Origin of the sequence: Novosphingobium profundi (assembly GCF_018491765.1) — a bacterium.
Lineage (GTDB): Bacteria > Pseudomonadota > Alphaproteobacteria > Sphingomonadales > Sphingomonadaceae > Novosphingobium > Novosphingobium profundi.
Window position 1 is genome coordinate 114,297 of the sequence record NZ_JABWCU010000008.1, and the last position, 109,510, is coordinate 223,806.

Annotated in this window: 112 protein-coding genes and 1 tRNA gene (1 of these 113 running past the window's edge); 60 read left to right on the plus strand and 53 right to left on the minus strand. The window is 66.5% G+C overall.

Annotated elements, in window-relative coordinates; all coding sequences use genetic code 11:
• The 3 genes in view from HT136_RS10305 to HT136_RS10315 are tightly spaced (at most 39 nt apart) and all read left to right on the plus strand, a layout consistent with a single transcriptional unit that may run on beyond the window.
• On the plus strand, positions 1-572 hold the 3' portion of the coding sequence (locus tag HT136_RS10305; RefSeq protein ID WP_214199683.1) for a ribonuclease D. Its footprint begins 52 nt before the window's first position; only the last 572 of its 624 coding nucleotides appear in the window; its start codon lies beyond the left edge, outside the window; its stop codon occupies positions 570-572.
• 39 nt (positions 573-611) lie between these two features.
• Positions 612-1,262, plus strand: coding sequence for an LPS export ABC transporter periplasmic protein LptC (locus tag HT136_RS10310; protein ID WP_214199684.1), 651 nt, complete (start codon positions 612-614; stop codon positions 1,260-1,262).
• A complete protein-coding gene (locus HT136_RS10315; protein WP_214199685.1) occupies positions 1,259-1,813 on the plus strand; it encodes an LptA/OstA family protein in 555 nt (184 codons plus the stop codon). The genes HT136_RS10310 and HT136_RS10315 overlap by 4 nt, the downstream gene beginning before the upstream one ends.
• Before the next feature lie 110 nt (positions 1,814-1,923).
• Here HT136_RS10315 and HT136_RS10320 read toward each other — a convergent pair whose 3' ends face one another.
• The 5 genes from HT136_RS10320 to HT136_RS10340 all read right to left on the minus strand — a co-directional run bounded on the left by HT136_RS10320 (position 1,924) and on the right by HT136_RS10340 (position 8,104).
• A complete protein-coding gene (locus tag HT136_RS10320; RefSeq protein ID WP_214199686.1) occupies positions 1,924-3,324 on the minus strand; it encodes a sugar transferase in 1,401 nt (466 codons plus the stop codon).
• Between the two features lie 123 nt (positions 3,325-3,447).
• On the minus strand, positions 3,448-4,503 hold the full coding sequence (gene holA, locus HT136_RS10325) for a DNA polymerase III subunit delta (RefSeq protein ID WP_214199687.1): 1,056 nt from the start codon (positions 4,501-4,503) through the stop codon (positions 3,448-3,450).
• Between the two features lie 6 nt (positions 4,504-4,509).
• Positions 4,510-5,019 carry an LPS assembly lipoprotein LptE gene (lptE, locus tag HT136_RS10330; RefSeq protein ID WP_343222160.1) on the minus strand — a complete coding sequence of 170 codons (510 nt, stop codon included), beginning with the start codon at positions 5,017-5,019 and terminating at the stop codon, positions 4,510-4,512.
• On the minus strand, positions 5,016-7,529 hold the full coding sequence (gene leuS, locus HT136_RS10335; RefSeq protein ID WP_214199688.1) for a leucine--tRNA ligase: 2,514 nt from the start codon (positions 7,527-7,529) through the stop codon (positions 5,016-5,018). The genes lptE and leuS overlap by 4 nt, the downstream gene beginning before the upstream one ends.
• Before the next feature lie 104 nt (positions 7,530-7,633).
• Complete coding sequence (locus HT136_RS10340; protein ID WP_214199689.1) at positions 7,634-8,104, minus strand: DUF3576 domain-containing protein; 471 nt, start codon at positions 8,102-8,104, stop codon at positions 7,634-7,636.
• Positions 8,105-8,500: 396 nt separating this feature from the next.
• Here HT136_RS10340 and HT136_RS10345 point away from each other — a divergent pair, with 396 nt between their 5' ends.
• From HT136_RS10345 to HT136_RS10355, 3 genes are all read left to right on the plus strand, one after another.
• On the plus strand, positions 8,501-9,271 hold the full coding sequence (locus HT136_RS10345) for a hypothetical protein (protein ID WP_246543577.1): 771 nt from the start codon (positions 8,501-8,503) through the stop codon (positions 9,269-9,271).
• 175 nt (positions 9,272-9,446) lie between these two features.
• On the plus strand, positions 9,447-10,169 hold the full coding sequence (gene phbB / locus HT136_RS10350; RefSeq protein ID WP_214199690.1) for an acetoacetyl-CoA reductase: 723 nt from the start codon (positions 9,447-9,449) through the stop codon (positions 10,167-10,169).
• Between the two features lie 103 nt (positions 10,170-10,272).
• The gene (locus HT136_RS10355) at positions 10,273-10,527 is read left to right on the plus strand and encodes a ribbon-helix-helix domain-containing protein (RefSeq protein ID WP_214199691.1); all 255 of its coding nucleotides are present in this window, start codon (positions 10,273-10,275) and stop codon (positions 10,525-10,527) included.
• Positions 10,528-10,623: 96 nt separating this feature from the next.
• On the opposite strand, the gene HT136_RS10360 is transcribed toward HT136_RS10355, so the two are convergent.
• Positions 10,624-10,821 (minus strand): hypothetical protein, encoded by a 198-nt coding sequence (locus HT136_RS10360; protein WP_214199692.1) that lies wholly within the window; start codon positions 10,819-10,821, stop codon positions 10,624-10,626.
• A gap of 68 nt (positions 10,822-10,889) precedes the next feature.
• Positions 10,890-12,173: a UDP-N-acetylglucosamine 1-carboxyvinyltransferase gene (murA, locus tag HT136_RS10365; protein WP_214199693.1), complete on the minus strand. Its 1,284-nt coding sequence runs from the start codon at positions 12,171-12,173 to the stop codon at positions 10,890-10,892.
• Positions 12,174-12,315: 142 nt separating this feature from the next.
• Here murA and HT136_RS10370 point away from each other — a divergent pair, with 142 nt between their 5' ends.
• Positions 12,316-13,197: a UTP--glucose-1-phosphate uridylyltransferase gene (locus HT136_RS10370; RefSeq protein WP_214199694.1), complete on the plus strand. Its 882-nt coding sequence runs from the start codon at positions 12,316-12,318 to the stop codon at positions 13,195-13,197.
• Between the two features lie 85 nt (positions 13,198-13,282).
• On the opposite strand, the gene HT136_RS10375 is transcribed toward HT136_RS10370, so the two are convergent.
• The 4 genes from HT136_RS10375 to HT136_RS10390 all read right to left on the minus strand — a co-directional run bounded on the left by HT136_RS10375 (position 13,283) and on the right by HT136_RS10390 (position 18,405).
• Positions 13,283-13,612, minus strand: a complete 330-nt coding sequence (locus HT136_RS10375; RefSeq protein WP_214199695.1) for a DUF2322 family protein — start codon at positions 13,610-13,612, stop codon at positions 13,283-13,285.
• 97 nt (positions 13,613-13,709) lie between these two features.
• Complete coding sequence (locus HT136_RS10380; RefSeq protein ID WP_425516890.1) at positions 13,710-14,405, minus strand: lytic transglycosylase domain-containing protein; 696 nt, start codon at positions 14,403-14,405, stop codon at positions 13,710-13,712.
• Between the two features lie 104 nt (positions 14,406-14,509).
• Positions 14,510-15,628, minus strand: coding sequence for a phytase (locus tag HT136_RS10385; RefSeq protein WP_425516891.1), 1,119 nt, complete (start codon positions 15,626-15,628; stop codon positions 14,510-14,512).
• Positions 15,628-18,405, minus strand: coding sequence for a TonB-dependent receptor (locus tag HT136_RS10390; protein ID WP_214199696.1), 2,778 nt, complete (start codon positions 18,403-18,405; stop codon positions 15,628-15,630). Before HT136_RS10390 ends, HT136_RS10385 begins: the two co-directional genes overlap by 1 nt.
• Positions 18,406-18,701: 296 nt before the next feature.
• On the opposite strand from HT136_RS10390, the gene HT136_RS10395 reads away from it, so the two are divergent.
• Entirely contained in the window at positions 18,702-19,268 is a 567-nt protein-coding gene (locus HT136_RS10395) for a hypothetical protein (RefSeq protein ID WP_214199697.1), read from the plus strand.
• 55 nt (positions 19,269-19,323) lie between these two features.
• Here HT136_RS10395 and HT136_RS10400 read toward each other — a convergent pair.
• Positions 19,324-19,398 (minus strand) — tRNA-Thr (locus tag HT136_RS10400).
• A 154-nt stretch (positions 19,399-19,552) separates the two neighbouring features.
• Here HT136_RS10400 and HT136_RS10405 point away from each other — a divergent pair.
• From HT136_RS10405 to HT136_RS10445, 9 genes are all read left to right on the plus strand, one after another.
• Positions 19,553-19,795, plus strand: a complete 243-nt coding sequence (locus HT136_RS10405; protein WP_246543580.1) for a hypothetical protein — start codon at positions 19,553-19,555, stop codon at positions 19,793-19,795.
• A 90-nt stretch (positions 19,796-19,885) separates the two neighbouring features.
• Entirely contained in the window at positions 19,886-20,578 is a 693-nt protein-coding gene (gene gpmA, locus HT136_RS10410) for a 2,3-diphosphoglycerate-dependent phosphoglycerate mutase (RefSeq protein ID WP_214199698.1), read from the plus strand.
• Position 20,579: 1 nt separating this feature from the next.
• The gene (gene purE, locus HT136_RS10415) at positions 20,580-21,071 is read left to right on the plus strand and encodes a 5-(carboxyamino)imidazole ribonucleotide mutase (protein ID WP_214199699.1); all 492 of its coding nucleotides are present in this window, start codon (positions 20,580-20,582) and stop codon (positions 21,069-21,071) included.
• Positions 21,072-21,100: 29 nt separating this feature from the next.
• Positions 21,101-22,159: a 5-(carboxyamino)imidazole ribonucleotide synthase gene (locus tag HT136_RS10420; RefSeq protein WP_214199700.1), complete on the plus strand. Its 1,059-nt coding sequence runs from the start codon at positions 21,101-21,103 to the stop codon at positions 22,157-22,159.
• 31 nt (positions 22,160-22,190) lie between these two features.
• On the plus strand, positions 22,191-22,676 hold the full coding sequence (locus HT136_RS10425) for a dihydrofolate reductase (protein ID WP_214199701.1): 486 nt from the start codon (positions 22,191-22,193) through the stop codon (positions 22,674-22,676).
• A gap of 9 nt (positions 22,677-22,685) precedes the next feature.
• The gene (locus HT136_RS10430) at positions 22,686-23,618 is read left to right on the plus strand and encodes a bifunctional riboflavin kinase/FAD synthetase (RefSeq protein ID WP_214199702.1); all 933 of its coding nucleotides are present in this window, start codon (positions 22,686-22,688) and stop codon (positions 23,616-23,618) included.
• A gap of 75 nt (positions 23,619-23,693) precedes the next feature.
• A complete protein-coding gene (gene ileS, locus HT136_RS10435; RefSeq protein ID WP_214199703.1) occupies positions 23,694-26,510 on the plus strand; it encodes an isoleucine--tRNA ligase in 2,817 nt (938 codons plus the stop codon).
• Between the two features lie 5 nt (positions 26,511-26,515).
• Positions 26,516-27,025 (plus strand): signal peptidase II, encoded by a 510-nt coding sequence (lspA, locus tag HT136_RS10440; RefSeq protein WP_214199842.1) that lies wholly within the window; start codon positions 26,516-26,518, stop codon positions 27,023-27,025.
• Between the two features lie 4 nt (positions 27,026-27,029).
• A complete protein-coding gene (locus tag HT136_RS10445) occupies positions 27,030-27,446 on the plus strand; it encodes a DUF3035 domain-containing protein (protein ID WP_214199704.1) in 417 nt (138 codons plus the stop codon).
• Between the two features lie 189 nt (positions 27,447-27,635).
• Here HT136_RS10445 and HT136_RS10450 read toward each other — a convergent pair whose 3' ends face one another.
• Together HT136_RS10450 and HT136_RS10455 are read right to left on the minus strand one after the other, a co-directional pair.
• Positions 27,636-28,058 (minus strand): VOC family protein, encoded by a 423-nt coding sequence (locus HT136_RS10450; RefSeq protein WP_214199705.1) that lies wholly within the window; start codon positions 28,056-28,058, stop codon positions 27,636-27,638.
• Positions 28,059-28,355: 297 nt separating this feature from the next.
• A complete protein-coding gene (locus HT136_RS10455) occupies positions 28,356-29,690 on the minus strand; it encodes a hemolysin family protein (protein WP_214199706.1) in 1,335 nt (444 codons plus the stop codon).
• A 193-nt stretch (positions 29,691-29,883) separates the two neighbouring features.
• Here HT136_RS10455 and HT136_RS10460 point away from each other — a divergent pair, with 193 nt between their 5' ends.
• Together HT136_RS10460 and HT136_RS10465 are read left to right on the plus strand one after the other, a co-directional pair.
• Positions 29,884-30,558 (plus strand): YiaD family glycine zipper/OmpA-like lipoprotein, encoded by a 675-nt coding sequence (locus tag HT136_RS10460; protein ID WP_214199707.1) that lies wholly within the window; start codon positions 29,884-29,886, stop codon positions 30,556-30,558.
• Positions 30,559-30,979: 421 nt separating this feature from the next.
• Positions 30,980-31,522 (plus strand): hypothetical protein, encoded by a 543-nt coding sequence (locus HT136_RS10465; RefSeq protein WP_214199708.1) that lies wholly within the window; start codon positions 30,980-30,982, stop codon positions 31,520-31,522.
• Here the strand turns inward: HT136_RS10465 and HT136_RS10470 are convergent.
• Positions 31,510-32,304: a 3'(2'),5'-bisphosphate nucleotidase CysQ gene (locus tag HT136_RS10470; protein ID WP_214199709.1), complete on the minus strand. Its 795-nt coding sequence runs from the start codon at positions 32,302-32,304 to the stop codon at positions 31,510-31,512. The two genes, HT136_RS10465 and HT136_RS10470, sit on opposite strands and share 13 nt — an antisense overlap.
• Before the next feature lie 216 nt (positions 32,305-32,520).
• Here HT136_RS10470 and sucC point away from each other — a divergent pair, with 216 nt between their 5' ends.
• The 4 genes from sucC (at position 32,521) to HT136_RS10490 (ending at position 36,769) form a co-directional block, all read left to right on the plus strand.
• Complete coding sequence (gene sucC / locus HT136_RS10475; protein WP_214199710.1) at positions 32,521-33,717, plus strand: ADP-forming succinate--CoA ligase subunit beta; 1,197 nt, start codon at positions 32,521-32,523, stop codon at positions 33,715-33,717.
• A 244-nt stretch (positions 33,718-33,961) separates the two neighbouring features.
• Positions 33,962-34,708 carry an electron transfer flavoprotein subunit beta/FixA family protein gene (locus HT136_RS10480; RefSeq protein WP_214199711.1) on the plus strand — a complete coding sequence of 249 codons (747 nt, stop codon included), beginning with the start codon at positions 33,962-33,964 and terminating at the stop codon, positions 34,706-34,708.
• Between the two features lie 38 nt (positions 34,709-34,746).
• Positions 34,747-35,676 (plus strand): electron transfer flavoprotein subunit alpha/FixB family protein, encoded by a 930-nt coding sequence (locus HT136_RS10485; protein WP_214199712.1) that lies wholly within the window; start codon positions 34,747-34,749, stop codon positions 35,674-35,676.
• A 169-nt stretch (positions 35,677-35,845) separates the two neighbouring features.
• Positions 35,846-36,769 (plus strand): energy transducer TonB family protein, encoded by a 924-nt coding sequence (locus tag HT136_RS10490; RefSeq protein ID WP_214199713.1) that lies wholly within the window; start codon positions 35,846-35,848, stop codon positions 36,767-36,769.
• 6 nt (positions 36,770-36,775) lie between these two features.
• On the opposite strand, the gene HT136_RS10495 is transcribed toward HT136_RS10490, so the two are convergent.
• From HT136_RS10495 to sciP, 5 genes are all read right to left on the minus strand, one after another.
• A complete protein-coding gene (locus HT136_RS10495; protein WP_214199714.1) occupies positions 36,776-37,327 on the minus strand; it encodes a GNAT family N-acetyltransferase in 552 nt (183 codons plus the stop codon).
• A complete protein-coding gene (locus HT136_RS10500) occupies positions 37,324-38,556 on the minus strand; it encodes a DUF445 domain-containing protein (protein ID WP_214199715.1) in 1,233 nt (410 codons plus the stop codon). Before HT136_RS10500 ends, HT136_RS10495 begins: the two co-directional genes overlap by 4 nt.
• Before the next feature lie 90 nt (positions 38,557-38,646).
• Positions 38,647-42,087, minus strand: coding sequence for an efflux RND transporter permease subunit (locus HT136_RS10505; RefSeq protein ID WP_214199716.1), 3,441 nt, complete (start codon positions 42,085-42,087; stop codon positions 38,647-38,649).
• A gap of 18 nt (positions 42,088-42,105) precedes the next feature.
• Positions 42,106-43,320, minus strand: coding sequence for an efflux RND transporter periplasmic adaptor subunit (locus HT136_RS10510; protein WP_214199717.1), 1,215 nt, complete (start codon positions 43,318-43,320; stop codon positions 42,106-42,108).
• A gap of 314 nt (positions 43,321-43,634) precedes the next feature.
• The gene (gene sciP / locus HT136_RS10515; protein ID WP_214199718.1) at positions 43,635-43,934 is read right to left on the minus strand and encodes a CtrA inhibitor SciP; all 300 of its coding nucleotides are present in this window, start codon (positions 43,932-43,934) and stop codon (positions 43,635-43,637) included.
• A 456-nt stretch (positions 43,935-44,390) separates the two neighbouring features.
• Between sciP and mnmA the strand changes: the two genes are divergently transcribed.
• Complete coding sequence (gene mnmA, locus HT136_RS10520) at positions 44,391-45,554, plus strand: tRNA 2-thiouridine(34) synthase MnmA (protein WP_214199719.1); 1,164 nt, start codon at positions 44,391-44,393, stop codon at positions 45,552-45,554.
• Positions 45,555-45,557: 3 nt separating this feature from the next.
• Here the strand turns inward: mnmA and HT136_RS10525 are convergent, their stop codons facing one another.
• Positions 45,558-46,028 (minus strand): hypothetical protein, encoded by a 471-nt coding sequence (locus HT136_RS10525; RefSeq protein WP_246543583.1) that lies wholly within the window; start codon positions 46,026-46,028, stop codon positions 45,558-45,560.
• Positions 46,029-46,060: 32 nt separating this feature from the next.
• On the opposite strand from HT136_RS10525, the gene HT136_RS10530 reads away from it, so the two are divergent.
• Positions 46,061-47,203: a serine hydrolase domain-containing protein gene (locus HT136_RS10530; RefSeq protein ID WP_214199720.1), complete on the plus strand. Its 1,143-nt coding sequence runs from the start codon at positions 46,061-46,063 to the stop codon at positions 47,201-47,203.
• Positions 47,204-47,311: 108 nt separating this feature from the next.
• Here the strand turns inward: HT136_RS10530 and HT136_RS10535 are convergent, their stop codons facing one another.
• Positions 47,312-48,271 (minus strand): cation diffusion facilitator family transporter, encoded by a 960-nt coding sequence (locus HT136_RS10535; protein WP_214199721.1) that lies wholly within the window; start codon positions 48,269-48,271, stop codon positions 47,312-47,314.
• Between the two features lie 13 nt (positions 48,272-48,284).
• Entirely contained in the window at positions 48,285-48,896 is a 612-nt protein-coding gene (gene pdxH, locus HT136_RS10540; RefSeq protein WP_214199722.1) for a pyridoxamine 5'-phosphate oxidase, read from the minus strand.
• A 272-nt stretch (positions 48,897-49,168) separates the two neighbouring features.
• Between pdxH and HT136_RS10545 the strand changes: the two genes are divergently transcribed.
• Positions 49,169-50,116 carry a DnaJ C-terminal domain-containing protein gene (locus HT136_RS10545; protein ID WP_214199723.1) on the plus strand — a complete coding sequence of 316 codons (948 nt, stop codon included), beginning with the start codon at positions 49,169-49,171 and terminating at the stop codon, positions 50,114-50,116.
• A gap of 176 nt (positions 50,117-50,292) precedes the next feature.
• Entirely contained in the window at positions 50,293-50,997 is a 705-nt protein-coding gene (locus HT136_RS10550; RefSeq protein ID WP_214199724.1) for a DUF1013 domain-containing protein, read from the plus strand.
• Between the two features lie 219 nt (positions 50,998-51,216).
• Here the strand turns inward: HT136_RS10550 and HT136_RS10555 are convergent, their stop codons facing one another.
• The 4 genes from HT136_RS10555 to HT136_RS10570 form a co-directional block, all read right to left on the minus strand.
• On the minus strand, positions 51,217-51,642 hold the full coding sequence (locus tag HT136_RS10555; RefSeq protein ID WP_214199725.1) for a 23S rRNA (pseudouridine(1915)-N(3))-methyltransferase RlmH: 426 nt from the start codon (positions 51,640-51,642) through the stop codon (positions 51,217-51,219).
• 158 nt (positions 51,643-51,800) lie between these two features.
• Positions 51,801-52,148: a ribosome silencing factor gene (gene rsfS / locus HT136_RS10560; RefSeq protein ID WP_214199726.1), complete on the minus strand. Its 348-nt coding sequence runs from the start codon at positions 52,146-52,148 to the stop codon at positions 51,801-51,803.
• Positions 52,149-52,334: 186 nt separating this feature from the next.
• A complete protein-coding gene (locus HT136_RS10565) occupies positions 52,335-53,000 on the minus strand; it encodes a nicotinate-nucleotide adenylyltransferase (RefSeq protein ID WP_214199727.1) in 666 nt (221 codons plus the stop codon).
• Between the two features lie 31 nt (positions 53,001-53,031).
• A complete protein-coding gene (locus HT136_RS10570; protein ID WP_214199728.1) occupies positions 53,032-54,321 on the minus strand; it encodes a glutamate-5-semialdehyde dehydrogenase in 1,290 nt (429 codons plus the stop codon).
• A gap of 335 nt (positions 54,322-54,656) precedes the next feature.
• Between HT136_RS10570 and HT136_RS10575 the strand changes: the two genes are divergently transcribed.
• Both HT136_RS10575 and HT136_RS10580 read left to right on the plus strand, forming a co-directional pair.
• Positions 54,657-55,802: a M23 family metallopeptidase gene (locus HT136_RS10575; RefSeq protein ID WP_214199729.1), complete on the plus strand. Its 1,146-nt coding sequence runs from the start codon at positions 54,657-54,659 to the stop codon at positions 55,800-55,802.
• A gap of 4 nt (positions 55,803-55,806) precedes the next feature.
• Positions 55,807-56,238, plus strand: coding sequence for a bactofilin family protein (locus HT136_RS10580; RefSeq protein ID WP_214199730.1), 432 nt, complete (start codon positions 55,807-55,809; stop codon positions 56,236-56,238).
• 23 nt (positions 56,239-56,261) lie between these two features.
• Here HT136_RS10580 and HT136_RS10585 read toward each other — a convergent pair whose 3' ends face one another.
• Entirely contained in the window at positions 56,262-56,519 is a 258-nt protein-coding gene (locus HT136_RS10585) for a hypothetical protein (protein ID WP_214199731.1), read from the minus strand.
• Positions 56,520-56,620: 101 nt separating this feature from the next.
• A complete protein-coding gene (locus tag HT136_RS10590; protein WP_214199732.1) occupies positions 56,621-56,794 on the minus strand; it encodes a hypothetical protein in 174 nt (57 codons plus the stop codon).
• Between the two features lie 137 nt (positions 56,795-56,931).
• Between HT136_RS10590 and HT136_RS10595 the strand changes: the two genes are divergently transcribed.
• A complete protein-coding gene (locus HT136_RS10595; protein WP_214199733.1) occupies positions 56,932-58,167 on the plus strand; it encodes a murein hydrolase activator EnvC family protein in 1,236 nt (411 codons plus the stop codon).
• A gap of 6 nt (positions 58,168-58,173) precedes the next feature.
• Here the strand turns inward: HT136_RS10595 and HT136_RS10600 are convergent, their stop codons facing one another.
• Positions 58,174-58,356, minus strand: coding sequence for a hypothetical protein (locus tag HT136_RS10600; RefSeq protein WP_214199734.1), 183 nt, complete (start codon positions 58,354-58,356; stop codon positions 58,174-58,176).
• 255 nt (positions 58,357-58,611) lie between these two features.
• Between HT136_RS10600 and HT136_RS10605 the strand changes: the two genes are divergently transcribed.
• The 4 genes from HT136_RS10605 to HT136_RS10620 all read left to right on the plus strand — a co-directional run bounded on the left by HT136_RS10605 (position 58,612) and on the right by HT136_RS10620 (position 61,731).
• Positions 58,612-60,015: a S41 family peptidase gene (locus HT136_RS10605; protein ID WP_214199735.1), complete on the plus strand. Its 1,404-nt coding sequence runs from the start codon at positions 58,612-58,614 to the stop codon at positions 60,013-60,015.
• An 11-nt stretch (positions 60,016-60,026) separates the two neighbouring features.
• Positions 60,027-60,506 (plus strand): disulfide bond formation protein B, encoded by a 480-nt coding sequence (locus HT136_RS10610; RefSeq protein WP_214199736.1) that lies wholly within the window; start codon positions 60,027-60,029, stop codon positions 60,504-60,506.
• Between the two features lie 5 nt (positions 60,507-60,511).
• Positions 60,512-61,039, plus strand: a complete 528-nt coding sequence (locus tag HT136_RS10615) for a demethoxyubiquinone hydroxylase family protein (RefSeq protein ID WP_214199844.1) — start codon at positions 60,512-60,514, stop codon at positions 61,037-61,039.
• A gap of 125 nt (positions 61,040-61,164) precedes the next feature.
• Positions 61,165-61,731: a hypothetical protein gene (locus tag HT136_RS10620; protein WP_214199737.1), complete on the plus strand. Its 567-nt coding sequence runs from the start codon at positions 61,165-61,167 to the stop codon at positions 61,729-61,731.
• 156 nt (positions 61,732-61,887) lie between these two features.
• On the opposite strand, the gene fabI is transcribed toward HT136_RS10620, so the two are convergent.
• From fabI to HT136_RS10640, 4 genes are all read right to left on the minus strand, one after another.
• Positions 61,888-62,691, minus strand: coding sequence for an enoyl-ACP reductase FabI (fabI, locus tag HT136_RS10625; protein WP_214199738.1), 804 nt, complete (start codon positions 62,689-62,691; stop codon positions 61,888-61,890).
• Positions 62,688-63,698, minus strand: coding sequence for a YihY/virulence factor BrkB family protein (locus HT136_RS10630; RefSeq protein WP_343222161.1), 1,011 nt, complete (start codon positions 63,696-63,698; stop codon positions 62,688-62,690). Before HT136_RS10630 ends, fabI begins: the two co-directional genes overlap by 4 nt.
• Before the next feature lie 100 nt (positions 63,699-63,798).
• The gene (locus tag HT136_RS10635; RefSeq protein WP_214199739.1) at positions 63,799-64,422 is read right to left on the minus strand and encodes a glutathione S-transferase family protein; all 624 of its coding nucleotides are present in this window, start codon (positions 64,420-64,422) and stop codon (positions 63,799-63,801) included.
• Between the two features lie 32 nt (positions 64,423-64,454).
• Entirely contained in the window at positions 64,455-65,459 is a 1,005-nt protein-coding gene (locus HT136_RS10640; RefSeq protein WP_214199740.1) for an NAD(P)H-quinone oxidoreductase, read from the minus strand.
• 99 nt (positions 65,460-65,558) lie between these two features.
• Between HT136_RS10640 and HT136_RS10645 the strand changes: the two genes are divergently transcribed.
• The 6 genes from HT136_RS10645 (at position 65,559) to HT136_RS10670 (ending at position 72,299) form a co-directional block, all read left to right on the plus strand.
• Positions 65,559-65,819 carry a DUF1192 domain-containing protein gene (locus HT136_RS10645; RefSeq protein WP_214199741.1) on the plus strand — a complete coding sequence of 87 codons (261 nt, stop codon included), beginning with the start codon at positions 65,559-65,561 and terminating at the stop codon, positions 65,817-65,819.
• A 137-nt stretch (positions 65,820-65,956) separates the two neighbouring features.
• A complete protein-coding gene (gene clpA / locus HT136_RS10650) occupies positions 65,957-68,356 on the plus strand; it encodes an ATP-dependent Clp protease ATP-binding subunit ClpA (protein ID WP_214199742.1) in 2,400 nt (799 codons plus the stop codon).
• 66 nt (positions 68,357-68,422) lie between these two features.
• A complete protein-coding gene (locus HT136_RS10655) occupies positions 68,423-69,433 on the plus strand; it encodes a ligase-associated DNA damage response exonuclease (protein WP_214199743.1) in 1,011 nt (336 codons plus the stop codon).
• Entirely contained in the window at positions 69,433-71,043 is a 1,611-nt protein-coding gene (locus HT136_RS10660; protein WP_214199744.1) for a cisplatin damage response ATP-dependent DNA ligase, read from the plus strand. The genes HT136_RS10655 and HT136_RS10660 overlap by 1 nt, the downstream gene beginning before the upstream one ends.
• Before the next feature lie 170 nt (positions 71,044-71,213).
• Positions 71,214-71,597 (plus strand): group II truncated hemoglobin, encoded by a 384-nt coding sequence (locus HT136_RS10665; protein WP_281423408.1) that lies wholly within the window; start codon positions 71,214-71,216, stop codon positions 71,595-71,597.
• A gap of 57 nt (positions 71,598-71,654) precedes the next feature.
• Positions 71,655-72,299, plus strand: a complete 645-nt coding sequence (locus HT136_RS10670; protein WP_214199745.1) for a DUF1275 family protein — start codon at positions 71,655-71,657, stop codon at positions 72,297-72,299.
• On the opposite strand, the gene HT136_RS10675 is transcribed toward HT136_RS10670, so the two are convergent.
• The 6 genes from HT136_RS10675 to HT136_RS10700 form a co-directional block, all read right to left on the minus strand.
• Entirely contained in the window at positions 72,274-72,564 is a 291-nt protein-coding gene (locus tag HT136_RS10675) for a DUF167 domain-containing protein (protein ID WP_214199746.1), read from the minus strand. The two genes, HT136_RS10670 and HT136_RS10675, sit on opposite strands and share 26 nt — an antisense overlap.
• 6 nt (positions 72,565-72,570) lie before the next feature.
• Positions 72,571-73,131: a gamma carbonic anhydrase family protein gene (locus HT136_RS10680; RefSeq protein ID WP_214199747.1), complete on the minus strand. Its 561-nt coding sequence runs from the start codon at positions 73,129-73,131 to the stop codon at positions 72,571-72,573.
• Positions 73,128-75,344 (minus strand): spermidine synthase, encoded by a 2,217-nt coding sequence (locus tag HT136_RS10685; RefSeq protein ID WP_214199748.1) that lies wholly within the window; start codon positions 75,342-75,344, stop codon positions 73,128-73,130. Before HT136_RS10685 ends, HT136_RS10680 begins: the two co-directional genes overlap by 4 nt.
• Before the next feature lie 2 nt (positions 75,345-75,346).
• The gene (locus HT136_RS10690; RefSeq protein ID WP_246543584.1) at positions 75,347-75,904 is read right to left on the minus strand and encodes a GNAT family N-acetyltransferase; all 558 of its coding nucleotides are present in this window, start codon (positions 75,902-75,904) and stop codon (positions 75,347-75,349) included.
• A gap of 18 nt (positions 75,905-75,922) precedes the next feature.
• A complete protein-coding gene (hemB, locus tag HT136_RS10695) occupies positions 75,923-76,912 on the minus strand; it encodes a porphobilinogen synthase (RefSeq protein WP_214199749.1) in 990 nt (329 codons plus the stop codon).
• A 115-nt stretch (positions 76,913-77,027) separates the two neighbouring features.
• A complete protein-coding gene (locus HT136_RS10700; protein WP_343222163.1) occupies positions 77,028-78,629 on the minus strand; it encodes a peptidoglycan DD-metalloendopeptidase family protein in 1,602 nt (533 codons plus the stop codon).
• Positions 78,630-78,844: 215 nt separating this feature from the next.
• Between HT136_RS10700 and HT136_RS10705 the strand changes: the two genes are divergently transcribed.
• The 6 genes from HT136_RS10705 (at position 78,845) to HT136_RS10730 (ending at position 85,244) form a co-directional block, all read left to right on the plus strand.
• On the plus strand, positions 78,845-81,799 hold the full coding sequence (locus HT136_RS10705; protein WP_246543585.1) for a helicase-related protein: 2,955 nt from the start codon (positions 78,845-78,847) through the stop codon (positions 81,797-81,799).
• 19 nt (positions 81,800-81,818) lie between these two features.
• Positions 81,819-82,106, plus strand: a complete 288-nt coding sequence (locus HT136_RS10710; protein WP_214199751.1) for an RNA-binding S4 domain-containing protein — start codon at positions 81,819-81,821, stop codon at positions 82,104-82,106.
• Positions 82,107-82,133: 27 nt separating this feature from the next.
• Entirely contained in the window at positions 82,134-82,472 is a 339-nt protein-coding gene (fdxA, locus tag HT136_RS10715) for a ferredoxin FdxA (protein WP_214199752.1), read from the plus strand.
• Between the two features lie 387 nt (positions 82,473-82,859).
• A complete protein-coding gene (locus tag HT136_RS10720) occupies positions 82,860-83,393 on the plus strand; it encodes a CarD family transcriptional regulator (protein ID WP_214199753.1) in 534 nt (177 codons plus the stop codon).
• A 140-nt stretch (positions 83,394-83,533) separates the two neighbouring features.
• A complete protein-coding gene (locus HT136_RS10725) occupies positions 83,534-83,869 on the plus strand; it encodes a hypothetical protein (RefSeq protein WP_214199754.1) in 336 nt (111 codons plus the stop codon).
• 37 nt (positions 83,870-83,906) lie between these two features.
• Positions 83,907-85,244, plus strand: coding sequence for an anti-phage deoxyguanosine triphosphatase (locus HT136_RS10730; protein ID WP_214199755.1), 1,338 nt, complete (start codon positions 83,907-83,909; stop codon positions 85,242-85,244).
• 9 nt (positions 85,245-85,253) lie between these two features.
• Here the strand turns inward: HT136_RS10730 and HT136_RS10735 are convergent, their stop codons facing one another.
• Positions 85,254-85,862, minus strand: coding sequence for a hypothetical protein (locus tag HT136_RS10735; RefSeq protein ID WP_214199756.1), 609 nt, complete (start codon positions 85,860-85,862; stop codon positions 85,254-85,256).
• Between the two features lie 58 nt (positions 85,863-85,920).
• Positions 85,921-86,868, minus strand: coding sequence for an L-threonylcarbamoyladenylate synthase (locus HT136_RS10740; RefSeq protein WP_214199757.1), 948 nt, complete (start codon positions 86,866-86,868; stop codon positions 85,921-85,923).
• A gap of 51 nt (positions 86,869-86,919) precedes the next feature.
• Here HT136_RS10740 and HT136_RS10745 point away from each other — a divergent pair, with 51 nt between their 5' ends.
• Complete coding sequence (locus HT136_RS10745; RefSeq protein WP_214199758.1) at positions 86,920-87,765, plus strand: DUF815 domain-containing protein; 846 nt, start codon at positions 86,920-86,922, stop codon at positions 87,763-87,765.
• 28 nt (positions 87,766-87,793) lie between these two features.
• Here HT136_RS10745 and HT136_RS10750 read toward each other — a convergent pair whose 3' ends face one another.
• Entirely contained in the window at positions 87,794-89,290 is a 1,497-nt protein-coding gene (locus HT136_RS10750; RefSeq protein ID WP_214199759.1) for a PQQ-dependent sugar dehydrogenase, read from the minus strand.
• A gap of 61 nt (positions 89,291-89,351) precedes the next feature.
• Between HT136_RS10750 and HT136_RS10755 the strand changes: the two genes are divergently transcribed.
• Positions 89,352-89,837: a GAF domain-containing protein gene (locus HT136_RS10755; protein ID WP_214199760.1), complete on the plus strand. Its 486-nt coding sequence runs from the start codon at positions 89,352-89,354 to the stop codon at positions 89,835-89,837.
• Between the two features lie 144 nt (positions 89,838-89,981).
• Positions 89,982-90,437 carry a hypothetical protein gene (locus HT136_RS10760; protein ID WP_214199761.1) on the plus strand — a complete coding sequence of 152 codons (456 nt, stop codon included), beginning with the start codon at positions 89,982-89,984 and terminating at the stop codon, positions 90,435-90,437.
• Between the two features lie 162 nt (positions 90,438-90,599).
• Here the strand turns inward: HT136_RS10760 and HT136_RS10765 are convergent, their stop codons facing one another.
• From HT136_RS10765 to HT136_RS10790, 6 genes are all read right to left on the minus strand, one after another.
• Positions 90,600-91,583: a ParB/RepB/Spo0J family partition protein gene (locus tag HT136_RS10765; protein WP_214199762.1), complete on the minus strand. Its 984-nt coding sequence runs from the start codon at positions 91,581-91,583 to the stop codon at positions 90,600-90,602.
• The gene (locus HT136_RS10770) at positions 91,580-92,356 is read right to left on the minus strand and encodes a ParA family protein (protein ID WP_214199763.1); all 777 of its coding nucleotides are present in this window, start codon (positions 92,354-92,356) and stop codon (positions 91,580-91,582) included. Before HT136_RS10770 ends, HT136_RS10765 begins: the two co-directional genes overlap by 4 nt.
• A 5-nt stretch (positions 92,357-92,361) precedes the next feature.
• Positions 92,362-92,994, minus strand: a complete 633-nt coding sequence (rsmG, locus tag HT136_RS10775; protein ID WP_214199764.1) for a 16S rRNA (guanine(527)-N(7))-methyltransferase RsmG — start codon at positions 92,992-92,994, stop codon at positions 92,362-92,364.
• A complete protein-coding gene (gene mnmG, locus HT136_RS10780) occupies positions 92,991-94,853 on the minus strand; it encodes a tRNA uridine-5-carboxymethylaminomethyl(34) synthesis enzyme MnmG (RefSeq protein WP_214199765.1) in 1,863 nt (620 codons plus the stop codon). Before mnmG ends, rsmG begins: the two co-directional genes overlap by 4 nt.
• Positions 94,854-94,934: 81 nt before the next feature.
• On the minus strand, positions 94,935-96,239 hold the full coding sequence (gene mnmE, locus HT136_RS10785; protein ID WP_214199766.1) for a tRNA uridine-5-carboxymethylaminomethyl(34) synthesis GTPase MnmE: 1,305 nt from the start codon (positions 96,237-96,239) through the stop codon (positions 94,935-94,937).
• A gap of 80 nt (positions 96,240-96,319) precedes the next feature.
• A complete protein-coding gene (locus HT136_RS10790; protein ID WP_214199767.1) occupies positions 96,320-96,589 on the minus strand; it encodes a DUF6489 family protein in 270 nt (89 codons plus the stop codon).
• A gap of 201 nt (positions 96,590-96,790) precedes the next feature.
• Here HT136_RS10790 and HT136_RS10795 point away from each other — a divergent pair, with 201 nt between their 5' ends.
• Together HT136_RS10795 and HT136_RS10800 are read left to right on the plus strand one after the other, a co-directional pair.
• Complete coding sequence (locus HT136_RS10795) at positions 96,791-98,380, plus strand: FMN-binding glutamate synthase family protein (RefSeq protein WP_214199768.1); 1,590 nt, start codon at positions 96,791-96,793, stop codon at positions 98,378-98,380.
• Positions 98,381-98,563: 183 nt separating this feature from the next.
• Positions 98,564-99,544, plus strand: coding sequence for a quinone oxidoreductase family protein (locus tag HT136_RS10800; RefSeq protein ID WP_214199769.1), 981 nt, complete (start codon positions 98,564-98,566; stop codon positions 99,542-99,544).
• An 81-nt stretch (positions 99,545-99,625) separates the two neighbouring features.
• Here the strand turns inward: HT136_RS10800 and HT136_RS10805 are convergent, their stop codons facing one another.
• The 4 genes from HT136_RS10805 to hemE form a co-directional block, all read right to left on the minus strand.
• Positions 99,626-100,339: a YjbE family putative metal transport protein gene (locus tag HT136_RS10805; protein WP_214199770.1), complete on the minus strand. Its 714-nt coding sequence runs from the start codon at positions 100,337-100,339 to the stop codon at positions 99,626-99,628.
• A gap of 24 nt (positions 100,340-100,363) precedes the next feature.
• Entirely contained in the window at positions 100,364-101,620 is a 1,257-nt protein-coding gene (rho, locus tag HT136_RS10810; RefSeq protein ID WP_214199771.1) for a transcription termination factor Rho, read from the minus strand.
• Positions 101,621-101,884: 264 nt separating this feature from the next.
• Complete coding sequence (locus HT136_RS10815; protein ID WP_214199772.1) at positions 101,885-102,328, minus strand: CopD family protein; 444 nt, start codon at positions 102,326-102,328, stop codon at positions 101,885-101,887.
• Between the two features lie 81 nt (positions 102,329-102,409).
• The gene (gene hemE / locus HT136_RS10820) at positions 102,410-103,438 is read right to left on the minus strand and encodes a uroporphyrinogen decarboxylase (protein WP_214199773.1); all 1,029 of its coding nucleotides are present in this window, start codon (positions 103,436-103,438) and stop codon (positions 102,410-102,412) included.
• 350 nt (positions 103,439-103,788) lie between these two features.
• Between hemE and HT136_RS10825 the strand changes: the two genes are divergently transcribed.
• The 9 genes from HT136_RS10825 (at position 103,789) to HT136_RS10865 (ending at position 109,507) form a co-directional block, all read left to right on the plus strand.
• Positions 103,789-104,634 carry a pyruvate, water dikinase regulatory protein gene (locus tag HT136_RS10825; RefSeq protein WP_214199774.1) on the plus strand — a complete coding sequence of 282 codons (846 nt, stop codon included), beginning with the start codon at positions 103,789-103,791 and terminating at the stop codon, positions 104,632-104,634.
• A 36-nt stretch (positions 104,635-104,670) separates the two neighbouring features.
• Positions 104,671-105,267 carry a Maf family protein gene (locus tag HT136_RS10830; RefSeq protein WP_214199775.1) on the plus strand — a complete coding sequence of 199 codons (597 nt, stop codon included), beginning with the start codon at positions 104,671-104,673 and terminating at the stop codon, positions 105,265-105,267.
• Positions 105,264-106,118, plus strand: a complete 855-nt coding sequence (aroE, locus tag HT136_RS10835; RefSeq protein ID WP_214199776.1) for a shikimate dehydrogenase — start codon at positions 105,264-105,266, stop codon at positions 106,116-106,118. The genes HT136_RS10830 and aroE overlap by 4 nt, the downstream gene beginning before the upstream one ends.
• A gap of 45 nt (positions 106,119-106,163) precedes the next feature.
• On the plus strand, positions 106,164-106,781 hold the full coding sequence (gene coaE, locus HT136_RS10840) for a dephospho-CoA kinase (protein ID WP_214199777.1): 618 nt from the start codon (positions 106,164-106,166) through the stop codon (positions 106,779-106,781).
• A gap of 50 nt (positions 106,782-106,831) precedes the next feature.
• The gene (dnaQ, locus tag HT136_RS10845; protein ID WP_214199778.1) at positions 106,832-107,515 is read left to right on the plus strand and encodes a DNA polymerase III subunit epsilon; all 684 of its coding nucleotides are present in this window, start codon (positions 106,832-106,834) and stop codon (positions 107,513-107,515) included.
• Between the two features lie 27 nt (positions 107,516-107,542).
• The gene (gene hpf, locus HT136_RS10850) at positions 107,543-108,130 is read left to right on the plus strand and encodes a ribosome hibernation-promoting factor, HPF/YfiA family (RefSeq protein ID WP_214199779.1); all 588 of its coding nucleotides are present in this window, start codon (positions 107,543-107,545) and stop codon (positions 108,128-108,130) included.
• A 118-nt stretch (positions 108,131-108,248) separates the two neighbouring features.
• Positions 108,249-108,710 (plus strand): PTS sugar transporter subunit IIA, encoded by a 462-nt coding sequence (locus tag HT136_RS10855; RefSeq protein WP_214199780.1) that lies wholly within the window; start codon positions 108,249-108,251, stop codon positions 108,708-108,710.
• Positions 108,700-109,173: a PaaI family thioesterase gene (locus tag HT136_RS10860; RefSeq protein WP_214199781.1), complete on the plus strand. Its 474-nt coding sequence runs from the start codon at positions 108,700-108,702 to the stop codon at positions 109,171-109,173. Before HT136_RS10855 ends, HT136_RS10860 begins: the two co-directional genes overlap by 11 nt.
• Positions 109,174-109,177: 4 nt before the next feature.
• Entirely contained in the window at positions 109,178-109,507 is a 330-nt protein-coding gene (locus tag HT136_RS10865) for a DUF1491 family protein (protein ID WP_214199782.1), read from the plus strand.
• Positions 109,508-109,510: the final 3 nt, after the last annotated feature.

Sequence of the window (109,510 nt, forward strand, 5' to 3'; positions counted from 1 at the left end):
GGCCCGTTGCCGTTGACACGGAAACGATGGGCCTGATCACCCGCCGCGATCGCCTCTGCGTCGTCCAGATCTCCGATGGCGGGGGCGACGAGCACCTCGTGCGCTTCGCGCCGGGCAGCGACTACGCCGCGCCCAACCTCAAGGCCGTGCTGGCCGACCCCGCGCGGCTCAAGCTCTACCACTTCGCGCGCTTCGACCTCGCCGCCATGGAACACTACATGGGCGTGATGGCAGAGCCTGTGTTCTGCACCAAGATCGCCAGCAAGCTGGTGCGCACCTACACCGACCGCCACGGCCTCAAGGACCTCGTGCGCGAACTGCTGGGCAAGGAAGTCTCCAAGCAGCAGCAGTCGAGCGACTGGGGTGCCCCCGAACTCAGCGACGCGCAGAAGGACTACGCCGCCTCCGACGTGCGCCATCTGCACGCGATGCACACGATCCTCGTCGAGCGCCTCGCCCGCGAGGGCCGCACCGAAATCGCGCAGGCCTGCTTCGATTTCCTTCCCGCCCGCGCCCGACTCGATCTCGCCGGGTGGCCCGACCACGATATTTTCAGCCACGAAGCGGCCTGATCCCGCAAGGGCTGACCCCGCAGGATTTAAGACGAGCCTATGTCTGAGGAAGCCAGACAGATCCGCAACCGCCGCCGGCACCTTGCCGCGCCGGGCGGTTCGCACGACCGGATGGTGTCCTTCCTCTCGAAGGCGCTTCCGGCGGCGATCGGGCTCGTCGCCGCGGTGATGATCCTCATGCCGCTCGGCCCCCGCGGCGAAGTCAGCTTCCTGCTCGACCGCAACAAGGTCGACGTCACCGACAACCGTATCGCGGTGAACGACGCCGCCTATCGCGGGCGCGACGACAAGGGCCGCGACTTCACGGTGACGGCGGGCACGGCGGTGCAGGAATCGGCCGCGACTCCGATCGTCGAGATGTTCGATCTCGCCGCCCAGATCGCGCTGAGCGACGGGCCGGGCAAGATCGTCGCTCCGCGCGGCCGCTACAACTACAACCGCGACCTGCTCGACGTCGACGGACCCGTCGATTTCTCGGCCAGCGACGGCTATCACATGACCGCCAACAACGTCGCGGTCGACATCGGATCCAAGACCGCGCAGGGCTCGGGCGGCGTCGAAGGCCGGGTTCCGAGCGGGACCTTCAAGGCCGACACCATGCAGGCCGATCTCGACGCGCGCACCGTAACCCTTGAAGGCAATGCCAAGCTGCGGATGACCCCCGGCAGCAAGCTGGAGATACCGCAATGACGTCCCTGAGCCGCCTTCCCCGAACGGCCCTGCGATCGGTTTTCGGGCGCAGCCCATTCCTGCGCGCGGCACTCGCCGGCGCGGTGATCGGGACCGGGGCCCTCATCGCCACCCAGCAGATCGGCGCACAGACGCTCTCGGGGCACAATTCCAACGCACCCGTCGATTTTGCCGCCGACAAGATCGAGCTGCAGGACAAGCAGGACCGCGTCGTGCTGACCGGCAATGTCGACATCAAGCAGGACGGCCTGCGCCTGACCGCCGCGCGCACGGTGGTCAACTTCACCAATACCCAGCGCATGCAGGTCCAGCGCATCACCGCCACGGGCGGGGTGCGGGTGACGCAGGCCGACCAGGTGGCGACCGGTGACGTCGCCGTCTACGACTTCAACAAGCGCATCATCACGATGGTCGGCAACGCCTCGCTCAAGCGCGGCAACACCGACACGCTGCACGGCGGACGCTTCGTCGTCGACCTCAACACCGGCGTCTCCTCGGCCTCGGGCGGGCGCGTGCAGGGCACCTTCAACGTACCCAAGCAGTCGAACTGAGCGCCCGGCGACGGCGCGCGCGCCGTCCGCCGGACCGACACGAGTTCCGACACGAAAAAGGGGCCCCGACGCGGGGCCCCTTTTTCGTGTCGGATACCGGGATGAGCGGCCTAGAAGGCCCGGTCGTGCACCAGCACGCGCAAGGTCAGGAAGATGATCTGGATGTCGCGCATGATCGTCCAGCCTTCGAGATACTCGAGGTCGGACTGAAGGCGATTGATGAGATCGGCCTCGCGGTCGGTCGCGCCGCGATAGCCGCGCACTTGCGCAAGGCCCGAAAGACCCGGCTTCAGGCTGTGGCGCTGCCAGTAGCGCAAGTCGACTTCCCAGAACAGCTTGTCGCCGGCGAGCGAGCCGGTGGCGTGCGGGCGCGGGCCGACCAGGCTCATGTCACCGAGCAGCACGTTGAAGAGCTGGGGCAGCTCGTCGATGCTGGTCTTGCGGATGAAACGGCCGATCGGGGTGATGCGCTGGTCGTTCTTCGAGGCCGACTGGTTGCCATTGGCATCGCACATGGCCTCGGTCATCGACCGAAACTTGTACATGTTGAAAAAGCGATTTCCGCGCCCCATCCGGCGCTGGACGAAGAACACCGAACCGCCGTCGTAGAATTTCACCGCGAGCGCGACGACAATCAGGAGCGGCGAGAGCGCGAAGATCGCGCTCCCCGCGAAGGCCAGGTCGAACATGCGCTTGATCGCGCGCTCACGCAGGCCCAACGGCCCCGCCGAGACGAGCAAGAGGCCCTGGTTGCCCAGCACGCGCGCGCCTTGTGCGCCGAGGCGCACGACGACTTCGTCGAGCACTTCGCCATCGACGTTGGCGCCCTTGAGCATCATCGCCCACTCAGCCCGGCGGCCGACCGGACAACTCACGATCACGCGGTCGATGTTGCGCAGGACAAGCCCGAACCGGTCAAGCGCATCGGGATCCTTGAGATCGGGCCGCAGCCCCATCGCGGTCGACGAAACACGGATCGCGCCGGGCAGGTCCACTTTCGGGCCACCGTCGTCGATCACCAGTTCGTTGAGCACCCTCGCCCCGCAACGCCAGCGCACGAGATGCCGCATCTGAACGCGCACGATACAGATCAGCAGCATCGCCGCGATCGAGCCGACCAGGAACGCGGCGCGCGGCATTTCTCCGGTCGGACGGATCAGGAATTCGAAGAAGACCGTCACCGCCACGGCGATGGTCATCGCGACGAGCGCGCGCGCAATCCCGCTCCAGGCATTGTGCAGCGTCTTGATCGAATAGCTGCCATTGTAGAGCGCCAGGGTCAGGAAGATCGGGAGGATCAACTGGCTGTGCACGACGGCCAGCGGCAAGGCGTGGCGTGCGTTGACCAACCACCCGATTACAGCGAATCCGACAGAAATGGCGAAGATATCGCCCAGAATTAATCCGAGATAACATTGCAGCCGCCGCCGCTCGAGCGACGGAGCAACCGGGGTTGCAACAAGACCATCGACGTCACCAAGCACCGCACGCGGAGCAAAGGGCGCATTCATTGCTAGGGCACTCCCGATAGCCAGCTTCACTCCGCCTCCCTTTCCGCGAATTCATTCGCAGACCGAAATGCTGCAACGCGGTACGTATAGTCCCGCTGATGAGCCTCAAGCAATCGAAAAACTCTAGACTGTTCTATTTGTGCGTTGTTTCGTCGAGCCGACCGCAATTCTGGCTATCCTTAGCAATCCATCGGCCAACAACAACTCAGAGTCGGAACTGTTCCCGAGCAATAATTGATGCAGTGCAACAAGACGCGCAACTAGCCGGTCGAGCCGTGCTCCACGCCAGATTCGCAGCTGTTGCGCAAGTGCTGGCTTGTCCTTCCAGAAGACCCGGCGCGCCTTTGCCTCGGCTTCAAGTAAACCTGCAATATCAGAACTATGGCCAAGCTGTGCATTCAAGGCGGCCAATTGTGCAGCGCGGCGTTCGAGCGCCAAAAGCAGGCCGACCGGATTGATCTGCAGATCGTGCATGCGCTTGAGCTCCGCGGCCAGCATCTCGCGCTTGCCCCCAAGGATCGTGTCGACCAGTGGAGCGAAGGCATCGTCCTCCGTCGATGCGCCGATCTCGTCGAGCGCGGCCATCGCGACGGGCCTCGGCGTCTCGGGCGCGGCGTCGAGATAGAGCGCGAGCTTTTCGACCTCGGAGCGCGCAAGGCGGGTGTCGAGTCCGGCCCCGCGTGCAATACGCTCGGCGACGTCGCTGCCCATTTTCAGGCCAGCCCCGTTGGCAAGCGTGCGCACCGTCGCGGTGACCGAGGCAAGGTCGGGCGGATAGAACATCGCCACCAGCGCATCCCCGCGCCCGGCAAGGAGCTTGGCCGTGCGCGATTTGTCGGTGGCGCCATTGGCCACGATCAGAACCGGGCAGCCCTCGACGTCGTTCTCGAGCAGAGTCTGGACGGCGTCGTGGGCCTCGTCGCCTTGCGCCCGCACATAGATGTGGCGCGCGTCCCCGAACAGCGAAGTCGAACGCGCCTCGTCGCCGAGCCGGACCGGATCACGGCGCAGCTCGGCCCCGCTCATCTCGATTCGCTCGCCCGGATCCTCTAGCAGCGCGACGATTCGCGCCGCCGCGTCGCTGGCCCCCGATTCGTCCGGACCGCAGAAGAAGAACAGCCGCACCTCACGTGCCACCCGTGCCGCGACCGAGGCGAAATCCTTCTGGGTGGCCTTCACGAGACCTTACGGACGCTCTTGGTCGCGGATGCGCAGCGCAAGATTGGTGACGATGCGGCTCGCGACGTCCTTGGCGAGATTTTCGAGCGCGGTCTGCTCGGCCGCGATCGTCGCGTAATCGGACGAGACCACGTCGATCCCCGCATCCGACCCCGCGGTCGCGTCGACCACAACCGCCCCGCTCGAAAGGTCGACGAGCTGGTAGCGCGCGCGCAAGGTGCGCCGTTCACGCCCGGTGGTGTCGTCCGAGAGCAGCGCATAGGCTTCGAGCTGGTCATCGAGCCGCACGTCGAGACGGTAGCGCGGGCTCGCACCCGCAGGCGTCTCGCCGATCTTGTCGACGAGCGCATTGCGCACCAGCCAACCGGCCCGACCCTGGATCGCGGAGACCTGGATGTCCGACAGGCCGCGCGCCACCGCGCCGCTGCCACCGCCCGCGTACATCGGCTGAAGGCCACAGCCGCCGAGCGCGAGCGTCAGCGCAACGGCGGCACCAAGAGCGTGGAGCGGCCTCACGCGACGATATTGACCAGACGATCGGGCACAACGATTACCTTGCGAATTTCAGCACCATCGATCGCACGCTGGACTTTCTCGCTGGCCAGCGCAAGCGCCTCGAGGTCGTCCTTCGACAGCCCCTTGGCGACTGTCAGCGTGTCGCGCAGCTTGCCCTTGACCTGGACCGCAATGGTGACCTCGTCCTCGACCAGCAGCGCCGGGTCGACCTCGGGCCAGAGCGCCTCGGCGACGAGCCCCTGGCCGAACGCGGAGTAGGCCTCTTCGGCCAAGTGCGGCATCATCGGAGCGATGAGCAGCAGCAGTTCGCGGATCGCGGTGGAACGGCTCGCCGAAGGCTTGGCCTTCTCGATCGCGCCGGTCAGTTCATAGATGCGCGCAACGGCCTTGTTGAAGCCGAGCGCCTCGATGTCCTCGGCAACCGCCGCGATGGTCTGGTGCAGCTTGCGATCGAGCGCCTTGTCTTCACCTTCAGCGGCGGCGTCGAACTGGGCAAAGAGCCTCCACAGGCGCTGGACGAAGCGCGCGCAGCCCTCGATGCCGGCCTCGGACCAGGGCAGGTCGCGCTCGGGCGGGCTGTCGGAGAGCATGAACCAGCGGATCGCGTCGGCGCCGTAGGTCGCGACGATCTCGTCAGGATCGACCACGTTCTTCTTCGACTTCGACATCTTGATGACCTTGCCGACCTCGATGGCCGAACCGTCGGCCTTGAGCGTCGCGCCATCGGCGGTGCGGGTGATCTCGGAAGGGGCGAAGAAGACGTCGCGTCCGCCTTCCTTGCGCGAGTAGACCTCGTGCGTGACCATGCCTTGCGTGAACAGGCTGGCGAAGGGCTCCTTGACGTCGATGAGGCCGATGCGGGCCAGCGCGCGCGTCCAGAAGCGGGCGTAGAGCAAGTGCAGGATCGCGTGCTCGATGCCGCCGATGTACTGCTCGACCGGAAGCCATTTCGCGATGGCTTCCTTGTCGAAGGGCTTGTCGCCGGGCTGGCTGGCAAAGCGCAGGAAGTACCAGGACGAATCGGCGAAAGTATCGAGCGTGTCGGTTTCGCGGCGCGCCGCGTGGCCGCACTGCGGGCAGTCGACGTGCTTCCAGGTCGGGTGCCGTTCCAGCGGGTTGCCCGGGGTCTTGAAATCGACGTCCTCGGGGAGCGTGACGGGCAGGTGCTTCTTGGGCACCGGCACCACGCCGCAGACCTCGCAGTGGATGAACGGGATCGGCGTACCCCAGTAGCGCTGGCGCGAGATGCCCCAGTCGCGCAGGCGCCACACCGTCTTGCCCTCGCCCCAGCCGCCGTCCTGGGCGCGCTTGACGACTTCGGCCTTGGCCTCGGCGACCGACATGCCGTTCAGGAAATCGGAGTGGACGAGCACACCGTCACCCGCTTCCGCCTCACCCGCGAAAGGCTTGTCGGCCTCGTCGGCGCTGACCGCGACGACGCGCAGGATCGGGAGCTCGTACTTGGTCGCGAACTCGAAGTCGCGCTGGTCGTGACCGGGGACGGCCATGACCGCACCGGTGCCGTAATCCATCAGCACGAAGTTGGCGATGAACACGGGGATCTGGGCCCCGGTGAAGGGGTGCTTCGCGGTGATGCCGGTATCAAAACCCAGCTTCTCGGCGGTCTCGAGTTCGGCCGCGGTGGTGCCGCCGCGCTTGCACTCGGCGATGAAGTCCTGCGCCGCGACATTGTCCTTGGCCACCCCTTGCGCGATCGGATGATCGGCCGCGACGGCAACGAAGCTCGCGCCGAAGATCGTGTCGGGACGGGTCGAGTAGACTTCAACCGAGCCGCCATCCGAGAGCTCGAAGCGGAACTGCAGGCCTTGGCTCTTGCCGATCCAGTTCTCCTGCATCGTGCGGACCTTTTCGGGCCACTTGTCGAGATCGCCCAGGCCCTCGAGCAGTTCGTCGGCGAAGTCGGTGATCTTGAGGAACCACTGGTTCAATTTGCGCTTCTCGACCAGCGCGCCCGAACGCCAGCCACGCCCGTCGATGACCTGCTCGTTGGCGAGCACGGTCATGTCGACCGGGTCCCAGTTCACCGCCGATTCCTTGCGGGTGACGAGGCCGTGGGCGTACATGTCGAGGAACAGCGCCTGCTCATGGCCGTAGTATTCGGGCTCGCAGGTCGCCAGTTCACGGCTCCAGTCGAGCGCGAAGCCGAGGCGCTTCAACTGCGCCTTCATGTTGGCGATGTTGTCGCGCGTCCAGCCGCCCGGGTGCACGCCCTTTTCCATAGCCGCGTTCTCGGCGGGCATGCCGAAAGCGTCCCAGCCCATCGGGTGGAGCACTTCGTGGCCGCGCATGCGCTTGTAACGCGCGAGCACGTCGCCCATCGTGTAGTTGCGCACGTGACCGATGTGGATGCGGCCCGAGGGATAGGGGAACATTTCCAGGACGTAGCTGCGCGGCTTCGTCGAGGTGTCGTCCGCCTTGAAGCACTGGGCTTCGTCCCATGCCGCCTGCCAGCGGACATCCGCCTGCGCCGGGTCGAACCGCTCGGTCATTTCAGTCTGGTCTCCTGCGAGGACCACTGCGGCCCTCGCGCTATCACGTCAGGAACGGCCCCCAAAGGAGGCCGGAAAAAAGATCAGGGCGGATGCCCGCGCGATCAGCCGGTGACCGAATCGCGGCGCAAGTCGCGCGCCCGGGTGAGGATCACGTTCTCGAGCTTCTGCACGGTCGCGGCCTGGACCGGCGCACCGACCCATTCGCCGTTCTGGAGCACCTGGCGCGCGGCCGAGACGCGCAGCGCGTCGGCGCGCAGGTCCTGGTCGAGGATCGTCACCGAGACCTTCATGCGTTCGCTCGGCTTGTCGGGGTTCACGTACCAGTCGGTGATCAGAACGCCGCCGGCGCTGTCCGACTGGAGCAGCGGCATGAACGAGAGCGAGTCGAGGCTGGCGCGCCACAGGTAGCTGTTCACGCCGATGGTGGTGACGTGCGAAGGCGCGATCGCGGCCGACGCGACGTCCGGCTTCTTGCCGCCACACCCGGCCAGCGCCAGAGCCGCCACGACGCAAACCGCGACGCTTGCCACTTTGCGCGGGGCGAGAAGGCCGAATTCAGTGGTGCCTGTCATTTTAGTTCCCAGTTCCTGATCTGTGTCGGCAGGGATCGGCCAAAAGCAGGCCCCGCAGTCCCCGACGTGAAGAAATGCCTCTATAACCGCCATTGCCTCGGAGCAAGAGCGCCCTTGCGATTGATCGGAGCGATCGATCGAAGCGATCGATCGGCCGGGCCTGCACGAAGGCAGGGCGCACCACCCGCCTGCGCTGTTAACCCTGCTCCGACTAAACCGGCGATGAACGCGCGTTCACCCGCCACCTTCGAACTCGTGCGGAAGGGCCTTGCCGAACCGCCTTGCGATCTCCAATTCCCTTGCAGGCCTGCGATGTGCTAAGCCATGGCGCACAGGCTGTGTTAAGGACCGTCCTGCCAGTCGAGATGCCAGAGAGACGTGACGCCACGAGAGAGCATGCACGAGAACGCTGAAACGACCATGTCGACCGCTTCGCGCGGAGGAGTGCGAGCCGGAGCCCTGCTCGCCGGTTCGGTGAGCCTGCTTGCCCTGCCAAGCGCGGTCATGGCCTTCACGACCACTTTCCGCACCGATGCCGCCAACGCCGAGAAGCTCGGCTCGTTCGATTCGCGCACCGAGACGGCCAATTTCACCCGCGCCGTGGCGATGCGCTCATTGGCCAAGGACGGCGGATTCCCGTTTACGCCCGCCGGTACTCCGAACCGCCCCGAACGTTCGGTGCTCGTCGTCGTGCGCGACGATCCGGTGGCGGCCAAGGCGATCATCGTGCGCGGGCGCTATCTCGCCCCGGCCGACGAAGCGCCGCGCCCCGCCAGCCCGCAGATCGCCTCGACCTCGTTCAGCCTGGGGGTTTCGCGCGGCTACCAGAACTTCGCGCAGGATCTCGTCAAGCAGCCGGAAAAGCGCAGCCTTGCCGCCCTGCCCGACCTCAAATCGTACAGCCTGTCACCGGGCACCGCCGATTCGCGCGAACCGCGCTTCACCCCGCGCATCTCGATCGACGAAAAGCACGCCACCGGCCGTGCGCCGCGCACTTTCGCGGGCGACGAGGGCGAGGTCGACCTCGGCGGCGCCTACCGCGTGGCCAAGAACCTGAACGTGACGGCGGGCGTGCGCTACTATCAGGATCGCGAGCGCCTCCAGCCGCTCACCGACGGGCGCCAGGACAGCCAGGCGGTTTACGTGGGCACCCAGTTCCGCTTCTGATCCATCGGGCTCACCACAATCGTGCACGGCTTCAGCGCCGCGCAAGCCCACTTGCATTTCTCGCACCCAGTATTGGCCGATCCGGTTGCAAATAATGCCAAGCTGAGCTTGCCGCTTTCATATTCCTTTCTTAGCACTGTGCTTGGTGGATGCACACGAAAGCGAAAGGCTGAATATGGCACGCGTTGCGATTGTTACAGGCGGCACTAGGGGGATCGGAGAAGCCATTTCACTGGCTCTGAAAGACAGAGGCCACACGGTTGTCGCGAATTACGGCGGCAACGATGAAAAGGCCAAGGCCTTTACGGAAAAGACCGGGATCCCCGCCTACAAGTGGGACGTGGGCGACCACGAGGCGACGCTCGCGGGCGTGGCGCAAGTGGCGCAGGACATCGGCCCCGTCGACATCGTCGTCAACAACGCCGGCATCACGCGCGACGGCGTGCTGCACAAGATGACCTTCGAGGACTGGAACGAGGTCATGCGCATCAATCTGGGCGGTTGCTTCAACATGGCCAAGGCGACTTTCCCCGGCATGCGCGAGCGCAAGTGGGGGCGCATCGTCAACATCGGCTCGATCAACGGCCAGGCCGGTCAGTACGGCCAGGTCAACTACGCCGCCGCCAAGTCGGGCATCCACGGTTTCACCAAGGCGCTCGCCCAGGAGGGCGCCAAGTTCGGCGTGACCGTCAATGCCATCGCGCCCGGTTACATCGACACCGAGATGGTCGCCGCCGTGCCCGCCCCGGTGCTCGAGAAGATCGTCGCCAAGATCCCCGTCGGCCGCCTCGGCCATGCCTACGAGATCGCACGCGGCGTCGCTTTCCTGTGCTCGGAGAACGCCGAGTTCGTCACGGGATCGACGCTCTCGATCAACGGCGGCCAGCACATGTACTGATCGGGCGGACCGCAGGCCCGAAAACCACGCATCCCCTGCAAGGCCGCGGCCTTGCAGGGGATTTTCGTTGGGGTTTGGCACACCCGCGCCTAAGGTGGTCCTCGTGACCTCGCCCTATCATCCCCCGGTCAAGCGCTCGGTCGAGATTGCCGGGCACAAGACCTCGATCAGCCTCGAACCGGTGTTCTGGGACGCGCTCGTCTCGGCCGCCGAGGAAGAGCGCCTGCCGATCAACGCGCTCGTCGCGCGGATCGACCTCGAACGTGCGCAAGCCCCGGCCCCGCCCGGCCTTGCCAGCGCGATCCGGGTCTGGCTGATGCTGCGCTTCGCAAGTTCGGTCACCACGCTCGACGCCTGACCCCTACTCCGCGGCGCAGCGCCCAACGGGAAGGGGCGGAAACCTTGCGGCTCCGCCCCTCGGGTACAACTCTTCAAATCAGGACCGACGCCGGTGTCAGTAGTTCGCCACGGCGTCGCTGGCCGGGAAGGTCTCGTCAAGCGCCTCGTCGGTCTTCGACCACGACTTGGGCGCCGATCGCATGTTCGCGGGACCCGCGTCACGTATCGGCGCGGTCTCGGCCTTCTCCTTCTGGGTGTACTTGTAGAGCGCGTAGCCCGCAGCTCCCAGAACGGCCATTCGCATCAGACCCATCGTCACATCTCCTCTCGAACATGTTCGCTCACTCGGGAAGGGAATGCGCGAGAGGCGCCTTGGGTTCCTCAGTCCCCGCCGATACGTTCGATCTGCGCGCCGAGCAGAGCGAGCTTTTCTTCCAGACGCTCGTAGCCGCGGTCGAGATGGTAGAGGCGGTGCACCCGCGTCTCGCCCTCGGCGGCGAGGCCGGCAATGACCAGGCTCATCGAGGCGCGCAGGTCGGTCGCCATGACTTCGGCCCCGTGCATCTTGTCGACACCATGGACGATCGCGGTGCGTCCCTTGGTCTCGATCCGCGCACCCATGCGGTTGAGCTCGGGCACGTGCATGTAGCGATTCTCGAAGATCGTCTCGGTCAGCACCGAGGAGCCTTCCGCCTTGCACAAAAGCGCCATGAGCTGGGCCTGCATGTCGGTCGCGAAGCCAGGGAACGGCGCGGTCGAGAGCGTCACCGGGCGCAGCTTGCCCTCGGCCGCGACGTAGAGGCCGCCCGGGCGCTCCTCGACGAGCACGCCCGCATCGCGCAGCGCCTGCACGGTCGCTTCCATGTCCTCGATGCGCGCGCCCTTGAGCATCACGTCACCCCCGGTGATCGCCGCAGCGCAGGCATAGGAGCCCGCCTCGATGCGATCGGGCATGACCATGTAGGTCGCCCCGTGGAGGCGCGGCACGCCGTGGATGGTGAGGTCCGAGGTGCCGATGCCCTCGATCTGCCCGCCCATCGCGACGAGCAGGTTGCACAAATCGACGATCTCGGGCTCGCGCGCGGCGTTGTGGAGGTGCGAGGTGCCGTTGCACAGCACCGCGGTCATCAGCGCGTTCTCGGTCGCGCCGACCGAGACGACCGGGAAGGAGAAGCGCCCGCCGGGAAGCCCGCCGTCGGGCGCGACCGCCTTGACGTAACCCGCCGCCATCTCGATCTGCGCGCCGAGCGCCTCGAGCACTTTGAGGTGCAGGTCGATCGGGCGGTTGCCGATCGCGCAGCCGCCGGGCAGCGAGACGGTCGCCTCGCCCATGCGCGCAAGCATCGGCCCGAGCACGAGGATCGAGGCGCGCATCTTGCGCACCAGGTCGTAGGGCGCGACCGTGCTGGTGATGCGCGTCGCCTGGAGCGTCATCACCCGGCCGAAGTCCTCGGGCCGCGAACCGGCGATCGCGGTCGAGATCCCGAACTGGTTCATCAGGTGCTGGAACCCGTCGATGTCCGCAAGCCGCGGCAGGTTGCGCAGCGTCAGCGGTTCCTCGGTGAGCAGCGCGCAGGGCAGCAGGGTGAGTGCCGCGTTCTTGGCGCCCGAAACGGGAATGGTGCCGGAAAGGCGCTTGCCGCCCTCGATAACGATCTTGTCCATGGCCTGTCATTTAGCGGGATTTGCCGTCGCAGCAAGCGGGCAACCTGTCGCAAGCTCATGTGTTTGTGGAAGCGTCTGGTTGCGCTGCAGCGATGAACCCGCTTTAATCGCAGTGCAACATCCGGAGGTTACGTCAAGGTCCATGACTGAAAACAATTTTCGCAAACCCGTCCGCATTGCCGTCTTTCCCGTGGCCGGACTGGGGACCCGTTTTCTTCCTGCGACCAAGGCCATTCCCAAGGAATTGCTTCCGATCGTCGACAGGCCACTTATTCAATACGCCGTCGATGAGGCGCGCGAGGCCGGAATCGAGGAGTTTGTCTTCGTCACCGGGCGCGGCAAGACCGCTATTGTTGAGCATTTCGATACGGCCTTCGAGCTCGAGGCGACGATGAGCGGGCGCGGCAAGTCGCTCGAACCGCTTGAATCGACCCGGATGAATCCCGGCAATCTCGTCACCGTGCGCCAGCAGGTTCCCCTGGGCCTGGGCCATGCCGTGTGGTGCGCGCGCGCCGTGACCGGCAACGAGCCCTTCGCGATCTTCCTTCCCGACGAACTCATGTACGGCTCGCCCGGCTGCATGGCGCAGATGATCGAGGCCTACAACGAAGTGGGCGGCAACCTGGTCTCGGTGCTCGAAGTGCCCGAAAACGAGGTTTCGAGCTACGGCGTGATCAAGCCGGGCGCGGTCAACGGAAACCTGACGCAAGTGAAGGGCCTGGTCGAAAAGCCCAAGGTCGAGGACGCCCCCTCGAACAAGATCGTCTCGGGTCGCTACATCCTCCAGCCCGAGATCATGGATCTGCTCGCGAGCCAGGGCAAGGGCGCAGGCGGCGAGATCCAGCTGACCGATTCGATGGCCAAGCTGATCGACACCCAGCCCTTCCATGCGGTCACCTTCGAGGGCCAGCGTTTCGACTGCGGCTCGAAGCTCGGCTTCGTCGAGGCCACGCTCGCGATCGCGCTCGACCGTCCCGACATGGGCGCCGACGTGCGCGCAATGGCCCAGCGCCTCCTGGGCTGATCCGGCCAACCAAGGCCCAAACCCAAAAAGGGGCGCCGATCCTTAGGGATGGCGCCCCTTTTTCATGGCTGCACCCGGCCGCGAATCAGGCCGTAACGACCGCGATGCGAAGCGCGGGGGCACCGGCGGCAATGTCCAGAAGGCGATCGACATTGGGGTGCGCGCCCGGGTTGGCGCGCGCGTCGGGGACGTGCTCGGCAAAGACGGCGAGGCCATGTTCGGCCGCCTTCGCGTCGAGCCCGCCGAAGACCTGCTGGAGGTACTGGTAGACCGCCAGCGACCCCAGCTTGCCGGGCGCGTGGGGAATGCTGTCGACGACCGCACCGTCCGCGTCGAGGAAGTCGACGCGCGCCACGCCCTCGATCGAGGGAAGCTGGTTGAGGTTGTCCTTGAACAGGGGGCCGGGCTCGATCATCGCCAGTCTCTTTCTTGCATTTCGGGATGGGTAAGGCGCTGCGCCCCTACCAGCCGGCACGGCGAAGCGCCATGCACCGCGCAATGCGATTTGCCGATTACTGGCGGACCGGATCGCTCAGCCGCGCCATGATCGCGGCGACATAGGCCTGGGTCTCGCGGATATTGGGAATGCCGCCCGCCTGAAGCACGCGCCGCGGCCCCGCGTTATAGGCCGCGAGCGCCTTCTCGATATCGCCGCCAAAGGCATCGAGCTGCTGGCGCAGATAGCGCGCACCGCCCTCGAGATTGGCCTGCGGATCGTCGGGATCGACCCCCATGGTGCGCGCGGTGCCGGGCATGAGCTGGGCAAGGCCGCGCGCGCCGGCCGGTGAAAGCGCACGCTCGTTCCAGCGGCTTTCCTGCCAGACCACCGCCTCGAGCAGCGCTGGGCTGATGTCGTACTTGGCCGCGAGCTGCGCCACGCGCTGGCGCCAGCGCGCCGGACCTGCGGTGTCCGCCGCGAGCGTCAGCGAAGACTGGTGCACCGAGACCGGCACGTCGCCGACCATCTCGGCATCGTCCAAGATGCCGTCCGCGCCGATCGCGAGGACGTCGGCGCTGCCGCCCACCGGCTGCGGCTCGAAAGGCCCCGTCGCGGTGGCGGGGCCACCGGCCACCCATTGCGCCCCCTTACGGCCCACCTCGAGAACGTCGGCCCGGGCCGGTGCCATGGCAAAAGGTACAGAAAGGCTCAGCACCGCGCACAGCGCGGCACGGCGCGCGAATCGGTGCCGGTCGTCAAGCCTCGTCATGTGCGCCTGTCTATCGCAATTCACGCCGCGAAAACAGGCCGTAAGATGCGTGCGCGCGACGGCGGGCAAGGTTCTCGCTTCCCGTCGCGCACAGTTGCACCGGATCAGTCGAGGCCGAGCGCGGTGCGGATCGAATCCCAGGACAAGAGCTTGAAGTTCTGCGCCTCGGGCGCGTTGTCGCCATCCTGCGCGATGAACAGGCCGCCGGGGAACTGCGGCCCGAAGTCGCCGAGCGCGACTTCGATGCCGTCGGTGTCGCTGGTGCCATCGATCGCGCCGCCGTTGATCCGGAAGCGTCCGGCAAAGCGGCCCTCGGGCAAGGCGAAAAGGGCATAGGCGTTGTCGCCCTGGCTCGAGGCCACCAGCCAGGCCTTCCCGTCCGCCCCGCCATCCGTTCCGCGCGCCACGGCAAGGCCCTCGACGTCGTCGACGAGCCCATCGGCCGCGCCGACCTTGGCGAAAGGAACGGCGGCAAGCGCCGCATCGGCCAGCGGCACGCGCCAGATGCCGACGTCTTCCTCGGCCAGGTAGAGCGTGTGCGTCGCATCGTCGACGACGCAGCCCTCGGCCTGCGTCGCAACCTTGACCTCGCGTGCCTCGCGCGCGCGCAGTCCGCTGCCTTCAGATGCAAGCGCGCTCTCGATCACGCTGCCATCCTTCATGACGACATAGGCGCGTGCCAGTTCATCGGATGCCAGCGGCGCGCCCATGCAGAAGCCATAGGCCTCCAGCGGCCGGTGCCCCGCACGCAGGAACGGGACGGTGGCGATCGTCGCCAGCTTGCCCGTGGCGGTGTCGAGCCAGAACAGCGCAATTTTGGGTTCGGCTTCGTCGGTGCGGTCGCTCGCCGCCACCAGCACGCGGCGCGACCCGTCGGCCAGCGCAACCTCGCGCAAGTCGACGTTGTTGAGGCGCCCCGCCGCGACAAAGTCACGCACCTTGCCATCGAGGCCGTAGACGTAAAGCCCCGCCTTCTTGTCGGTCCCGACGATCAGACTGGCCGCGGGATTGGCGCCGTTGCGCCAGATCGCCGGGTCGTCGGCGGCATCGGCGTTGGCCGTTCCCACCGGCTGCGTCTCGGCAAGCGCGGGCACGTCGGTGGCGGGAAGGTAGGCCTTGGGCGCCACCGCCGTAGTCGCACAGCCGGCAAGCAGAAAGGCCGGGAGCAACGCTCCCGACCCCTGCTTCACGAGACCGGCGATCTTCGTGAAACGCATGTCCATCAGAAGTTCGCCTTCACGCCGGCCTTGAAGGTCGGGCCGTACTTCTCGAACTGCAGCAGGCGCTTGGCGCCGGCATAGTTTTCATAGGCATAGTACTTGGCGTTGTTGATGTTGATCACGTCGAAAGTCAGCTTCACGCCCTCGAGAATGTCGAGCTTGGCCGAGAAATCGAGCTGGAAATGGTTGTCCACCCAGCGGTCTTCTTCCTGGCTGTCGCCCAGCTCGTCGAGGTACTTGTCGCGGTAGGTGCCGGCAAGCCGCAGGTCGATCGGGCCCTTGTCGTAGCCCAGCACCACGTTGAACGTGTTGCGCGCGTTCGAGGGAAGCGAGGTCTGGTAGGCCGCGCCATCGGTGTCGTAGACCGTGCCGCTCGAGTAGGAATACGTATAGTTCACCTGGGTCAGCAGCCCGTCGAAGGGCGCCGGCAGCATCGTGTAGGCCTGGCTGTAGCCGACCTCGAAGCCCGCGATGTCCGCCGAACCGCCGTTCTCGGCAATGCGCAGTTCGTCGTAGGTCGCCCCCGTCACCGAGGAGAAGGCGTCGGTGTAGTAACGCGTGACGATGAAGTCATCGACCTTCTTGTAGAAGGCCCCGAAGGTCACCGCGCCGTTGCCGGTGAAGTAGTATTCGACGCCGAAGTCGAGGTTCCAGGCCTGGTAGGGCTTGAGATAGGGGTTGCCGAACTCGGCCTCGTTGTCCTCGTTGACCGAGAGGCGCGGCGCCATGTCGGAAAGGTTGGGGCGCATCAGGCTCTTGTAGCCGGCAAGGCGCGTGACGAGATTGCCTTCCAGGTTGTTCCAGCGCAGCGTGAGGCTGGGCAGCCAGTTGGTGTAGCTGCGCGTGTACTCGACCGGGCTCACCTCCAGCGTGTCCTCGTTGTAGAGGTTGCCGGTGAGATCGTTGCGGGTGTGCTCCATGCGCACGCCGCCGATGACCCGCAGCGTGTCGCTATCCCAGCGCGCCAGGGCGTAGGCCGAAGTGATGTCCTCGCTGGCGGTGTAGTCGCTGGCGGCCGAGTCGATCAGCGTGCCGTCCTCGTCGATCACCAGGCTGTCGGCGTAATCGGACATGAAATTCACACCCGCCGACTTGGCCAGCACCGGCCCCAGGTCGATGCCGTCGAGGCGGTAGGTCTGCGAGCCGAGGTAGTCGGCCATCGTCAGCGTCTTGTCCTTGGCGTAGTCGGTCTGGGTCAGGTCATAGGACTTGTCGCGCCAGCGCTGCTTGGCGCCGACCTGGAGGCTGAGGTCGCCGCCCGACATCGCGAACGTGCGCGCGAGGTCGGCCTTGAGCGCGTATTCCTCGTCCTGGCTGTCCGAATGCGTGGTCACCTCGACCTTGTTGAGCGTGTAGTTGCTCGCATCGTTGACGAGGTCCTCGCCGCCGGTGAGCGTGTACCTGGGCACGCGCACGTCCGAGTAGTCCCAGTTCATGGCGACGCCGTCGTCCTCGAACTTGCTGCGGAACGCGATCGGGTCGATCGAGCCGTGCTCCTCCTCGCTCGACTTGGCGTAGCTGGCGAGCCAGTTGAACTTCCAGGTGCCGGTGTCGGTATCACCACCCAGCGCGACGGTGCGGATGCGCTGGCGCTCGAAGCGGTCCTTGAGGTCGCGCGTCACCTCGATCGTGCCGTCGGTGTCCGAGATCGCGACGCCGGTATCGGTCGCGGTGATGTCGCTGGCGTCCTCGAAGTTGAAGGTCGTGCGGCGGCGGTATTCCTGGTCGTCGAACTGCGACCAGTTGCCCTTGAGGTAGACCGTGGTGGTGTCGCTCGCGCGCCAGTCGAAGTTGAGCGAGGCGTTGATGCGCGTGCGCTCGACGTCGTAGTCGCGGTATTCGATGTTTTCGCTATAGGCGGTGCCGTCGTCGGTCGTCGTCCAGGGGTCGGATTCGACGTTGTCGGTCTCGAACTTGCGCTTGTAGTAGCTGACCGAGCCCGCGACGCCGAAATCGTCCCCGATGCGCTTGGAGAAGTCGAGGCTGCCCTTGGGGGTGATCGAACCGTCGTACTGGTTGTAGCTGCCCTCGGCCTTGACCGAGTAGTAGTCCTTCTTGCGGTCGAAGGCGCTGGTGGTGTGGATTTCGACCGAACCGCCGATGGCATCGCCGTCCATGTCGGGGGTGAGCGACTTCTTGACCTCGATCGATTCGATCGTGTCCGAGCTGATCACATCGAGCGCGACCTGGCGCACGTCCGATTCCGGAGCCGGCACGCGCACGCCGTTGAGCGAGGTCGAGACGAGGTTGGGGTTGAGACCGCGAATCGAGACGAAGCGCCCCTCGCCCTGGTCGTTGAGAATGTTGACACCGGGCAGGCGGCGCAGCGATTCGGCGACGTTCTGGTCGGGGAATTCGCCGGCAGCGTCGCGGGTCAGCACGTCGGACACGCCGTCGGCCGCCTGCTTGCGCGAGAGCGAGCTGGCAAGGTTGGCGCTCTGGCCCATGACCAGGATGGCGTCGCCGCCGATGCCCGACAGCGCGAAGTTGCCCTCGACGCGGCCGGTCTCGGGGACCGTAATCGTGCGCGTCTCGGCCACCGCACCGACATAAGTCACTTCGACGGTGTAGGTGCCTGCGGGCACGTCGGCGAAAATGAAGCTGCCGTCGCGGGCACTGTCGACGCTGCGGTTGAGCTCGACGATGCGGACCGTCGCCGACTGCAGCGCGCGCGTGCCCGTGGCGTCCGAGACATTGCCGACGACTTCGCCCGCGTGGGCCATCGTCGAGAGCGAGGCCGTCGCCAGCAGGCCGGCCAGAAAACGAACCGAATTTTTCATCTTAGGAGGACCCCCGATTTCCCTGGTCAAACGTGTTTGAAGGGGCCGGTAGGGATGCAATGTGACAGCTGCGTGCTGTTATTCTGTCAGTTCCATGACAACTTGCTGAAAACGCTAAGTGTGCAAGCGATTGAATTCACGCCGGCAAACCACGCCGCGAGGCGCTTGCCCGTCGCCCGGCACGGCGGCGGGCGCGGACTTTCAAGAAGTTCATGCCCTGCGACCGGGTTCATCTTGGTAGAACGATGCGAAAAAGTCCCGGCGCTCCGCTCGCCGGGGCCCGGGGAGTCGAGAGCGTGGTCCTTGCCTACGACAGTGCGAACGCGCCCGCAGAAGGCACCGCGATCCTCTTCCTTTCGCTCTTCACGCTGTTGCTGACAGCCTGCGCTCTGTGGCACGCCGCAGGTTGGCGGATACCGCTGCCCGCGCCCCTCGCCCGCATCTTCGGCCCGCACTACAAGGGCCTGGTGCCCTGGATCCTGCCGGTCGCGCTCCTCTACGGCCTCGTCAGCCTGGGCGTCGCGCCACTGCTTGATCGCGCGCGGGTCGGGCACCTCGAAGCCGAAGACCTCGAGGTCAGCCAGGGCACGATCGGCCGCGTCTGGGAAACGCGCCAGGGGACCCGGGACACCCGGTTGTACGCCGGACGCGCGAAACGCACGCGCATCGTCGAAGGGTTCTCGCTGGGCGACGAGAGCTTCTCCTGGCCCAAGGCACGGTGCCTGTCGGCCGCCACGCTCTGTGCGCTTTCGGACAGCGCGGTGCCGCTGCACGCGGGCCTGCGGGTGAAGGTCACCTGGTTTCGCGACACGCTCGCCTTCGGCCGACGCCGAATCGTTCGCCTTGAAGTCGAACACCACTGACACACGCGCCAGAGCCGGAGTCGATCCGTCTTCTATCGTTGGGGGAGAAGGGGAATGGTGCTGCTGGGGAGGATTGAACTCCCGACCTCACCCTTACCAAGGGTGCGCTCTACCACTGAGCTACAGCAGCGCCGTTCCGGGCGCCCGGAAATTTCCGGGGCGCCGTCCCGATCTCGCGATGTTCGTGCCATCGTCGTCAGGACAGGGGCGCGCTAATGGTCGGGGTTGGAACAATTGTCAAGCGCTGCTTGCGCTTTCGTGCATCCACGCCCATTGCAGGGCCCATGAGCGGACCTGAAAACACCCGTGGCAACCCTGCCGGACCGGCGGATTCCGGGGCGAAGAGCCTGACGCGCGAAGAGCGCCTGGCGGCCAAGCTGCGCGAGAACCTGCGCCGCCGCAAGGCCCAGGCGCGCGCCTTCGATGCCCCCTCCCCGCCCCGCGAATCGGGCGAATCGGGCGAATCGCACGAAGTCGGCGCCGACAGCGAATCGGACAGGCTTCCCAAATCGCCCCCGGAAAGCTAGGGGCTCACCCAGGACCCGTACCATCGCCCCGGAATGACGCATCACGCGGACGCGCATCCCCAGTGGCGATACCAGCAAAGGATGCTTGCCTTGCCTCGTCTGATCCTCGTTCGCCACGGCCAGAGCCAGTGGAATCTCGAGAACCGCTTCACCGGTTGGTGGGACGTCGACCTCACCGAGAAGGGCGAGAGCGAAGCACGCGCCGCCGGCCGCCTGCTCAAGGAAAAGGGCATCTTCCCAAGCGTCGCGTTCACCTCGCTGCAGACCCGCGCGATCAAGACGCTGCATTTCGCACTCGAGGCCGCGGGCATCCTGTGGATCCCCGAAACCAAGGACTGGCGCCTCAACGAGCGCCACTACGGCGGCCTCACCGGGCTCGACAAGGCCGAGACCGCGGCGCGCCACGGCGACGAGCAGGTCAAGATCTGGCGCCGCAGCTTCGACACGCCCCCGCCGGTGCTCGAGAAGGGCAGCGAGTTCGATCTCTCGAGCGACCCGCGCTACGCCGGCATCGACGTGCCGATGACCGAGAGCCTCAAGGACACCATCGCGCGCGTGCTGCCCTACTACGAAAGCAGCATCGTGCCGCACCTCAAGGCGAGCGCCGATTCGTGCGTGATCGTCTCGGCGCACGGCAATTCGCTGCGTGCGCTCGTCAAGCACCTCTCGCAGATCTCCGACGAGGAGATCACCGGTCTCGAGATCCCGACCGGCCAGCCGATCGTCTACGATCTCGACACCGATCTTGCGGTGATCGACCGCTACTACCTCTCGGAGCGTTGAGATGAGCGAAGCCCCCCGCGTCGCGATCATCATGGGCAGCCAGTCCGACTGGCCCACGATGCAGCGCGCCGCCCAGATGCTCGACAAGCTCGAGGTCGCTTATGACGCGCGCATCGTCTCGGCGCACCGCACCCCCGACCGCCTGGTGCTCTTCGCCAAGCAGGCCGAGGCCGAGGGCTTCCAGGTCATCATCGCGGGCGCCGGCGGCGCCGCGCACCTGCCCGGCATGGTCGCGGCGATGACCCACCTGCCCGTGCTCGGCGTGCCGGTGCAGAGCCGCGCGCTCTCGGGCCAGGACAGCCTGCTCTCGATCGTGCAGATGCCCGCCGGGATCCCGGTCGGCACGCTCGCCATCGGCGAGGCGGGCGCGGCCAACGCGGGGCTCATGGCCGCGGCGATCCTCGCGCTCAACGACGCGCCGCTCGCCGAACGGCTCAAGGCCCTGCGCGCGGACCAGACCGCCAGCGTCGCCGAACGCCCCACCTCCGACTGACACGACAGCACAGGCAGCACCGAACGCGCATGATCCCTCCCGGCGAAACCATCGGAATCCTTGGCGGCGGCCAGCTCGGCCGGATGATCGCGATGGCCGCGGCGCAACTGGGCTACCGCTGCCACATCTACGCACCCGAGTCCGATTCGGTCGCCGCCGAAGTCAGCGCCAGCTTCACCCAGGCCGACTACGACTACGCGGCGGGCCTTTCCGCCTTCGCGGCGAACTGCGCAGTGGTGACCTACGAGTTCGAGAACGTGCCCGTCGCCCCGCTCGCGGCGCTGGGGGACGTTCCCGTCTTCCCCCACCCGCGCGCGCTTGAGACCGCGCAGGACCGCCTGAACGAGAAGACCTTCGTCACCGAGCTCGGCGGGACCCCCGCCCCCTTCGCGCCCGTCGACACGCCCGAAGACCTCGCCCGGGCGATCGCCACCATCGGCACGCCCGGCATCCTCAAGACCCGGCGCGACGGCTACGACGGCAAGGGCCAGTGGCGGATCATGAGCCCGGCGGACGCCGAAGGCCTCGAGCTGCCCGACCAGCCGCTGATCTACGAGGGCTTCGTCCATTTCTCGGCCGAGTTCTCGGTGATCCTGTGCCGCGGCCAGGACGGGGAAATCCGCTACTTCGATTCGGCGCACAACCGCCACGAAGGCGGCATCCTCGCGCTCAGCACCGCGCCCGCGCCGGCCGAAATCCTGGCGCAAGTGCCCGCCGCGCGCGAACTTGCCGCCAAAGTGGCCGAGGCGCTCGACTACGTCGGCGTTCTCACGCTCGAATTCTTCGCCACCGCGCAGGGTCCCGTGTTCAACGAGATGGCCCCGCGCGTGCACAATTCGGGCCACTGGACGATCGAGGGCGCGGTCACCAGCCAGTTCGAGAACCACGTGCGCGCGATCTGCGGGCTGCCGCTGGGCGACACCGCCCTCGCCGCCGACGCGGTCGAGATGCGCAACCTTATCGGCGAACAGGCCGACGACTGGGCACAGATCCTCGCCGAGCCGGCCAACCACCTGCACCTCTACGGCAAGGGCGAGGCCCGGCCCGGGCGCAAGATGGGCCACGTCACCCGGCTCCACTTCGACTGAACGCGGCAGGGCGACGGGGAACTTTCCGGATATGGCGCAAGACATCTTCCTCATCACCGCGCGGGCGGCCAACGGCGTGATCGGCGTCGACGGCGCGCTCCCCTGGCACCTGCCCGCCGACCTCAGGCGCTTCAAGGCGCTGACGATGGGCAAGCCGATGATCATGGGCCGCAAGACCTTCGAGAGCTTCCCCTCCCCGCTCCCGGGCCGGCGCCATATCGTGCTCACCCGCAGCGCCGAATGGCAGGCCGAGGGCGCCGAAGTGGTCCACTCCGTGGACGAAGCACTCGCTTGCGCAGGCGACGGAGAAGTCGCGGTGATCGGCGGTGCGGAAATCTACGCGCTTTTCCTCGAGACGGCCGACCGGATCGAGCTTACCGAAGTCCACGCCGACTATCCCGGCGACACGATGCTGCCGATCCTGGACGATGCCTGGCGCGAAATTGCGCGCGAGGAACATCCAGCCAGCGGCAAATTTCCCGCACACGCTTTCGTGACCCTCACACGCGACCTATAGCCGCCCGACATGATTCGCCTCGACAACCGTGCTCCCGTCCCCGATTCGCTCCATGGCGCGATTGTCGCGCTGGGCAACTTCGATGGTTTCCACCAGGGCCACCAGGCCGTTGTCGGCGAGGCCATCGCCTGGGCCCGCGCCGAAGGGCGCCCGGCGATCGTCGCGACCTTCGATCCGCACCCGGTGCGCCTGTTCCAGCCCGATGCGCCGCCGTTCCGGCTGACCACGCTCGACCAGCGCCAGGACCTGTTCGAGGCCGCCGGGGCCGATGCCATGCTGGTGCTCCACTTCGACCGCCTCATGGCCAGCATGAGCGCCGGGGAATGGATCGAGCAGGTGCTCGTCCGCCAGCTCGGCGTGGTGGGCGTCGTCACCGGCGAGGACTTCACCTTCGGCAAGGCGCGCGGCGGCAACCCCGAAGTCCTGCGCGAGGTCGGAGGGCGTTTCGGGCTCACCAACCGCACCGTCGCCGCCGTTCACGACCAGTACGGACCCATTTCCTCGAGCCGCGTGCGCGAGGCGCTGGTGGCGGGCGACTGCGAGGGCGCGGCGCGCCTGCTCACCCGCCCTTTCGCGGTGCGCGGCGTGGTCCAGCACGGCAACAAGTTCGGGCGGCAGATGGGCTTTCCCACCGCCAACCTCGACATGGCCAAGTACTTGCGCCCGCACTACGGCATCTACGCCGTGGTCGGCCATTTCCCCGACGGGCGCCGGATTCCGGGCGCGGCGAACCTGGGCATCCGCCCCACGATCCAGCCCCCCGTCGAGCTGCTCGAGCCGCATTTCTTCGACGTCTCGGAGGACATGTACGACCTCGAGATCGAGGTCGCCTTCCACCATTTCCTGCGCCCCGAGGCCAAGTTCGCCTCGATCGAGGAAATGATGACGCAGATCGCGCGAGACTGCGTGAAGGCGCGCGAACTGCTCGCCAAGGTGGTCTGAAGCGAAAAAGAGAGTCCAAAGAGGCGCTCTTCCTCCCTTCCAAGAACCGCGCAATTGCTCTAGTGGCGGCCGGTCATGACTGAACAACGCGACTATCGAGACACCGTCTTCCTCCCGAAGACCGATTTCCCCATGAAGGCCGGCCTGCCCCAGAAGGAGCCCGGCATTCTTGCGCGTTGGGAAGACGAGCAGATTTACGCGCAAGTGCGCGAGGCCCGCGCGGGGCGCGAGAAGTTCATCCTCCACGACGGCCCGCCCTACGCCAATGGCGACATGCACATCGGCCACGCGCTCAACCATATCCTCAAGGACATGGTGGTGCGTACGCAGACGCTGCTGGGCAAGGACGCGCCCTACGTGCCGGGCTGGGACTGCCACGGCCTTCCGATCGAATGGAAGGTCGAAGAGCAGTACCGCAAGAAGAAGAAGAACAAGGACGAAGTCCCGGCCGAGGAATTTCGCGCCGAATGCCGCGCCTATGCGCGCCAGTGGGTCGACACCCAGCGCGAGCAGTTGAAGCGCCTGGGCATCGGTGGCCGCTGGGACAAGCCCTACCTGACGATGGACTTCGACGCCGAGGCCACCATCGTCACCGAACTCCTGAAGTTCGCTTCCAGCGACATGCTCTACCGCGGCGCCAAGCCGGTGATGTGGTCGCCGGTCGAGAAGACCGCGCTGGCCGAGGCTGAGGTCGAGTACGAGGATATCGTCTCGACCCAGATCGACGTCGCCTTCGAGATCGTCGAGTCGCAGGACCCCGATCTCGTCGGCGCCTACGCGGTGATCTGGACGACCACGCCCTGGACGATCCCCGTCAACCAGGCGCTCGCCTATGGCCCGCACATCGACTACCACCTGATCGAGGCCGACGGCCGGCGCTACCTGATCGCCGAACCGCTCGTCGACGCCTTCATCAAGCGCCTGGGCCACGAGACCCACGACCTGCACTTCTTCATGAAGGGCGCCGGGCTCGAAGGCACCAAGGTGCGCCACCCGATGCACCACCTGGGCGGCTTCTACGCCGAGCTTCGCCCGATGCTGCCGGGCGACTTCGTCACCACCGATTCGGGCACCGGCCTCGTCCACATGGCCCCCGACCACGGCGAGGACGACTTCGAGCTGTGCAAGGCGCACGGCATCAATCCCAAGTTCGTGGTCGAGGCCGATGGCCGCTACCGCGAGGACTGGCTCTGGCTGGGCGGCCAGGGATCGGTCATCAATCCCAAGTTCACCGCGCCCGACGGCCCGATCTGCTCGGACCTTCGCGAAGTGGGCGGGCTGCTTGCCGCCACGGCGGACTACGCGCACTCCTACCCGCACTCGTGGCGCTCGAAGGCTAAGGTCATCTACCGCTGCACGCCGCAGTGGTTCGTGCCGATGGACAAGGTCGCGGCCAAGGCCGGCATGCCCCAGGGCATGACGCTGCGCGAGACCGCCGAGATGGCGATCGCCGAGACCCGCTTCGTCCCCGCCAAGGGCCGCAACCGCATCGGCGCGATGGTCCAGGGCCGTCCCGACTGGGTGCTCTCGCGCCAGCGCGCCTGGGGCGTGCCGATCACGCTCTTCGTGAACCGCAAGACCGGTGAATACCTCGTCGACGCGGCGGTCAACGCGCGCATCGTCGCCGCGATCCGCGAGAGCGGGGTCGATGCCTGGTCGGACGAACGCGCGCAGGAATACCTCGGCGATGCCTATGCCGCCGAGGACTACGAGCGCGTCGCCGACATTCTCGACGTCTGGTTCGATTCGGGCTCGACCCACGCCTTCGTGCTCGAATCGGGCACCTGGCCCGAGCTTCTGCGCCCCGAAGGCTACAAGGGCCCGCACGCCGACCTCTACCTCGAAGGTTCCGACCAGCACCGGGGCTGGTTCCAGTCCTCCCTGCTCGAGGCCTGCGCGACTCGCGGCCACGCGCCCTACAAGGCGGTCCTCACCCACGGCTTCACGATGGACGCCAAGGGCATGAAGATGTCCAAGTCGCTGGGCAACACGATCAGCCCCCTGAAGGTCATGGAAACCAACGGCGCGGACATCATCCGCCTCTGGGCGCTCTCGGTCGACTTCACCGAGGATCACCGCATCGGCGACGAGATCCTCAAGGGCGTGGGCGACCAGTACCGCCGCCTGCGCAACACCTTCCGCTACCTGCTGGGCGCGCTTGCCGACTTCGCCGAGGACGAGCGGGTTTCGGTCGCCGAAATGCCCGAGCTCGAGCGCTACATGCTCGCGCTGCTGGGCGCGCTCGACGCCGACCTCAGGCAGGCCGTCGCCGACTACGACTTCAATACGTATGTCCGCCGCCTGCTCGACTTCTGCAACGAGGACCTCTCGGCGCTGTTCTTCGACGTGCGCAAGGACCGTCTCTACTGCGACGATCCGGCGGACGCGAACCGCCGCGCCTACCGCACCGTGCTCGACACGCTGTTCCACGCGCTCGTGCGCTACGCGGCCCCGGTGGTCGTGTTCACCGCCGAGGAAGTCTGGGGCGCGCGCTATCCGCAAGGTGGCAGCGTGCACCTGCTCGAATGGCCCGAGGTCCCGTCGGTCGAAGCCGACGCCGATAAGTGGGCCGCCCTGCGCGCGCTGCGCGAGAAGGTGACCGAGGCGATCGAGCCGCTGCGCCGCGAAAAGATCGTGCGCTCGAGCCTCGAGGCCGAAGTTTCGGTTCCCACCACGGCCGTGCCCGAGGGCGTCTCGGACGAGTTGCTCGCCGAGCTGTTCATCACTGCGACAGTTTCGCGCGGGCAAGGCGAGGACGTGACCGTCACCAAGACCACCCACCACAAGTGCGGCCGTTGCTGGCGCCATCTGCCCGACGTTTCGGACGATGGCGCTCTGTGCGGACGCTGCGAGGAGGCCGTGGCCGTGATCGACGCCGGAAACCCGGCGTGAGCCTGATGCGCAAACGGCTGCTCGGCCTGCTGGTCGCGGCGCTCGTCTTCGTCCTCGACCAGGGCGTGAAGGCCTGGGTGACCGGCCCGCTCGGGCTTGACCGGATCGGTGACGTCAAGGAAATCGTGCCGATCTTCGCGCTACGCTTCACGCAGAACTTCGGCGTCTCGCTCGGCTTGTTCACGGCGGGTTCGCTCGAAGGGCGCTGGGCGCTGGTGGCCATGACCGGGGCGATCGCGCTGTTCGTCTTCGTGTGGCTGCTGCGCGAACGCAAGCTGCCCGAAATCGCCGCGCTCGGCTGTGTGCTGGGCGGCGCGATCGGCAATATCCGCGACCGCTTCAGCTTCGGCTATGTCATCGATTACGCGGACCTTCATTTCGGCGACTGGCGGCCTTTCCTGGTTTTCAACATCGCCGATGCCGCAATCACCCTGGGTGTCCTGATTATCCTTGCCCGTTCGCTGCTTTCGCGCGACAAGCCCGAAACCCCAGCAAGCCCCGCTCCGGAGAGTTGATTTGATGTTCGTAAAGAAAACCGGTGCCCTGATCCTGGCCACGAGCGGCGCGTTCCTGCTGTCGGCTTGCGGCAGCACCGGCCTGCTCAACCACAATAGCCCCGACGAATTCGCCGTGCAGCGCCAGTCGCCGCTGGTGGTTCCGCCCGATTTCGCGCTTCAGCCGCCCAAGCAGGGCGAGCCCCGCCCGTCCGACGGCGCACTCCAGCAGCAGACGCTCGACGCGCTGTTCGGTGGTCCGCAGGCTCGCAGCGACGTCGAGAAGGCCGCAATCGCGATGGCCGGCCCGTCCGAGCCGGGCATCCGCTCGACCGTCGGCGATCCGCAGACCTACACCGTCGCCAAGGGCCAGGTAACCCGCTCGATCCTGTCCGCCCCCGAAGGCGACGGACGCGACGCGCAGATTGCGGTCGGCGGCTAAGCCAACCTGACCGCAATGCGAAAAGGGCCGGGAGAACGTCGCAAGGCGTTCTCCCGGCCCTTTTTCGTGGCGTGATGTCCAAGCGGCTAGAGCCTATTCCAGTCAGGCGGAATCACCTGACGGTACAGAAAATGCGTCGAAACAACAAGCTAGTTCGGTCGATCTGATGCAATCTGATCGTAAACCGCTCTAGAGTGCGAACCGAACCTGCCCGTCAGGCGTAATCGTCCAGGCCGGATTCCAGGCGATCTCCCAGGCGTGCCCGTCGGGATCGGCGATATAGCCCCGATAGCCGCCATGTGGCGGCGCATCGGCCGCGCGGACGATCCGGCCTCCGGCGCGCTCGAGCCGGGCCATCAGCGGCTCGACATCGTTCATCGCCGCGACATTGTGCGCCATCGCAAAGGCCCCGGGCGACACCAGGTTCGCGCCGCCCAGGTCTTCCTCCAGCGAGGCCTTGAGCCAGGTCCCGAATACCAGCCCGTTCATCTGGTAGAAGACGATCTCGGGATTGGTGAAGACCGGTGCCCAGCCGAACCCCTCCTGGTAGAAGCGCGAGGATCTTGCGAGGTCCGAAACCCCGAGCGTCACGACCGAAATCTGCTGCTGCACGCCCATGCCTTTCACAGGTGGCCGCGCGGTACGCCTACGCCCCGGGGGAATCGCACGGCCTTCTGGTGGAACGGACGGAAAGATAAGCCGTGGTCCTTGAGAGAGCAATGCAGGGGAGAAGCGAAATCGAAGGACCCGAATTGATGCAAGGGGTTATCACCCCTTGACCCCAGTACCGTCGACGTCGCGCCCCTCCTCGCGCATTGCGCGCGCGCCGGGAGCCAGGCCATTCGGAGAGCCCGAGGGCGATGGCCCTCGGAAACCTGCTTCTGGAACTTTGCCGAAAAGACGAAGGCCTCAGCCCTCGCCGGAGACCCCGTCCCCGCCGTCGTCCTCGCGTTCACGCTGGACGAGAATCTTGTCGATCTTGAGGCCGTCCATGTCGATGACCTCGAAACGCCAGCCCTGCTCGGAGAAATGCTCACCCTCGCGCGGGACCTTCTTGAGCACGGCGAGGACGTAGCCCGCCGCCGTCGCGAATTCGCGGTCGTCGGGAAGGGTTACGTCGAGGCGGTCGGCCAGCGCGTCGGCGGGCATCGCGCCCGAAACCAGCATCGAGCCATCCTCGCGGTCGATCACCATCGGTTCGTCACCTTCGTCCTGGTGACTGACGAAATTGCCCGCAAGCGCCTCGAGGACGTCGGTCGGCGTGACAAGGCCTTCGAGGTGGCCGTATTCGTCGTGCACGAAGGCCATCGCCACTTCGGCGGTCTGCAGCTTGCGCAGCGCGTCCATTGCGTCGAGCTGGTCGGGGATGACCTCGGCCTTCTTCATCATCGCGGCGATGGCGACCTCCTCGCCCGCGACCATCGCGGCAAGCACCTCGCGCACGCGCAGGACGCCGATGATGTTGTCGCGCGTCTCGCTCTCGGCCACCGGCAGCAGCGAATGCGGCGAACCGGCGATCTTGGCGCGCAAGTCGGCAAGATCGGCATCGACACCGATCCAGTCCATCTGGTTGCGCGGCGTCATCAGTTCGCGCACCGGACGATCGGCGAGGCGCATCACGCCCGTCATCATCGCGCGCTCCTCCTCCTCGATCACCCCCGAACGGGTCGCCTCGGCGAAAATCATTTGCAGTTCCTCCGAGGTCAGGCGCTCCTGATCGCCCCCACGGATCGAGAACAGGCGCAGGAACAGCCCCGAGGACCGATCGAGCAACCACACGAAGGGCGCCATGATCCGCGCCATCCAGGCCATCGGCAGCGCCATGATCAGGGCAACCGGCTCGGCCGCACGCAGCGCCAGTTGCTTGGGCACGAGTTCGCCCACGACGAGGCTGCCGTACGTCGTGCCGATGATCACCAGCGCGAAACCGAAATGGTCGGCGTAGCGCGCAGGCAGGCCCAGCAGCGCCAGGCGCTCGCCCACCGGACCGCCCAGGCTCGCGCCCGAATAGGCGCCCGCAACAATGCCGATCAGGGTGATGCCGATCTGCACGGTGCTGAGGAACTTGCCCGGGTCCTGCGCCAACGCGATCGCGGTCAGCGCAGCCTTGCGGCCCTTGTCGGCCGCGACCTGCAGCCGGGACGTGCGCGCCGAGACGATCGCGAGCTCGGACATTGCGAAAAGACCATTGAGCAGGATGAGCCCAATGATGATGAGGAGGTCGGTCCAGGGAAATGGCGTCACAATGAAACCCCGCTAGCAGAGTTCATGCCTTTCGCGAAGCACTTGGTTCGACTGTTTTCACGGCGTCACGGCCACGCGCGTGAACGGGAACGCGCGCGTCATCCATTCGTTGTGGGCAGCACGGACAGTTGGGATTAATGTTCACATCAGCACAGTCCGGCAGAAAGCTTGCGGAGCTAGGAAAGGCATCGAAATGAAGAATACGCGTTTGATCGTCAGTGCTGCGGCAGCACTTTCGCTCGTCGGCCTCTCGGCCTGTGTCACCGATCCCAACACCGGCGAGAAGAAGGTCTCGCGCACCGCCATCGGCGGCGTGGGCGGCGCGGGCCTCGGCTATCTGCTGGGCAGCGTGATCGGCGGCAAGACCGCGCGCATCGTGGGCGCGGGCATCGGCGGTGTCGCGGGCGGCGTGATCGGCTACCAGAAGGACAAGCAGATCAAGGAGCTCAAGGAGCAGACCGCCGGATCGGGGATCGACGTGCGCGAGGAAGGCGACGGCATTCTCGTCAACCTGCCCGACGTGACCTTTGCCGTTGATTCGACGACCATCAGCCCCTCGTTCCAGGCCGCGCTCGACAAAGTCGCGCAGTCGATGGTGCAGTATCCCAACAGCCTCGTCGACGTCTACGGGCACACCGATTCGACCGGATCGGCCGCCTACAACCTCGATCTGTCGAAGCGCCGCGCCGATTCGGTCGCGCGCTACCTGATCAGCCGCGGTGTCTCCTCGGCGCGCCTGCAGACCAAGGGCATGGGCGAGGACTATCCCGTCGCCGACAACACCACCCCCGAGGGTCGTGCGCTCAACCGCCGCGTCGAGATCAAGATCACGCCGGTCTCCACCGACGAGGCGCAGGCGGCGCACTAAGCGCGTCGCGCCCGACATCTTGCTGGCGCGAGCGGTCGCATGACCTCTCGCGCCAAGGCGAAAGAGACAAAAAAAAGGCCGGTCCCGATGGGGCCGGCCGTTTTAGTTCATTTGGGAGAGGATGCCTGAAAGGCCCGTTCGATCTAGGCAATGCGCGCGCCGGGGGCAAATGACGAAACAGCGATATTGATTGCACAATCTGCAACAGATATATTTTTCAGATAGTTACGGATGCGATTCAAATTGCAAGGGACACATCAGAGACCAATCGCGACCCCGCACGGATCGGACAATGCCCCGCCATCGCGCGGCAATTTCACCGCCCTCTAAGAAAATTCCCCGAGGTAATGGGCCGGATTCGTTAGCCCAATCAATCAGCATTCCCGAAATGAAATTCGGGCGATCCTGTCAGGCGAGAGAAATGAACGCTTTCATCCTGGAGGATCCTGTGGAACGAACCGAAGTCGTGCTTATTGATGGTGACATTCACCGCCGTGCGCAAATCGCCCATTCGCTTACGAACATGGCGAGTTATGTGATTCCTCTCGAGCATTACTCGGAACTGACCCAGTGCTGGCCCCGGCGTGCAGTTCTCCTCGTCGAGGATGCCGGCGGCAGCGTCGATTCGCTGTGCCGCCTGCTCAAGCTCCACGCCAAGGACCTGCCCTTCGTCGCGTTCTCCTCCGACGCCAGCCCGATGCGGCGCTCGTCGGCCCTGCTCAAGGGTGCGGGCGCCTACCTTCCCTGGCCCTGCAGCGCGCAGGAATTGAAATCGACGCTGCTCGCCGTGGCCGCGAGCCACGCCGCGAGGCAGAGCGAGACTCCGGCCCAAGCCGCCACCGCCAGCGGCTTCCCCCAGTTGGCCGAGCCCCCCGTTCCGGCCGGGCTCAAGAGCATGGACACGCTCTGGCGTGCAACACCGACACCCGGCGCTCGGCCCAAAGCGCCCAGCTACGCCGAATAGCGTGCCGCCCGCTCGGCAAGCCGCGCCACAGCCTGGCCGTGCATCGCGCTGGCGCAGCACAGCACACCGAAAGCCCGCGGGTCGAGCTTGTTGTAGTTGAGCGGCTTGCCGAAGGCGTCGGTCACCGCAGCCCCCGCCTCGCGCGCGATCAGGGCCGCGGCGGCGATGTCCCATTCGAAACCCCAGCGCAGCGTGGCCAGGAGGTCCGCCTCGTCAGCCGCGACCATCGCCATGCGCAAGGCGATCGAGTTGGGCTGGTCGATACGTACGAGATCCGCGTCCTCGGGCGCCAGCTTGGGCGCGGGCACGCGCGCACCGGCGAGATCGCCGCGCGTGCTCGCCACCAGCACCTCGCCGTTGCGCATGGCACCCCGACCCAGTTCGGCCTTCCAGAATTCCCCACCCTCTCCCCGTCGACGCGAGGGGGCGAAGAGATAGCCGAACAGCGGCCGGTGGCGGTTCACCAGCGCCACCGAGACGGCCCACCCCTGGCGACCGGCGATGAAGTCGCGCGTCCCGTCGATCGGATCGACCAGCCAGACGAGGTCTTGCGTGCAGCGCGCGCCGCTGTCGGCGGTCTCCTCGCTGAGCCAGCCCGCCGAGGGCAGGAGCGCGCGCAATTCGCGCTTGAGGTACTCGTCGACCGCCAGGTCGGCCGCGCTCACCGGGCTGCCCGGATCCTTTTCCCAATGCTCGAGACGATGGCCGTCGCCTGGCCAGGCGGCCAGCGCGATACGTCCGGCTTCGCGCACGATCGATTCCAGTCGCGCCCGGTCGATCACGGCTCGAACCCCATTCGCACCGGCTTATTGATATTGCATCTCATTACCTCAAATCTCGCTCGCGATTTGCCGACAAAGTCGTCCAGATGTCGATTTCACAGGTCATGCAGAGCCTCTCAGGCCTTTTCAAGCGCGCAGGGATATGCTTAGGCGGCGTGGCAAAAATCACCACTCGCGCCCTCCCTCGAGGAAACTCCAGCAGAAAGCGACTGTCCGATGAACATTCACGAATATCAGGCCAAGGAACTGCTCGCGAAGTACGGCGTGGGCATCCCCGCCGGTATCGCCGCACTGACCGTTGAAGAGGCTGTTGCCGCTGCCAAGCAGCTCCCGGGACCGCTTTACGTCGTGAAGGCGCAGATCCACGCAGGCGGCCGCGGCAAGGGCAAGTTCAAGGAGCTCGGCCCCGACGCGAAGGGCGGCGTGCGCCTCGCCAAGTCGATCGAGGAAGTCGAAGCCTTCGCCAAGGAAATGCTCGGCAACACGCTCGTCACCATCCAGACCGGCGATGCGGGCAAGCAGGTCAACCGCCTCTACGTCACCGACGGCGTCGACATCGCCAAGGAATACTACTTCTCGATGCTCGTCGACCGCGCCTCGGGCCGCGTCGCGATGATCGCCTCGACCGAAGGCGGCATGGACATCGAGGAAGTCGCCCACTCGACTCCCGAAAAGATCACCACCATCACCATCGATCCGGCGGAAGGCTTCCAGCCCCACCACGGCCGTGCGGTGGCCTTCGGCCTCAAGCTGACCGGTGACCTCAACAAGCAGGCGCAGAAGATCGCCAAGCAGATCTACGAGGCCTTCATGGACCTCGACTGCGACATGCTCGAGATCAACCCGCTGGTCGAAAGCAAGGACGGCCAGCTGCTCGTCCTCGACACCAAGATGAGCTTCGATTCGAACGCCCTCTACCGTCACCCCGACGTCTTCGCGCTGCGCGACGAGACCGAGGAAGACCCGGCCGAGATCGAGGCTTCGAAGTACGACCTCGCCTACATCAAGCTCGATGGCGACATCGGCTGCATGGTGAACGGCGCGGGCCTTGCCATGGCGACCATGGACATCATCAAGCTCAACGGCTCGTTCCCCGCCAACTTCCTCGACGTGGGCGGCGGCGCCACCACCGAGAAGGTGACCGCGGCGTTCAAGATCATTCTCAAGGACCCCAACGTGAAGGGCATCCTCGTGAACATCTTCGGCGGCATCATGAAGTGCGACGTGATCGCCGAGGGCATCGTCGCGGCGGCCAAGGAAGTGAACCTGGGCGTGCCGCTCGTCGTTCGCCTCGAAGGCACCAACGTCCAGCAGGGCAAGGACATCCTGGCCAACTCCGGCCTGCCGATCGTCCCCGCCAACGACCTGGGCGATGCCGCCAAGAAGATCGTCGCGGAAGTCGCCGCGGCCTGATCGGCGCGCTGCGCATCACCAGACGAACGGGCGGCGGGGGGTTCACTCCCGCCGCCTTTCGTTTGCGCACCGGCCGTCTGGACACGCGTCGCCCGCACGTGCAGGTCTGCTAAAGCCTGTCTTGTCGCCAAGGAACAATTGCGGGGGTTGACGTCTTGCACGTTCAACGCGATGGCTGGCCCCGCGCAATTTAATCGCACGGCTAAATTCAAACCGTGCCGAACGTTTGAGAGGACATATTCTCATGAAAATCCTCGTCCCCGTGAAGCGGGTGATTGATTACAACGTCAAGCCGCGGGTCAAGGCCGATGGCACCGGCGTCGACCTCGCCAACGTCAAGATGAGCATGAACCCGTTCGACGAGATCGCGGTCGAAGAAGCCCTGCGCCTCAAGGAAGCGGGCTCGGCCGAGGAAGTCATCGCGGTGTCGGTCGGACCGGCCAAGGCCGCCGAAACGCTGCGCACCGCGCTGGCGATGGGCGCAGACCGCGCAATCCTGGTCGAAACCGACGAGACCGTCGAGCCGCTCGCCGTCGCCAAGATCCTGAAGGCCATCATGGCTGAGGAGAACCCGGGCCTCGTCGTGCTCGGCAAGCAGGCGATCGACGACGACAGCAACCAGACCGGCCAGATGCTCGCCGCACTGACCGGCCGTCCGCAGGGCACCTTTGCCTCGAAGGTCGTTGTCGAGGGCGAGGCCGTCGCGGTCACCCGCGAGGTCGACGGCGGTCTTGAAACCGTGAAGCTCACGCTCCCCGCCATCGTCACCACCGACCTTCGCCTCAACGAGCCGCGCTACGCTTCGCTGCCCAACATCATGAAGGCGAAGAAGAAGCCGCTCGATACCAAGACGCCCGCCGACTACGGCGTCGACATCGCCCCGCGCCTCAAGACCCTCAAGGTCGCCGAGCCGCCGATGCGCAGCGCTGGCATCAAGGTGCCCGACGTCGACACGCTCGTCGCCAAGCTCAAGGAAATGGGCGTCGCCTGAGCGCAAGCTCAGGGGATATCCGGGAAAAGGATTCTGACATGAAGACGCTTGTTTGGGTCGAACACGACAACGCCGTCGTCAAGGACGCCACGCTCCACACCGTCACCGCCGCGGCCAAGCTCGGTGAAGTCCACCTCCTCGTCGCGGGCGCCGGTTGCGCGGCCGTGGCCGAGGCCGCCGCGAAGATCGCGGGCGTGGCCAAGGTCCACCTTGCCGACGACGCCGCCTATGGCCACGCACTCGCCGAGAACGTCGCACCGCTCATCGTCGATCTGATGGGCCACCACGACGCCTTCCTCGCGCCGGCCACCACCACCGGCAAGAACCTCGCGCCGCGCGTTGCCGCGCTGCTCGACGTGATGCAGGTCTCCGACATCCTCTCGGTCGAAGGCGAGAAGACCTTCACCCGCCCGATCTATGCGGGCAACGCGATCGCGACGGTCGAGAGCACCGATGCCAAGCTGGTGATCACCGTTCGCACCACCGCCTTCGAGAAGGCCGCTTGCGAAGGCGGCTCGGCCGCGGTCGAAGCCATTTCGGGTGGCGGCGATGCGGGTCTCTCGAGCTTCGTGGGCGCCGAGATCGCGACTTCGGAACGCCCCGAGCTGACCAGCGCGAAGATCATCGTGTCCGGTGGCCGCGCGCTCAAGGACGCGGAGACCTTCGAGGCGACCATCCTGCCGCTGGCCGACAAGCTCGGTGCGGCCGTCGGCGCCTCGCGCGCCGCCGTGGACGCGGGCTACGTCCCCAACGACTACCAGGTCGGCCAGACCGGCAAGATCGTGGCCCCCGAAGTCTACATCGCCATCGGCATCTCGGGCGCGATCCAGCACCTGGCCGGCATGAAGGACTCCAAGACCATCATCGCCATCAACAAAGACGAGGACGCGCCGATCTTCCAGGTCGCCGACATCGGTCTCGTCGCCGACCTCTATAACGCGGTGCCCGAGCTGACCGGCAAGCTCTGAGGCTTCGCGCCACGATTTTAAAGAAGGGCCTTGGCGGGCGCGTCCCGCCAGGGCCCTTTTTTATGCCGCTGCGACCGACGGATTGTGCCGTGCGACAAGACACTTGTCTCAATCAAATGCGGGTGTAACCTTGCCCTCACTCGCGCAGCCGAGGCGACAGGGGCACGACATGACGACGAAGATGACGCTGGCGGGCACATGCCTCGCCCTTGCAGGCCTTCTCCAGGCCGGAGCCGTCCATGCTCGGGACAAAGTCTACAACCTCCAGCCCTCCTCGCCCTGGAACGTCGACTGGGCCAACAATTACTGCGTTCTCCAGCGCATGTTCGGCGAAGGTGACGAGGGCGTGCTCCTGCGCGTCATGGCCTTCGTGCCTGGCGCAAACTACCAGATCCAGCTGACCGGAGAATTGGCCGACTTGCGCGAACCAAAGCGTGCGATCTCGGTCGCCTTCGCCCCTTTTCCGGAATATGAAGCGAACGCGATGGGCGCCAGCGTCAAGAACGCAACAACCACCTACCCATCGCTCGTGTTCAGCACGCAGATTGCCCGTGACGCCGCGCAACTCGCGGCAATGGCGCATGATGCGAACGCACGTGCCAGTGACGATGCACCGGCAAAGCCGTTCGTTCGTCCGCTGGCCGACGAAGTCCACTCGCTCGACGTCGACCTCAAGTTGCGCGAACTCGTGTTCCAGACCGGCAGCCTCGCCAAGCCGCTCGCCGCGCTGACGCAGTGCGCGGACAACCTGCTCGCGAAATGGGGGGTCGATCCCGAGCTGCAGCGCCAGGTCGTGACCCGGCCGCGCATGGCCGGAACCTCGGCGCTCGTGCGCAAACTCAAGGCCGACTTCATGAGCGATCTCGGCAAACAAGGGGCCCAGGGACGGGTCAACGTGGTCGTCACGCTCGACGCCAAGGGCACGCCGCTCAGTTGCCGCGTCCCGATTTCGCAGAACGACCAGCGCCTTGACGAAATGGTCTGCGAGCGCATGATGAAGCTGCAGTTCGAGCCCGCGCGCCGGGCCGACGGAAGCGGCGTAGCCAGCTACTTCACGACGACGACGCTCTTCACCCAGAGACGGCAGGGCTGACGCGGGTCACCCCGGCAGGCGCTCGTAGAGGTTGAGCGCGACCGTTTCCTCTCCCTCCGGCTCCTGCCGATCATAGAGCGCGAAGCCGAACCCGGCCGCGACACCCATCGAGGCCGCGTTGCCATCCTCGATCATGCAGACGATGCGCTGCGGTCCATGCACCGCGTCGAACCAGGCGAGCAACGCCCCCACGATCTCTCGCGCGACGCCCTGGCCCCACCAGTCCTGGCGCACGATCCAGCCCGCCTCGGGCACGTCGTCCATGCCCTTGCCGAAGCCCCGGAACGAATGAAACACGCCGCAGGTCGCGACGATCGTCCCCTGCCCGCGCGGGCGCGCGGCCAGGATCCCATATCCATAGAGCGCCCAGCTACCCGCGTTGCGCAAGAGCCGGTCGAACTGCGACTTGGCCTCGTTTGTGGCAGGGCCGAGGAAGCGCGTCATCTCAGGATGCTCGAGCAGCCGGCACAAGTCGGGCAGGTCGCTCGCGCGCGGCTGCCACAGTTCGAACCGCTCGGTGACGAGCAAGGGTTCACGAACCTCGAGGAGAGGTGTCACAAGAGGTTCTCCACGGTGTGGATGGCCAACCCGAACAGTCCCCCGACGAGCGTGCCATTGATGCGAATGAACTGAAGGTCGCGCCCCACCGCCCCCTCGATACGATCCGACACGGTCTTGGCGTCCCAGCGCTTGACCGTCTCGGAGACCAGCCGGACGATCTCGCTGCCATAGCGTGCGCTCACGCCCACCAACGTGCGCCGCGCGAAGCGGTTGACCATCATCTGGAGCCGCAGGTCCTCGCTCAGCGCCTCGCCCAGTTGCGCAAGGCCCTGCCCGAGACTCTGTCCCAAGGCCCCGGAGAGCGCCTTATCGGGGTTGCGCATGGCCTCGAGCAGCGCGGTTCGCGCACGCTCCCACATGGCGTCGAGCCATCCGCCGAGCGCCGGATTGGCAAGCAGTTCGGACTTGAGCCGCGCGATCCGGGCCTGCATCTCGGGATCGCCGCGCAAATCGCGCACGAAGCCCGTCAGCGCCTCGTCGACCTTGCCGCGCAAGGGATGGTCGGGCTGGACGATGATCTCGGCAAGCAGGCGGTAGGCGCCGTCGAGCACGCCGTTGGCGAGCCGCTCGTCGAGCCCGGTCCAGCGCAGGATGGCGTTGGCGCGGGTGTGGATCATCTCGCGGATCATCGGCTCGTTGCTCTCGATGACCTCGCCGATCTTGCGCAGCAGCGCCTCGAGCACGGGCAGGTGGCGCTTGTCGGCAATCGCGTTCTCGAGCATCTGCGCGAGCAGCGGCGCCGCGTCGATCTTCTCGAGCTGCCCCTTGAGGCCTTGCTTGACCATGCCGCCCATCTGCTCGGGGTCGAGCGATTCGAGCACGTCGGCGAGAAGATTGGCCGCGCCCGCACGCACGCGCGACTGCTCCTCGCGGCGCGGATCGCCCAGGAAGCCACCCAGACTGGTCGCGAAGTTGAAACCGTGGAGCCGGCGCGCCACGACCTGGGGCGTCAGGAAATTCTCGCGCAGGAAGCGCGCCATCGAATCGGCTATGCGGTCCTTGTTGACCGGGATGATCGCGGTGTGCGGGATCGGCAGGCCGAGCGGACGGCGAAACAGCGCGGTGACCGCGAACCAGTCGGCCAGCCCGCCCACCATCGCCGCCTCGGTGAAGGCGATGCCGTAGCCGAGCGGCGTTCCCCAGGCCGGAAACAACGCGTCGAGACGGTGGAGCACCACGAAGACCAGCGCCATCGCCAGCAGCAGCCCGGTGGCGATCGTGCGCATGCGCCGCGCCCGGTCGGGACCCGGCGCCGCGGCACGCTGCGGGGAAATCGACGTCAACCTTTCCTCGTGCGGCAACCTGCCCGCCTTCCCTTATTCGGCGGGAAGCGCCCCGCCCTCGACCGAACGGCCCCGTGCCTCCTCGGCGTGATGCGGCTCGAACGTCAGCAGCGTCGTGCGCAGCTTGGGCCCGATCCGCTTCTCGAAACCATCGGCAAGGCTAAAGGCTGCGGGCACAATTACCAGTGTCAGCAGCGTGGAGAGAACGAGACCGCCGATCACCACCAGGCCCATCGGCGCGCGAAACGCGCCGTCGCCCGAGACCGAGAGCGCGGTGGGCACCATGCCGGCGGTCATCGCGACGGTGGTCATCACGATCGGCTGCGCGCGCTTGTGCCCGGCATCGATAATGGCGGTGACCTTGTCGACGCCGCGGTGCATCTCCTCGATGGCGAAGTCGATCAGGAGGATCGAGTTCTTGGCGACGATGCCCAGCAGCATGAGAATGCCGATGAACACCGGCATCGAGACCGGATCGCCCTTGATCGCCAGCGCCAGGAGGCCGCCAAGCGGGGCAAGCAGCAGCGAGGCCATGTTCACCAGCGGCGAGACGAAGCGCTTGTAGAGCAGCACCAGCACGGCGAAGACGAGGAAGATCCCGCTGATCACCGCGATGATGAAGTTGGTGACCATCTCGGCCTGCCACTGGTCCTCGCCGACCGGCGCGTTCGAGACGCCCATCGGCAGGTTCTTCATGATCGGCAGCTTCTGGATCTGCTCCATGATCGTGCCCTTGACCTGGCCGGGGCCGAGGTCGGCACCGACGAAGACCCGGCGCGACTGGTTGTAGCGCGCGATCTGGGTGGGGCCCGCGCCGAAGCGGATTTCGGCGACCCGCTTGAGCGGCACCGAACCACCCGAACTGGTCGTCACGGGCAGGTTCTCGATCGTCGAGAAATCGCGGCGCGAATTGCGTCCGAGCACGACCCGGATCGGCACCTGGCGGTCCGAAAGCGAGAACTTGGCCGCATTCTGGTCGATCTCGCCGAGCGTCGCGATACGGATCGTCTGGCTGAGCGCGGCGGTGGTCACGCCAAGCTGCGCGGCAAGGTCGAGACGCGGCACGATGACGAGTTCGGGGCGCTGCAGGTCGGCCGCGATGCGCGGGGCGACGACGCCCGGGATCGTGCGCATCTGGTTCGCCAGCGTCTGCGCGGTCTGGTTGAGCAGTTCGGAATCGCTGCCCGAGAGCATGACCGAGATGTCGCGCCCACTGCCGAAGCCCCCCGTCTGCGAGGCAAAGGAGACGCGCGCGTCGGGAATCGCCTGAAGCTGGGGTGCGAGCCGGCGCTCGAACTCGATGCTGGTCGCCTTGCGCTCGTCGGCGGGCTTGAGCGTGATGTAGAGCGTTCCCAGGGCTTCGCGCGAGGCGGCCATGACCAGCGAGACTTCCGGTTGCGCCTCGATGATGCGGGTCACCTCATCGGCCACGGCCTCGGTCTGCTCGATGGTGGTGCCGGGCACCATCTCGATGTTGACGCGGCTCGTGTCGCTGTTGCTGGCGGGCTGGAATTGCTGCGGCAAGCCGATCAGCAGCGCGAAAGTGACCACCAGCGCATAGACCCCCACCAGGAAGGCGTAGAAGCGATGGTCGCGCGTGCGCGCCCGGAACCGGTCGCTCCAGTAGCGGTACCAGTCGCCAAAAGTCCCCGTCAACCCCCATACCGCGCGGAAGATCGCGCCGACCACGAAGATCGCGAGCGGCACCGCGAAGGGCGCGATCAGTGCGGGCACGACCACCTGCACGCTGTCGCTCATGCCCAGAGCAGCAAGGCCCGCCGCAAGCAGCTTGAAGACGGCCACCGCCACGCCGATCCCGATCGCGACCACCACCAGGATGAGCGCGATCGCGGGTACCGACCACCATCCTCCGCGCGTCGGGCGCACCAGCTCGGCCTTGAGGCGGTGCGCCACGCGGCTGTCGAGCGTCCAGGCGAGCAGCCGCACGTAAAGGTCCATGGCGCGCCCGCCGCCGTGTTCGGCATGGCCGTGCGACTTGAGGAAATAGGCCGCAACCATCGGCGTGATCATGCGCGCGACGGCAAGACTGATCAGCACCGCGACCACCACCGTCAACCCGAAGGCCTTGAAGAACTGGCCCGAAATGCCGGGCATCATGCCGACCGGGAAGAACACCGCGACGATCGAGAAGGTGGTGGCGACGACCGCCAGGCCGATCTCATCGGCGGCATCGATCGAGGCCTGGTAGGCGCTCTTGCCCATGCGCATGTGGCGCACGATGTTCTCGATCTCCACGATCGCGTCGTCGACCAGCACCCCCGCTACCAGGCTCAGCGCAAGCAGCGAGAGGAAGTTGAGCGTGAAGCCCATGAGATCCATGAACCAGAAGGTCGGGATCGCCGAGAGCGGGATCGCGATGGCCGCGATGAAGGTCGCGCGCCAGTCGCGCAGGAACAGATAGACGATCACGATCGCCAGCACCGCGCCCTCGACCAGCATCTCCATCGAGCTGGTGTACTGCTCGCGGGTGTAGTCGACTTGCGAGAAGAGCCGGGTGAAATGGATCGAGGGGTTGTCCTTGCGGATCGCATCGAGCTTCTTCATCGCCGCATCGTAGACCGCGACGTCCGAGGCCCCGATCGCGCGCGCGAAACTGAAGGTCACGACCTCGCGGCCGTGCAGCTTGGCCATGCGGGTGCGCTCGGAATAGCCGTCGTAGACCTTGGCGACGTCGGAAAGCTTGATCTGGCGCCCGTTGCCCAGGTTGATGCGGGTCTGCGAGAGATCATAGGCGGTGTCGGCGTTGCCCAGCACGCGTACCGACTGGCGCGATCCCGCGATTTCCGCCGATCCGCCGGCCGCATCGGTGTTGACCTGGCGCAGCACGGTGTTGATGTCGCGCGCGGTCGCGCCAAGCGCGATCATGCGGTCGGGATCGACGACGACGCGAATCTCGCGATCGACGCCGCCATTGCGCTCGACCGAGGCGAGGCCTTCCACCGAAAGCAGGTTCTTCGAGATGGTGTCGTCGATGAACCAGCTGAGCTGCTCGATCGTCATGTCGTCGGCGTGGACCGCAAAGACCGCCAGCGTGCTGTCGCCGCCCGCCTCGACCTTGGTGATCTGCGGCTCGAGGATGCCCTCGGGCAACTGGCCACGCGTCTGGTCGACGGCGTTCTTGACCTGGTTCGTGGCGACGTCGGCGTCGGTGCCGATCGCGAAGCGCACGAAGGTCACCGAACTGCCTTCCGAAGCGGTCGATTCGATCTCCTCGACGCCGTTAATCGAGCGGACCGAGCCTTCCACGATCTGGGTGATCTGCGTCTCGATCTCGGTCGGCGCGGCGCCGGGCTGGCTGATGCGCACCACCACGCCCGGGAAATCGACGTCAGGCATGTTGTTCACGTTCATGCGGTTGAACGAGACCAGGCCGGCGATCATCAAGCCGATGAACAGCACGATCGGGATGATCGGGTTGCGGATCGACCAGGCGGAGATATTGCGGAAATTCATGTCAGTCGCGCGCCCCGCTCACCCGTCGGTTCCGGCCAGCTGCGGCTTGACCTTGTCCTGCGGGTTGAGAAAGCCGCCGGCGCGCAGGACGACGCGTTCGTCGCCCGCCAGCCCCTGGCTGATGACGATGCCGCGCGCGGTGACGATGCCGGTCTTGACCGAGCGCCGCATGACCCGGTCATCCTTGCCCACGACGTAGACGTAGCTGCCCTTGTCGTCGCTCTGGATCGCGGATTCGGGCAGCATCGGGGCCACCAGCGTACCGCTGTTGAGAGTCGCGCTGGCGAAGCCGCCAGGGCGCAAGGCCGGGTCATAGGCCAGCGCGATGCGCGCCGTGCCCTGGCGCGAGGAAGGGTCGATGACAGGCGCGACCTGCCAGACCTCGCCCGAGAAGGCGCGGTCCGATCCCACCGGCGTAACTTCGGCGCGGGCCCCCACTGACACACGCGCCAGATCGTCCTCGCCGAGATTGGCGAGCAGTTCCATCTGGCCGTCCTTGGCAAGACGGAACAGCACGCTCGAGCCGCCGCCGACGACCTGTCCGGGCTCGACGTTGCGTTCGAGCACAAGCCCCGCCGCGGGCGCGACGATGTTGAGGCGCGCGGCCTGGGCCTGGAGCTGGCGCAGCGAGGCGCGCGCGATCTCGACATTGGCGAGTGCGGCGTCGCGCGTCGCGGTCAGGCGGTCGACGTCGGCCTTGGAGATGAAGCCGCGATCGACGAGCTGGAGCGCACGATCGAGGTTGGACTGGGCAAGGCGCGCATCGGCTTGCGCAGCGCGGATCTGCGCGGCCTGGCTCGCCTGTTGCTGGACCTGGACCGAGCGATCGACCACCGCGAGCGTCTGCCCGGCCTTGACCCAGTCGCCCGGCTCGACCAGCACGGCGCGCACTTCGCCGCCCTCGCCGACCGACCCGACGGGCATGCCCCGGCGCGCCGCAAGCGTGCCGGTGGCGGTGATCGTACCTACGACGGTCGAGCGCCCGGGGCGCACCACGGTGACGACCGGAACCTGCTCGGCGGCCGCGTCCGCATCCTCGGCACTCTGGCCCAGGTGCAGGTAAAGCCAGATCGCGACGAGGAGCGCGAAGGCCGCGGCGATGCCGATGCCGATCAGCCGCCACGAGCCCCGCGCCGCCGATGGCTCGAACGCATCGTCGGCATCGTGCGTCACGACCCCGACCTCGCCCGCAGGCTCGGCATGATCCTTGTCCAGTTTACTTGAGTAATTCATCCCGTCACCGCACTGACCGCCAAATTCCGGCACCTGTTGCCGGGCTCCCTGTCGTATCCGCACGCAACGACTACGTATACGCACGGCCCGGATCACGGCCTATAATCCCGATTCATCACATATACGGGGGGAGAACGGGTGGCAACGCGCTCTCGCCTCGGGGGCGACTTGGATCGACCAACGACTTGGGCGGCCTGTCGAAGGTCGGGCGAGCAAAGGACCTGCGGAGAAAACGGTCGCAGGGCAAAGAGAAAGCGGCGGCAGACACGAAGTCTGCCGCCGCTTTCGGATCAACGGGGAATGCCGTGAGGCGATCAGTACTTCTGCTGACGCTCGTAGAGGTCGCGGTAATGCTGAATCCGCGTCACGCGCAGCCCCTGCATGCCCGAACGATCGACCGCCCGCTGCCAGGAGGCAAATTCCTCCAGCGTGAGCTGGTAACGCTCGCAAACTTCGTCGATGGTCAGCAGCCCGCCATTCACGGCCGCCACGACCTCCGCCTTGCGGCGCACGACCCAGCGCGTGGTATTGGGCGGCGGCAAAGACTCCAGGGTCAGTGGCTCGCCAAGAGGCCCGATTACCTGCGCGGGTCGGATTTTCTGGTTTTCGATCATCTTAGCCCTCGCCCGCCGGTTTTGCTGGAGCCGACGGTGCGTCCTTATTGGCCTGCCCCGACTTGCCATTGCTTGAAGCAGTACGGTTAACGGAGATTAGGGATTCACGGTAAGGATTTACCGCCATGCTTTTGACCGCTCGCGCTAACCAGGAAGAGTCTGGAATATTAGTATCTTGCAGATTTTTAATCGGCCCGCACGACGGACAAAGTCCACCCCGCCGCCGTCTCGGCCCGGGCCGCAAGCCTGGCGAGGTTAACGTCGCCCGGGGCGTAGGACGCAAGGCCATCGCACCGGCGGCCTGCGTCGAGGGGATCATCGGGTATGGGCTCATGCCGCCAGTCTAGGCCCGTCATGGTCAATGAAAACTTAAGGCGCGCGCCGGAAATGCCGTGTTGGCGCCCACTTGCGTCGGTCGGGTAGGAATCCGCGACGAGGCGCTGTATGAGCAGCGCCATGTCCGCAGATGCAAACCTGTTCAACGGCCTCGATCCGGCCGCGCTCTTCCAGTTGCCCGCGCCCCTTTCCGCGCGGCGCATCGTCGTTGCCATGTCCGGCGGCGTCGACAGTTCGGTGGTCGCGGCCCTTGCCGCCGCAAGCGGCGCCGAAACCATCGGCATCACCCTCCAGCTCTACGACTACGGCGCGGCGACCGGTCGCAAGGGCGCGTGCTGCGCGGGCGACGACATCCGCGACGCGCGCGCGGTCGCCGATCGCCTGGGCATCGCGCACTACGTCTTCGACCACGAGAGCGCCTTTCGCGAGGAAGTGGTCGACCGCTTCGCCGACGACTACCTCGCCGGCCGCACCCCGATCCCCTGCATCCGCTGCAACATGGGGCCCAAGTTCACCGATCTCCTGCAGATGGCGCGCGACCTCGGCGCCGACTGCCTGGCCACCGGGCATTACGTGCGCCGCGTCGAGGGGCCGGCCGGAGCCGAACTGCACCGCGCCGCCGACCCCGCGCGCGACCAGAGCTATTTCCTTTACGGCACCACCGAGGCCCAGCTCGACTTCCTGCGCTTCCCCCTGGGCGGCCTGCCCAAGACCGAGACCCGCCGCCTCGCGGAAGCCGCGGGCCTGCGCGTTGCCGACAAGCCCGACAGTCAGGACATCTGCTTCGTACCCGACGGCGACTACGCCAAGATCGTGCGTTCGGTACGGCCCGAGGGCGTGGCTCCGGGCGAGATCGTCCACGCGCAGAGCGGCGAGGTGCTCGGCGCGCACAAGGGCGTGATCCACTACACCGTGGGCCAGCGCCGGGGGCTCGAGATCGGCGGGCAACCCGAACCGCTCTACGTGGTCGGGATCGATGCCCCCTCGGCGCGCGTCCTCGTCGGCCCGCGCCATCTCCTCGGCGTCGCCTCGGCGCGCATCATCGAGACCAACCGTATCGGGCCCCTGCCCGACGGCGTCGCGCTCACCGCCAAGGTCCGCTCGCTCGCCAGGCCCGTGCCGGTGACGCTCGAAGGGCCCCTTGGCGAGGGTGCGCAGACGGTGATCCGCTTCGCCCAGCCCGAATACGGCGTGGCGCCGGGCCAGGCGGCGGTGCTCTACGCCGGCGAACGCGTCGTCGGCGGAGGCTGGATCGAGGAAACGTCACCGGCCACCCCGCTCTGAACCTCAGTCCTTCCAGGGCTCGAGACGGCAACCGTAGTCGCGATCGTAGTGCGCGGTCTGGCTGCCAAGCAGCGGCAGGCCCGCCGAGACCGACCGTTCGGCATCGTCGGCGTCGAGCCACACCATGCCCGCCACCCCGCTGAGCGGGGCGATCGCGAGGTCGCCCTCACAGCTCTTGAGGTCGCGCTGCGAGACGAAGTGGCACACGCAGCCGATCCGCGCGGCATAAGCCGAGCCGATCAGCGTGCGCTCGCGCAGGCTCGACCACTGCCAGGCCAGCACGCTGCCGCCCACGACCAGCCCCACCAGCACCAGATTGCGCAGCCAGCGCGAAGGCTGGCGCACGGGGTAGGCCGGGGCCGGTCCACGGCGCGACGCCGAAGGTCCCCGCCGCACGCGACCAAGCGCCCCGACGAGTTCGCGCCAGCCTGCGCGAAGCTTGTCCCCTGCTGCAAATTTGGGCGGTGTTGCCATTCCCGATCTTCTCGCACACTACACCGTGCGTCATGCCGGTGCGTCGCCTTCGCCTTATCCTGCCGCTCCTAGCCCTGCCAAGCCTATGGGCCTGTGGAGAAAGTGCGCCCGACGGACCGCCACCCCCAAGCACCGAGGCCGAAGCCGCGATCACGTCCGACGGCGGTGCGCCGCATGCCGAACTCGGGCGCGCCATCGACGGGCTGTTCAACGCCAGCACGGTCGGGGCGACGCAGGCGCTGGTGATCATGAAGCGCGGCTCGGTGATCGCCGAGCGCTATGCCCCGGGCATCGACGCGAAGACGCGACTGCCAGGCTGGAGCGCGGGCCAATGCCTGACCACCCTGATGATCGGCCAGCTGGTGAGCGACGGACGCCTGCGGCTCGACGATTCCGCGCCGGTTCCCGAATGGCGCCGCCCCGGCGACCCGCGCGGCGAAGTCACGCTCAAGCAGCTCCTGCAGATGCGCTCGGGCCTGCGCCACGTCGAGCGCCGTCCCGGCAACGAGGGCAGCGTCAACCAGCAGTCCGACGCCATGCGCCTGCTCTATCTCGACGGGCGCGACGACATGGCCGCATACGCCGAAGCGCAGCCGCTCGAGGCGCCGGCGGGGCAGGTCTTCTCCGAATCGGGCGCGAACGCCATCATCCTCTCCGACCTCGCCGCGCGCGTGCTCGCCCCTGACGGCGATGCCAATACCCGCCGCGCGGCGGTCATGGGCTATCTGCAGAACCGCGTGCTGACCCCGATCGGCATGACCTCGACCCGCGTCGGCTTCGACCGCGCCGGCACGATGATCGGCGCCGGAATGATTCACGCGACCGCGCGCGATTGGGCCAAGCTCGCCGAATTCCTGCGCCATCGCGGCTCGGTCGCGGGCGCGCAGGTCCTGCCCCGGCGCTGGATCGGCTTCATGCGCGAGCCCAGCCCGCGCAACCCCGCCTATGGCGCGGGCATCTGGCTGAACGGGGCGCCCGCGGGCGACGAGGCGCGGCTCTGGCCCGGACAGGCCCCCGCCGACACGTTCGCGTGCCTGGGGGAATATGGCCAGTTCGTGGTCAGCTCGCCCGACCAGCTCCTGACGGTGGTGCGCCTGGGCCGAAGCAACGCCGTCCAGGCCCGCGAGGCGCACGAGCGCATCGGCCGTTTGCTGGCGCTGTTCCCGGGCGGCTGAGAACTCGGGCTTCAAGATGGAAGAATAGGATTTCCGAGGGCCATCGCCCTCGGGCTCCCAGAATGGTCGGGCCCGGCGCGAGGACGGGAGGGAAGCGATCCCGGCCTCTTAGCGCCCCCTCCCCTCCTCGAGATTCACCCGGATCGGCGGCAGGACGTCGCGCCCGGCATCGCCGATCTCGTCGACCAGGCCATCGGGATCGGTGTGGATCAGCACTTCGACGCCGGGGAAATCGGCCGCGAGGCGATGCTCGATGCCGTCCATCACCCGGTGCGCCTCGCGCACGGTCATGCGCGGGTCGACCCAGATATGGAACTGCACAAAGTCCTTCTCGCCCGAGGTGCGCGTGCGCAAGTCGTGCACCCCGCTGATGTCCGGAAAACGCGCCAGGACCTCGAGGAAGCGCTGCTTCTTTTCTTCGGGCCACTCATGGTCCATGAGCTGGTCGAGCACCTCGTCCGAAGCGCCCCAGGCGCCATAGGCCAGCCAGCCCGCGATCCCGAGCCCGAACACCGCGTCCGCCCCCGCCAGCCCGGCATAGGTCTCGAGCACGAGCGCAACGATCACCGCCAGATTGAGGAACAGGTCCGACTGGTAGTGCACGTTGTCGGTCTGAATTGCGAGGCTGCCGGTGCGGCGGATGACGTGGCGTTGCCAGGCCAGCAGCGCCAGCGTCACCACGATCGCTGCGATCGAGACGCCGATACCCTCGCCCGCCGCCTTGACTTCGGCACCGACCAGCAGGCGCTCGACCGCGCGCGCGCCGATGCCCAGCGCCGAGATGACGATCAGCACGATCTGGAACAGCGCGGTGATCGCCTCGGCCTTGCCGTGCCCGAAGCGATGCTTGTCGTCAGCCGGCTGCGCCGCGATCCACACGCCCAGCAGCGTCGCGAGACTGGCAACGAGATCGAGCGTGGTGTCGGCGAGGCTGCCGAGCATGGCGGTCGAATCCGAGGCGATCGCGGCCCAGATCTTGATCACCAGCAGGAACAGCGCGGCCGCGATGCTCGCCGCGGCCGCGCTCTTGGTCAGCATCGCCCGGACCTGGCTGCGTCCATCGCTCATGGCTTGAAAGACCTCACGGATAGAGCAGCGAACTGGACCAGGCGCCCCCGTCCTCGCGCACGAAGCGGCGGCGCTCGTGGAGGCGGTAGGGCCGATCCTGCCAGAATTCCAGGGCGACGGGGACCACGCGGTAGCCGCCCCAATGCGCCGGCCGTTCGACCTCGCCGCCCTCGAAACGCGCCCGCACGTCCTCGTAGCGCGCGAGGAAGGTTTCGCGGCTGTCGAGCGGGGCGGACTGGTCCGAGGCGACCGCGCTTAGCTGCGAATCGCGGTGGCGCGAATGGAAGTAGGCATCCGCCTCCTCGGCGCTCACCGGCTCGAGCGCGCCCTCGATGCGGATCTGGCGGCGCAGGCTCTTCCAGTGGAACAGCAGCGCGACATGCGGATTCTCAGCGATCTCGTGGCCCTTGCGGCTGTGGCCATTGGTGTAGAACACGAAGCCCTCGGGACCGTAGCCCTTGAGCAGCACCATGCGCACCGAGGGAATGCCCCCCGCCGTCGCTGTCGCCAGCGCCATCGCGTTCGAATCGTGGGGTTCGGTGCCGCGCGCCTCGTCGTACCACGCGGTGAACAGCGCAAGGGGATCACCATCGGGGATGACTTCGCGGGTCTGTTCGGATTCCATCGTCCTGGTCCTGTCCTGGTGTGCCACGGCCCCGGGGGCCGGCGGGCCGGATTCGCGCCCGCGCAGGCTCCCTGCCCCAGACGACGGGGCGCGGCCTTGATCGGCCGCAACAAAGGGTGCCCCCACGGGTTTCGCGCCTTGGCGAATAGCTTGCACGCGCGCGCTCGAAAAGCCCGCACGGCGTCTATAGGGAGACACTGTTGCGAAAAGTTGTTCCGCAACCGAGTGAAGAACTTGCCGGAACGATCCGCGCAACCTAGCTAAGTGGCATTATGGCAACAGATCCTTACACGACCCTGGGCATCGCACGCGGCGCAAGCGAGAAGGACATCAAGTCCGCCTATCGCAAGCTCGCCAAAGAGCTCCACCCCGACCGGAACAAGGACAACCCGAAGGCGGCCGAGCGCTTCTCCGAAGTGACCCGCGCCTACGACCTGCTCTCCGACAAGGAGAAGCGCGCGCAGTTCGACCGGGGCGAGATCGATGCCGAGGGAAACCCTACCATGCCCTTCGGGGCGGGTGGCTTCGGTGGTGGCGGCCAGCGCGGGGGCATGGGCGGCGCCGGCGGTTTCGGTGGCTTCGGCGGAAACGACGGCATTGACCTCGAGGACCTGTTCGGCGGCATCTTCGGCGGCGGCGGCCAGCGCGGCGGCCCTGGGGGCATGGGCGGGATGGGTGGCGGTCGCACCCGTGCCGCGCCGCGCGGCGCCAACGTCAGCTACCGCCTCTCGGTCTCGCTGACCGACGCGGCCGAGCTCGCCAACCAGCGCATCACCCTGTCCGATGGCAAGACGATCGATCTCAAGCTGCCCAAGGGCGTCGAGGACGGCACGCAGATGCGCCTGACCGGCAAGGGCGAAGCGGGACTTGGCGGCGCGGGCGATGCCATCATCACCATCGCGATCCAGCGCCATCCCTATTTCGAGCGCGACGGCGACGACTTGCGCGTCGACCTGCCGATCACCCTCGACGAGGCGGTCAACGGCGCCAAGGTGCGCGCGCCCACCGCTTCGGGCGCGGTCATGCTGACGGTTCCCGCCGGCGCCAGTTCGGGCAAGACGCTGCGCCTCAAGGGCAAGGGCATGACCCGCAAGGACGGCACGCGCGGCGACCAGTTGATCCGCCTCGAGATCGTGCTTCCCGAGGGCGACGAGGACCTTGCGGCGCGACTCGAAGGCTGGAAGGATACCCGCAACGTGCGCGAACGCCTGGGCGGCTGAGCCTCCCCGGATAGGCACAAGCACGGAGCCTCGACCCGAAATCCGCCCCCGATTGCGGCGAAAATGCGCGGAATCGGGCTCTAGTCCTTGCCCAAGGCGCAAAGTTCTCCTAAGTCGGGGCGGTACGGCCGCTCCGCGAAGGGGCGGCCCTTATTGTTTCCGCCGGAGATAGAGACATGAGCCAGCCCACTCCGCTGATGCCGCACGCGACCGCCTCGTGGCTGGTCGACAACACGGCGCTCTCGTTTGAACAGATTGCCGATTTCTGCGGTCTGCACATGCTTGAGGTCCAGGCGATGGCCGATGACCTCACCTCGGCCAAGTACACCGGCCGCGACCCCGTGCGCGCGGGCGAGCTGACGATGGACGAGATCGAAAAAGGCGAGGGCAACCCGGACTACCGCCTGCGCATGCACCGCGCGCCGGTGACCGTGAGCCGCACCAAGGGCCCGCGCTACACGCCGGTTTCCAAGCGCCAGGACAAGCCCGACGGCATCGCCTGGATCCTGCGCAACCACCCCGAGGTCTCGGACGCGCAAGTCGGCAAGCTGATCGGCACGACCCGCAACACGATCGCCGCGATCCGCGACCGTTCGCACTGGAACATCGCCAACATCACCCCCAAGGACCCGGTGACGCTGGGCCTGTGCTCGCAGCGCGAGCTCGACGCGATCGTCGCCAAGGCCGCGAAGAAGGCCGGTATCGAGGATGACGGTGCCCAGGACGAACGCCTGGTCGACGACCGCCAGGCCCTGATCGAGGAACTGCGCGCCGAACGCGAAGCCGCCTCGAAGGCCGCGCACGAAGCCGCGCAGGAAGCCGAAGCCGCTGCCTGGCTCCTCGCCAAGCGCGCCGCCGAGGCCGAGGAACGCGGCGAATAAGCCGCGCTTTCCAGCCTCACAAAATCGAAAAGGGCCGCACGCGAGTGTGGCCCTTTTTCGTGGGGCAAAGGGAAGAAGGATCAATTCGAGGGGCATCGCCCCTCGAGCTCCCAATACCGTCCCGGACAGTGCCGGCACGGCAGTGTCGCGCTCGGCACGCCCTCGCCGATTTTGGGGTCAAGGGGCAATGGCCCCTTGAATCAATCCCTCCAAAACACTTCACCCCGAACGATGATAAGGATGCCCCGCCAGGATCGCGGTCGCGCGCCAGAGCTGCTCGGCCAGCATCGCGCGGGCGAGGAGATGGGGCCAGGTCATCTTGCCGAAGCACAGGAGATGGTCGGCCTCGCGGCGGGCCGCGTCGCCATGGCCGTCGGCAGCGCCGATCAGGAAGCGGCATTCGCGCACGCCCTCGTCGCGCCAGCGCCCGAGCAGCGCGGCGAATTCCTCGGAGGACATCGCCTTTCCCCGTTCGTCGAGCAGCACCTCGCGAACCGGGGTCTGGGAGGGAGGGGGAATCTTCCCGCCGACATCGGGAAGTTCGGTGTGCTTGAACGGCCAGGTAAGCCGCTTGGCGTAGCGGTCGAGCAGGTCGGCCTCGGGCGACCGCGCAATCTTGCCACGCGCGATGATGTGAAGGAGCATTCCCCGCTTCTAGGCCGATTGGCCGGGGAATGACAGGCCCGACCCGGCGCGCGAGGTTCCCCTCGGCCCGGCAGGGCGATCCTTTCCCGGTTGTCCGGCCCTGTCAGCAGGCCGGGTGATCATTTTGGAACGGCGCGCGAGAACGCGCGACGCAGCCGTCAGGCTGCGCCGGAAGGTCCGTCGAAGCCCCACATGCGTTCCAGGTTGTAGAACGAACGCACTTCGGGACGGAACAGGTGGACAATCACGCCACCGGCATCGACCAGCACCCAGTCGGCGGCCGGAAGGCCTTCGATGCGCGGGCTGCCGAAGCCGTTTGCTTTCAGTTTTTCGCCGAGTTTCTGCGCCATGGCCGCGACCTGGCGGGTCGAGCGGCCGGAAGCGATGACCATGAAGTCGGCGATGCTCGACTTGCCTTCAAGGTCGATCGTCACGAGGTCCTGCGCCTGATCGTCGTCAAGCGACTGCAGGACGGTGGCCAGCAGCGGATCGTCGCTATCCGTCATGGCCGGGGGCGTTTCACCGGTCGTAACCGGCTGTATCTGTGCCTGGGGCATCTTAGGGTTTTACTGCTCCTTTCAGGGGACCGCACGCGAAGTGCCGGGATACCCCGAGTGGGGCAGCCTGGCGCAGGGCACGATCGGTTTTGCGGGTTTGGCCGGAAGATACGCGGGGAAGGCGATGCGCCTTGCTCACGCAGCATCTCCGCAAATGGGGCGGTGCGTGACGGCATCGCGCGAAAGCCTGTGGCCATCATGGCCTTCCAGGGTCTTCCGGGCCCAGTCCGGATCGGCCTTGCGGATATCCGTGGCCGACCGCGTATCGGGGTCGAATCGCAATGTCACCAGCGCGGGTGCGCTCCATCTCGCCGGATGACGTAGACTGGTGACGGACGTCCGGTAGCGCCTGAACCAGGCCATCGCGGGGCTCGCGAGGGCACCCCTATCATACCCCGGACGCGCGATAACCGCAATCGGCATGACTCGCGCAATACCGCGCCAGTCCTTCCACTTATGGAATTGTGCGAGGTTGTCCGCTCCCATCAGCCACACGAAGCGGCGTTTGGGATAACGCTGCACAAGCGCGCGCAGGGTATCGGCGGTGTAGCGCGTGCCCAGTTCGCGCTCGATCGCAGTCGCCCGAATCCGCGCGCCACGCGTGCGTTTGCGCGCCGATTCGAGCCGCGCCGCAAGCGGCGCCATGCCGCTTGCGGGCTTGAGCGGATTGCCGGGAGAGACCAGCCACCAGACCTCGTCCAGTGCCAGCGCCTCGCGCGCAAAGAGACTGATGCGCCGGTGCCCGTCATGGGCGGGATTGAAGCTCCCGCCCAGCAGGCCGGTGACCGGTCCGTGCGTCACGCAAGCTGTCCTTGCGGTCGATTCGCCGCGGTCAGGGGCGCGCCTGGCCGGTGCCGCGCACCTGCCACTTGTAGGTCGTCAGACCCTCGAGCGCGACCGGACCGCGCGCGTGGAGACGCCCGGTGGCGATGCCGATCTCGGCGCCGAGGCCGAACTCGCCGCCATCGGCGAACTGGCTCGAGGCGTTGACCATGACGATGGCGCTGTCGACTTCGGCGAGGAAGCGTTCGGCAACCCCCTCGTCGGCGGTGATGATCGCGTCGGTGTGGCCCGAGGAATGCGCCGCAATGTGGTCGAGCGCGGCATCGAGGCCGTCGACCACCGCGACCGAGACGATCGCGTCCAGGTATTCGGTATCCCAGTCGGCGTCGTCCGCCGCCAGGATACGCGGGTCGAGCGCGCGTGCGCGCGCATCTCCGCGCAGTTCGCAGCCCGCCTCGAGCAACGCCGCGACGACGTTCGAGGAACCGGGGAACTGCGCGTCGAGCAGCAGCGTCTCCATCGCCCCGCAGATGCCGGTACGGCGCATCTTGGCGTTGACCGCAATGTCGCGCGCGATGGCCGGGTCGGCAGCGGCGTGGACGTAAGTGTGGTTGATGCCGTCGAGGTGCGCGAGCACGGGCACGCGTGCATCGGACTGGACGCGCGCGACGAGGCTCTTGCCGCCGCGCGGCACGATCATGTCGATGAGCCCGGCGGCGGTCAGCATCGCGCCCACGACGGCGCGGTCCTGGGTCGGCATGAGCTGGATTGCTGCGGCGGGAATCCCGGCGCTCTCCAGCCCCTTGGCGAAGGCGGCGCGGATCGCCCGGTTCGAGTTCACCGCCTCGCTGCCGCCGCGCAGCAGCGCCGCGTTGCCCGAACGCAGGCACAGCGCGGCGGCATCGGCGGTCACGTTCGGGCGGCTTTCATAGATGATGCCGATGAGCCCGATGGGAATGCGCACGCGGCTGAGCTTGAGCCCGTTGGGCCGCGAGGTTTCCTCGATCACCTGGCCGACCGGATCGGGCAGCGCGGCAACCTGTTCGACGGCGTCGGCGATGCCCGCCAGGCGCCCGGCGTCGAGCCGCAGGCGGTCGAGCATCGCGCCCGAAAGACCCTTGGCCTCGCCCGCCGCAATGTCCTTGGCGTTGGCGTCGAGAATGGCCGCCTCGTCTTCGCGCAGGGCTTCGGCCGCCGCGCGCAGCGCTTCGGCCTTCTGGCCCTCGCTCATGCGGGCCAGCACGCGCTGGGCGGCGCGTCCGTCGGCGGCAAGGCGCGCGACGAGCGCTTCGGGGGTCTCGGCAACGGTGCTGCCGGCGCTAAGGGTATCAACAGTCATAAGGAGCGGCCTACCATCTGTATTTGCATGTGTCACGGTCGCGTCCGACGATCGGGCCCCGCGGACGGTCCGCGAGGATGGGCATGTTGACGGGCATGCCGTGCCGGTTCGGGCATCCACCTTGCGCTCTGGCGAGCGTACAATGGTGAACGCGCAAAATTCACGCTTCCCAAGAGCAAAGGCTCGATCGAACATTAGTTCCATCAATTCGTCGCTCCTGATGAACGTTTCGCCCTGAATCGGCGCCTCCTTGCGGTCGGAAGATTCGCCTTGTTACCCCCTCACTGCTACCGGACCGGCCCGGGGACTGGTTAAAAACTGAGCGTGGGGTCGTTTTGAAGTTCACATCTGCCGGGGCGCTGCTGTCGCGTCTCAGGACAGGTTTCCCGGATCGCGAGTTCATCATGCGCTCGCAGGGACATGTCCACTTCATCCGCATTTCGTCGCGTACGCAGACGCTTGCGCTGTGCGGCGCGTTGGCGCTGGCGAGTGTCTGGCTCGGCTCGATGGGCGCCATGGCGCTCTCGCGCATGAGCGACGCCGCCGACCAGGCCGAGCTGCTCACCCGCGAGGCCAAGGTCGCACGCGCCGAGGACCGGGTCGAGAACTACCGCGACGGCATCGACGAGGTCGCCTCCGACCTCGCCCGCCGCCAGAAGTTCATCGAACAGATGGTCGAGGCCCACATCGGCGACCTGCCCAAGGATTCGCAGAAGGGCGAGACCGTCTCGAACAGCGAGGCCGAGGCCAAGCGCACCGTCGACAAGGTCAGCCTGGCGGTGCCCGAAGCCGGCGCGCTCGCCCGTATCGAGGCCGAACAGCTCGCCTTCGTCGAAAACCTCACCCGCTACGCCGACCGCCGCGCCGCCAGCGCCAGCGAAGCGATCCGCAAGCTCGGCCTCAACCCGAAGGTGATCGAGGGCAATTCGCGCAGGGCCGAAGGTGGCCCGCTGATCAAGCTCTCCACCGCCGCCGACGGTTCGATCGACCCGCGCTTCCAGCGCCTGGGCGCCAGCCTCGCGCGGATGGACGCGCTCGAGAACGGACTCGCCTCGATCCCGCAGGTCAAGCCCGCTTCGGTCGCCTACGTCTCCTCGAGCTACGGCTACCGTTCGGACCCCTTCACCGGCGGCGCCGCGTTCCACGCCGGGCTCGACTTTCCCGGACCGATGGGTTCGCCGATCTACGCCGCCGCCAAGGGCCGCGTGACGTTCGTCGGCCGGCGCCACGGCTACGGCAACTGCATCGAGATCAGCCACGGCAACGGGTTGATGACCCGCTACGCGCACCTTTCGCGCTTCCAGGCGCACGTCGGCGAGAAGGTCGAGGCCGGCACCACGATCGCCGCCATGGGCAGCACCGGCCGCTCGACCGGATCGCACCTTCACTTCGAAGTGCGTGTCAATGGCAAGCCGGTCAATCCGCGCCCGTTCCTCGAAGCTTCCGCGCAAAACTCCGCCCATGTTCACCAGGAAGGCTGATCCGATGGCCAAGCCCGCTGCCACGGCCCGCTCGAGCGGCGCCGCAACCTTCTCCATGCTTGGCGCGGATACCGCCATCACGGGCGACATCGAGGCCAGCGTCGATCTCCACGTCGACGGCCGGGTGACCGGCGACATCACCTGCTCCTCGCTCGTTCAGGGCATCGAGAGCACGATCACCGGCGCGATCCGCGCCGAGAGCGTGCGCATCGCCGGTACGGTCAAGGGCACCATCGCCGCGCGCGACGTGGTGATCGCGCAGTCGGCCAAGATCGAGGGCGACGTCGCCTACGACAGCCTGACGGTCGAACAGGGCGCGCGCATCGACGGCCGCCTCGCCCCCAATGGCGGGCAAATGCCGCCCGCGATCGCGCGTTCCGCAAACTCTGCGGCGAATTCCGACGAGACCCTGGCGCTCGCCGTTCCGGCGGAATAAGGCTCCGTCTGGCCCGGGCCTGCCTAGTGACGGGCTTGGTGATTCTCTTCCGCAACGCGGCGCTGCACAAGCATTTCGATCTCGTTGGGATTGAGCACCCAGGTCCGCGTCTTCTGGCCGACCCGGAACACCGGCCGGGTCAACAGGATACGCGCCTGCGCCTTGGCGAAGGGCTTGAACAGTGCGAAGTGCTGCACGCAGTCGAGCACCGTGCCGATGATCGGCGTCTTGCCGTCGAGGTCGATCAGCGTCGCAGGCTGATCCCAGGGAATGTCCAACATCGCTCCGGCCTACTCCTTACCGGGCCGCAAGCCCAGCGCAATCCGACCATAGCAAATCCATTCGCAAGGCCCGCGCGACCCTGCCTCGCATTGCACGCCCTTCATCGCCGCGCCTGGCCGCGGGCCAGCGCGAACATCGCGACGGGCACCAGACAGCCGACGACGAAGCCGAGCGCAGCCCCCCACATCGACCCGCTGTTTCCCCCCAGCATGGCTCCGAAAATGGCCCCGGCGACGAACAGCAGGGCAGGCATGAGGCAGCCGATCGCAAACATGATCCGGTCTTCTTCTTCTCGTTCTGGCGCTTCTCGAACCGGTAGATAGGAATTTTTCCCGGAAATGTCAGGGGTCTGCCCTTGGATGGACCACCCTCCCCTTCCCCACGGGCGCGCCTTGGCCTAGGGCTGGATCCATGAAGCGCGCGCCTTTCCTGCTGCTGGTCTGTGGTCTGGGAACCGGCGGCCTGCTCGCCTCTCACGCCCTTTCCCAGCCCGGCGGCTTCGCGATGCTGGCACCCGGCGTCGATGCCACGAAGGCGCAAGAGCAGATTCTCGCCGCCCAGCGCGAGGGCGCGCAGGCCCGCAAGCGCGCCGAGGCGCTCGAGAAACGCGCGCGCGCAGTGACCGAACAGGCCGAGAAGACCGCGCGCGAGGCCGCCGCTCTCGCCGCGCGAATCCAGGAAAACGAAGCCGAAATCGCCGCGCAGGAAGCCAAGGTGAAACTGGTCACAGCCAAGCGTGGGAACTTGCGCGAGGATCTCGCCCGGCGGCAGGGCCCCTTGGTGCGCCTGACCGGCGCACTGCAACGCCTCTCGCGCCGCCCGACCCTGCTCGCGCTGCTGCGCCCGGGCTCGGTGCGCGACGCGGTCTACTTGCGCGCGCTGCTCGACACGATGCTCCCGCAAGTGGAGACGCGCACCGCCGCGCTGCGCCGGGAGATCGAACGCGGCCGCGCGCTCGAGGCCGAGGCCCGCCTCGCCGAAGCCGGCTTGCGCAAGGCCAACACCAGCATGCTCGCCAAGCGCCGCGACCTTGCCGTGCTCGAGACCCGCCAGCGCCTCGCCAGCCACGAAGTGGGTGGCAATGCCGCGCGTGAGAGCCGTCGTGCACTCGCACTGGCCGAACAGGCGCGCGACCTGGGTGAGCTCGTCGAGACGATGGACGCGCAAGGGCGCCTGCGTGCGGAACTTGCCGCCCTGCCCGGCCCGCTGATGCGCCCGCCCCGTCCCGAGGCGGCGCAAGTCCTCGACGCCGCGCAGTTCGTGCCGCCACCCGAAGGCCTCTCGAGCTGGACGATGCCGGTAATGGGCCGCCTCGTCACCGGTTTCGGCGAGGACCAGCCGGGGCAGATGCGCGCCAAGGGCATCACGCTCGAGACCCGCCCCAACGCGCAGATCGTTGCCCCCGCCGCCGGGCGCGTGGCCTTCGCGGGGCCCTATCGCGGCCACGGCCGGATCGTCATTCTCGAACACGACGCCGACTGGATGACGCTTATCACGGGGCTCGCCCGGCTCGACGTCGAGGTCGGCCAGAGCGTGGTGGGCGGCGCGCCGCTTGGCATGACCGGGCCCGGCAACCCCAGGGTCATGGTCGAACTGCGGCGCGCGGGCGAAGCGGTCAATCCGCTCCAGTTCCTGCGCGATCTCTAGGTTTGTTCAGCTTCCGGGGCTCAGCGTGCAGATGCGCGAGCGGCCCTTCCACAGCTCGACCGCCTGTTCCATCGCCGCGTTGCGTGTCTGCAGGAAGGCATCGGAAAGGCTCTGCGCCTTGAAGGCCTTGCGGCGCTGCGCGGTCCCCTGCGCGTCAATGAAGACCATCGTGAAGTTACCTGCCGTCATTGCCCTGTCCCCTAAGGCACGCGGCGCAAGGATGTGTTCATCCTGAGCGTGCCATGAACGCATTGTGATCCTTGCGTTAATGCGACGCCGTCCCAATTGGTTCCTCGCCGCCACCCGTTACCCGCGAATAGACGCAAACGCGGGCGGGCGAGCAGGACGAGCAATTGCGCGGGGGGCGCCACGCCGTTAGGGTGCAAATCCGGAAACCAGTGGCGAAACACCCAAGCCACCACCAGGAATGAGGCAAAACGCCCGATGAAGTTCGCTCCCCTGATGCGCGCTGCGCTGCTGGTCTCGGCCATGGCCGTGCTGCCGGCCGCGACCTCCGGCCTCGCCGCGGTCGACAGCCGTGTGAATCCGGAATTCGACAAGCTGTTCCACATCTACGCCCTGATCAAGGACAACTACGTCGACCAGGTGGATGACGACAAGCTGCTCAAGGGCGCGATCGACGGCATGCTGGCGAGCCTCGATCCCCATTCGAACTACCTTGACGGTCCCTCGCTGCAGCGCCTCGAGACGATGATCGACGGCAACTACTCGGGCCTTGGCCTTTCGGTCGTCGAAGACGAAGGCGCGGTCAAGATCATCGCCCCGTTCAAGGGCAGCCCGGCCGAGAAGGCCGGCCTCAAGGCGGGCGACTACATCACCCACCTCGACGGCGTGCTCTATTACGAGCGCGACCTCGACGAGGCGGTCTCCAAGATGCGCGGGGCCGCCGGCACCTCGATCAAGCTGACGATCTACCGCCCCGGCCGCGACGAGCCCTTTGATGTGACCGTCACGCGCGGCGTGATCGAGCTCGAGCCGGTGACCTGGGAGCTCAAGGAAAACGTGGGCTACATTTCGGTCAACGAGTTCTCGCGCGATGTCGGCGTCGACGTCGCCAAGGCGATCACCGACCTTCGCAAGCAGGCCGCGACCAAGGGCACCGGGCCGATGGTCGGCCTCGTGCTCGACTTGCGCCAGAATCCGGGCGGTTCGCTCGACGAGGCGGTCGCCCTTTCGGACCTCTTCCTCGACAAGGGCGTGATCGTCTCGCAGCGCGGGCGCCGTGCCAGCGAGAACCAGTTCTACCGCGCCGAGACGATGTTCAAGGGCGACGCGCTCAAGGGCACGCCCATCGCCGTGCTTGTCGACGCCGGCTCGGCCTCGGCCTCCGAGATCGTCGCGGGCGCGCTGCAAGACCAGCACCGCGCGGTGATTATGGGCGAGCGCACCTTCGGCAAGGGTTCGGTCCAGTCGTTCCTGCCGCTCGACCGCACCAGCGCGATCAAGCTCACGACCGCGCGCTACTACACCCCCTCGGGCCACTCGGTGCAGGAAGGCGGCATCGAACCCGACATCGAGGTCCCCCAGCTTTCCGATCCCGACGCGCGCCTGCGCGCCGAGCGCGCGGTGCGCGAATCCGACTTGCGCGGTCACCTGATCAACGAGGCGGGCCTCGAGGACAAGGACCTCGAGAGCGACAAGACCGACGATCCGCGCTTCGCGGCGACGCCCAAGGAACTCGAGGCGCAGGGCATCAAGGACTTCCAGCTCCACTACGCCATTTCCACCCTGCAGCGCACCGCGGGCAAGCCCGCCGCACTGGCCGCCGCGGCCAAGCCGGTCTCACCCAACCCGGCCGCGACCAAGGCCCCGGCGAAGAAGGACTGAGGCGCACCGCCATGAGCGTTCCCGTCCCCGCCCCGATCCGCGCCGCACGCGCGCTTGCCCTGCTGGTTCCTGCCGGCGCCTTGGCAGGAGCCTACATCGGCCAGTACGGCTTCCATCTCTATCCTTGCGAGATGTGCTGGTGGCAGCGCTATCCGCACTTCCTGGCGCTCGCGCTCGCCGCGCTCGCCTTCCTGCGCGCGCCGGTGCGCCCGCTGGTCGCCGTCGCGGCGCTCGCGATCCTCACCTCGGGCCTCATCGGCGGCTACCACGCAGGGGTCGAAATGGGCTGGTGGGAAGGCGTCACGACGTGCGCCACCACCGCCACGCAGGGTGGCAACCCGCTCGATGCGATCATGGCCGCGCCGGTGATCCGCTGCGACGTCGTGCAATTCGCGTTTCTGGGCATCTCGATGGCCGGGTGGAACTTCCTCGTCTCCACCGCCTCGGCGCTTGCCATCCTGTTCCTGATCGGTTTTGGCAAGAAGGCATGAACGAGATGACCACCTCCCCGCGCAAGGCGCTGACCGACCGCATGATCCGCGTCGACCAGGCCGGTGAATACGGCGCCGTGCGCATCTACGCCGGGCAAATGGCGGTAATGGGCAACCGCGCACCCCATTCGGGCGAAGTCGTGCACATGGCCGAGCAGGAGGACGTTCACTGGCGCCGCTTCAACGAGCTCGTCGCCGAGCGCGGCGTGCGCCCGACGCTGCTCCAGCCGGTGTGGAAGGTCGCGGGTTTCGCGCTCGGCGCGGCCACCGCGCTGATCGGACCCGAGGCGGCCATGGCCTGCACCGCGGCGATCGAGACCGAGATCGACAAGCACTACACCGAGCAGCTCGAGGAACTGGGCGAGGACGATCCCGAACTGGGCGACGCGATCCGCCAGTTCCGCGACGAGGAACGCGAACACCGCGACGCCGCGCTCGCCGCGGGGGCCGAGAAGGCGCCCGCCTATCCGCTGCTGTTCAACGCCATCCGCCTGGGCTGCCGTGCCGCGATCAAGCTGTCCGAGCGGATCTGACCCGGCCCTGCGCGCCCTTGATCCCCCGCAAGTCCTTGCGCGCGAACTTAAGCTATCGTTCAAGCCGCGCCGGGGTATAGAACAATGACGGTGCGCCTGGCCGCCGGAATCTGGAGTTCGAGACGATGACCCGCCTTCTGACCACTGCCGCCGCGCTCGCCGCCCTGAGCGCAGGCCTTACCCTGGCCGCCGCACCCGCCGCCGCCCAGGACGAGGGTGGCGACCGCGTCAACCAGGTCATCGTCTATGGCGACGATCCCTGCCCCAAGTCGACCGACAACGAGATCACCGTCTGCGCGCGCAAGCCCGAGGAGGAGCGCTATCGCATCCCCGCCCCGCTGCGCGGCATCGACCGCCCCGAATCGCAGACCTGGACCGACAAGGTGCAGGCCTACGAAACCGTCGGCGCGTTCGGCACGATGAGCTGCTCGCCGGTCGGCGCGAGCGGCGCCTCGGGCTGCGAACAGCAGCTGATCGACAAGGCCTACGCTTCCAAGAAGAACGGCTCGGACGTCAAGTTCTCCAAGCTGATCGAGGCCGAGCGCGAAAAGCGCCTCTCCACCATCGACCAGAGCGCCGCGCAGGAGCAGAAGGCCGTCGAGAAGGAGGAAGACGCCTACTTCGCCAAGAAGAAGGCCGAGGAGGACGCCAAGGCCGCCGCGGCTCCGGCCGAAGGCACGCCGCCGCAGTAAGCGGCAAGGACGGTGTGCGAGGGCCATCGCCCTCGCGCTCCCCATCTTTGGCGAGATCCGCCTGGGCCAAAGAGGTCCTGCACCACACACGAAAAAGGGGCCGGGAACAGTCTGTTCCCGGCCCCTTTTTCGCAGATGGCCGAAAGGCCCTCCCGATCAACTCAGCGCAATGTCGGGAGCGTCTTCCTGCTTCATGCCGACGAGGTGATAGCCCGAGTCCACGTGGTGGACTTCGCCGGTCACGCCCGAGGACAGGTCGGACAGGAGGTAGAGCGCCGAGCCGCCCACGTCGTCGATCGTCGTGTTGCGGCGCAGCGGCGAGTTGAGCTCGTTCCACTTGAGGATGTAGCGGAAATCGCCGATGCCGCTGGCGGCCAGCGTCTTGATAGGGCCGGCCGAGATCGCGTTGACACGGATACCCTGGGGCCCGAGGTCGTTGGCGAGGTACTGCACCGAAGTCTCAAGCGCCGCCTTGGCCACGCCCATGACGTTGTAGTGGGGTACGACCTTCTCCGCGCCGTAGTAGGTCAGCGTCAGGATCGAGCCGCCATCGGGCATCATCGCCATCGCGCGCTTGGTCACCGCGACCAGGCTGTAGGCCGAGATGTTCATGGTCATGAGGAAATTGTCGAGGCTGGTGTCGACGTACTTGCCGCGCAGCTCGTTCTTGTCGGAGAAACCGATCGCGTGGACCACGAAGTCGATCGTCTCCCAACGCTCGGCGAGCGTGGCGAAGGCGGCGTCGATCGCGTCCATGTCCGAGACGTCGCAATCGATCAGGAAATCACTGCCCAGGCTCTCGGCAAGCGGCAGCACGCGCTTCTTGAGCGCATCGCCCTGGTATGAAAAGGCGAGCTCTGCTCCCTGCTCGTGCAGCTTCCTGGCGATACCCCAGGCCAGCGACTTGTCATTGGCGAGGCCCATGATCAGGCCGCGTTTACCCTGCATCAGACCGGTCATTCGTTATCTTCCCGTGTTTCGTTATCGTACGGCCCGGTGGCCGCAGCGGTTGGCTCGCCCTTGGTTCCTTGATCGGGCGCTACCGCAAGTGCTGCATTCAACTCTGCCCCCACGACCATCCCTAAGCCGACGAGCCAGAAAAAGAAAAGGGCGATCATCACCCCGGCAAGGCTTCCGTAGGTGAGATCATAGACGAAAAAATTGCGCAGAACGCGCGGAAGTGCCCAGGCCACCAGCAGCCACCAACCGGTGACAAGCGCGGCGCCTGGCCACTTGGGATATTCGCGCGCCTGATAGCGACCCGGAGTCAGAAGGTAAATAAGGCCGTAAATCGATGCATAGAGCGTGAACGCGCTGACGCTGCGGGTGACCACGATCTGGTCGAGCACGCGTTCGAGCCGGGGAAACAGGATCGCGACGATCTCCTCGATCGCCCCGATCAGGACCTGCGAGGACAACGAGATCAACACCAGCAGCACCGAGCCGAAGATGAGGCCGCTCGAATAGAGGCGGTAGTGCCAGTAGGCCCGGCGCTTGCGCGCGCCATAAGCGCGGTGGAGGATGTCGCGGATCGTCTCGATCAGGCTCGTCGCGGTCCACAGCCCGGCCAGGCCACCGAACCACAGCAGCCAGCCATGGCGCGCGGCGACCACGTCGCGCGCGACCGGCGCCAGCACTTCGGCCACGCGCGGGGGCATGGAACGCAGCACGGTGTCGATCGAGGCGTCGAGCCGCCCCGCCTCACCGAGCACCGAGAAGATCGCGGCCAGCACGATGAAGAACGGGAACAGCGCCATCAGCGTCATGTAGGCAAGGTTGCCGGCGTGGATGAAGCCATCGTTCCAGGCACCTGCGAGAACGCGCCGGGTAATCGCGAAAGCACGAGTGCCAGGCCCCGCCCATCCCCGGATCGCCCCCGCGGCCCGCGCGCGACGTGCGCCGGACAGCCGACCGGATCGCGCCGGCCCGGGGGCATGGTTCGCTGCGGGGGGCTGGTCGCGCTTCACGCCGCGAACATAGGTATCATCACCCTGAGGATCAAATAGGGGGAGCGAACCCGGCGCGCGCCGGCCCCGGACACACGCGGGCCCGTTCGCTCAGGCCCGCTCAGGCCTCATCCATCGCCTCGAAGCGCGGCAACGCGGCCATGCGCCGCAGCCAGCGGCAGACCTGGCCATAGTCGCCCAGCCGGAAACCACCCGCCTCGGCGAGATGGGTATAGGCGAACAGGATGATGTCGGCGAGCGAGACCGCGTGCCCTGCGAACCATTCGCGCCCGACGAGATGCTCGTCCATCACCCGCAAGGCCTCTTCGCCCGCCGCGCGCTTCATCGCGATCTGCTCGCGCTGGTTCGCGGTGAGGTTGGATTCGCCCAGGTACAGGAGCCAGAAGCGCAACGTCGCGATGTTGGGCTCGTGGTTGTACTGCTCGAAGAACATCCAGCGCAGCATGTCGGCACGGTCGAAGCGGTCGGCGGGGATCAGCGGCGAGCCATCGGCGAGGTACCAGCAGGCCGCGTTGCTTTCGGGCAGGAAGCGCGCGCCGATCTGCAGCACCGGGATGCGTCCGTTGCCGTTGACCCGGGCGAGGAATTCGCTCGTGCGCGTCTCGCCGCGCAGGATGTCGTAGCCGACGCGCCGCAGCGGCTGCCCCAGCAGCGCGGCGGTAAGCCGGATCTTGTAGCAATTGCCGCTGCGCGGGTCCTCGTGCAGGACCAGTTCCTCGCTCATCGCATCCCTTTCATTATGCCCTCTCCCCGGGGTCACCCGACCTCGAGAACGATCTTTCCGACGTGATGGCCCTCTTCCATGCGACGATGGGCAGCTCCGGCCTCCTCGAGCGCGAAACGCCGGTCCATGACCGGACGAAGCTCGCCCGCGGCCACGAGCGGCCAGACCTGTTCGCGGATCTCGCGGGTCAGGAGCGCCTTGAACGCATCCGAACGGGCCCGCAGGGTCGATCCCGTCAGGGTATAACGACGCATCATGACCACCGCCATGTTGATTTCGGCCTTGGCCCCGCCCTGCACCGCGATGGTGACGTGGCGCCCGTCCATCGCGAGGCACTTGAGATTGCGCGCCACGTAGTTGCCCGCGACCATATCGAGCACGATGTCCACACCGCACCCAGCGGTGATCGCCTTCACCTCCTCGACGAAGTCGGCCGCCTTGTAGTCGATCGCATGGTGCGCGCCGATCTCGAGCGCGCGCGCGCACTTGTCCGGCGAGCCGCAGGTGACGATCACGGTGAGCCCGAACAGGCGCCCCAGCATCGTCGCCATCGAGCCGATCCCGCTGGTACCGCCGTGAACCAGCAGCGTCTCGCCCTCGCGGGCATAGGCGCGCTCGAAGACGTTGTGCCACACCGTGAACAGCGTCTCGGGCAAGGCCGCCGCCTCGTCCATCGCGAGGCCCTCTGGCACCGGCAGACACTGTTCGGACCGCGCAAGACAGTAGGGCGCGTAACCGCCCCCACCCACGAGCGCGCAGACCCGCTCGCCCAGTGCCCATTGATCGACGCCCTCGCCAAGCGCCACGACCGTCCCCGAAATCTCGAGCCCGGGCAGTGGCGAGGCGCCGGGCGGCGGCGGATAGTGCCCTTGGCGCTGCACCACGTCGGGGCGGTTCACCCCTGCAAAGGCCACTGCGACGAGAACCTCGCCGGGGCCAGGCGCGGGAACCGGCTCTGTCTGGGGCTGGAGGACCTCGGGGCCGCCGGGGGTGGAAAAGCCCACCGCGGTCATCGTCTCGGGCAAACACGCGATCATGGGGCACTGTTGCCACAATCCGAGGGAGCTTGGGAACAGTTTTCGAGTGGATTGAGAAGGCATTGACAAGTCCCCCCCCAAGGTCCGATGCTGCGGGCAATGGACGACGACGAGCGACCTCGGCCCCGGCCGTCCGAACAGAAGTTCGGAGCAGCCAGTCTCCTCTCCGGGGAGAACCTGGACAGCTACTCGCTTGACGAATTGGATGCGCGCAAGGCGCTGCTGGAAACCGAGATTTCCCGGATCACCGCGCACCGTGCCCGCGCCGCCTCGCACCGCCTCGCAGCCGAGGCGCTGTTCGGCAAGGCCGCCGCACCGGCCCCGTCCTCCCCTCCTGATCCGTTCAGGCAGGAATCATGATGGGCGCCTCAGGATCTTCCCGGGTTGTACGATCGACCCTCGCAAGCGTCCTGAGACCGCCTATATTGAGTCTGAAACGACAATCCATCACAGTTCCCCCTCAAGAGGAGCCATCCTCCAACTGGAAAGAGTGCTAAATGCCCAGTTTCGCACAAAGCCTTGAGAAAACCCTGCATTCGGCCCTGTCCCATGCGTCAGAGCGGAGCCACGAATACGCGACGCTCGAGCACCTGCTGCTCGCGCTGATCGACGATACCGACGCGGCGCAGGTCATGCAGGCGTGCGGCGTCGATCTCGGCGACCTGGGCGACGTGGTGCGCCAGTACCTCGACCAGGAATACCAGTCGCTCAAGACCGAGGACAAGGGCGATCCCTCGCCCACCGCCGGGTTCCAGCGCGTGATCCAGCGCGCGATCCTGCACGTGCAGTCCTCGGGCAAGGACACCGTGACCGGCGCCAACGTTCTGGTCGCGCTGTTCTCCGAACGCGACAGCTACGCGGTCTATTTCCTGCAGCAGCAGGACATGAGCCGCCTCGACGCGGTGAGCTACATCAGCCACGGCATCGGCAAGGGTGGCAAGCGCATCGAGGACCGCTCGAGCAAGGGTGCGGAAGACGCCGCGCCCCAGCCCGAAGAGAAGGCCGAGACCAAGGCCGCCGGAAACAAGAAGGATTCCGCGCTCGACCAGTTCTGCGTCAACCTCAACGAAAAGGCGCTGAACGGCAAGGTCGACCCGCTGATCGGGCGCGGCCCCGAAGTCGACCGCACGATCCAGATCCTGTGCCGTCGCTCGAAGAACAACCCGCTCTACGTGGGCGATCCGGGCGTGGGCAAGACAGCCATCGCCGAGGGCCTGGCGCGCAAGATCGTCGAGGACGAGGTGCCCGAGGTGCTCTCCGAGGCGGTGATCTACTCGCTCGACATGGGTTCGCTGCTGGCCGGCACGCGCTACCGCGGCGACTTCGAGGAACGCTTGAAGCAAGTCGTCTCCGAACTCGAGAAGATGCCCCACGCGATCCTCTTCATCGACGAGATCCACACCGTGATCGGCGCCGGCGCCACCAGCGGCGGCGCGATGGATGCCAGCAACCTGTTGAAGCCCGCGCTGTCGGGCGGCACGATCCGCTGCATCGGCTCGACGACCTACAAGGAATTCCGCAACCACTTCGAGAAGGACCGCGCGCTGCTGCGCCGGTTCCAGAAGATCGACGTCAACGAGCCTTCGATCGAGGATACGATCAAGATTCTCAAGGGCCTGCGTTCGGCCTTCGAGGACCACCACAAGGTCAAGTACACCCCCGATGCGATCAAGACCGCGGTCGAGCTTTCGGCGCGCTACATCAACGACCGCAAGCTGCCCGACAAGGCGATCGACGTGATCGACGAAGTCGGCGCGATGCAGATGCTGGTGCCGCCCAGCCGCCGCAAGAAGACGATCGGCGCGCGTGAGATCGAGCAGGTCATCGCGACGATGGCCCGCATCCCGCCCAAGTCGGTGTCGAAGGACGACAAGAAGGCGCTCGAGAATCTCGAACGTGACCTGAAGCGCGTCGTCTTCGGCCAGGACAAGGCGATCGACGTGCTTTCGACCGCGATGAAGCTCAGCCGCGCCGGGCTCCGCGATCCGGACAAGCCGATCGGCTCGTTCCTGTTCTCGGGCCCCACGGGCGTGGGCAAGACCGAGGTCGCCAAGCAACTCGCCTCGATCATGGGCATCCCGATGCAGCGCTTCGACATGTCGGAATACATGGAGCGCCATTCGGTCAGCCGTCTGATCGGTGCGCCTCCGGGCTATGTCGGCTTCGACCAGGGGGGCCTGCTTACCGACGCGATCGACCAGCAGCCGCACTGCGTGCTCCTGCTCGACGAGATCGAGAAGGCGCACCCCGACCTGTTCAACATCCTCCTGCAGGTGATGGACAACGGCAAGCTGACCGACCACCACGGCAAGACCGTCGATTTCCGCAACGTGGTCCTGATCATGACCACCAACGCGGGCGCTTCGGACATGGCGCGCAACGGCATCGGCTTTGGCGACATCTCGAAGGCGGATGCGGGCGACGAGGCGGTGAAGAACCTCTTCACCCCCGAATTCCGCAACCGTCTCGATGCCATCGTGCCCTTCGCCTACCTTGCCAAGGACACCATCAGCCGGGTCGTCGACAAGTTCATCCTCCAGCTCGAACTGCAGCTGGCGGACCAGAACGTGCACATCCAGTTCGACGCGGACGCCCGCGCCTGGCTGGGCGACAAGGGCTATGACCGCCTCTACGGCGCGCGTCCGATGGGCCGCGTGATCCAGGAGAAGGTAAAGCAGCCGCTGGCCGAGGAACTGCTCTTCGGCAAGCTCGCGCACGGCGGCGAGGTCCATGTCACCGTCAAGGACGAGAACGGCCTCAACTTCGAACTGACCCCGTCCGCGCCCAAGGTCTCCAAGACCAGCAAGCGCAAGACGACCGCGAAGAAGGCACCGGCCAAGAAGTCGGACTCAGGCTCCGAGGCCGATCCCAAGCCCGAGGCCAGCTCGGACGATTGATCGCCGTTGCAGTGAACTCGAACGAATGGGGTGGGAACCACGCGGTTCCCGCCCCATTTTTCATGCATGCCCCGTGATTTCGCCTGGATCCACCCCGAGCCCTGGGGAATTCACGTCGTTCCCGCCGATTGCTGGATCGATCCCGCCCGGCCCGTCGCGTGCGCGCTGGTGACGCATGGCCACGCAGATCACGCGCGCGGCGGCCACGGCGAGACTTTTGCCACGCCCGAAACGCTGGCGATCATGAAGTTGCGCTACGCAACTTCGCAAGGCGCCCGCCCTGCGCCCTACCACGAAAGCGTAACCCTGCCCGGTTCGGTACGCGCCACGTGGATACCGGCGGGCCACGTGCTGGGCTCGGCGCAGATCCTGCTCGAACACGCAGGCGAACGCGTCATCGTCACCGGCGACTTCAAGCGCCGCGCCGACCCCACGTGCCCTCCCTTCGAGGTCACCCCTTGCGACGTCCTGATCACCGAGGCCACGTTCGGCCTGCCGGTCTTTCGCCACCCCCCCGTCGCGCACGAGATCGCCAAGCTCACCCGGGCGCTGGCCCTGCAGCCCGAACGCTGCGTGCTCGTGGGCGCCTATGCCCTCGGCAAGGCGCAGCGCCTGATCGCGGAATTGCGCGCGGCCGGGCATGACCAGACCATCTGGCTGCACGGTGCGATGGAGGCAATGTGCCGGCTCTATGAGAACTTCGGCATCGACCTGGGATCCTTGAAGCTCGTATCCGATGCACCCTCGAGAGAGGCGCTGGCGGGGCACATCGTCCTCGCCCCGCCCTCGGCGCTCAACGATCGCTGGAGCCGCCGGCTGCCCGATCCGCTGACCGCCATGGCTTCGGGCTGGATGCGCGTGCGCCAGCGAGCGCGCCAGCGCGGAGTCGAGCTCCCGCTGATCATCTCCGACCACGCCGACTGGGACGAACTGACGCAGACCGTGGTCGACGTTGCTCCACGTGAAACATGGATCACCCACGGGCGCGAGGACGCGATGCTGCGCTGGTGCGAACTCAACCAGCGCAAGGCGCGCGCGCTTGCGATGCTGGGCTACGAAGAGGACGAGGACGGCTGATGGAACGCTTCGCCGCCCTCCTCGACACGCTCGTCTACACGCGCAGCCGCAACGCCAAGCTTGCCGCCCTGGCGCATTACCTGCGTGAGACGCCCGATCCCGACCGAGGCTACGCGCTCGCCGCCTTGTCCGACGGGCTCGACTTCGCGGCGGTCAAGAGCAGCACGATCCGCAACCTGATGCGCGAGCGGGTCGATCCCGAACTCTGGACGCTGAGCCGCGACTACGTGGGCGACAGCGCCGAGACCGCCAGCCTGCTCTGGCCCGAATCCGGAGATCCCGCCTCCCCGCCCACGGTCGGCGAAGCGGTCGCCGCGCTTTCCGCAATGACACGCGCCAACGTGATGGAGGACCTGCCCCGCCTGCTCGACCGGCTCGACGCCGAGGGCCGCTATGCCCTCCTGAAGCTGGCGACCGGGGCCATGCGGATCGGGATCTCGGCCCGGCTCGCCAAGACCGCCTTCGCGCAGGCCTTCGACGTCGCGCTCGAGGACGTCGAGGAACACTGGCACGGACAGGCGCCCCCCTATACCGCGCTGTTCGACTGGGCGGCGCGCGGTGCACCAGCGCCAGAGACCGGCAACCTGCCCTTGTTCCGCCCCTTCATGCTCGCCCACCCGCTCGGCGAGGACGAGATACTCGATCTCGCGACGTACGCCGCCGAATGGAAGTGGGACGGCATCCGCGTGCAAGTGGTGCGCAGCCCCGGCGAAAGCGGCCTTGGTGAAACCCGGCTCTATTCGCGCTCGGGCGACGACATCTCGGCGAGCTTCCCCGAGATTACCGAGGCGCTCGACATCGATTGCGTGCTCGACGGCGAATTGCTCGTGCGCGGAGATGCCCAAGGCGGCAGGGACGGTGGCGCGGGCAGTTTCAACGCGCTCCAGCAACGCCTCGGTCGCAAGACCGTCTCGAAGCGACTGCGCGCTGAAGCCCCCGCCTTCGTGCGCCTCTACGACCTTCTCCAGCGCGAGGGCGAAGACTTGCGCGCCCGGACCTGGCACGCGCGCCGCGCCGCGCTCGAGACCCTGTTGCCCCGGCTCGATCCGCAGCACTTCGATCTCTCCACGCTGATCGGCGTAACCAACTTCGCAGACCTTGCGCGCCTGCGCGAAACGGCGCGCGACGCCGCGATCGAGGGAGTCATGCTCAAACACCGCGAAAGCCCCTATGTCGCGGGGCGCAAGACAGGCCTGTGGTACAAATGGAAGCGCGATCCCCTGCTGATCGACTGCGTGCTGATGTACGCGCAGCGCGGCTCGGGCAAACGCTCCTCGTTCTATTCGGACTTCACCTTCGGCTGCTGGGATGGTGACCCCGACGCGGGGGCCGAGCTGCTGCCGGTGGGCAAGGCCTATTTCGGCTTCACCGACGAGGAGTTGAAGCAGCTCGACCGCCACGTGCGCACCCACACGGTCCAGAGGTTCGGGCCGGTGCGCGAAACCGACAAGTCGCTGGTCTTCGAGGTCGCCTTCGATTCGGTCCACGCAAGCCGCCGCCACAAGTCCGGCCTTGCCATGCGCTTCCCGCGCATCAGCCGCATCCGCGCCGACAAGCCGCCGCACGAGGCCGATCGCCTCGCCACGCTGCGCGCGTTGGTGCAGGACTGAATCGGGCCGCTTTGACCGGTATCAAGGACGGCGCACGCGCTCCGGGCTAGCACGCAAGCGTCCCGAAAGCCGCCTGTGGAGACCTGCCCGTGACCGCCCACGCCGATGCCCCGCCGCGCCCCGATGCGGCTTCGCAAACGCCTCCCACGACGCCGCGCACGCCTTTCTACCTGCTGGGCGGAATGCCGGTCTTCGAGGCCATCGCCCAGCGCTTCTACGATCTCATGGACAGTGATCCGGCCTATGCCGAGCTGCGCGCGATGCACGCGCCCGACCTCACCCCGATGCGCGAATCGCTGCCCCAGTTCCTCGCCGGATGGGCGGGCGGGCCGCGCGACTGGTTCGAGGCGCACCCCGACCGCTGCATGATGAGCATCCACAAGCCCTTCCGCATCACCACCCAGACCGCCGACCAGTGGGCGGGCGCGATCCAGCGCGCCATCGCCGACGTCGCCCCCGAACCCAAGAAGATCGCCGATGCCATGGGCGAAGTGCTCGCCGACTTGTGCGCGGCGATGGCGGTGCGCCCTCCGCAGAATCCAGTGACCTCCTGAGAAGCCTCGGCCCCCACACGGGCTGACAGGAGAAACGCGCTCGGCTAGCCTCGCCCCATGAACAGGCTCGATCGATCCCGCCGGACGCTGGCCGCCGGCCTGGCCGCCCTCGCGGGCTACGTCGACGCCACCGGCTATCTCAGCGCCGATCGCTACTTCGTCTCGTTCATGTCGGGCAACACCACCCGCCTCGCGACCGAAGTGATCGTCGCCCCCAGGCTGGCCGCGATCCCCGCGCTGCTGATTGCCGGTTTCCTCTTCGGGGTCACTCTCGGCGGGGTGACCGCCCACCTTGCGGGTCGCTGGCGCAAGTGCGCGGTCCTGGCGCTGGTCACCGCGCTGCTCGCGCTCGCCGCGATCTGCGCCCTCTTCGCGCAGACTGCCGCGATGATGGTGCTTCTCGTCCTCGCCATGGGGGCGCTCAACATGGCGCTGCGCGCCGGCGAGGTCCCGGTGGCGCTGACCTATCTCACCGGCGCCGTGGTGCGCATGGGCCACTGGCTCGCCGATCGCCTGACCGGGCGTCCGCCGCAACCGGTGCTTGCGCACGCGCTCCTGTGGCTCGCGCTTGCCGCGGGCGCGGCGCTCGGTGCGCTCAGCTTCACCCGTTTCGCCGCGAGCGGACTGTTCTTTGCCGCCGGCGCCAGCGCTCTGCTGACGCTGGCAGGGCTGCACGTCAGCTGCCGCTATCCGCAACCCTGAACAGCTTCTCGCGCGAAGTTGCGCCGCGCAACAATTCGAGCCGCGAGGGCGCAAGGCCAAGTGCGCTCGCCAGCAACGAACGCACCGCCTCGTTGGCCTTGCCGTCCTGCGGCTTGGCGCGCACTTTGGCGATGAGGTGCCCCTCCTCGATCGCCAGCGCCTCGCTGCGCGATCCGGGAGTTACCCGCACGGCGAGGCGCCCCTCGCCATCGACCAGCGCCGCCACCGCCCCGGCCGCGGGCATTTCGGTACGTACGCGCGCCATGACGGCTCAACCAAGCCCGAGCGCGGCGGCATGGTCGCGCCCGTTTTGCACGTAACCACGCACGCCGGCCTGGTTGGCGGCCCTCGCGGCCGCGTCAAGGTCACGCGCGAATTTGGCCGGACGACCCATCCACAATTGACCTGCGCCGATCCGCTTGCCGGTCAGCATCGCGCCCGCCGCAAGCATTCCCTCGCTCTCGATCACGCTGCCGTCCATCACGATCGCGCCCAGCCCGACGAAGGCGCGATCCTCGAGCGTGCAGCCGTGGACCATCGCCATGTGTCCGATCAGGCAGTCCTCGCCGATCAGCGTCGCGTGGCCCTCGGGCCGCGCGGGTTTGGGGCTGTCGCAATGGACCACGCTGCCATCCTGGATATTGGTGCGCGCGCCGATCACGACGCGGTTGACGTCGGCGCGGACGACGCAGTTGTACCAGATGCTCACATCCGGGCCGATCTCGACGTCGCCGATGATCCGGCAGCCGGGCGCGATGAAGGCGCTGGAGTGGATCCGGGGCGCCTTGCCGTGGATGGCGGCGATGGTGATGTCGGTGCGGGTCTGGGTCATGGGGTTCCTGTGAGCTGCGACCATCGGATATAAGGCAGGATCGAGGCGTGGTCATCGCTCCAGGCCCGATCGCGCACCGAAGGGAGCGCGGTCCAGGCCTGTTCGGGATGCACCGCCGCCATCCTGTCCAGCGTTTCGCGCTTGCGCGCCAGCGCGATCCAGCGCGAGGGCGAATAGCGCTCCATGTCCTCGGGCAGGTCGAGATGCGCGCGCGCGACAAGGCCCCGCTCGCGCGCCAGAGCGGCGATGACGGGAACGAGATCGATGTAGCGGTTGGAAATGTGGACGAGCAGCAGGCCATCGGCACCCAGCGCGCGTTCGTAGATCGCGAAGGCCTCGCGCGTGAGAAGGTGCAGCGGAATCGAATCGGAGGAGAAGGCGTCGATCACCAGCGTATCGAACGCCGCCGGCGAGACGTGCGCGAGGCGCAGCCGCGCATCCCCGATCACCACGCGCGCGCGCGGCGTACAATCGCGCAGGAAGGTGAAAGCACCTTCGCGCGAATAGCGCAGGATCACCGGATCGATCTCGAAGAATGTCCAGCTCTGCCCCGGATGCGACAGGCACGCGAGCGAGCCCGCGCCGAGGCCCACAACGCCCACGCGGGCCGAAGGTCCGTAAAGCGCGGGCAGCGCACCCAGGCCCAGCGCCACCCCCGAACCGGGCCCATAATAGCTCAACGTATCGTGCGCGTGCGCGGGGTCGAGCGACTGTTTGCCGTGCAGGGTCGTGCCATGCGCCAGGATGCGAAGGTGCGACTGGGGGTCGTCGCGCAAGGTGTAGATGCCGAAGTAGCTGCGCGTGCGCTGTCCCGCCCAGGAGCCCTGCAACGTCCAGGCCCCGCCCTGCCCGATCATGGCGATGAAGAGCACCACCACGAAGGCCGCGCGCGTGGCCATCAGCAGCACACCGGTGCCAACGAGGAAGACCGTCAGGACCATCCGCCAGATCCCGGCGGAAGGATCGCCAAAGAGGTCCTTGAGTTGCCAGCCGAGAAACACCGCGAGCGCGAGCAGCAGGCCTTCGGCCAGCCGGGCCATGCCCGGCTCGATGTCCTCGCGCGTGCGCCAGGCCAATAGCGGGTGCAGCGGGACCAGCGCGGCTGCGGCCAGGACCAGCACCGGGTGCTCCCAGGTCCAGTCGAACAGCACCGGGGCGAGCAGCGCGGTGAACAGTCCGCCCAGCGCACCGCCCGCCGCCAGGACGAGATAGAACTGGGTCAGCCATCCGGATTCGGGACGCAGTTCATAAAGCCGCGCGTGGAGTGTGACACACACGCAAAGCAGCAGCAGACAGGCAAGGCCCACCGCCCAGATCCCGACAATACCGCTCGAGGCCATGGCATAGCCTCCGCCGAGCAGGAGAACGACGGGCGTGATCGCGCCGACCCCGCGCGCAGGACCGCGTCGGTCGGCGAAGGCCACCACGAAGCTCAGGAGATAGAGGCCGAGCGGAATCACCCAGAGCAGCGGCGCCGCGAAGATGTCGGTGGTGAGATGCGTCGTCGTCGAAAGCATGAGTCCCGACGGCACTGCCGCCAAAACCAGCCACAAGGCGATCCCTCGCCATGTCGGCGCGGGCCCCTGCTCTGCCGAAGACCGCGTGGACGCGGGCCGGTCGCGGCGCGCCCAGCCGCAGGCGATCACGCACAGCACCAGCAAGCCGTAGCCCAGCGCCCAGCCCCGGCTCTGCGCCTGGAGCGAAAGCAGGGGCTCGGCCAGCAACGGATAGGCGAGAAGCCCGCCGAAGCTGCCGAGATTGGACGCGGCGTAAAGCGCCCAAGGTTGTCCCGCGTCGGGATCGGTGGCGAACCAGCGCTGGAGAAGCGGGGCCTGCGCCGACACCGCCAGGAACACCGGACCCACGCTGAGAGCGAGGAGGAGCGGCACCCACAGGACCTCGCTGCCCTCGGGCGCGGGCGGCAGCGCGACAAGGCCGATCGGCAGAGTCAGGGCGGCAAGCAGCAGCAGCGCGCCGTGAATCAGGGCCTGCGTGCGCACCGCGAAGCATCCCAGCGCATGGGCATAGGCATAACCGCCCAGGAGCAGCGCCTGATAGACCAGCATTGCGCTGTTCCAGACGTTGGGCGCGCCGCCAAGCAGCGGCAGCGCCATGCGCGCGACCATCGGCTGCACCAGGAACAGCAGGAAACTGCCAAGCAGGATGGCGAGGAGAAACAGGGCGCGGTCGAAGGACCGGCCACGCGGAGACATGGTCATCCTTGCGGGGCATCCCCCGGCGCGTCCCCGCGTAGAAGGCGGTAGGTCACGTGTGGGCACAGCGGGCTGTAGTGCGGCACGCCGGGATGTGCGAAATCGAGTTCGGGGCAATAGGTCATGCCCAGGCGCTCCATCACCGCGCGGCTGCGCCGGTTGCCCCTGCTGGTGATCGCGTAAAGCGCATCATCGGGAAGATGGGCGAAGGCCCAGTCGCGGGCGGCGCGTGCCGCCTCGCTGGCATAGCCCTGCCCCCAGCAATCGGCAGCAAGACGCCAGCCGATCTCGACCTTCCCCGCGACCGGACCGGTCCGCCCGCGAATTACCCCGCACCAACCGATCAGGCGTCGATCTTCCAGCCGCTCGAGCGCCCAGAAGCAGTGGCCATGCTCGGCCTGCGTGGCCTGCATTCGCGCGATCGTCGCGGCGGTCTCCTCGAGACTCAGCGGATCGCCCAGGGTTGCCATGACCACCGGGTCGCTGCAGATCGCCTGGAACGCGGCAAGATCCGCCTCGTCCCATTCGCGCAAGGCAAGCCTTGGCGTCGTGATCCGCAAGCGCCCCAAGGCCCCGCTTCAGCCCCGGAGCAGGCGCGCGGCGTGGACCGCGTGGTAGGTCAGCACGCCCGAGCAGCCCGCGCGCTTGAAGGCCAGCAGGGTCTCGAGGACGAGCGCGTCGCGGTCACCTGCGCCGGCGGCCACGGCTGCCTCGATCATCGCGTATTCGCCCGAGACCTGGTAGGCGAAGACGGGGACCTCGAAGGCTTCCTTCACCCGGCGCACGATGTCGAGGTAGGGCAAACCGGGCTTCACCATCACGCTGTCGGCGCCCTCGGCAAGATCGAGTTCGACCTCGCGCAGCGCTTCCTCGGTGTTGGCCGGGTCCATCTGGTAGGTCTTCTTGTCGCCCTTCAGCAATCCGCGCGAGCCCACTGCATCGCGGAACGGACCATAGAAGGCCGAGGCGTACTTGGCCGCGTAGGACATGATCTGGACATTGATGTGGCCCTCGGCCTCGAGCGCGGCGCGGATCGCTTCGATGCGCCCGTCCATCATGTCCGAAGGGGCGATGATGTCGGCTCCCGCGCGCGCCTGGTTGAGCGCCTGGCCGACCAGCGCCTCGACCGTCTCGTCGTTGAGCACGTAGCCGTCGCCGTCGATCAGGCCGTCCTGCCCGTGGTCGGTGTAGGGATCGAGCGCGACGTCGGTCAGAAGACCGATGGAATCGCCGCAAGCCGCGCGGATCGCGCGGATCGCCCGGCACATCAGGTTGTCGGGGTTGAGCGCTTCCTCGCCCGTCGCGCTGCGGCGCTCGGGCTGGGTGTTGGGAAACAGCGCGAGACAGGGAATGCCCAGCTCCACCGCTTCCTTCGCGCGCTCGACCAGGAGGTCCACCGACCAGCGCGAGACGCCCGGCAGCGAGGCGATCGGATCTTCTACGCCCTCGCCCTCGGTGACGAAGACCGGCCAGATGAGGTCGGCCGGGGTGAGGATGGTCTCGCGGTGGAGAGCGCGGCTCCAGGCCGTGGCGCGCGCGCGGCGCAGGCGGGTGTGCGGATAAGTCATGGCGGTGTGCTTGCCGCAAAATCCCAGGCGATTCAATTGCCCGGAACGGGTCCGGGATTGCGCCGGGCGACGCGGGGCCGGCGCCTGGCCCGCCTCTAACATGCCCCGTACGCGCTCAGTTCACCGTCTTGGGCGCGAGCCGGTCGATCTCGCGCGCGGCATCGGGGGTCTGGGCCTCGGGCACGGCGATGTCGGCGAGCGCGGCGCCCGGCGCCACGGTCAGCAGCGAAGCCATGCGGGTCTTGAATTCCTGCCGCTCCTGGCCGTCGAGCTGCGGGCGCGAGAGAATCTTCAGTCCCGCCGGATTGATCGTATGGCCGTTGCGATAGGCCTCGAGATGGAGGTGCGGGCCCGTGGAAAGCCCGGTCGAGCCGACGTAGCCGATCACCTGCCCGGCCCGGACCGAAGTTCCCGAGGAGACCGCGATCCGGCTCATGTGGCCATAGCCGGTGGCAAGGCCGCCGCCATGGTCGATCTTGACGTAGTTGCCGTGGCCGCCATGCCGCCCGGAGAAGACCACCCGTCCGGCCGCCACCGCATGGATCGGCGAGCCATAGGCCGCGCCGAAGTCGATCCCGGCGTGCATCCGGGTATAACCCAGGATCGGGTGGCGCCGCATGCCGTAGCTCGAGGTGATGTGCCCCGCGACCGGCATGCCGATCGGCACCGACTGCGCCTGGTCGACCGTGCCCGCCGCGAACATCTGTCCGTCCTTGCCCCAGCGCAGCAATTGGACCCGCGGTTTCCCATCATGTTCCATGCCCGCATAGAGCAAATCACCCACCTCGCGGTCGCCCTTGGCCGAGCGCTTGTAGGCAAGAATCATGTCGAAGCGGTCGTCCGAGCGCACGTCGCTGTCGAGGCTGACGTACTTGTCGATGGCGCGCAGGTACGCCTGGATCGCCGCCACCGGTGCCCCGGCGGCACGCGCCGAACGGTAGAGGCTCGAACCGACCGTCCCGGTGATCCGAAGCGGCGTCGTGTCGACGCGGATCGGGTGGCGCACGAGGTGAAGCGCGCCGCTGGTCTTGCCTGCGGCGCGCTCGATCGACAGGTCGAGGTCCATCCGCGCCCGGAAACCGAGCGATTCCAGGACGCGCGGCGCGTTGCCCTGGGGGCGCTTGCCCAGCGTGATGTCGAATTGCGTGCCCGATTCGATGTCGTCGACCGGAAGCGCCTGCCCGACGAGGTTCTCCACTTCCGTCGCATCGAGCGCGCCCACGCCCGCCCGGCCGAGCATCGCGGCGAGGCTGTCGCCGCGCCCGAGCGTCGAGACCAGCTCGATGCGGGGGCGTTCGGGCGCGCTCGCCAAAGGCCGGACCAGCGGACTGGCTCCCATGTGCCGCCCGCTGTCGGCGCCGAGCGCAAGCGGGGCGATCGTCTGGCTGCGAAATTCGTCGCGCATGCGGGGTTGCAAGGGGGTGGCGGTCGCCGCCTCGACCGATGTCAGGTCGGGCGAGAAGGCAAAAGCCAGCGCGCCGAGGCCCAGCAGCGTCGCAACTCCGCGAAACCACGTGCGGCTGCCGATGTCGCTGGCAAGGTCGGGCGCAAGATCGACGCGCGCGCACCAGGCCTCGAAGGCGCGCAGGCGGCCCGGACGCGGCCGGGCGCGCCGGGGCCGCGGCGCAGCCGCAACCATCTGCGCGTGCGACAGGTGGGCGGCCTGCGGGGTCTCGCTCCCGCCGTCCTCACTATCCCTGCCATGACCCTTGAACACCCGAACCGTCCTTCGTTCTGCGACCCGTACCCACACCGCGCGAGGCGACCAGCGCGGGCCCGCCCCGTCCGATTTGCCGCGCATCCTGCGCCTTTTCCCGCAAGGACCCTGCCCGCTCAAGGTTAATTGCGCCCTTACATTGTGGATTATATCCGCCAATCCGGCCGAGACGCCCCTTGCGAGCGACCGGTGGCGATGCCACACTTGACGCTGTCATGATCAAACCCCCTCATGCGATGGTGCGAAACGACGCCTCCGATGGGGTGAAGGCGGTCCTGGGGCCGACCAACACCGGCAAGACCCACCTGGCGATAGAGCGGTTGTGCGCGCATTCGAGCGGCATGATCGGCTTTCCGCTGCGCCTGCTCGCGCGCGAGGTCTACGACCGGGTCTGCAAGATCAAGGGCGAGGCCAACGTCGCGCTGATCACCGGCGAGGAACGGATCGAACCCAAGAACGCGCGCTATTTGCTGTGCACCGCCGAGGCGATGCCGGTGACCGAGCGCTCGATGGCCTTCGTCGCGATCGACGAGGCGCAGCTCGGCGCCGACCGCGAGCGCGGCCACGTCTTCACCGACCGCCTGCTTCACGCCCGCGGCCGCGAAGAAACGATGATCCTCGGCTCCGCGACGCTCGAGCCTATGGTCAAGGCGCTTATACCCGGGGTCGAGGTGGTCTCGCGCCCGCGCTTCTCCACCCTCAGCCACGTCGAGCCCAAAAAGCTCAGCCGGGTTCCTCCGCGCAGCGCCATCGTTGCCTTCTCGGTCGAGCAGGTCTACGCGCTCGCCGAAATGCTGCGCCGCTTCCGGGGCGGGGCCGCCGTCGTGATGGGCGCGCTCAGCCCGCAGACGCGCAACGCCCAGGTCGAGCTCTACCAGTCGGGCGAGGTCGACTACCTCGTCGCCACCGACGCGGTCGGCATGGGGCTCAACCTCGATGTCCAGCATGTCGCCTTTGCGGGCCTGTCGAAGTACGACGGGCAGCGCCACCGGCGGCTGACTTCGGCGGAAATGGCGCAGATCGCCGGGCGCGCCGGGCGCCACCAGACCGACGGCACGTTCGGCACGCTGGCGGGCATGAGTCACGGCCACGGCGAGCTCGAATTCGAGCCCGAGGAAATCTACGCGATCGAGGAGCACCGCTTCCCGCCGCTCACGCAATTGTTCTGGCGCACCCCCGAGCCACGTTTCGACAGTCTCGCAACGCTGATCGCCGATCTCGAGACCCCACCCGAACGGCGCGAACTGCGGCTTGCCCCCGAGGCGATCGACCTTGCCGTACTCAAGCGGCTCGCAGACGAGCCCGAGATCGCCGATTCGGTGCGCGGGCGCGGGCAAGTGGCGCGGTTCTGGGACGTCTGCCGCCTGCCCGACTTTCGCCAGCAGGGCGCCGAGACTCACTCGCGCTTCGTCGCGCGACTGTGGCAGGACTTGCGCCACGGGCAGCTCGGCGCCGACTACATGGCCCAGCAGATCGCCCATCTCGACCGTACCGGCGGCGAAATCGACACCTTGCAGGGGCGGATTGCCGCGATCCGATCCTGGGCCTATATCGCCCAGAGACCCGACTGGGTGCTGGCGCGCGACGAGATGGCCGCGCGTGCGCGCGCCGTCGAGGCCCGGCTTTCCGATGCCCTGCACGGCAAGCTTACCGAACGTTTCATCAATCGCAGGACAGCGCTGCTCATGAAAAAACTGGGACCGGACACAGGGTTGCTCTCTGTACGGCTCGAAGACGAAGAGGTTCTGGTCGAAGGCGAGCACATCGGCTCACTTCGCGGATTTGCCTTCCAGATCGACCCTCAGACCCGTCTGACCGACCGCAAGCTGCTGCTTTCGGCCGCCGAGAAGCACCTGCCCGGACTGCTCGAGGCGCGTGCCGAGGCGCTCACCAAGGCGATTCACGAGGGCCCCGCCCCGCTCGCCTTCACCGCCGGCGCGATCACCTGGGAAGGTGAGCCGCTCGGCAAGCTGGGCGTCGGACGTGCGCTGCTGACGCCCCTTTTCGTGCCCGACCGCCTGCTCGACGCAATTCCCGCCCCCGCGCGCAAGGCGCTCGTCGCGGCAGTTGAGGCCTGGCTCGAGAAGGAGCTCGAACCGCTCGCGCCGCTCGGCAAGCTCGAGGAAGCCAGCCGCTCGCAAGAGGCCGGTCCGGATCTTCGCGCATTGCTGATTCACCTCGTCGAACAGGGCGGCATACTCGCGCGCGAAAGCTCGGGCCTCGAAAAGCTCGACAAGGAGCGCCGCACGATGCTGGCGCGCCTCGGCGTGCGCGTGGGCGCGCTCGACCTCTTCGTGCCCGCCATGCTGCGCCCGCGCCCGATCGCGTTGTGGCGCGAACTCGCACGGCTGTCGGGGAAGCCCCCGCGCGGCGGTGCGCCCGACGAGACGATGCCTCCCGCGCTCGCGGTCGGTCGGCGTGACCGTATCCCCGGCTACCGCAACCTGGGCAAGCAGCTCATCCGCATCGACATGGCCGAAAAGCTCCTGCGCGAGGCCCATGCCCAGCGCGAGGAAGCCGCCGCCAAGCCGGTCGAGACGCAAGCCGAGCCCGTGGCCGAGACGCAGGACACGGCCATCGTCGAAGCGACCGAGACGCCTTCGCCTGTAGCCGCCGAAACGCCGGCAACCGAGGTCGAAACGCAAGACACCGCGCCGGATGCAACCGAGGTACCGGCCACGGCAGACAGCGCGCCAGCTGTCGAGGAACCCGCCCAGGCCGCAAGTCCCGAAAAGAGCAAAGGTGGCAACCGGGGCAACAAGGAAAGTGGCAAGGACCGCAGCCGCCATCGCGCAAAGGGTCGCGACCAGGGCCGCAGCGGCGGGCGCGGCAACCGCGACCCGCGCCCGAGCTTTGCGCTCGATCCGGCCCGCGCGATTTCGATGGGGCTGACCCCGGCGAGCTACGAGCGCCTGCTGCGCCTCGGTGGATTCCAGCCGGTGAACCCCCATCCACGCGGCAAGGAGAGCAAACCGGCGCCCGCGGACATCGCGACGGAAACGTCGGCCGAGACGGGTGCACCGGCAAGTGAAGTCGCCGCTGCGGCTCCGGCCGAGCAGCGCTGGACCTGGCGCCCTCCGCGCCGTCAGGCCCCCGCCCCCCAAACCGAGCGCGCCCCGCGCGTGCGCGAAGGCAGTGCCTTTGCGGCTTTGGCCGACATGGTCCGCTGACCATGTCGCGGGTCGGCTGATGCGTGTCGACAAGTTGCTGTGGTTCCTGCGCCTGGCCAAGACCCGGGCCGTGGCGCAGGGGCTCGCCCAGAGCGGGCATATGCGGCTCAACGGACGGCGCATCGACCGGGCCCACCAGAAAGTGGCGGTGGGGGACGTGCTCACCGTGCCCATAGGCACGCACGTGCGGGTGATAGAAATTCTTGCCATCCCCGAGCGCCGTGGACCGGCAAATGAGGCGCAAGCCTGCTACAGAGTGCTTGACGCCAGCCCGTCTCATCCCGTAGCGGCGAGCCTCCAGCCATAAGTCTCTTCAGATAAGGATTTCGCCGTCATGACCTACGTCGTCACCGACGCCTGCATCAAGTGCAAGTACACGGACTGCGTCGAGGTCTGCCCGGTCGATTGCTTCTACGAAGGCGAGAACATGCTCGTCATCAATCCGTCGGAATGCATCGATTGCGGCGTGTGCGAGCCCGAGTGCCCGGCCGAAGCCATCCTGCCCGACACCGAGAGCGGTCTCGAGCAGTGGATCGAGCTCAACGCCAAGTACGCCGCCGAGTGGCCCAACCTCACCACCAAGAAGGACGCGCCCGCCGACGCGGACGACTTCAAGGACGTTGAGAACAAGCTCGAGAAGTTCTTCTCGCCCGAACCGGGCGAAGGCGACTGATTTTCACGAATTCCACCGCAATGGACGCGTAACACCGTCCATTGCGGAAACTTCCGGTGTGCCCCAGGCACGCCCAAGGCCGCGCAAAACGGCCAAAAATCGCGCGATAAGGCGCTGATTCGAAACCCGGTTCCACGCTAGCGCAGGATTCCGCAGCGGGCCACTGGATATTTTGTCACATCGATGCTATATAATCCGCCAACTGCCCGAGTCTTCTACTCGTTTGGCAGAAATTTTTCATGACGAGGCAGGGTTCGAATTCAAGCGGTAAGAGAGTGATCTGACCGGACGGCGGAGGCTTTCGTGCCTCCTGGTCGCTTTGCCATCCGGAACATGACTCCTACCGCCTGTTTTCTTGCATCCACCCTGCAGGTGAAAGGACGATACATGGCAACCAAGGCCGATGCCTTCGATGTTGGAGATTACGTCGTTTATCCCAAGCACGGCGTGGGCCGTGTGATCGAGTTGCAGAAGCAGGAAATTGCCGGGATGCAGCTCGAACTCTACGTTTTGCGTTTCGAGAAGGAGCGCATGACGCTCCGCGTTCCGGTGAACAAGGTGGAATCGATCGGCATGCGCAAGCTGTCGTCGGACAAGACGCTGCGCGAAGCCCTTGATACCCTCAAGGGCAAGCCCAAGGTGAAGCGCACCATGTGGTCGCGCCGCGCGCAGGAATACGAAGCCAAGATCAATTCGGGCGACCTGGTGTCGATCGCCGAGGTCACCCGCGACCTGTTCCGCGCCGATGACCAGCCCGAGCAGAGCTACTCCGAGCGCCAGATCTTCGAGGCCGCAAGCTCGCGCCTCGCGCGCGAACTGGCCGCGATGGAAAAGACCGACGAGCCGGCCGCGCTCAAGAAGATCCTCGCGATCCTCAACGAGCACGCGCCCAAGTACTACGAAACCACCGAAACCGCCTGATCCAGGATTTCGTGGCAATCGAAAAGGGGTCGCCTCCCGCGCGGGAGCGGCCCCTTTTTCGTGTCTGGCGAACGGACATGTTGCCTCTCGCCACCGCATAGCCGTTGCCAGACGGGCCCTGGCATGACAGGTCTTCGGCCATGAACCCTTCTGGCTCCGGCGTGTCGCGCTCCACCCTCCTTGTCCTGGCCCTCGCCCTCCCGGCGCTTTCCGGCTGCGTGGTCAGCACCGTCGCCGATGTCGCCACGGCCCCGGTGCGCGCGGTCGGCCAGGGTGTCGACTGGGCGACCACCAGCCAGTCCGAAGCCGACGAGAAGCGCGGGCGCGCCCTGCGCAAGAACGAGGAGGCGATCGGCAAGGTTCAGCGCCGCTACGAGAAGAACTTGCGCGAATGCGACAAGGGCCGCCAGAGCGCCTGTCTCGACGCACGCGACGACTATGCCGAATTGCAGCAGCTTCGCACGCGCACGCCGTGAACGAACGGCCCTGCCCCTTCAAGGACACGACGACACGATGAGCTGGTACGAGAGGCGCGAACAATGGTCCGCGCAGGTCGAGGACGCGCGCGAAGATGGCGACATCGACTACGCCCGCGTGGTCCACTCCGCCTCGTTCCGGCGGCTCCAGGGCAAGACCCAGATCCTCAACCTGGGCGACAGCGACTTCTACCGCACCCGCCTCACCCATTCGCTCGAGGTGGCGCAGATCGCGGGCGGCCTCGCGCGCCAGCTTGCCAAAAGCTTTCCCGACCATCCCGCCACCGCCCACCTGCCCGACCGCAGCCTGATCCACGCGATCGGCTGCACGCACGATTTCGGGCACCCGCCCTTCGGCCATGGCGGTGAAGTCGCCCTGAACTACTGCATGCGGGAAGCCGGCGGGTTCGAGGGCAACGGCCAGACCTTGCGCATCCTCGCCCGGCTCGAGAGCTTTTCGGCCAACGCCGGGGCCAACCTGAGCCGTCGCACGCTGCTGGGCGTGCTGAAATATCCCGTGGCCTTCGCGCGCGCCGCCAATCCCGCGCTCACGCCCCGCCTGCGCGAAGGGCCGAGCACGATCCGCGTGCTCGATGCCGCCGCCTGCAAGCCGCCCAAGGCCTATCTCGACACCGAATCCGAGGTAGCCGACTGGATTCTCGCCCCGCTCACTCCGACCGAGCGCGACGCCTTCGTCACCATCGAGGAACGCCCCGGAAAGCACGCCCGAACGCTTCACAAGAGCTTCGACTGCTCGATCATGGATCTGGCCGACGACATCGCCTACGGCGTCCACGACCTGGAAGACGCGATTGCGCTCGGTCTCGTCGCCAAGGACCGCTTTGCCGCTGCAATCGAAAGTCCCTGTGCACCCTTCCTCGACGCGCTCAAGGCGAAATACCCCGGCGAAAGCGAAAACGACGTCTTCTCGGCGATGGTCGAGGACCTGTTCGGCGAGGAGGACACCCGCAAGCGCTACATAAGCCGCCTCGTCCACCACTTCCTGACCGGCGCTGCCTACCGCGAGGAAACGGCCTTCGCCGAACCTCTGCTGCGCTGGCGGGTCAGTCTCGAAGGGCCGCGGCGCGCCTTCCTCGACGCGCTCCAGCGTTTCATCGTCGAGGAGGTCATCGCCAGCCCCGAAGTCCAGCATCTGGAGTTCAAGGGACAGACGATGGTCGTCGCCGTGTTCGAGGCGCTCGCCGCCGATCCGGCCCGCCTGCTCCCAAAGGCCGCCCTGAGGCGCTACGAAGCTGCCTCAGGCGATCTTCGGGTCATCTGCGACCATGTGGCCGCGATGACCGACACCCACCTCCTGAAGACTTACGAGCGGCTTTTCAGCCCGCGCATGGGATCGGTGTTCGACCGGCTCTGACCTTCGGCCCTATTCCTGGTGGGAAGGTCCACCGCGCGCCGCCTGGATCGCACGGAAGGCATGGCCCATCAGGCGCGTGACCTCCTCGCTGCTCAGCACGTAGTGGGGCTCGTAGCGCAGGCCCTGCTTGCGCGTGCGGCTCCAGTGGTCGACGTAAAGCGCCTTGCCCGGCCCGAACACGAGATCGACGTGCTTGGCGAGCCGCGCCGGCCCCTCGCCCGAATAGGCGAGACGGAACAGCCCGATGTCGACCACCTGCGGGCCCATCATCAGCCAGACGTGCCCGTCCCAGTCGAACTGCGGCCCGGCGAAGACCTCTGCCCCGTCGAAAGACCCGCCATCCCCGATCACCGGCGCGCCCTCGAGCGAAAGCGTACCCGCGACGAGGTGAATCGGCGCGGCGATCTGCCGCTCGAGCGTCACCGCCAGCGCCGCGCTCATCAGCGCACCTGCGCGAGGCACTTGCGGGAAGACTTTGAGCAGATCGCGCGCGGCGCGCGAAAGCGCCGCCTGGTCGGTTTCGTTCAGCGCATAGGTCTTGAACGTCTTGGCCGCGGCCCAGCCATGATGGTGGGCGACGAGCTTGCCCAGTTGCGCGCTATCCTTGATCGAACTCATCGCGCGCCTTTAGCTGCCCCCGCGCGATTTGACGATAGTCGGTTCGCGCAAGGGCGAGTCAGGCCGCCGCGCGGCGCAGCCGGTCGTTGATCGCCGCACCGATCCCGGTCTCGGGTACCGGCGCGATGGCGATGCGTACATGCCCATCCGCCGCACCCTGGTGCAGCAGCGCATAGAGCCGGCTCGCAGCCTCGTTAAGATCGCCGCTCGCCGACAACGTCGCATGCCCCGCCACGGCCCCAAAGCCGATGTGGAATTCGTCCGGCTCGGCCTTCAGCGCGTTCAGCCGCACGGGCTTGCCCGGCGCGTAGTGGCTGGCAAGCTGGCCCGGCGCCTCGATCGCCTGCGCGGTGACCGGCTCGCTCGCCTGCCCCAGCACCGCCGCGAGCTCGGCTTCCGCGATCGGGCCCGGACGCAGGACTTGCCAGCGCGTGCCTTCGCGCAGCGCGACGATGGTCGATTCAAGGCCTGCCGCGCACGCCCCGCCGTCGATCACCGCATCGACCCTGTCGCCGAGCGAGGCAACGACATGCCCCGCCGTCGTCGGACTTACCGCGCCGCTGCGATTGGCCGAAGGCGCGGCTAGCGGCAAGCCGGTCTCGGCGATCAGCGCGCGCATGACGGGATGCGCCGGGCAGCGCAGCGCGACGGTCGACAACCCGGCGGTCACCGCCGCAGCGACCGGAGCCCCTTCGCGCAAGGGCAGCACCAGCGTCAGCGGGCCCGGCCAGAACGCCTCGGCCAATGCTTTGGCACGCTCGTCGAGCAGCGCGATCGCCTCGGCCCCGGCGAGATCGGCAACGTGGACGATCAGCGGGTTGAAGCTCGGTCGTCCCTTGGCCGCATAGATCGCCGCGACGGACTCGTCGCGATCGGCCCTTGCGGCGAGCCCGTAGACGGTCTCGGTGGGCACCGCGACCAGGCCGGCGCCACGCAAAATGGCCGCCGCCTCGGCAATGTCCGGGGTGGTGCTGGCAAGAAGGCGCGGGCGACTGGCGGGATTCATGCCCCGGCGCTATAGCCGCGCGGTGCGAAAGCCAAGGAAAAGCGTATCAAAATGACGAGTGCAACGCCCGAATCCCAAACCCTCCCCCTGCTCGCCCGGATTGCCGACGCGCTCGAGCGGCTTGCCCCGGTCGCTCCCCCCGCGATCGACTGGCTCGCCTGTCCCGCCTACGTATGGAGCGGATCGAGTGCGCGCGGGGTGGACCGCCTCGATGCGCCCGCGCTCGCCATGCTGCGCGGCATCGACGACCAGAAGCAAAGCGTCGTCACCAACGTGCTGCGCCTCGCCGCCGGCCACGCCGCGCACGACATGCTGCTGTGGGGTTCGCGCGGGATGGGCAAGTCGGCCCTGCTGCGCGCCGCGATCCGCAAGGGCCAGGCCGAACACGCCGATGGAATCGCGCTCGTCCAGGTCGGCCAGGACGCGCTCTCGGGCGTGACCGATCTTTTCGCGACGCTGGGCCAGGTCGAGCGGCGCTTCCTCGTCTTCGTCGACGATCTCGGCTTCGAGGAGAATGACGGCGCGGGCCCGCGCCTGCTGCGCTCCTGGCTCGAGGGCGGCGTCGAGGCCCGGCCCGCCAACGTGCGCCTCGCGGTCACCTCGAACCGACGCGCGATCGTCTCGCGCTCGATGCGCGAGCAGGACGATCCGATCAACCCGCGCGACGTGGTCGACGACCGTCTCGCGCTCGCTGACCGCTTCGGCCTCTCGATCGGCTTCCACGCCTGCGATCAGGACGCCTATCTCGCCATTATCGCGGGCTATGCCGGCGAATTCGGCCTGACGTGGGAAACAGGCGACGCGCTCGAATGGTCGCGGCGACGCGGTGCGCGATCGGGCCGCGTAGCCTGGCAATACGTCAACGAACTGGCCGGACGCGCTGGCGTCGCGCTCTAGGACCCGGAGGGCGCCCGACGGCGCCCTCTCACTTCTCCGGGGTCAGGATCCGGTCCTCGCCCTTGAAGCCGGCCTGCAGGCGCTGCTCGGCCGCTTCGGGCGAGTTGGGATCGATCAGGCCCGGACGCGGCTTGAGATGCTCGGTCTCGACCGGCTTGATCGGGTCGGAGGGCTTGGCCCCGGCGGCGTGAACCCGCCAGACGATCCCGGCGGTGTCGTCCGTAACGAGAAGCGCACCCGCCTTGTCGAAGGCGACCCAGGTCGGACGGCCATGAGTCTCGTCGCCGTCCTTGGTCAGGAACCCGGTCAGCACGCGCACGGGCTTCACGTCCTTGGGGTTGCCGTTGGCATCGAAGGGAATGAAGACGACATCATAGCCGACCGCCGGTCGACGGTTCCACGATCCGTGGCGGGCAATGAAGGCGCCGTTGCGATAGGCCGGGCCCATCAATGTACCGCCTTTGTCGAAGACCATGCCGAGCGTGCCGGTATGCGCGCCCATCGCGTATTCGGGCTTGCGCGTGTACTCGATCATGTAAGTCTGCATGTCGAGCTCGACGCGGGTATCGAACACGTCCTTCCAGTAGACCCAGGGCCAGCCGTACTGCGCGCCGACGGGGACGTTGGTGAAGTAGTCGGGAACGAGATCGGGCCCGAGCATGTCGCGCTCCTGCACCGTCGCCCACATTTCGCCGGTCGAAGGATTCCAGTCGAGCCCGTTGGGGTTGCGCATGCCCGCCGCGTATTGGCGACGCCGGCCGGTGTCGGTATCGACCTCCCAGATCGAAGCGCGGCCCGCTTCCTCCTCGATGCCGTTGTCGGCAATGTTGGTCGCCGAACCGACCGCGACGTAGAGGTGCTTGCCATCGCTCGTCAGCAGCAGGTTGCGCATCCAATGGTTGCCGCCCGGCCACAGATCCATCAGCTTCTTCGGCTTGCCTTCCAGCTTGGTCTGGCCCGGCGTGAAGGACCATTCGAGAATCGCATTGTGGTTGGCGACGTAAAGCTTGCCGTTGCCATAAGCCATGCCCGAGGGCGAGACGAGGTCGGCCTTGCGCAGATCGAACTTCTGGTCGGCCTTGCCGTCGCCGTTGCTGTCGCGCAGCAGGACGATCGTGTCGGGCGAAGGACCGCCCGCGCCGACCTTGCCCATCGCCCAGCCCATCACCGTGCCGGTAATCCCGCCGCTCTCGCTGGCCTTGGGCGCCGAAGTCTCGGCCACAAGCACGTCACCGTTGGGCAGGGTGAGCATCGTGCGCGGATGCGCCAGCCCCTCGGCGAAGCGCTCGACGACGAGGCCCTTGGCGGGAACCGGAGCCTCGCCCGGCTGCCATCCGATGGTGTCGACCAGCTTCATGCTCGGGATCATCTGCGGATCGGGATCGACCAGCTTGGGATCCTTGCCCGCGGTGGCGTCGCTCGGCAGGTCCGAGGTGTTGGAATACTGGGTCCAGGCAAAGAACGCGACCAGCGCGAGGACAAGGACGACGACGGCCCCGAGGGCCTTGAGCAGGATCGTGCGCATGGCGACCGAGATAGGACCCTACCGGCTAGGCGGCAACCACGAGTTGCGCTAACCGGGGAGCATGTACGATTTTGGATCCCTCTCCGACCTGCCCAAGAGCGAACTCTATGAGGAACTGGCGCGTGCCGCCACGGCTCTCGTCGATGGCGAAACCGATGCCGTCGCCAACATGGCCAACCTCTCCGCGCTCATCTGGCAATTCGTCCCCGACCTCAACTGGGCCGGCTTCTACCGCCGCATCGAGGATGAGCTGGTGCTCGGCCCCTTCATGGGCAAGCCCGCCTGCATCCGCATTCCTCTGGGCGCGGGCGTGTGCGGCGCAGCGGCAGCGAGCGGCGAGACGCAGCTCGTCCCCGACGTCCATGCCTTTCCCGGCCACATTGCCTGCGACGCAGCCAGCCGCTCGGAACTCGTGGTCCCGGTTATCGTCGAAGGTGGTGTGGTTGCCGTAATCGACCTCGACAGCCCCCTGCCCGGACGCTTCGACGAGGAGGACGCGCAAGGCTTCGCCCGCCTCGCCGCGATCGCGGCGAACGTCCTCGCCTGATTCAAACTCACGACGGTCGCCTGATCCGATCCGGGACACGCGACCGCCAATGCGACCAATTGCATGGTAATACGCCGCATTAGATGCTAAATTTTTCGTTAACGCCCGGCCAGACCGGATTTGTCTCGCGAAAAGGTGCATCCTATGCGTCACTTCCGTTCCACCGCAGCCCTAGCCGTGCTGCTGCTCGGGTTTGGACTCTTGCCCACCCAGGTCGTCCATGCCCAACCGGCAACTTCAGAATCTCCCCGCGTCCGCTATGGCGGCTTCGACCCGGTTGCGCGGGATGCCTGGCTTGCCGACTGCCACCAGAAAGTGGCTGCGCGCGACTCCAGCCCGAGCGCGCGCCCCGTTGGCCGGGTACCGACCGATGAATGCCAGGCTTATCTCGACGCCTTTTACGAACGTTATACGCACGCGGGCTATGCCGGCTATCACCCACAGACCGGCGCCATAATTTCCGGCTACGATCCGCGCCGTTACGGCGCCGATTATACCCATGCCAGCGAGCCTGGTGGCTCCGCAGGTCTAAAATTTGTATCGCACGAGGTGGTTCAGCGGCTGCCGGCTCATGCAGCCGCATCCGGCGCTCGCGACTAGAGGCCTTCTAGCCGGTAGGAAAGAAAAGCGTTTCAAGGGGTTTACCACCCCTTGACCCGTATGCCGTCGATGGTGACGGCCTGCCCGGCACATCCGGTCAGCACAATTTTGGACGGTATTGGCAGCTCGAGGGGCCTTTCCCCCTCGAAAAATCTTCTTAACTCAGATCGCGCCACCGGTCAGGCGCTGGCAGACCAAATCGAGCTGGTCGAGCGTCGTATATTTGATCGTTACCGTTCCCGAACGCGGATCGGCATCGGACTGGATCTTGACCGGAAGCCCGAGGAACTCCTCGAGGTGGTCCTGAACCGCGACAATGTCCGCATCCTGCGCCGGATCGCGCGCGGTGCGCGCCGGACGGCGAGGCGTGGTATCGCCGCGCATCTTCTTGCGCACGAGCTTCTCGATATCGCGCACCGACATCTGCGACTTGACCGCCTGCGCGGCCAGTTCCCCGGCCTCGTCGCATCCGATCAGCGCGCGCGCATGGCCCATCGACAGATCGCCCTTCTCGACCAGGCGCACGACATCGTCGGGCAAGGCGAGCAGGCGCTGGAAGTTCGCGACGTGGCTGCGGCTCTTGTCGACGAGGCGTGCGATCTCGGCCTGAGTCATCCCTTCGGATTCGGACAGGCGCTGATAGGCGCGCGCCTCTTCGATCGGGTTGAGATCCTCGCGCTGGAGATTCTCGATCAGCGCCAGCGCCATGACTTCGCGATCGGACAGATCGCGCACCAGCGCCGGTATCTCGTGAAGCTGCGCTTTCTGCGCTGCACGCCAACGGCGCTCACCTGCTACCAGCTGGAAACCGCCGGTATCGGTCGGACGAACGATGATAGGTTGAATCACCCCACGCTGCGCGATCGAGGCGGCGAGCTCGTCGAGTGCTTCTTCGTCGAAATAGCGACGCGGCTGCTGTGGGTCGGGCTTGATTTCCGCCAGGCTCAACGAACGCAAGCCTGTTCCACGTGGAACAGCACCCGCTCCATCCGCATCCGAACCCGCAGCGGCGCCCGGCGCCGCGACCGGTTCCTCGCGACGGCTTTCCCCCAACAAGGCGCCAAGCCCACGACCAAGCCCTCTTGGCTTCTGCCGCGACGCACTCGGAGTCAATGCCGGTGCGCGGGGGGCGGTTTCGTCGCTCATGCTGCCTTTCTCGCTTCGGGAAGTCGGGTGATCAATTCACGCGCCAGGGCCATGTAGGCCCGGCTGCCAGCGCAGGAATGATCATAGATCAGGGCTGGGACACCGTGGCTCGGCGCTTCGGACAAGCGCACGTTGCGCGGAATGTTGGTTTCGAAGATCAGCTGGCCCAGGCACGAACGCACGTCATCGGAGACCTGGTCGGTAAGACGGTTGCGGCGATCGAACATGGTCAGCACGATCCCGATGATACCAAGGTCGGGATTGAAGCGCTGCTGTACCCGCTCGACCGTCGTGAGGAGCTGGCTGAGCCCTTCCAGCGCGAAGAATTCGCACTGCAGGGGCACGAGCAACTTGTCGGCCGCGGTCAGGGCGTTGAGCGTCAGAAGACCCAGTGAAGGCGGACAGTCGATCAGGCAGACATCGTAGGCCGAATCGTCACGCAGCGCGCTGCTCAGGCGATGTGCACGGTCGTCCGCATTGACGAGCTCCACTTCGGCCCCCGACAGATCGACCGTGGCGGGCAGCAGGTCCAATCCAGGAATGGACGTCGGCACAACGCACTCCGCCAGCGGTTTCTTATCGACCAGCACATCGTAGGACGAGAAATCGCGATCGGCCGGATAGACACCGATCCCCGTGGACGCATTGCCCTGCGGATCGAGATCGATCAGCAGGGTCTTCCAGCCCGTGGCTGCAAGCGCCGTCGCAACGTTGATGGCCGTGGTAGTCTTCCCGACGCCGCCCTTCTGGTTGGCGATAGCAATACGGATCACGTGGTCTATCCCTTCCTGTCGGTGAGCTTCCCGACAATGATGCCTGCCTGCGGGTCCGTCAGGGACTGTTCCACGTGGAACACGTGCCGCCACTTGCGAAGGTCCTGCAATTCTTGCTGTGCCGAGCGCCCCTTGGGCAACACCCAGATCGTGTCACCTGTGGAAAATCGAGAGGATAATTCCAAAAGCCGTTCGAGTGGTGCGAAGGCACGCGCGGAAATCACGCTGGCGCGTTGCGATTCGACCAGTTCGAGTCGCTGTCCGGCAATCCGTGCCCTGTCGAGGCCCATGGCGATTCGGGCGCGTTCAAGCCAGTCGATCCGCCGCGCACGCGACTCGACCATGACAACCTCGCATTCGGGGCGAAGCGCGGCGATCACCAATCCGGGAAACCCCGCTCCCGTCCCGAGGTCATACCAGGGTCCGTGTGTTTCACGTGGAACATGAGTGAGAAGCTGTGCCGAATCGACGATATGGCGCAGCCAGACCTGTTCGAGACTGGCGGCGGAGACCAGATTCTGGCGCTGGTTCTCCTCGGCAAGCATCGCCACGAGACATTCCAGGCGTTCAGCCGCCTCCGCATCGTAGCCAGGTAACGTCTCAAGCCAGGATCGCGCCTCGGCGTTTGTCGTAATCATGCCGCCGAAGTCTCCCGCCGGGCGCGAACAAGAACCGCGGCCAGCGCCGCCGGTGTGATTCCGGGAATGCGCCCGGCCGCCGCGAGATTGGCAGGGCGTGCGCTGGTCAATCGTTCGACCATCTCGCGCGACAGGCCCGGAATCTCGTCGTAAGGGAAATGGTCGCCCAAGTGGAGCGCTTCGCTCGCGCGCAGATCCTTGAGCTCGCGCTCCTGCCTTTCGAGATAAGGTGCATATGCGGCATCTTCGGCCACCTCCCCGGCAAGCTCTCGATCGGCAAGCGGATGCGTCTCCCCTTCCCGCGCCAGCCACGGTTCGAGCCGATCGAGGTCGATCCCGTCGAAACGAAGCCATTCGCGAAGCGGCAAACGGCCCAGGTCCATCCGCACCGACATTCCCGCCTGCGCCAGCACGCTCGCCGCTACGGGTTGGTCGAGCGCTTCCTCGAGGCCCGCGCGCGCATCCTCGCGCCGCTCGAACCAGGCGCGGCGCACGGATCTGACGGCCCCAGCTTCGATCGCCAGGGGCGTAAGACGCGTCGAAGCATTGTTCGCGCGCAAACGAAGCCGGTACTCAGCGCGCGCGGTCAGCATGCGGTACGGCTCGCTCACACCGTGCAACGTCAGGTCGTCGATCATGACCGCCATGTAGCTGTTGGCACGATCGAGCGCGGCCGGTTCGCGTCTCAGTATCTGCGCTGCCGCCTGCATGCCCGCGACCAGTCCCTGCGCCGCCGCTTCCTCGTAGCCGGTCGTTCCATTGATCTGGCCTGCACAATAGAGACCCGGCATGTCGCGCAGTTCGAGAGTCGGACGCAGGGCCCGCGGATCGATGTGATCATATTCTACCGCATAGCCCGGCACGACCATCTCTACCGCCTCGAGTCCTTCCATGCTGCGCATCATCGCGAGTTGGACGTCGGTCGGCAACGAAGTGCTCACCCCATTGGGATAGACGAGATGCGTATCGAGCCCTTCCGGTTCGAGGAAAATCTGGTGTCCGTCGCGATCGGCGAAACGGTGAATCTTGTCCTCGATGGAGGGGCAATAGCGCGGCCCCCTCGCCCCAATCGCGCCCGAGAAGAGCGGCGAGCGATCGAGATTGGCGCGGATGATATCGTGCGTCTGCGGATTGGTGCGCGTGATTGCACAGAACACTTGCGGGACCACGCGCCTCCCCATCGCCGACATCGTCCAGTCCTCCGCGTCGGAGGGCTGTTCCTCGAGGCGTCCCCAATCGATCGTCCGGCCATCGAGACGCGGCGGCGTGCCGGTCTTGAGACGGGCCATCGGCAGGCTCGCCGCGCGCATCTGCTGCGCCAGGCGCTGTGCCGATGCCTCACCGATCCGCCCGCCCACGAGACGCTCCTCGCCGCGAAACAGCGTGCCGCCCAGGAAGGTACCTGTGCACAGGATCGTAGCGGGGGCCGAAAGGCGCGCGCCATCGGCAAGGTCAATTCCCACGACCCGTCCCTGCTCGATCACCAAGGCAGCCGCCTCTCCGGCGACAAGCGTAAGATCGCCCTGCTGCTTAAGCAGCCGGTGGATTGCCGCCTTGAACAGGCGCCGGTCGGCCTGGACACGTGGCCCCTGCACGGCACTGCCCTTGGAGCGATTGAGCATGCGGTAATGGATCGCGGCCGCATCGGCTGCACGCGCGATCAGGCCGTCGAAGGCGTCGACCTCGCGCACCAAGTGCCCCTTGCCCAAGCCGCCAATCGCGGGATTGCAGCTCATCGCACCGATCGCGTCGAGATCGAAACTCACAAGGGCGACGCGGGCACCCATGCGCGCGGCAACAGCCGCCGCTTCGCAGCCGGCATGGCCGCCGCCGATCACGATGACATCGAAGGAATGCATGGCTCAAGCGCTTACTCTACCGCCTTGCCTGCGTCAAAGTCCGCGCGCGATTTTGCCTGTTCCACGTGAAACATGCGGGAGCTACTTCCCGATGCAGAAGCGCCCGAACAAAGCGTCGAGCATATCCTCGGTTGTTGATCTTCCAATCAGGGAATCGAAGGCGACCCGCGCACTGCGCAACTCCTCGGCTTGAAGCAGAAGGTCAGTAACGCATAACGCTCCCTCAAGAGCCAGTCGCGCCCGGGACAGCAGCTGGCCCTGGCGCTGGTTGAGCGCCACCTCACCCGGCCGCGGCAGGCAGGACCTGCCGAACCGGACCAGGTCTCGGCGCAGGCCATCAAGTCCTTCTCCAGTGATTGCCGACAACCGGTGACGCGGTCCAGCCTTCCTGAGATGCTGATCTCGATCCGCTTGCGCCTCGATCTCCCAGCTACCTTCGGGGCCCTCACCTTCTGGGCCCAGCCAGAGCACAAGGTCAGCCTTCGCCAGTTCGCCGCGTGCCCGGTCGACACCGATCGCCTCGATCGCGTCCTGCGTCCCCTCGCGCAAGCCAGCGGTATCGATGAAGGCAAAGGGCACGCCATCCAACGCGACAGCGCGCACGAGCACGTCGCGCGTCGTTCCGGCAAGCGGCGCGGTGATCGCGGCCTCGTCTTCGACCAATGCGTTGAACAGGGTACTCTTGCCCGCATTGGGTGGTCCGGCAAGCACCACGCGCAGGCCTTCGCGCAAGGCTTCGGCACGAGGACGGGTAAGCCAGGATTCCAATTCGCCGGACAGCGCGACAAGGTCCGCGCGAAAGTGAGGGGGCAGTTCGGCGACGTCATCCTCGTCACTGAAATCAAGAATGGCCTCGATCGCAGCCGAAGCCGAAAGGACCCGGTCGCGCCAGTTGGAGACCTGCTGCGAGAACGCGCCCCCTGCCATCGCAATGGCCGCAAGCCGCTGAAGCTCGGTCTCCGATGATAACAAGTCGGCAAGGCCTTCCGCCTCGGCCAAATCGATGCGCCCGTTCGCAAAAGCCCTGCGGGTGAATTCACCCGGCTGTGCCGCACGGATCGCCAGCGCCGCTCCACCCTCGCCCGCCATGCCCAGATCTGCCAGCGCAGACTCGACCGCGCGCACCACGGCGCGGCCGCCGTGCAAGTGCAATTCGGCTAGATCCTCACCGGTCGCGGTAGCTGGACCGGGAAACCAGAGCACGAGTGCCTGGTCGAGAACTGTTTCACGTGAAACACGCAAGGTCCGCAGGCTTGCCCGGCGCGGCTGCGGAAGCGATCCGGCAAGCCGCTCCAGAACCGAACCCGCCGCAGGTCCGCTGATCCGGACGACGGCGAGCGCGGCCGGTGGCGCTCCGCTGGACAAGGCAAAGATCGTGTCGTTCATCGCCTGCGCGCCTAGCCGATCCGGACCCAACGGAGCAAATGGCAAAAACGGGAGAAGGCGCTCGCTTCCGCCTCTCTCGCTTAGTTGCCCTTCGACTTGTCGCTCGAACCCTGGCCGCTCATCGCCATGGCAATCCCGCTTTCGAGGAACTGCTGGAAGAGCTTGAAGCCCATCTGGCCCATCGGCGCCATCTGCTTGGTGAGTTCCTGAAGCTGGTCGAAACTGCCAGCCCCCTTCATCGCGTTCGTGAGTGCCTCGACATAGACCTCGTTGGCACGCGTCACATCGGGCAGGCCGAGAAACCGGCGCGCCTCTTCAGGGGAACATTCGACCTCGACATTGACCTTCATGAGGCCCTCCTGCTCTCTCGTCTTTTTGTTGAACGAAGGCTGACACATACGCTTGGCAAAGTCCATTGCCAGTCCCTACCTGCTAGGCAAGCCGCCTCCTTGCGCCAGGACGGACGGCATTGCCAGACAGGAGAGCAAACCCATGACCCATACAACGCCCGCGATCGTCCCGGATTCCACGCCGGATATCGAGATCCGCGCATGAGTGCCCTGCCCGGACCGCGCTATCTCGTTCCTCTCCTGGTTCTTGCTCTCAGCCTTGCCTGCCTCCTGATCGCCCCTCTGCACATCCTGCTGGTGATCATGGTTCCGGTATTTCTGCTGACCTTCCTAGATTTCTTCCAGAACCGCCACGCCCTTCGCCGCAACTACCCACTCATCGCCCGGGTGCGCTGGCTGTTCGAGGATCTCCGTCCCTTCCTGCGCGCCTATGTCGTGGAGAGCGACCGCGAGGGTCGCCCATTCACCATCGATGAGCGCAGCCTCGTCTACGCGCGCGCCAAAGGCGAAGTCTCGACGCACCCGATGGGCACCGAGCTCGACGTCTACTCGGACGAGTACGAATGGCTCGGTCACTCGATCGCGCCCAACGAAGCGGCTCCGGAAAGCTGGCACGTGCGCGTCGGCGGCGATGAATGCGCCAAGCCCTATAGCACGTCCCTCCTCAACATCTCGGCGATGAGCTTCGGCGCGCTGTCGGCCAACGCGATCGAATCGCTCAACAAAGGCGCTGCCATCGGCGGGTTCGCGCATGACACCGGCGAGGGCTCGATCAGCCGCTACCACCGCAAGCACGGCGGCGACCTGATCTGGGAACTGGGTAGCGGCTACTTCGGATGCCGCCACAAGGACGGCAGCTTCAACCCCGAGCTGTTCGCCGAGCAAGCACGCGACGACCAGGTCAAGATGGTCGAAATCAAGCTCAGCCAGGGTGCAAAGCCCGGACATGGCGGTGTGCTTCCCGGCGCCAAGGTCACTCCGGAAATTGCCGAGGCGCGCAAGGTCGACATCGGCGAGGACTGCATCTCACCCGCAGCCCACCCCGCTTTTCAGACTCCGATTGAGTTGCTCGAATTTACCGCGCGGCTGCGTGAGCTCTCGGGCGGCAAGCCAGCGGGCCTCAAGCTCTGCGTCGGACAGCCCCATGAAGTCATGGCGCTGATGAAGGCGATCGTCGAAACCGGAATCGCGCCGGACTTCATTGTCGTCGATGGCGCCGAAGGCGGCACCGGTGCGGCACCCCAGGAACTGACCGACAACGTTGGCATGCCCTTGCGCGAAGGCCTGATCCTGATGCGCAATGCGCTGGTCGGCAGCAATCTCAAGGACCGCGTCCGCCTCGGAGCCTCGGGCAAGATTCACTCGGGCGCGGGCATGGCGCGCGCTTTCGCGCTCGGCGCCGACTGGTGCAACGCCGCGCGCCCCTTCATGTTCGCACTGGGCTGCGTGCAATCGATGAAGTGCCACACGGGCGAATGCCCGACCGGCGTCGCCACACAAGTCGCCTGGCGCCAGAAGGGTCTCGTCGTCGACGACAAGGCCGAACGCGTCGCGCGCTTCCAACACGAGACTCTCAAGGCATTGCGCGAGATCGTCGTTGCCATGGGATACCGCAGTCCCTGGGAGCTGACTCAGCACGACATGTACCAGCGCATCGACAGCGCCAAGGCCGGTCCGCTCGACGAAGTCTATCCCTTCATCCAGCCCGGACAATTGCTCGCCGATGCGGATAGTACGCCCTACGCACGCGCGTGGAAGGTGGCGAGCGCGGAAACGTTCCGGCGGGTCTAGAGAGTTTAGAGCATTGTAACCGCTCAAGTTGCCATTGCCGTGAAGCAATCGAAGAGAGGCCTGACGGTATACGGGGTCAAGGGGTGGTAAACCCCTTGAATCACGGCTTGAATCACACGCCTACCAAATCCTGCCCCGGTTCCTATCTAAAACCTTGAAACCCAACCCAGGACAGGAATCTTGATGACCAGCGCCTACCGCATGATCGTTGCCGAGCACGGCGGACCCGAGAAAGTTTCACGTGAAACATTCAAGGTCCCCTCCCCTGGTCCTGGCCAGATCCTGATCGAAACCGAAGCCGTCGGCCTCAACTTCATCGACACTTATTACCGGGCGGGCCTCTATGCCGACGCACTGCCTATCGTGCTCGGTTCGGAAAGCGTGGGAACGATCGTCGCGCTCGGCGAAGGCGTCGAAGGCTTCGCGATCGGTGAGCGCGTGGGCTATACTGGCGCGGGCGGTGCCTATGCCACGCACCGACTGATCCCGGCAGCCGGCGCTATCCGCGTTCCCGCGACAATCGATCCGAAGATCGCTGCCGCGGTGCTGCTCAAGGGCCTGACCGCCTGTTACCTGGCCGAGGACACCTTTCCCGCAAAGGCGGGTGACGTGGCGCTGGTCCACGCCGCTGCGGGTGGTGTCGGCTCGCTGCTGGTGCCCTGGCTGGCCGACAAGGGCGTCACCGTCATCGCCCATTGCGGAAGCAAGGCCAAGGCGGACAGCGTCCCCGTCCCCGCGAGCCATTCGCTTCATTGCAGCTTTGCCGAATTGCCGGACAAGGTTCGTGAGTTGACCGATGGGGCAATGTGCCAGGTCGTCTACGACGGCGTCGGCGCGGCGAGTTGGGAGGCCTCGCTCGCCTGCCTGCGCAGCCGGGGGCTGATCGCCAGCTTCGGCAACGCATCGGGTCCGGTCCCCCCGGTACCGATGCTTGACCTGATGAAGGCGGGCGGCGGCTCGCTTTTCGCCACGCGGCCCACGCTCGCCCACTACATCGCCACCCCCGAAGCGCGCGATGCCAGTGCAGCCAAGCTGTTCGATCGCATCGCCACTGGAGTCTTGAAGGTCAAAATCGGGCAGACGTTCGCGCTGGACCAGGCCGCCGAGGCGCACCGCGCCCTGGAAAGCCGGGCCACGACCGGATCGACCGTGCTGATCCCCTGATCGCCCCACCACCGAATACACGAAGGGCCCGCGAGACTGGAGTGTCTTGCGGGCCCTTTTTCGTGTGTCGTGCAATTGAAGTCAGAACAGCGAGACAATGCCCAGCTGCGGATCGATCCATCCCTCGTAGATCATCTTGCAGGCGACGTAGAGGATGACGACGAGGCCCAGATAGGCAATCCAGCGGTAACGCCCGATGACCCGCGCCAGAGCGTTCGCGGCAAGCCCCATCAGCGCCACCGAAAGCAGCAGCCCGACGATGAGGATGCCGGGATGCTCGCGCGCAGCGCCGGCCACGCCAAGCACGTTGTCGAGGCTCATCGAAACGTCGGCGACCGCCACGGCCCAAGCCGCGCCGGCGAAGCTCTTCGCCGATTTCAGCCCCGAATGCTCGTCCCCCTCGATCTCGGGCGAACCCACATTGCCCGAATCCTCGCGCAGTTCGCGCCAGAACTTCCAGGCCACCCACAAGAGCAGCAAGCCGCCCGCGAAGATCAAGCCGACGACACCGAGCAACCAGGTCACCATCAGGGCAAAGGCGATGCGCAGGAAAAGCGCGGCGCCGATGCCGATCAGAATCACTTTCTTGCGGTCCGCTGCAGGAAGACCCGCCGCGAGTGCACCCACGACGATGGCGTTGTCGCCCGCCAGCAGCAAGTCGATCATCAGGACCTGCCCGAAGGCGGCCAAGGCCGCCGGTTCGGTGATGTTGGCGAAGTCCGAGGCGATATGCTGCCAGATCTCGGCCGGTCCGCCCAGCGAGGCGGATGCGACCAAGGCTCCAAGGATAGTCACGTAGTAAAGCCCCCGCTTGTCCGCTTACTGGTTCATCGTCGCGAAGAAGTCCTCGTTGGTCTTGGAGTCCTTCATCTTGTCGAGGAGGAACTCCATCGCATCGATGGTGCCCATCTGCATGAGGATGCGGCGCAGCAGCCACATCTTCGAGAGCTGGTCCTTGGGAACCAGCAGCTCTTCCTTGCGGGTGCCCGACTTGCCCACGTCGAGCGCGGGGAAGATGCGCTTGTCGGCAACCTTGCGATCAAGCACGATTTCCGAGTTACCGGTGCCCTTGAACTCTTCGAAGATGACTTCGTCCATGCGGCTGCCGGTGTCGATCAGCGCGGTGGCGATGATCGAGAGCGAACCGCCCTCCTCGATGTTGCGCGCCGCGCCGAAGAAGCGCTTGGGGCGCTGCAGGGCGTTGGCATCGACACCGCCGGTCAGGACCTTGCCCGAGCTCGGCACCACGGTGTTGTAGGCCCGGCCCAGACGCGTGATCGAGTCGAGCAGGATGACCACGTCGCGCTTGTGCTCGACGAGGCGCTTGGCCTTCTCGATCACCATTTCAGCAACCTGGACGTGGCGCTGCGCGGGTTCGTCGAAGGTCGAGGAAATGACCTCGCCCTTCACCGAGCGCTGCATGTCGGTAACTTCCTCGGGGCGTTCGTCGACCAGCAGGACGAGCAGGAACACCTCGGGGTGGTTGTCGGTGATGGCCTTGGCCATGTTCTGCAACAGAACGGTCTTACCCGTGCGGGGCGGCGCGACGATCAGTGCGCGCTGGCCCTTGCCCTGCGGGCTGATGAGATCGATGACGCGCGCCGACTTGTCCTTGACCGTCGGGTCGAGACTGTCGAGCTTGAGACGCTCGTCGGGATAGAGCGGGGTCAGGTTGTCGAAGTTGGTGCGGTGGCGCACGGCGTCGGGATCGTCGAAGTTGACCTTGGTCAGCTTGGTGATCGCGAAGTAGCGCTCGCCGTCACGAGGCGCGCGAATCTCGCCTTCGACGGTGTCGCCCGTGCGCAGGCCCCACTTGCGGACCTGGTTGGGCGAGACGTAGATATCGTCGGGGCCCGCGAGGTAGTTGGCCTCGGGGCTGCGCAGGAAGCCGAAACCGTCGGTGAGCACTTCGATCGTGCCCAGGCCCATGATTTCCTCGCCGTCCTCGGCGACTTCCTTGAGAATCCCGAACATGAGATCCTGGCGGCGCATGGTGGAGGCGCCTTCGACGCCCATTTCCTCTGCCATCTCGACCAGTTCGGCCGGCGTTTTCTTCTTGAGTTCTTTCAGATGCATTTGTCTGGATTCCGAATGGAAAAAAGGAGGGTCGGCCGGAAGGGATCGAGGGGCTTGGGGAAAGCAGATCCGGGTCGGCGAACGCGAAGGCCGCCGTGGTTCCGGGACAGCGCTGCAAATAAGCCTTTGCCAGCCTCGGGTCAATGACTCGTGACACGGCGCGCCGCTGCTTCGGGCCCGATGCGGCCCAGGCTGCGGTAAACGGATTTGCGATGGCGGACGGGGTTCGGGGTGGGTCCCCCCAGAAATCCCCTGGAAGAGGCCTTAGAAGGGCTTCACGACCACCAGGATGACCACGACGACCGCGACCAGGCTGGGCACCTCGTTGAGCATGCGCAGCGCCTTGGCGCTCATCGTGCGCTCGCCCTTCGCCAGCTTCTTGCCGTAGCTCACCAGCCAGCCATGGTAGGCCGAGAGCCCGAGCACGAAGAGCAGCTTGGCGTGGAGCCAGGGTGCGGACCAGTACTGCATCGCGGTCGCAAGGGCGATGCCGAAGACCCAGACCATGATCAGCGAAGGGGTCAGGATGATCTTGCGCAGCTTGGCCTCGCGATCGATCCAGCGCGCCTCTTCGGGCGAACCCGGCTCCGCTTCCTGGTGATAGACGAAATAGCGCGGGAGCATGAACAGCCCGGCCATCCAGAAGATCACGAAGATGATGTGACCGGCCTTGAGCCAGAGATAGGTGGTCTGCAAGATCTGCTCCATGCGGCGTGGACGTCCCTCTTGAAAGCGTTCGTTCTGCCCTGTCGGCCGCTATCTAGGATCGCAAGGCCGGTCTGGAAAGGGTCAGTTGCGTTCCCAGGCCCGTACGACGGCCAGAAGCCGCTCGACATGGGCGATCGGGGTGTGCTGGCCGATGCCGTGTCCGAGATTGAAGACATGGGGGCGGTTCGCGAAGGCATCAAGCACGCGGCGCGCACCGCTCTCCAGATCAGGCCCGCCCGCGAGCACCTGGAGCGGATCGAAATTGCCCTGGACGGGCATTCCTGCGGGCAGTTCGCGCGCGGCCCAGACCGGGTCGATGGTCTCGTCGACACCGACCGCGTCGACACCGGTCTCGCGGGCGTAGCCGGGAAGCTTCTCGCCCGCTCCCTTGGGAAAGCCGATGATTGGGGTTTCAGGATGACGCTTGCGCACTTCGTCCACGATCCGCGCGTTGGGCGCGATCACCCAGCGCTCGAACTGGGTCGGCGACAGAGTCCCGGCCCAGGAGTCGAAGAGCTGCACCGCTTCGGCGCCGGCTTCGATCTGGCCGCACAGATATTCCACGGTCACCCCGGTCACTGCATCGATGATCGCCTGGAAGCCTTCCGGATCGGCGTAAGCCATCGCGCGCGTCTCCGCCTGGTCACGACTCCCCTCGCCTGCGGTCATGTACGTGGCGACCGTCCAGGGCGATCCTGCAAAGCCCAGCATCGTCGTTTCGGTTCCCAGCTGGGCGCGAACCTTGCGAACCGTTTCGTAGATCGGTGAGAGTCGTTCGGGCACCGGGACGAGAGCCTCGAGGGCATGATCGACGAGCCGGGGAGTCAGCCTGGGCCCCTCGCCAGCCAGGAAGGTGAGGTCCTGCCCCATCGCGTAAGGCACGATCAGGATGTCGGAGAAGAGGATCGCGCCGTCGAAGCCGAAGCGGCGGATGGGTTGCAGGGTGATCTCGGCAGCCGCGTCGGTATCGTAGACGAGGGCCAGGAATCCGCCCTTCTCGGCTCGCAAGGCGCGGTATTCGGGCAGATAGCGGCCAGCCTGGCGCATGAGCCATACCGGGCGCTTGTGCGTGTTCGTACCGCGCAGAGTGTCGAGAAGAAGACCAGGCATCGCGTTCTATTCCGATCCAATCAAAAAAATTTAGAATTTTTATAAAAGGTTGAAGGAGTCTGTTGGCCCTGTGGATATCGGGGATTGGCGGGCAATGCCCGAATTGTCCCCGGATGAACAGTGCCGATGAGTCCGAACGACTCTTGCTGACTCCCGAGTCAAAGATTCGTTATCCGCACTCTCCACAGGCTGTGGATGGAATCTGGAGCCTGTCCAGAAGTGGAGGAGTGAATCCGGGGTAGCGGGGAGGAAAGCGACCTCTCCGGTTGTCACCGGTTCTGTCCCGTGGTTTATGGCCCCTCTATCCACAGGGCTGTCCCGTTCCCCCGGAAGGACGCTAAAGGGCTGGCATGGCACGTTTCCACCTCCACCTCCTCTCGGACTCGACCGGCGAAACGCTCGAGATGATCGCCAAGGCCGCGCTTGCGCAGTTCGACGATACCGAAGTCCTGCGCCACTTCTGGCCGATGGTCCGCTCGCAGCAGCACCTCGATCGGATCATGGGCGAGATCGCCAGCAATCCAGGCCTCGTCTTCTTCACGCTCGTCAACGAGGATACCCGCAGCCGGCTCGAGGAGAAGTGCCAGTTGCTCGGCCTGCCTGCGATCGCGGTGCTCGACGGGGTGACCGACGCCCTCGAGGCGCTGCTCGGGCAGGAAGCCAAGGGGCGCCCCGGACGCCAGCACAAGCTCGACGACGCCTACTTTGCGCGCGTCGACGCGATCCAGTTCACCATCGCCCACGACGATGGCATTGCCTGGGAGGACTGGGAGGAGGCCGATATCATCCTTGCCGGCGTCTCGCGCACCAGCAAGACACCGACCTCGATCTACCTCGCCAACCGCGGGTTCAAGGTGGCCAATATCCCGATCGTGCCCGAGAGCCCTCCCCCGGGGCTTCTGTTCGGGCTCAAGCGGCCGATGGTGGTGGGGCTCACCACCGCGCCCGAGCGCCTGATCCAGGTGCGGCGCAATCGCCTGCTCTCGCTCAGCCAGTCGCCCGATACCGATTACGTCCAGCAGGAGAAGGTCGAAAGCGAAGTGAAATACGCAAGGCGTATGTTCGCGGACAATTCCTGGCCGGTCATCGACGTGACCCGCCGTTCGATCGAGGAGACGGCGGCGGCGGTGATCAACCTCTTCAACGAACGCAAGGCCTCGGGTCGGCAGGGCCAGATCGGCCCGAAGCCGATTTGAGCCCCCAGGGCTATCTGAACAAACGAGCAGCGAACCATGATCGTACTTGCATCGAAGAGCGCCTCGCGCCGCGCCATGCTCGAAGCGGCCGATATCGCCTTCACCGTGAAGCCCTCGCAGGTCGACGAGCGCGCCATCGAGGAGGCGCTCGGCGAGGCTGCCCCACACGACGTCGCCCTGGCGCTGGCGCGCGCGAAGGCGCTTGGTGTTTCACGTGAAACACCGGGGGAACTGGTCCTGGGCAGCGATTCGCTGGTCGTTTGCGACGGTGTGCGCTTCGACAAGCCCGCGGACCGCGCGGCAGCGGCCAAGCACTTGCGCTTCTTTTCGGGCAAGGTGATGCACCTGCACAGCGCCGCAGCGCTCACGCGTGGCAACGAGGTGCTCTGGGCCGAAGCCGCTGAAGCGCGGCTTCACGTTGCGGCGCTTTCGGACGATTTCATCGAACGCTATCTTGAGGCCGAATGGCCCGAAGTCGGTCACTGCGTCGGCGTGTTCCGTATCGAGGGGCGCGGGGTGCAGCTTTTCGACGCGATCGAGGGCGACTACTTCACGATTCTGGGCATGCCCCTGCTCAAGGTCCAGTCCGCCTTGCGCGCGCTGGGACATCTCGAAGGACATCCGCAACCATGACGCCCTACGCCGAAGTGATTGGCGATCCGATCGCCCAGTCGAAGTCGCCGGTGATCCACAATTTCTGGATCGAGCAGCTGGGGATCGAGGCGCGCTACGACCATTGCCACGTGACCCGCGAGGGCCTGGCCGACTACCTCGCGCAGCGCCGCGACGATCCGGCCTGGCGCGGGTGCAACGTCACGATGCCGCACAAGCTCGCGGTCATGCCCTTGCTCGACCGGCTCGAACCGATCGCCAAGACGATCGGCGCGGTGAACACGATCCTGCGCGAAGACGACGGCACGCTCACCGGCACCAACACCGACGCGCCCGGCTTCCTCGAGCCCTTGCGCCCCCTTCTGGCCAAAACCCATCTCTTCCGCATGGCGCGCGTCCTCGGCACGGGCGGCGCGGCACGTGCGATCGTCGCGGCGCTGGCGGCCGAGCACTTCACCATCGTGCTCGCCGGGCGCAGCCCCGAAAAGGCACGTTCGATGCTCGACGAAATTGCGCCCGACGGCGAACACCACGCCATCGCGTTCGACCACTTCGCCGATGCCACCGATTTCGCCTTCGACGACCGCCAGGGTTGCTTCGACCTCATCGTCAACGCCAGCCCGCTGGGCATGACCGGGCAGCCCCCCCTGCCCTTCGACTTCAGCCATGCGCCGCCCGCCTCGGTGGTCTACGACATCGTCACCAGCCCGCTCGAGACCGCCTTCCTGCGCGAGGCCCACGCGAAGGGCTTCGCCACCGTTGACGGACTCTCCATGCTGATCGGGCAGGCCGACGTTGCCTTCGCGCGCTTCTTTGGCGCGAAGGCGCCGCGCGAACACGACGAGGCCCTGCGCGCGCGGATCGCGTCCTGAGGCGCTCCTGAAGGAGCGTGCGGGACAATCGGGAGAGTTGAAAGGATGACGAAAGCCGCGTCTGGAAAATCCGGTCCTTTCGTTCTTGGCCTCACCGGATCGATCGGCATGGGCAAGTCGACCGTTGCGGGCATGTTTCGCGAACTGGGCGTGCCGGTGTTCGATGCGGACGCCGAAGTCCATCGCCTGCAGGGGCCCGGTGGTGAACTGCTCGCTGCGATCGAGGCCGCCTTTCCCGGCACGACCGGTCCCGCCGGTGTCGACCGGGGGGCTTTGGGCGCAGCCGTGTTCGGGGACCCGCATGCGCTCGCGCGGCTCGAGGCCATCGTCCATCCCGTGGTCGCGAATCGCCGCGCGGCGTTCCTGCGGGCCGAGGCCGCGCATCCTCTCCTTATTCTCGATATACCGCTGCTTTACGAAAAGGGCGGATACCGGGAGCTCGATGGCGTTGCGGTGGTCTCCGCGCCGCCTGCGGTCCAGCGCGAACGCGTGCTTGCGCGTGAGGGTATGAGCGCGGAAAAATTCGAGAGGATTCTGGCACTTCAGGTGCCCGACTCTAAGAAGAGGGAAAGGGCCGATTTCGTGATCGATACGGGAACCAGCCTGGAGGCGACGCGCGCGCAGGTTTGCGCGCTCGTGACGAAGTTGGGCCGTGCAGAATAATCGGCGTCCGGCCCTTGCACACGGGCCACGTCAGGCAGATATGAGATAAGATGCGAGAGATTATCTTCGATACCGAAACGACCGGATTCGACCCCAAGAACGGGGACCGCATGGTTGAAATCGGATGCGTCGAGATGGTCAACCGGGTGGAAACGGGGCGCACCTACCACGCCTACTTCAACCCCGAACGGTCGATGCCCGCCGAAGCCGAGGCGGTCCATGGACTGTCCGACGCCTTCCTGGCCGACAAACCGCTTTTCGGTGCCTGTGCGCAGGAGTTCCTCGCCTTCATCGAGGACAGCCCGATGGTGGCGCACAACGCCAGCTTCGACTTCAACTTCATCAACGCCGAACTCGCGCTGGTGGGCCTGCCCGAGGTCAGCCGCGAGCGCATGGTCGACACCGTGGCGCTCGCCAAGGCACGCCATCCGGGCTCGAAGCTGTCGCTGGACGCGCTTTGCTCGCGCTATGGAATTGATCGAAGTCATCGTACCAAGCACGGCGCCTTGCTAGACGCCGAATTGTTGGCGCAGGTCTACGTCGAACTGCGTGGCGGTCGTCAGATCGGCCTCGAACTGGTCGCTGAAACAACTGAAATCGTGTCGGAAACCAAGGTCCTCGTCCGAAAGGACCGGCCTTTTCGACAGCCGCGTCCCCACGCGGCTACCCAAGCCGAGCTCGCGGCGCACGCCGCGTTCCTGGCAACGGTCGATACCCCGCTCTGGGGTGCCTGATAACAATAGCAAGAGGAGTATTCGCCCATGGATATCCGTGTCTCCGGTCATCAAGTCGAAACCGGCGAGGCCCTGCAGATCCACGCCAACGAACGGCTGACGGCGATCACTGAAAAGTACTTCAACCGGGCTATATCGTCTCAGGTGACATTCGGCCGAGCGCCGGCCGGAGCTTTCCGCTGCGACATCGTGATGCACGCCATGCAGAACCTCGTACTCAAGGGCACCGGCCTCGCGCAGGACGCGCACGTCTCTCTCGACCAGGCTGCGGAGAAGATCGACAAGCAGCTGCGTCGCTACAAGCGCCGCCTCAAGGATCGCAGCGAGCAGGCCGCGCACGCCCTCGCCATGGCCGACGGCACGGTGATGGAAGAAGCGGCCTACACAATCTTCGAAGAGATTTCGCTTGAACATGAAGAAGACATCGAGACCGATGCACCCGTGGTGATTGCCGAGACACGTGTCGACATTCCCGAGGCCACCGTTTCGGACGCGGTCATGATGCTCGACTTGCGCAACACTACCGCGCTCTTCTTCAAAAATGCTGGCACCGGGCGCCATAATATGGTCTACCGCCGCGGCGACGGTTCGATCGGGTGGGTTGAACCGGCCTGACGGGCTTGCGCAATCCCGCATTTCTCGCAATGGGAAATGGTCAGCCCCCGAGTTTTCGGGGGCTGGTCGTGCACAGATTAGATGGAAGAATGGTCATCCGACCTCACTACACGCCGCAATGACCAGTCTCTTCACCCTGTTGCCGGCCGCTGTCACCGCCATCGACGTTGACGGCAAGGACGCCATCTTCAAGCATATCGCGGGCGTGTTCGCGCAGGTCTATGGCCTTGATCGCGAGATTGTCCTTGCCAGCATCCTTGAACGCGAACAGCTTGGCAGCACCGGTTTCGGGCGCCGCGTCGCCATTCCGCATGCGCGGATCGAAGGGTTGAAGCGCCCGGTCGCCGCGGTCGTGCGGCTGAATACCCCGGTCGAGTTCCAGTCCGCCGACGGTTTGCCGGTTGACCTCGTGTTCGGCCTGCTCTCGCCTTACGGCGCGGGCGCCACGCACCTTCATGCGCTGGCCGCGATCTCGCGCATGATGCGCAACGAGCGCATGCACGATGCGCTGATGGACGCGCCCGGCCCCGAGGCGCTCTACGCGCTGCTCAGCAATGTCATCGAGCGCGATGCTGCCTGAAGCGGGCCCGACCGGCGCAAACCTGCACTGGCGCGCGCTGGAAAGCCTCTACGCCTCGGCTGCGATCAACCAGACCTTCGAATCCTCGCTCGAGATCCTGGGTGAAGGGCGTGCGCGCATTCATTTCGACGTCACCCCGGCGGTGTTCCATGCGGCTGGCGCCGCGCACGGCACGATCTATTTCAAGATGCTCGACGATGCAGCCTTCTACGCGGCCAACACCTTGGTGACCGATCGCTTCCTGCTGACGACTTCGTTCAACCTGCACCTGACCAAGCCGATCACCGGCGGGCGCCTTGTCGCCGAGGGGACCTGGGTGAGCGGGCGGCGGCGGGTCTTCGTTGCGGAATCGCGCCTGATCGACGAGGCCGGCGATGAGGTCGGCCGGGGCAGCGGCACCTTCATGCGCTCGCGCATCGCTCTCTCGAGCCTGGCCGGTTACGGCGCGGCCACGAAGCGCTGAGCCGGTGGACGCCCGCCTTCCCGCACATCTCGAAGTGAGCGGCCTGTTGCGCCGCGTCGAAGCCGAAGGCGGCTTCGGGATGGTGCTGAGCAAGGGCGAGCGCGACGCCGGTACGCTCATGCTCGTGCTGGTTGAAAAAGGCCGTGATTCAAGAGCTTATGAACGCATGCCGCAGCTCGACGGAACTCGGTCCTGGACGCTTTCCAAAGCTCAAGATCCTGAAAAACCTTGGGAATTTTCCGAATTTCTGGACCGGCGCGGCGCGCAGGACCCCGATTTGTGGATCGTAGAACTGGACGTCTCCGATTCCGAGCGGTTCATCGTTAACGGTTAGTTT

What these genes read in the sequence shown, in the direction of transcription:
- HT136_RS10640 (WP_214199740.1), bottom strand. Translation starts at nt 65,459, where the DNA reads ATGATCGCGTGTTTGCCCGAGACGATGACCGCGGTGGGCTTTTCCACC.
- HT136_RS10735 (WP_214199756.1), bottom strand. Translation starts at nt 85,862, where the DNA reads ATGAGTTCGATCAAGGATAGCGCGCAACTGGGCAAGCTCGTCGCCCAC.
- HT136_RS10620 (WP_214199737.1), top strand. Translation starts at nt 61,165, where the DNA reads ATGACCCGCCTTCTGACCACTGCCGCCGCGCTCGCCGCCCTGAGCGCA.
- HT136_RS10600 (WP_214199734.1), bottom strand. Translation starts at nt 58,356, where the DNA reads ATGACGGCAGGTAACTTCACGATGGTCTTCATTGACGCGCAGGGGACC.
- mnmE (WP_214199766.1), bottom strand. Translation starts at nt 96,239, where the DNA reads ATGAACGACACGATCTTTGCCTTGTCCAGCGGAGCGCCACCGGCCGCG.
- HT136_RS10705 (WP_246543585.1), top strand. Translation starts at nt 78,845, where the DNA reads ATGATCAAACCCCCTCATGCGATGGTGCGAAACGACGCCTCCGATGGG.
- coaE (WP_214199777.1), top strand. Translation starts at nt 106,164, where the DNA reads ATGACGAAAGCCGCGTCTGGAAAATCCGGTCCTTTCGTTCTTGGCCTC.
- leuS (WP_214199688.1), bottom strand. Translation starts at nt 7,529, where the DNA reads ATGACCGAGCGGTTCGACCCGGCGCAGGCGGATGTCCGCTGGCAGGCG.
- HT136_RS10485 (WP_214199712.1), top strand. Translation starts at nt 34,747, where the DNA reads ATGAAGACGCTTGTTTGGGTCGAACACGACAACGCCGTCGTCAAGGAC.
- ileS (WP_214199703.1), top strand. Translation starts at nt 23,694, where the DNA reads ATGACTGAACAACGCGACTATCGAGACACCGTCTTCCTCCCGAAGACC.
- HT136_RS10315 (WP_214199685.1), top strand. Translation starts at nt 1,259, where the DNA reads ATGACGTCCCTGAGCCGCCTTCCCCGAACGGCCCTGCGATCGGTTTTC.
- HT136_RS10510 (WP_214199717.1), bottom strand. Translation starts at nt 43,320, where the DNA reads ATGAATTACTCAAGTAAACTGGACAAGGATCATGCCGAGCCTGCGGGC.
- rsmG (WP_214199764.1), bottom strand. Translation starts at nt 92,994, where the DNA reads ATGATTACGACAAACGCCGAGGCGCGATCCTGGCTTGAGACGTTACCT.
- HT136_RS10710 (WP_214199751.1), top strand. Translation starts at nt 81,819, where the DNA reads ATGCGTGTCGACAAGTTGCTGTGGTTCCTGCGCCTGGCCAAGACCCGG.
- HT136_RS10405 (WP_246543580.1), top strand. Translation starts at nt 19,553, where the DNA reads ATGAGCGGACCTGAAAACACCCGTGGCAACCCTGCCGGACCGGCGGAT.
- clpA (WP_214199742.1), top strand. Translation starts at nt 65,957, where the DNA reads ATGCCCAGTTTCGCACAAAGCCTTGAGAAAACCCTGCATTCGGCCCTG.
- sucC (WP_214199710.1), top strand. Translation starts at nt 32,521, where the DNA reads ATGAACATTCACGAATATCAGGCCAAGGAACTGCTCGCGAAGTACGGC.
- mnmG (WP_214199765.1), bottom strand. Translation starts at nt 94,853, where the DNA reads ATGCATTCCTTCGATGTCATCGTGATCGGCGGCGGCCATGCCGGCTGC.
- HT136_RS10800 (WP_214199769.1), top strand. Translation starts at nt 98,564, where the DNA reads ATGACCAGCGCCTACCGCATGATCGTTGCCGAGCACGGCGGACCCGAG.
- HT136_RS10615 (WP_214199844.1), top strand. Translation starts at nt 60,512, where the DNA reads ATGACCACCTCCCCGCGCAAGGCGCTGACCGACCGCATGATCCGCGTC.
- HT136_RS10570 (WP_214199728.1), bottom strand. Translation starts at nt 54,321, where the DNA reads ATGACTGTTGATACCCTTAGCGCCGGCAGCACCGTTGCCGAGACCCCC.
- HT136_RS10590 (WP_214199732.1), bottom strand. Translation starts at nt 56,794, where the DNA reads ATGTTTGCGATCGGCTGCCTCATGCCTGCCCTGCTGTTCGTCGCCGGG.
- aroE (WP_214199776.1), top strand. Translation starts at nt 105,264, where the DNA reads ATGACGCCCTACGCCGAAGTGATTGGCGATCCGATCGCCCAGTCGAAG.
- HT136_RS10360 (WP_214199692.1), bottom strand. Translation starts at nt 10,821, where the DNA reads ATGGGTCTGATGCGAATGGCCGTTCTGGGAGCTGCGGGCTACGCGCTC.
- hemE (WP_214199773.1), bottom strand. Translation starts at nt 103,438, where the DNA reads ATGCCTGGTCTTCTTCTCGACACTCTGCGCGGTACGAACACGCACAAG.
- HT136_RS10340 (WP_214199689.1), bottom strand. Translation starts at nt 8,104, where the DNA reads ATGACAGGCACCACTGAATTCGGCCTTCTCGCCCCGCGCAAAGTGGCA.
- HT136_RS10500 (WP_214199715.1), bottom strand. Translation starts at nt 38,556, where the DNA reads ATGCGCACGATCGCCACCGGGCTGCTGCTGGCGATGGCGCTGGTCTTC.
- HT136_RS10605 (WP_214199735.1), top strand. Translation starts at nt 58,612, where the DNA reads ATGAAGTTCGCTCCCCTGATGCGCGCTGCGCTGCTGGTCTCGGCCATG.
- HT136_RS10550 (WP_214199724.1), top strand. Translation starts at nt 50,293, where the DNA reads ATGAGCCAGCCCACTCCGCTGATGCCGCACGCGACCGCCTCGTGGCTG.
- HT136_RS10535 (WP_214199721.1), bottom strand. Translation starts at nt 48,271, where the DNA reads ATGAGCGATGGACGCAGCCAGGTCCGGGCGATGCTGACCAAGAGCGCG.
- HT136_RS10720 (WP_214199753.1), top strand. Translation starts at nt 82,860, where the DNA reads ATGGCAACCAAGGCCGATGCCTTCGATGTTGGAGATTACGTCGTTTAT.
- HT136_RS10505 (WP_214199716.1), bottom strand. Translation starts at nt 42,087, where the DNA reads ATGAATTTCCGCAATATCTCCGCCTGGTCGATCCGCAACCCGATCATC.
- HT136_RS10860 (WP_214199781.1), top strand. Translation starts at nt 108,700, where the DNA reads ATGCTGCCTGAAGCGGGCCCGACCGGCGCAAACCTGCACTGGCGCGCG.
- HT136_RS10580 (WP_214199730.1), top strand. Translation starts at nt 55,807, where the DNA reads ATGGCCAAGCCCGCTGCCACGGCCCGCTCGAGCGGCGCCGCAACCTTC.
- lspA (WP_214199842.1), top strand. Translation starts at nt 26,516, where the DNA reads ATGCGCAAACGGCTGCTCGGCCTGCTGGTCGCGGCGCTCGTCTTCGTC.
- HT136_RS10480 (WP_214199711.1), top strand. Translation starts at nt 33,962, where the DNA reads ATGAAAATCCTCGTCCCCGTGAAGCGGGTGATTGATTACAACGTCAAG.
- HT136_RS10675 (WP_214199746.1), bottom strand. Translation starts at nt 72,564, where the DNA reads ATGGCGCGCGTACGTACCGAAATGCCCGCGGCCGGGGCGGTGGCGGCG.
- rho (WP_214199771.1), bottom strand. Translation starts at nt 101,620, where the DNA reads ATGCATCTGAAAGAACTCAAGAAGAAAACGCCGGCCGAACTGGTCGAG.
- HT136_RS10685 (WP_214199748.1), bottom strand. Translation starts at nt 75,344, where the DNA reads ATGTCTCCGCGTGGCCGGTCCTTCGACCGCGCCCTGTTTCTCCTCGCC.
- mnmA (WP_214199719.1), top strand. Translation starts at nt 44,391, where the DNA reads ATGTCCGCAGATGCAAACCTGTTCAACGGCCTCGATCCGGCCGCGCTC.
- HT136_RS10730 (WP_214199755.1), top strand. Translation starts at nt 83,907, where the DNA reads ATGAGCTGGTACGAGAGGCGCGAACAATGGTCCGCGCAGGTCGAGGAC.
- HT136_RS10855 (WP_214199780.1), top strand. Translation starts at nt 108,249, where the DNA reads ATGACCAGTCTCTTCACCCTGTTGCCGGCCGCTGTCACCGCCATCGAC.
- HT136_RS10760 (WP_214199761.1), top strand. Translation starts at nt 89,982, where the DNA reads ATGCGTCACTTCCGTTCCACCGCAGCCCTAGCCGTGCTGCTGCTCGGG.
- HT136_RS10420 (WP_214199700.1), top strand. Translation starts at nt 21,101, where the DNA reads ATGATCCCTCCCGGCGAAACCATCGGAATCCTTGGCGGCGGCCAGCTC.
- HT136_RS10385 (WP_425516891.1), bottom strand. Translation starts at nt 15,628, where the DNA reads ATGGACATGCGTTTCACGAAGATCGCCGGTCTCGTGAAGCAGGGGTCG.
- hpf (WP_214199779.1), top strand. Translation starts at nt 107,543, where the DNA reads ATGGATATCCGTGTCTCCGGTCATCAAGTCGAAACCGGCGAGGCCCTG.
- rsfS (WP_214199726.1), bottom strand. Translation starts at nt 52,148, where the DNA reads ATGACGGATAGCGACGATCCGCTGCTGGCCACCGTCCTGCAGTCGCTT.
- HT136_RS10755 (WP_214199760.1), top strand. Translation starts at nt 89,352, where the DNA reads ATGTACGATTTTGGATCCCTCTCCGACCTGCCCAAGAGCGAACTCTAT.
- murA (WP_214199693.1), bottom strand. Translation starts at nt 12,173, where the DNA reads ATGGACAAGATCGTTATCGAGGGCGGCAAGCGCCTTTCCGGCACCATT.
- HT136_RS10425 (WP_214199701.1), top strand. Translation starts at nt 22,191, where the DNA reads ATGGCGCAAGACATCTTCCTCATCACCGCGCGGGCGGCCAACGGCGTG.
- HT136_RS10790 (WP_214199767.1), bottom strand. Translation starts at nt 96,589, where the DNA reads ATGAAGGTCAATGTCGAGGTCGAATGTTCCCCTGAAGAGGCGCGCCGG.
- HT136_RS10585 (WP_214199731.1), bottom strand. Translation starts at nt 56,519, where the DNA reads ATGTTGGACATTCCCTGGGATCAGCCTGCGACGCTGATCGACCTCGAC.
- HT136_RS10815 (WP_214199772.1), bottom strand. Translation starts at nt 102,328, where the DNA reads ATGGAGCAGATCTTGCAGACCACCTATCTCTGGCTCAAGGCCGGTCAC.
- HT136_RS10375 (WP_214199695.1), bottom strand. Translation starts at nt 13,612, where the DNA reads ATGATCGAGCCCGGCCCCCTGTTCAAGGACAACCTCAACCAGCTTCCC.
- HT136_RS10370 (WP_214199694.1), top strand. Translation starts at nt 12,316, where the DNA reads ATGACTGAAAACAATTTTCGCAAACCCGTCCGCATTGCCGTCTTTCCC.
- HT136_RS10345 (WP_246543577.1), top strand. Translation starts at nt 8,501, where the DNA reads ATGCACGAGAACGCTGAAACGACCATGTCGACCGCTTCGCGCGGAGGA.
- HT136_RS10745 (WP_214199758.1), top strand. Translation starts at nt 86,920, where the DNA reads ATGACGAGTGCAACGCCCGAATCCCAAACCCTCCCCCTGCTCGCCCGG.
- HT136_RS10655 (WP_214199743.1), top strand. Translation starts at nt 68,423, where the DNA reads ATGCCCCGTGATTTCGCCTGGATCCACCCCGAGCCCTGGGGAATTCAC.
- HT136_RS10530 (WP_214199720.1), top strand. Translation starts at nt 46,061, where the DNA reads ATGCCGGTGCGTCGCCTTCGCCTTATCCTGCCGCTCCTAGCCCTGCCA.
- HT136_RS10320 (WP_214199686.1), bottom strand. Translation starts at nt 3,324, where the DNA reads ATGAATGCGCCCTTTGCTCCGCGTGCGGTGCTTGGTGACGTCGATGGT.
- HT136_RS10645 (WP_214199741.1), top strand. Translation starts at nt 65,559, where the DNA reads ATGGACGACGACGAGCGACCTCGGCCCCGGCCGTCCGAACAGAAGTTC.
- HT136_RS10525 (WP_246543583.1), bottom strand. Translation starts at nt 46,028, where the DNA reads ATGGCAACACCGCCCAAATTTGCAGCAGGGGACAAGCTTCGCGCAGGC.
- HT136_RS10555 (WP_214199725.1), bottom strand. Translation starts at nt 51,642, where the DNA reads ATGCTCCTTCACATCATCGCGCGTGGCAAGATTGCGCGGTCGCCCGAG.
- dnaQ (WP_214199778.1), top strand. Translation starts at nt 106,832, where the DNA reads ATGCGAGAGATTATCTTCGATACCGAAACGACCGGATTCGACCCCAAG.
- HT136_RS10830 (WP_214199775.1), top strand. Translation starts at nt 104,671, where the DNA reads ATGATCGTACTTGCATCGAAGAGCGCCTCGCGCCGCGCCATGCTCGAA.
- HT136_RS10680 (WP_214199747.1), bottom strand. Translation starts at nt 73,131, where the DNA reads ATGACCCAGACCCGCACCGACATCACCATCGCCGCCATCCACGGCAAG.
- purE (WP_214199699.1), top strand. Translation starts at nt 20,580, where the DNA reads ATGAGCGAAGCCCCCCGCGTCGCGATCATCATGGGCAGCCAGTCCGAC.
- hemB (WP_214199749.1), bottom strand. Translation starts at nt 76,912, where the DNA reads ATGACTTATCCGCACACCCGCCTGCGCCGCGCGCGCGCCACGGCCTGG.
- HT136_RS10795 (WP_214199768.1), top strand. Translation starts at nt 96,791, where the DNA reads ATGAGTGCCCTGCCCGGACCGCGCTATCTCGTTCCTCTCCTGGTTCTT.
- HT136_RS10765 (WP_214199762.1), bottom strand. Translation starts at nt 91,583, where the DNA reads ATGAGCGACGAAACCGCCCCCCGCGCACCGGCATTGACTCCGAGTGCG.
- HT136_RS10310 (WP_214199684.1), top strand. Translation starts at nt 612, where the DNA reads ATGTCTGAGGAAGCCAGACAGATCCGCAACCGCCGCCGGCACCTTGCC.
- HT136_RS10445 (WP_214199704.1), top strand. Translation starts at nt 27,030, where the DNA reads ATGTTCGTAAAGAAAACCGGTGCCCTGATCCTGGCCACGAGCGGCGCG.
- HT136_RS10610 (WP_214199736.1), top strand. Translation starts at nt 60,027, where the DNA reads ATGAGCGTTCCCGTCCCCGCCCCGATCCGCGCCGCACGCGCGCTTGCC.
- HT136_RS10490 (WP_214199713.1), top strand. Translation starts at nt 35,846, where the DNA reads ATGACGACGAAGATGACGCTGGCGGGCACATGCCTCGCCCTTGCAGGC.
- HT136_RS10465 (WP_214199708.1), top strand. Translation starts at nt 30,980, where the DNA reads ATGAACGCTTTCATCCTGGAGGATCCTGTGGAACGAACCGAAGTCGTG.
- HT136_RS10390 (WP_214199696.1), bottom strand. Translation starts at nt 18,405, where the DNA reads ATGAAAAATTCGGTTCGTTTTCTGGCCGGCCTGCTGGCGACGGCCTCG.
- sciP (WP_214199718.1), bottom strand. Translation starts at nt 43,934, where the DNA reads ATGATCGAAAACCAGAAAATCCGACCCGCGCAGGTAATCGGGCCTCTT.
- pdxH (WP_214199722.1), bottom strand. Translation starts at nt 48,896, where the DNA reads ATGGAATCCGAACAGACCCGCGAAGTCATCCCCGATGGTGATCCCCTT.
- HT136_RS10635 (WP_214199739.1), bottom strand. Translation starts at nt 64,422, where the DNA reads ATGAGCGAGGAACTGGTCCTGCACGAGGACCCGCGCAGCGGCAATTGC.
- HT136_RS10825 (WP_214199774.1), top strand. Translation starts at nt 103,789, where the DNA reads ATGGCACGTTTCCACCTCCACCTCCTCTCGGACTCGACCGGCGAAACG.
- fdxA (WP_214199752.1), top strand. Translation starts at nt 82,134, where the DNA reads ATGACCTACGTCGTCACCGACGCCTGCATCAAGTGCAAGTACACGGAC.
- HT136_RS10750 (WP_214199759.1), bottom strand. Translation starts at nt 89,290, where the DNA reads ATGCGCACGATCCTGCTCAAGGCCCTCGGGGCCGTCGTCGTCCTTGTC.
- HT136_RS10460 (WP_214199707.1), top strand. Translation starts at nt 29,884, where the DNA reads ATGAAGAATACGCGTTTGATCGTCAGTGCTGCGGCAGCACTTTCGCTC.
- HT136_RS10380 (WP_425516890.1), bottom strand. Translation starts at nt 14,405, where the DNA reads ATGACGAGGCTTGACGACCGGCACCGATTCGCGCGCCGTGCCGCGCTG.
- HT136_RS10595 (WP_214199733.1), top strand. Translation starts at nt 56,932, where the DNA reads ATGAAGCGCGCGCCTTTCCTGCTGCTGGTCTGTGGTCTGGGAACCGGC.
- HT136_RS10660 (WP_214199744.1), top strand. Translation starts at nt 69,433, where the DNA reads ATGGAACGCTTCGCCGCCCTCCTCGACACGCTCGTCTACACGCGCAGC.
- HT136_RS10725 (WP_214199754.1), top strand. Translation starts at nt 83,534, where the DNA reads ATGAACCCTTCTGGCTCCGGCGTGTCGCGCTCCACCCTCCTTGTCCTG.
- HT136_RS10670 (WP_214199745.1), top strand. Translation starts at nt 71,655, where the DNA reads ATGAACAGGCTCGATCGATCCCGCCGGACGCTGGCCGCCGGCCTGGCC.
- HT136_RS10430 (WP_214199702.1), top strand. Translation starts at nt 22,686, where the DNA reads ATGATTCGCCTCGACAACCGTGCTCCCGTCCCCGATTCGCTCCATGGC.
- HT136_RS10740 (WP_214199757.1), bottom strand. Translation starts at nt 86,868, where the DNA reads ATGAATCCCGCCAGTCGCCCGCGCCTTCTTGCCAGCACCACCCCGGAC.
- phbB (WP_214199690.1), top strand. Translation starts at nt 9,447, where the DNA reads ATGGCACGCGTTGCGATTGTTACAGGCGGCACTAGGGGGATCGGAGAA.
- fabI (WP_214199738.1), bottom strand. Translation starts at nt 62,691, where the DNA reads ATGACCGGTCTGATGCAGGGTAAACGCGGCCTGATCATGGGCCTCGCC.
- HT136_RS10545 (WP_214199723.1), top strand. Translation starts at nt 49,169, where the DNA reads ATGGCAACAGATCCTTACACGACCCTGGGCATCGCACGCGGCGCAAGC.